This is a genomic window from Nostoc sp. ChiQUE02 (genome assembly GCF_034531305.2).
GTDB lineage: Bacteria > Cyanobacteriota > Cyanobacteriia > Cyanobacteriales > Nostocaceae > Nostoc.
Window position 1 is genome coordinate 1 of sequence record NZ_JAVRBN020000017.1, and the last position, 115343, is coordinate 115343.

General features: G+C 42.5%; 119 protein-coding genes, 2 tRNA genes and 2 pseudogenes (1 of these 123 running past the window's edge). 75 read left to right on the forward strand and 48 right to left on the reverse strand.

Translation table 11 applies throughout. The features are described 5' to 3' along the window. Positions 1-59: 59 nt before the first annotated feature. The 5 genes and pseudogenes from RM347_RS18340 to psbH form a co-directional block, all read right to left on the reverse strand. A complete protein-coding gene (locus RM347_RS18340) occupies positions 60-887 on the reverse strand; it encodes a TIGR03032 family protein (RefSeq protein WP_322717742.1) in 828 nt (275 codons plus the stop codon). Between the two features lie 352 nt (positions 888-1239). Further along, on the reverse strand, positions 1240-1518 hold the full coding sequence (locus RM347_RS18345) for a hypothetical protein (RefSeq protein WP_322717743.1): 279 nt from the start codon (positions 1516-1518) through the stop codon (positions 1240-1242). A gap of 160 nt (positions 1519-1678) precedes the next feature. Next, positions 1679-2353: pseudogene (locus RM347_RS18350) on the reverse strand (formylglycine-generating enzyme family protein); the annotation flags it as partial. A 289-nt stretch (positions 2354-2642) separates the two neighbouring features. After that, positions 2643-3044: a hypothetical protein gene (locus RM347_RS18355; protein WP_322717744.1), complete on the reverse strand. Its 402-nt coding sequence runs from the start codon at positions 3042-3044 to the stop codon at positions 2643-2645. Between the two features lie 113 nt (positions 3045-3157). Further along, complete coding sequence (psbH, locus tag RM347_RS18360) at positions 3158-3361, reverse strand: photosystem II reaction center phosphoprotein PsbH (RefSeq protein WP_322717745.1); 204 nt, start codon at positions 3359-3361, stop codon at positions 3158-3160. A gap of 85 nt (positions 3362-3446) precedes the next feature. Between psbH and psbN the strand changes: the two genes are divergently transcribed. Then, positions 3447-3578: a photosystem II reaction center protein PsbN gene (gene psbN, locus RM347_RS18365; RefSeq protein WP_322717746.1), complete on the forward strand. Its 132-nt coding sequence runs from the start codon at positions 3447-3449 to the stop codon at positions 3576-3578. 107 nt (positions 3579-3685) lie between these two features. Here psbN and RM347_RS18370 read toward each other — a convergent pair whose 3' ends face one another. Continuing rightward, the gene (locus tag RM347_RS18370; protein WP_322717747.1) at positions 3686-7009 is read right to left on the reverse strand and encodes an alpha-mannosidase; all 3324 of its coding nucleotides are present in this window, start codon (positions 7007-7009) and stop codon (positions 3686-3688) included. 88 nt (positions 7010-7097) lie between these two features. Here RM347_RS18370 and RM347_RS18375 point away from each other — a divergent pair, with 88 nt between their 5' ends. Together RM347_RS18375 and RM347_RS18380 are read left to right on the forward strand one after the other, a co-directional pair. Next, positions 7098-8738: a hypothetical protein gene (locus RM347_RS18375; protein WP_322717748.1), complete on the forward strand. Its 1641-nt coding sequence runs from the start codon at positions 7098-7100 to the stop codon at positions 8736-8738. Positions 8739-8925: 187 nt separating this feature from the next. Further along, entirely contained in the window at positions 8926-9222 is a 297-nt protein-coding gene (locus tag RM347_RS18380; RefSeq protein ID WP_322717749.1) for a hypothetical protein, read from the forward strand. Positions 9223-9226: 4 nt separating this feature from the next. On the opposite strand, the gene RM347_RS18385 is transcribed toward RM347_RS18380, so the two are convergent. Then, positions 9227-10102 (reverse strand): lysophospholipid acyltransferase family protein, encoded by an 876-nt coding sequence (locus RM347_RS18385; RefSeq protein WP_322717859.1) that lies wholly within the window; start codon positions 10100-10102, stop codon positions 9227-9229. Positions 10103-10581: 479 nt separating this feature from the next. Between RM347_RS18385 and RM347_RS18390 the strand changes: the two genes are divergently transcribed. Further along, the gene (locus tag RM347_RS18390) at positions 10582-11550 is read left to right on the forward strand and encodes a class I SAM-dependent methyltransferase (RefSeq protein WP_322717750.1); all 969 of its coding nucleotides are present in this window, start codon (positions 10582-10584) and stop codon (positions 11548-11550) included. 207 nt (positions 11551-11757) lie between these two features. Continuing rightward, positions 11758-12699: an alpha/beta hydrolase gene (locus RM347_RS18395; RefSeq protein WP_322717751.1), complete on the forward strand. Its 942-nt coding sequence runs from the start codon at positions 11758-11760 to the stop codon at positions 12697-12699. A gap of 235 nt (positions 12700-12934) precedes the next feature. On the opposite strand, the gene RM347_RS18400 is transcribed toward RM347_RS18395, so the two are convergent. From RM347_RS18400 to RM347_RS18450, 11 genes are all read right to left on the reverse strand, one after another. Beyond that, a complete protein-coding gene (locus RM347_RS18400) occupies positions 12935-13147 on the reverse strand; it encodes a hypothetical protein (protein WP_322717752.1) in 213 nt (70 codons plus the stop codon). Between the two features lie 176 nt (positions 13148-13323). Continuing rightward, positions 13324-13614: an AlbA family DNA-binding domain-containing protein gene (locus RM347_RS18405; RefSeq protein ID WP_322717753.1), complete on the reverse strand. Its 291-nt coding sequence runs from the start codon at positions 13612-13614 to the stop codon at positions 13324-13326. 36 nt (positions 13615-13650) lie between these two features. Then, on the reverse strand, positions 13651-14094 hold the full coding sequence (locus RM347_RS18410; RefSeq protein ID WP_322717754.1) for a type II toxin-antitoxin system VapC family toxin: 444 nt from the start codon (positions 14092-14094) through the stop codon (positions 13651-13653). Positions 14095-14096: 2 nt separating this feature from the next. Beyond that, positions 14097-14483 (reverse strand): ribbon-helix-helix domain-containing protein, encoded by a 387-nt coding sequence (locus RM347_RS18415; protein WP_322717755.1) that lies wholly within the window; start codon positions 14481-14483, stop codon positions 14097-14099. Positions 14484-14508: 25 nt separating this feature from the next. Next, positions 14509-14838 carry a hypothetical protein gene (locus RM347_RS18420; protein ID WP_322717756.1) on the reverse strand — a complete coding sequence of 110 codons (330 nt, stop codon included), beginning with the start codon at positions 14836-14838 and terminating at the stop codon, positions 14509-14511. A 50-nt stretch (positions 14839-14888) separates the two neighbouring features. Continuing rightward, entirely contained in the window at positions 14889-15659 is a 771-nt protein-coding gene (locus tag RM347_RS18425; RefSeq protein ID WP_322717757.1) for an SDR family NAD(P)-dependent oxidoreductase, read from the reverse strand. A gap of 276 nt (positions 15660-15935) precedes the next feature. Continuing rightward, positions 15936-16943 (reverse strand): arsenosugar biosynthesis radical SAM (seleno)protein ArsS, encoded by a 1008-nt coding sequence (gene arsS, locus RM347_RS18430; RefSeq protein ID WP_322717758.1) that lies wholly within the window; start codon positions 16941-16943, stop codon positions 15936-15938. 34 nt (positions 16944-16977) lie between these two features. After that, a complete protein-coding gene (locus tag RM347_RS18435) occupies positions 16978-17946 on the reverse strand; it encodes an inorganic phosphate transporter (protein ID WP_322717759.1) in 969 nt (322 codons plus the stop codon). A gap of 132 nt (positions 17947-18078) precedes the next feature. Then, on the reverse strand, positions 18079-19047 hold the full coding sequence (arsM, locus tag RM347_RS18440; protein WP_322717760.1) for an arsenosugar biosynthesis arsenite methyltransferase ArsM: 969 nt from the start codon (positions 19045-19047) through the stop codon (positions 18079-18081). 249 nt (positions 19048-19296) lie between these two features. Further along, positions 19297-19971, reverse strand: a complete 675-nt coding sequence (locus tag RM347_RS18445) for a response regulator transcription factor (RefSeq protein ID WP_322717761.1) — start codon at positions 19969-19971, stop codon at positions 19297-19299. A gap of 192 nt (positions 19972-20163) precedes the next feature. Beyond that, positions 20164-20451, reverse strand: coding sequence for a Mo-dependent nitrogenase C-terminal domain-containing protein (locus RM347_RS18450; RefSeq protein ID WP_322717762.1), 288 nt, complete (start codon positions 20449-20451; stop codon positions 20164-20166). A gap of 734 nt (positions 20452-21185) precedes the next feature. On the opposite strand from RM347_RS18450, the gene RM347_RS18455 reads away from it, so the two are divergent. Continuing rightward, positions 21186-21803, forward strand: coding sequence for a class I SAM-dependent methyltransferase (locus RM347_RS18455; protein ID WP_322717763.1), 618 nt, complete (start codon positions 21186-21188; stop codon positions 21801-21803). 91 nt (positions 21804-21894) lie between these two features. Here the strand turns inward: RM347_RS18455 and RM347_RS18460 are convergent, their stop codons facing one another. Then, a complete protein-coding gene (locus tag RM347_RS18460) occupies positions 21895-22392 on the reverse strand; it encodes a GNAT family N-acetyltransferase (RefSeq protein ID WP_322717764.1) in 498 nt (165 codons plus the stop codon). Positions 22393-22726: 334 nt separating this feature from the next. On the opposite strand from RM347_RS18460, the gene RM347_RS18465 reads away from it, so the two are divergent. The 4 genes from RM347_RS18465 (at position 22727) to RM347_RS18480 (ending at position 27276) form a co-directional block, all read left to right on the forward strand. Next, the gene (locus RM347_RS18465; RefSeq protein ID WP_322667575.1) at positions 22727-22921 is read left to right on the forward strand and encodes a hypothetical protein; all 195 of its coding nucleotides are present in this window, start codon (positions 22727-22729) and stop codon (positions 22919-22921) included. 333 nt (positions 22922-23254) lie between these two features. After that, on the forward strand, positions 23255-25495 hold the full coding sequence (locus RM347_RS18470; RefSeq protein ID WP_322717765.1) for a PAS domain S-box protein: 2241 nt from the start codon (positions 23255-23257) through the stop codon (positions 25493-25495). A gap of 53 nt (positions 25496-25548) precedes the next feature. Then, positions 25549-25995 carry a response regulator gene (locus RM347_RS18475; protein ID WP_322717766.1) on the forward strand — a complete coding sequence of 149 codons (447 nt, stop codon included), beginning with the start codon at positions 25549-25551 and terminating at the stop codon, positions 25993-25995. 105 nt (positions 25996-26100) lie between these two features. Further along, positions 26101-27276 carry a hybrid sensor histidine kinase/response regulator gene (locus tag RM347_RS18480; protein ID WP_322717767.1) on the forward strand — a complete coding sequence of 392 codons (1176 nt, stop codon included), beginning with the start codon at positions 26101-26103 and terminating at the stop codon, positions 27274-27276. A gap of 199 nt (positions 27277-27475) precedes the next feature. On the opposite strand, the gene RM347_RS18485 is transcribed toward RM347_RS18480, so the two are convergent. The 13 genes from RM347_RS18485 to RM347_RS18545 form a co-directional block, all read right to left on the reverse strand. Then, positions 27476-28195, reverse strand: a complete 720-nt coding sequence (locus RM347_RS18485; protein ID WP_322717768.1) for a DUF4079 domain-containing protein — start codon at positions 28193-28195, stop codon at positions 27476-27478. 541 nt (positions 28196-28736) lie between these two features. After that, on the reverse strand, positions 28737-30392 hold the full coding sequence (locus RM347_RS18490; RefSeq protein WP_322717769.1) for a glycosyltransferase family 39 protein: 1656 nt from the start codon (positions 30390-30392) through the stop codon (positions 28737-28739). Positions 30393-30849: 457 nt separating this feature from the next. Beyond that, complete coding sequence (locus RM347_RS18495) at positions 30850-31644, reverse strand: GNAT family N-acetyltransferase (RefSeq protein WP_322717770.1); 795 nt, start codon at positions 31642-31644, stop codon at positions 30850-30852. Positions 31645-32106: 462 nt separating this feature from the next. Continuing rightward, on the reverse strand, positions 32107-33027 hold the full coding sequence (locus tag RM347_RS18500) for an NAD(+) kinase (protein WP_322717771.1): 921 nt from the start codon (positions 33025-33027) through the stop codon (positions 32107-32109). Positions 33028-33033: 6 nt separating this feature from the next. Next, a complete protein-coding gene (nuoK, locus tag RM347_RS18505) occupies positions 33034-33339 on the reverse strand; it encodes an NADH-quinone oxidoreductase subunit NuoK (protein ID WP_322717772.1) in 306 nt (101 codons plus the stop codon). A 59-nt stretch (positions 33340-33398) separates the two neighbouring features. Further along, positions 33399-34013 (reverse strand): NADH-quinone oxidoreductase subunit J, encoded by a 615-nt coding sequence (locus tag RM347_RS18510; protein WP_322717773.1) that lies wholly within the window; start codon positions 34011-34013, stop codon positions 33399-33401. 111 nt (positions 34014-34124) lie between these two features. After that, on the reverse strand, positions 34125-34709 hold the full coding sequence (ndhI, locus tag RM347_RS18515; RefSeq protein ID WP_229462911.1) for an NAD(P)H-quinone oxidoreductase subunit I: 585 nt from the start codon (positions 34707-34709) through the stop codon (positions 34125-34127). 109 nt (positions 34710-34818) lie between these two features. Beyond that, positions 34819-35937, reverse strand: a complete 1119-nt coding sequence (gene nuoH, locus RM347_RS18520) for an NADH-quinone oxidoreductase subunit NuoH (protein ID WP_322717774.1) — start codon at positions 35935-35937, stop codon at positions 34819-34821. Positions 35938-36247: 310 nt separating this feature from the next. Further along, a complete protein-coding gene (locus tag RM347_RS18525) occupies positions 36248-37384 on the reverse strand; it encodes a citrate synthase (protein ID WP_322717775.1) in 1137 nt (378 codons plus the stop codon). A gap of 108 nt (positions 37385-37492) precedes the next feature. Next, the gene (gene sixA, locus RM347_RS18530) at positions 37493-37987 is read right to left on the reverse strand and encodes a phosphohistidine phosphatase SixA (protein WP_322717776.1); all 495 of its coding nucleotides are present in this window, start codon (positions 37985-37987) and stop codon (positions 37493-37495) included. Between the two features lie 142 nt (positions 37988-38129). Then, entirely contained in the window at positions 38130-38321 is a 192-nt protein-coding gene (locus RM347_RS18535) for a PIN domain-containing protein (protein WP_322717777.1), read from the reverse strand. Positions 38322-38587: 266 nt separating this feature from the next. Beyond that, the gene (locus RM347_RS18540; RefSeq protein ID WP_322717778.1) at positions 38588-39871 is read right to left on the reverse strand and encodes a DHH family phosphoesterase; all 1284 of its coding nucleotides are present in this window, start codon (positions 39869-39871) and stop codon (positions 38588-38590) included. A 720-nt stretch (positions 39872-40591) separates the two neighbouring features. Beyond that, positions 40592-41089, reverse strand: a complete 498-nt coding sequence (locus RM347_RS18545; protein WP_181928621.1) for an HNH endonuclease — start codon at positions 41087-41089, stop codon at positions 40592-40594. A gap of 766 nt (positions 41090-41855) precedes the next feature. Here RM347_RS18545 and alr point away from each other — a divergent pair. Next, positions 41856-43043, forward strand: a complete 1188-nt coding sequence (alr, locus tag RM347_RS18550; protein ID WP_322717779.1) for an alanine racemase — start codon at positions 41856-41858, stop codon at positions 43041-43043. Between the two features lie 118 nt (positions 43044-43161). Next, a tRNA-Leu gene (locus tag RM347_RS18555) sits at positions 43162-43243 on the forward strand. 116 nt (positions 43244-43359) lie between these two features. Here the strand turns inward: RM347_RS18555 and RM347_RS18560 are convergent. After that, positions 43360-44055 carry an HAD family hydrolase gene (locus RM347_RS18560; RefSeq protein ID WP_322717780.1) on the reverse strand — a complete coding sequence of 232 codons (696 nt, stop codon included), beginning with the start codon at positions 44053-44055 and terminating at the stop codon, positions 43360-43362. A gap of 1037 nt (positions 44056-45092) precedes the next feature. On the opposite strand from RM347_RS18560, the gene RM347_RS18565 reads away from it, so the two are divergent. From RM347_RS18565 to RM347_RS18595, 7 genes are all read left to right on the forward strand, one after another. After that, positions 45093-46160, forward strand: coding sequence for a response regulator (locus RM347_RS18565; protein ID WP_322717781.1), 1068 nt, complete (start codon positions 45093-45095; stop codon positions 46158-46160). 61 nt (positions 46161-46221) lie between these two features. After that, positions 46222-46599, forward strand: a complete 378-nt coding sequence (locus RM347_RS18570; protein ID WP_069071198.1) for a response regulator transcription factor — start codon at positions 46222-46224, stop codon at positions 46597-46599. Between the two features lie 4 nt (positions 46600-46603). Further along, positions 46604-47101 (forward strand): chemotaxis protein CheW, encoded by a 498-nt coding sequence (locus tag RM347_RS18575; RefSeq protein WP_322717782.1) that lies wholly within the window; start codon positions 46604-46606, stop codon positions 47099-47101. 62 nt (positions 47102-47163) lie between these two features. Then, the gene (locus tag RM347_RS18580; protein WP_322717783.1) at positions 47164-49980 is read left to right on the forward strand and encodes a methyl-accepting chemotaxis protein; all 2817 of its coding nucleotides are present in this window, start codon (positions 47164-47166) and stop codon (positions 49978-49980) included. 251 nt (positions 49981-50231) lie between these two features. Further along, the gene (locus RM347_RS18585) at positions 50232-53276 is read left to right on the forward strand and encodes a hybrid sensor histidine kinase/response regulator (RefSeq protein ID WP_322717784.1); all 3045 of its coding nucleotides are present in this window, start codon (positions 50232-50234) and stop codon (positions 53274-53276) included. A gap of 114 nt (positions 53277-53390) precedes the next feature. Next, positions 53391-53645: a hypothetical protein gene (locus RM347_RS18590; RefSeq protein WP_322717785.1), complete on the forward strand. Its 255-nt coding sequence runs from the start codon at positions 53391-53393 to the stop codon at positions 53643-53645. A 447-nt stretch (positions 53646-54092) separates the two neighbouring features. Beyond that, complete coding sequence (locus RM347_RS18595) at positions 54093-54785, forward strand: PEP-CTERM sorting domain-containing protein (protein ID WP_322717786.1); 693 nt, start codon at positions 54093-54095, stop codon at positions 54783-54785. 128 nt (positions 54786-54913) lie between these two features. Here the strand turns inward: RM347_RS18595 and RM347_RS18600 are convergent, their stop codons facing one another. Beyond that, positions 54914-55198, reverse strand: a complete 285-nt coding sequence (locus tag RM347_RS18600) for a DUF427 domain-containing protein (protein WP_322717787.1) — start codon at positions 55196-55198, stop codon at positions 54914-54916. A gap of 893 nt (positions 55199-56091) precedes the next feature. Here RM347_RS18600 and RM347_RS18605 point away from each other — a divergent pair. Further along, positions 56092-56496, forward strand: a complete 405-nt coding sequence (locus RM347_RS18605) for a hypothetical protein (protein ID WP_322717789.1) — start codon at positions 56092-56094, stop codon at positions 56494-56496. Positions 56497-56583: 87 nt separating this feature from the next. On the opposite strand, the gene RM347_RS18610 is transcribed toward RM347_RS18605, so the two are convergent. After that, entirely contained in the window at positions 56584-57933 is a 1350-nt protein-coding gene (locus tag RM347_RS18610; protein ID WP_322717790.1) for a glutamine synthetase family protein, read from the reverse strand. Positions 57934-58035: 102 nt separating this feature from the next. Between RM347_RS18610 and RM347_RS18615 the strand changes: the two genes are divergently transcribed. The 4 genes from RM347_RS18615 (at position 58036) to RM347_RS18630 (ending at position 61748) form a co-directional block, all read left to right on the forward strand. Then, positions 58036-59265, forward strand: a complete 1230-nt coding sequence (locus tag RM347_RS18615) for a damage-control phosphatase ARMT1 family protein (RefSeq protein ID WP_416211887.1) — start codon at positions 58036-58038, stop codon at positions 59263-59265. A 126-nt stretch (positions 59266-59391) separates the two neighbouring features. Next, positions 59392-59607, forward strand: coding sequence for a hypothetical protein (locus RM347_RS18620; RefSeq protein ID WP_322717792.1), 216 nt, complete (start codon positions 59392-59394; stop codon positions 59605-59607). A gap of 7 nt (positions 59608-59614) precedes the next feature. After that, positions 59615-60040 (forward strand): type II toxin-antitoxin system VapC family toxin, encoded by a 426-nt coding sequence (locus RM347_RS18625; RefSeq protein WP_104906391.1) that lies wholly within the window; start codon positions 59615-59617, stop codon positions 60038-60040. Positions 60041-60176: 136 nt separating this feature from the next. Next, positions 60177-61748 (forward strand): metallophosphoesterase family protein, encoded by a 1572-nt coding sequence (locus RM347_RS18630; RefSeq protein WP_322717793.1) that lies wholly within the window; start codon positions 60177-60179, stop codon positions 61746-61748. A 40-nt stretch (positions 61749-61788) separates the two neighbouring features. Here RM347_RS18630 and RM347_RS18635 read toward each other — a convergent pair. Further along, positions 61789-61988, reverse strand: a pseudogene (locus RM347_RS18635) (ABC transporter substrate-binding protein); the annotation flags it as partial. A 195-nt stretch (positions 61989-62183) separates the two neighbouring features. On the opposite strand from RM347_RS18635, the gene RM347_RS18640 reads away from it, so the two are divergent. Together RM347_RS18640 and RM347_RS18645 are read left to right on the forward strand one after the other, a co-directional pair. Then, positions 62184-62942 carry a YebC/PmpR family DNA-binding transcriptional regulator gene (locus RM347_RS18640; RefSeq protein WP_322717794.1) on the forward strand — a complete coding sequence of 253 codons (759 nt, stop codon included), beginning with the start codon at positions 62184-62186 and terminating at the stop codon, positions 62940-62942. A 268-nt stretch (positions 62943-63210) separates the two neighbouring features. Next, the gene (locus RM347_RS18645) at positions 63211-63372 is read left to right on the forward strand and encodes a hypothetical protein (RefSeq protein WP_428850576.1); all 162 of its coding nucleotides are present in this window, start codon (positions 63211-63213) and stop codon (positions 63370-63372) included. A gap of 313 nt (positions 63373-63685) precedes the next feature. On the opposite strand, the gene RM347_RS18650 is transcribed toward RM347_RS18645, so the two are convergent. From RM347_RS18650 to RM347_RS18660, 3 genes are all read right to left on the reverse strand, one after another. Then, entirely contained in the window at positions 63686-64354 is a 669-nt protein-coding gene (locus RM347_RS18650; protein WP_322717795.1) for a PEP-CTERM sorting domain-containing protein, read from the reverse strand. A gap of 566 nt (positions 64355-64920) precedes the next feature. After that, positions 64921-65238, reverse strand: coding sequence for an RNA recognition motif domain-containing protein (locus RM347_RS18655; protein ID WP_322717796.1), 318 nt, complete (start codon positions 65236-65238; stop codon positions 64921-64923). Positions 65239-65546: 308 nt separating this feature from the next. Further along, a complete protein-coding gene (locus RM347_RS18660) occupies positions 65547-66089 on the reverse strand; it encodes a phycobiliprotein lyase (RefSeq protein WP_322717797.1) in 543 nt (180 codons plus the stop codon). A gap of 527 nt (positions 66090-66616) precedes the next feature. Between RM347_RS18660 and RM347_RS18665 the strand changes: the two genes are divergently transcribed. Both RM347_RS18665 and RM347_RS18670 read left to right on the forward strand, forming a co-directional pair. Beyond that, positions 66617-68131 carry an efflux RND transporter periplasmic adaptor subunit gene (locus RM347_RS18665; RefSeq protein WP_322717798.1) on the forward strand — a complete coding sequence of 505 codons (1515 nt, stop codon included), beginning with the start codon at positions 66617-66619 and terminating at the stop codon, positions 68129-68131. A gap of 73 nt (positions 68132-68204) precedes the next feature. Continuing rightward, positions 68205-71480, forward strand: a complete 3276-nt coding sequence (locus RM347_RS18670) for an efflux RND transporter permease subunit (RefSeq protein ID WP_322717799.1) — start codon at positions 68205-68207, stop codon at positions 71478-71480. A gap of 129 nt (positions 71481-71609) precedes the next feature. On the opposite strand, the gene RM347_RS18675 is transcribed toward RM347_RS18670, so the two are convergent. Then, the gene (locus tag RM347_RS18675; protein ID WP_322717800.1) at positions 71610-72086 is read right to left on the reverse strand and encodes an NAD(P)H-quinone oxidoreductase subunit N; all 477 of its coding nucleotides are present in this window, start codon (positions 72084-72086) and stop codon (positions 71610-71612) included. Positions 72087-73088: 1002 nt separating this feature from the next. Between RM347_RS18675 and rplC the strand changes: the two genes are divergently transcribed. The 31 genes from rplC (at position 73089) to prfA (ending at position 91221) form a co-directional block, all read left to right on the forward strand. After that, a complete protein-coding gene (gene rplC / locus RM347_RS18680; RefSeq protein WP_322717802.1) occupies positions 73089-73721 on the forward strand; it encodes a 50S ribosomal protein L3 in 633 nt (210 codons plus the stop codon). Between the two features lie 104 nt (positions 73722-73825). Beyond that, entirely contained in the window at positions 73826-74464 is a 639-nt protein-coding gene (gene rplD / locus RM347_RS18685; protein WP_322717860.1) for a 50S ribosomal protein L4, read from the forward strand. After that, positions 74457-74771 carry a 50S ribosomal protein L23 gene (locus tag RM347_RS18690; RefSeq protein ID WP_069070779.1) on the forward strand — a complete coding sequence of 105 codons (315 nt, stop codon included), beginning with the start codon at positions 74457-74459 and terminating at the stop codon, positions 74769-74771. The genes rplD and RM347_RS18690 overlap by 8 nt, the downstream gene beginning before the upstream one ends. Positions 74772-74918: 147 nt before the next feature. Further along, positions 74919-75782 carry a 50S ribosomal protein L2 gene (gene rplB, locus RM347_RS18695; protein WP_322717803.1) on the forward strand — a complete coding sequence of 288 codons (864 nt, stop codon included), beginning with the start codon at positions 74919-74921 and terminating at the stop codon, positions 75780-75782. Between the two features lie 129 nt (positions 75783-75911). Then, complete coding sequence (rpsS, locus tag RM347_RS18700; RefSeq protein WP_012410721.1) at positions 75912-76190, forward strand: 30S ribosomal protein S19; 279 nt, start codon at positions 75912-75914, stop codon at positions 76188-76190. A gap of 81 nt (positions 76191-76271) precedes the next feature. Beyond that, positions 76272-76628, forward strand: a complete 357-nt coding sequence (rplV, locus tag RM347_RS18705) for a 50S ribosomal protein L22 (protein WP_322717804.1) — start codon at positions 76272-76274, stop codon at positions 76626-76628. A gap of 53 nt (positions 76629-76681) precedes the next feature. Then, positions 76682-77464, forward strand: a complete 783-nt coding sequence (gene rpsC / locus RM347_RS18710; RefSeq protein WP_322717805.1) for a 30S ribosomal protein S3 — start codon at positions 76682-76684, stop codon at positions 77462-77464. A 107-nt stretch (positions 77465-77571) separates the two neighbouring features. After that, positions 77572-77997, forward strand: a complete 426-nt coding sequence (rplP, locus tag RM347_RS18715; protein ID WP_273765839.1) for a 50S ribosomal protein L16 — start codon at positions 77572-77574, stop codon at positions 77995-77997. Between the two features lie 3 nt (positions 77998-78000). Further along, entirely contained in the window at positions 78001-78228 is a 228-nt protein-coding gene (rpmC, locus tag RM347_RS18720) for a 50S ribosomal protein L29 (RefSeq protein ID WP_322717806.1), read from the forward strand. Positions 78229-78234: 6 nt separating this feature from the next. After that, complete coding sequence (gene rpsQ / locus RM347_RS18725) at positions 78235-78483, forward strand: 30S ribosomal protein S17 (RefSeq protein ID WP_100901244.1); 249 nt, start codon at positions 78235-78237, stop codon at positions 78481-78483. A 46-nt stretch (positions 78484-78529) separates the two neighbouring features. After that, a complete protein-coding gene (gene rplN, locus RM347_RS18730) occupies positions 78530-78898 on the forward strand; it encodes a 50S ribosomal protein L14 (protein WP_069070772.1) in 369 nt (122 codons plus the stop codon). Beyond that, positions 78898-79251, forward strand: coding sequence for a 50S ribosomal protein L24 (rplX, locus tag RM347_RS18735; protein WP_118167584.1), 354 nt, complete (start codon positions 78898-78900; stop codon positions 79249-79251). Before rplN ends, rplX begins: the two co-directional genes overlap by 1 nt. 111 nt (positions 79252-79362) lie before the next feature. After that, positions 79363-79911, forward strand: coding sequence for a 50S ribosomal protein L5 (gene rplE, locus RM347_RS18740; RefSeq protein ID WP_100901246.1), 549 nt, complete (start codon positions 79363-79365; stop codon positions 79909-79911). 20 nt (positions 79912-79931) lie between these two features. Continuing rightward, on the forward strand, positions 79932-80333 hold the full coding sequence (rpsH, locus tag RM347_RS18745; RefSeq protein WP_012410712.1) for a 30S ribosomal protein S8: 402 nt from the start codon (positions 79932-79934) through the stop codon (positions 80331-80333). A gap of 72 nt (positions 80334-80405) precedes the next feature. Further along, complete coding sequence (gene rplF / locus RM347_RS18750; protein ID WP_322717807.1) at positions 80406-80954, forward strand: 50S ribosomal protein L6; 549 nt, start codon at positions 80406-80408, stop codon at positions 80952-80954. 2 nt (positions 80955-80956) lie between these two features. Continuing rightward, on the forward strand, positions 80957-81319 hold the full coding sequence (gene rplR / locus RM347_RS18755; protein ID WP_322717808.1) for a 50S ribosomal protein L18: 363 nt from the start codon (positions 80957-80959) through the stop codon (positions 81317-81319). Between the two features lie 101 nt (positions 81320-81420). Then, positions 81421-81948: a 30S ribosomal protein S5 gene (gene rpsE, locus RM347_RS18760; protein ID WP_012410709.1), complete on the forward strand. Its 528-nt coding sequence runs from the start codon at positions 81421-81423 to the stop codon at positions 81946-81948. A 103-nt stretch (positions 81949-82051) separates the two neighbouring features. Beyond that, on the forward strand, positions 82052-82495 hold the full coding sequence (gene rplO, locus RM347_RS18765) for a 50S ribosomal protein L15 (RefSeq protein ID WP_104906408.1): 444 nt from the start codon (positions 82052-82054) through the stop codon (positions 82493-82495). A gap of 74 nt (positions 82496-82569) precedes the next feature. Continuing rightward, positions 82570-83880, forward strand: coding sequence for a preprotein translocase subunit SecY (gene secY / locus RM347_RS18770; protein ID WP_322717809.1), 1311 nt, complete (start codon positions 82570-82572; stop codon positions 83878-83880). A 2-nt stretch (positions 83881-83882) separates the two neighbouring features. Beyond that, positions 83883-84437, forward strand: a complete 555-nt coding sequence (locus RM347_RS18775) for an adenylate kinase (RefSeq protein WP_322717810.1) — start codon at positions 83883-83885, stop codon at positions 84435-84437. Positions 84438-84614: 177 nt separating this feature from the next. Beyond that, a complete protein-coding gene (gene infA, locus RM347_RS18780) occupies positions 84615-84839 on the forward strand; it encodes a translation initiation factor IF-1 (protein WP_006276978.1) in 225 nt (74 codons plus the stop codon). Positions 84840-84955: 116 nt separating this feature from the next. Further along, positions 84956-85069: a 50S ribosomal protein L36 gene (gene rpmJ, locus RM347_RS18785; RefSeq protein WP_015129703.1), complete on the forward strand. Its 114-nt coding sequence runs from the start codon at positions 84956-84958 to the stop codon at positions 85067-85069. Between the two features lie 115 nt (positions 85070-85184). After that, entirely contained in the window at positions 85185-85565 is a 381-nt protein-coding gene (rpsM, locus tag RM347_RS18790) for a 30S ribosomal protein S13 (protein ID WP_069070762.1), read from the forward strand. A 54-nt stretch (positions 85566-85619) separates the two neighbouring features. Further along, positions 85620-86015, forward strand: coding sequence for a 30S ribosomal protein S11 (gene rpsK, locus RM347_RS18795; protein ID WP_012410703.1), 396 nt, complete (start codon positions 85620-85622; stop codon positions 86013-86015). Positions 86016-86325: 310 nt separating this feature from the next. Beyond that, on the forward strand, positions 86326-87273 hold the full coding sequence (locus RM347_RS18800) for a DNA-directed RNA polymerase subunit alpha (protein ID WP_322717811.1): 948 nt from the start codon (positions 86326-86328) through the stop codon (positions 87271-87273). A gap of 32 nt (positions 87274-87305) precedes the next feature. Next, positions 87306-87656, forward strand: a complete 351-nt coding sequence (gene rplQ, locus RM347_RS18805) for a 50S ribosomal protein L17 (RefSeq protein WP_229460557.1) — start codon at positions 87306-87308, stop codon at positions 87654-87656. A 117-nt stretch (positions 87657-87773) separates the two neighbouring features. Then, positions 87774-88622 (forward strand): tRNA pseudouridine(38-40) synthase TruA, encoded by an 849-nt coding sequence (truA, locus tag RM347_RS18810; protein WP_322717812.1) that lies wholly within the window; start codon positions 87774-87776, stop codon positions 88620-88622. A gap of 129 nt (positions 88623-88751) precedes the next feature. Next, positions 88752-89213, forward strand: coding sequence for a 50S ribosomal protein L13 (rplM, locus tag RM347_RS18815; RefSeq protein ID WP_322717813.1), 462 nt, complete (start codon positions 88752-88754; stop codon positions 89211-89213). Continuing rightward, positions 89213-89629, forward strand: a complete 417-nt coding sequence (rpsI, locus tag RM347_RS18820; protein WP_229460561.1) for a 30S ribosomal protein S9 — start codon at positions 89213-89215, stop codon at positions 89627-89629. Before rplM ends, rpsI begins: the two co-directional genes overlap by 1 nt. Before the next feature lie 147 nt (positions 89630-89776). After that, entirely contained in the window at positions 89777-90019 is a 243-nt protein-coding gene (rpmE, locus tag RM347_RS18825; protein WP_229483376.1) for a 50S ribosomal protein L31, read from the forward strand. A 104-nt stretch (positions 90020-90123) separates the two neighbouring features. Next, complete coding sequence (gene prfA, locus RM347_RS18830; RefSeq protein ID WP_163927947.1) at positions 90124-91221, forward strand: peptide chain release factor 1; 1098 nt, start codon at positions 90124-90126, stop codon at positions 91219-91221. Between the two features lie 8 nt (positions 91222-91229). On the opposite strand, the gene RM347_RS18835 is transcribed toward prfA, so the two are convergent. Further along, positions 91230-91676: a hypothetical protein gene (locus tag RM347_RS18835; protein WP_322717814.1), complete on the reverse strand. Its 447-nt coding sequence runs from the start codon at positions 91674-91676 to the stop codon at positions 91230-91232. A gap of 239 nt (positions 91677-91915) precedes the next feature. On the opposite strand from RM347_RS18835, the gene RM347_RS18840 reads away from it, so the two are divergent. From RM347_RS18840 to RM347_RS18880, 9 genes are all read left to right on the forward strand, one after another. Beyond that, entirely contained in the window at positions 91916-92278 is a 363-nt protein-coding gene (locus tag RM347_RS18840) for a helix-turn-helix domain-containing protein (RefSeq protein WP_012410694.1), read from the forward strand. A gap of 69 nt (positions 92279-92347) precedes the next feature. Next, entirely contained in the window at positions 92348-92806 is a 459-nt protein-coding gene (locus tag RM347_RS18845) for a DUF29 domain-containing protein (protein ID WP_322717815.1), read from the forward strand. Between the two features lie 115 nt (positions 92807-92921). After that, positions 92922-93386, forward strand: a complete 465-nt coding sequence (locus RM347_RS18850) for a hypothetical protein (protein WP_322717816.1) — start codon at positions 92922-92924, stop codon at positions 93384-93386. A gap of 255 nt (positions 93387-93641) precedes the next feature. Continuing rightward, positions 93642-94139, forward strand: a complete 498-nt coding sequence (locus RM347_RS18855; protein ID WP_322717817.1) for a hypothetical protein — start codon at positions 93642-93644, stop codon at positions 94137-94139. A gap of 34 nt (positions 94140-94173) precedes the next feature. Next, a complete protein-coding gene (locus RM347_RS18860; protein WP_322717818.1) occupies positions 94174-94992 on the forward strand; it encodes an Rpn family recombination-promoting nuclease/putative transposase in 819 nt (272 codons plus the stop codon). Positions 94993-95147: 155 nt separating this feature from the next. After that, a complete protein-coding gene (locus RM347_RS18865) occupies positions 95148-96842 on the forward strand; it encodes an ABC-F family ATP-binding cassette domain-containing protein (protein WP_322717819.1) in 1695 nt (564 codons plus the stop codon). Between the two features lie 222 nt (positions 96843-97064). Continuing rightward, positions 97065-98663 (forward strand): 2,3-bisphosphoglycerate-independent phosphoglycerate mutase, encoded by a 1599-nt coding sequence (gene gpmI / locus RM347_RS18870; protein ID WP_322717820.1) that lies wholly within the window; start codon positions 97065-97067, stop codon positions 98661-98663. Positions 98664-98797: 134 nt separating this feature from the next. Continuing rightward, positions 98798-99031 (forward strand): preprotein translocase subunit SecG, encoded by a 234-nt coding sequence (gene secG, locus RM347_RS18875; RefSeq protein WP_322717821.1) that lies wholly within the window; start codon positions 98798-98800, stop codon positions 99029-99031. Positions 99032-99041: 10 nt separating this feature from the next. Then, entirely contained in the window at positions 99042-99842 is an 801-nt protein-coding gene (locus RM347_RS18880) for a peptidase (RefSeq protein WP_322717822.1), read from the forward strand. Between the two features lie 178 nt (positions 99843-100020). On the opposite strand, the gene RM347_RS18885 is transcribed toward RM347_RS18880, so the two are convergent. The 5 genes from RM347_RS18885 to RM347_RS18905 form a co-directional block, all read right to left on the reverse strand. Then, a complete protein-coding gene (locus RM347_RS18885; protein WP_322717823.1) occupies positions 100021-101169 on the reverse strand; it encodes a glycosyltransferase family 4 protein in 1149 nt (382 codons plus the stop codon). A gap of 353 nt (positions 101170-101522) precedes the next feature. Then, positions 101523-103175 (reverse strand): MFS transporter, encoded by a 1653-nt coding sequence (locus tag RM347_RS18890; RefSeq protein ID WP_322717861.1) that lies wholly within the window; start codon positions 103173-103175, stop codon positions 101523-101525. Further along, positions 103162-104067 (reverse strand): DNA repair protein RecO, encoded by a 906-nt coding sequence (gene recO, locus RM347_RS18895; RefSeq protein ID WP_322717824.1) that lies wholly within the window; start codon positions 104065-104067, stop codon positions 103162-103164. Before recO ends, RM347_RS18890 begins: the two co-directional genes overlap by 14 nt. Before the next feature lie 120 nt (positions 104068-104187). Next, positions 104188-104868, reverse strand: a complete 681-nt coding sequence (deoC, locus tag RM347_RS18900) for a deoxyribose-phosphate aldolase (protein ID WP_322717825.1) — start codon at positions 104866-104868, stop codon at positions 104188-104190. 146 nt (positions 104869-105014) lie between these two features. Further along, positions 105015-106214 (reverse strand): DNA cytosine methyltransferase, encoded by a 1200-nt coding sequence (locus tag RM347_RS18905; RefSeq protein WP_322717862.1) that lies wholly within the window; start codon positions 106212-106214, stop codon positions 105015-105017. A 373-nt stretch (positions 106215-106587) separates the two neighbouring features. Between RM347_RS18905 and RM347_RS18910 the strand changes: the two genes are divergently transcribed. From RM347_RS18910 to RM347_RS18935, 6 genes are all read left to right on the forward strand, one after another. After that, a complete protein-coding gene (locus tag RM347_RS18910) occupies positions 106588-107859 on the forward strand; it encodes a glycosyltransferase family 4 protein (RefSeq protein ID WP_322717826.1) in 1272 nt (423 codons plus the stop codon). A gap of 783 nt (positions 107860-108642) precedes the next feature. After that, entirely contained in the window at positions 108643-109101 is a 459-nt protein-coding gene (gene rsfS, locus RM347_RS18915; protein WP_322717827.1) for a ribosome silencing factor, read from the forward strand. Further along, positions 109098-109598: a CGLD27 family protein gene (locus RM347_RS18920; RefSeq protein ID WP_322717828.1), complete on the forward strand. Its 501-nt coding sequence runs from the start codon at positions 109098-109100 to the stop codon at positions 109596-109598. Before rsfS ends, RM347_RS18920 begins: the two co-directional genes overlap by 4 nt. Positions 109599-109693: 95 nt before the next feature. Continuing rightward, positions 109694-110647, forward strand: a complete 954-nt coding sequence (locus RM347_RS18925) for an asparaginase (protein ID WP_322717863.1) — start codon at positions 109694-109696, stop codon at positions 110645-110647. Between the two features lie 46 nt (positions 110648-110693). Continuing rightward, a tRNA-Met gene (locus RM347_RS18930) sits at positions 110694-110770 on the forward strand. Between the two features lie 104 nt (positions 110771-110874). Further along, a complete protein-coding gene (locus RM347_RS18935; protein ID WP_322717829.1) occupies positions 110875-112332 on the forward strand; it encodes a slr1306 family protein in 1458 nt (485 codons plus the stop codon). A 291-nt stretch (positions 112333-112623) separates the two neighbouring features. Here RM347_RS18935 and RM347_RS18940 read toward each other — a convergent pair whose 3' ends face one another. Beyond that, complete coding sequence (locus RM347_RS18940; protein WP_322717830.1) at positions 112624-113673, reverse strand: anti-sigma factor antagonist; 1050 nt, start codon at positions 113671-113673, stop codon at positions 112624-112626. A gap of 198 nt (positions 113674-113871) precedes the next feature. On the opposite strand from RM347_RS18940, the gene RM347_RS18945 reads away from it, so the two are divergent. After that, positions 113872-114669, forward strand: coding sequence for a 7-carboxy-7-deazaguanine synthase QueE (locus RM347_RS18945; RefSeq protein ID WP_322717831.1), 798 nt, complete (start codon positions 113872-113874; stop codon positions 114667-114669). A gap of 208 nt (positions 114670-114877) precedes the next feature. On the opposite strand, the gene RM347_RS18950 is transcribed toward RM347_RS18945, so the two are convergent. Continuing rightward, positions 114878-115343, reverse strand: partial view of a DUF3318 domain-containing protein gene (locus RM347_RS18950; RefSeq protein WP_012410672.1) — the 3' portion only. Its footprint extends 179 nt past the window's final position; only the last 466 of its 645 coding nucleotides appear in the window; its start codon lies off the right edge, out of view — the gene reads right to left on this strand; it ends in the stop codon at positions 114878-114880.

Consider the following 115343-nt stretch of genomic DNA (forward strand, 5'->3'; position numbering starts at 1 on the left):
ATTCAGTTGGTAGTCACTCGATAAGTTCACCCTATCATTGCTCTGTCTATTTTTGGATCTTATTTAATCCTCAATCCTAAGGCGACGTTGTTCCAGAAGGCTAGCCCGCGCACAAAGCCAGGACAGAAGGCGATGGGCACAAATTTCCCATCATCCAGGTATCCCAAGTCTCCCGTTCCTGCATTCAATAGCCACAGCTTTCCTTGATACCAGCGCGGCGAGTGGGGCATAGATAACCCCGTGGCGATGATGTCGTTAGTTTGCACATCAATCACCACACCTCCACCAACCCGGTGGTCACGCCAGCCGGCAGCAGTGTCGGTGGTGCTACAGGCAGTCACATACGCAGGTTTGCCGTCGCGCATCCCCAACCCATTGAGGTGACAACGGTCTTCCGCCGCCAACTTGGAGATAAACGGCGGTTGCCACAGGGGAACAAAGCTGTAGTCGTTGCTGATTGTGGCGAGGCAGCTAAAATCTGTATTGACAAATACGATATTTTCTGCATCATCCAGCACCACATCGTGGACATTCAAATCGCCAGTGGTGTAGGCAGTGCGAGGGATATAAAGGCGATCGCTTTGCTGAAATGTTTCTCCTGGTGCAAGTAAATTCTCAAATCGCCAAATTTGATAACGCGTGCTAACATATATGCTGTTGTTTGATGCATACATGCCCATTGGTTTATCAAACAATCGCTCGTGAGCAGCTATCCTACCTTGGTCATTGCAGCCAATAAAAAACAGGCGATTAGTTTGGTAAGTAGTGAAGGCAAGGCTAAGAAGTTGGGTTTGTAGCCAAGTTACTAAGTGCGGCGAACAGGTAATTTCTAGTTTTGGCGCACTTGTTGATAACATGGCGTTACCGTGGGGCGGAAAACTTTCCATACAAAAGTTTTGAATTCATTAATAATTTTTGACAGTGCAAAACTGTTTCCATTACTTCTGTAATGGAAATCTGCACAGGTAGCACCCGACTAATCTGTAATTTTTATTTATTTAGTAGTGATAGTAATATTACGGCTAAATATGCGGTATTTGAGTAGACTTTATCAAAAGTTCAATAAATATATAGGACTAGCCCTTTCAAGGTGTTGAGGTAAATATAGCGTAGCTGACACCAGGATTAAGATAGGCTGAAAATATTACTGTATAAGCTTTTGAACTCTTGCTTTTTGATAAATCATTCAAGCCTTGTTTGCTTCTTGTTAGACAAGGTTGTAACGGAAAAATAAGGGTTTCACTCCTGTAATTGGCATACTACAAACCTCAGTTTTAGGTAAATTTGTACTGTTTTGCCCCTATTGTCAGCTACGCTATATCTACGCCGATTAGTGAGCGTAGATATAGCAATTTGCTTGTCCCACCGTGCAAATACGGCTTGTGGTTCATGCAGAGAGAAGGTTACTCCAGACAGGACATCGGCGTACACAGCGACGTGTTGGCGAAAATAATTTGATGCTCCCTTTCTCCCCGTTTTCTGTTGGTTGCGCCACTGCTCAATGATCTCTTCGTTCACCCAGAACGTTATACTGCCTCGCTGCTTTAGTGCTGCATCATAAGCGTTCTAATTCCGAACTTTTTACTGGGCTTTCGTTTTCATCGTTGGGCGGAGGTGGGCAGAGTCTATAGGCTATAGGTAAAATTTACCATTTTCCCTATTCATGCAACAATGCCTAGTTATTGTGCCAATCGTCAAAACACCATTGCCATACGTTTCCGTGCATATCGTATAGTCCAAAAGCGTTAGCTACATCAAAACTGCCCACTTCTGTTGTTTGTTCTCGATATATTCCTTTCACACCAACACCGTAAGTATAGTTAGCATTGAAGTTGGCTAACTCTGATGTAATTGTTTCGCCAAAATGGAATGGTGTTGTTGTTCCGGCTCTACAGGCATATTCCCATTCTACTTCACTGGGAAGACGGTAGCTTTTGCCTGTGTATTGGGAAAGGCGATCGCAAAATTCCACCGCTTCAAACCAAGATACTCTCTCAACTAGTCGATTTTCTCCTTTAAAATAGGACGGGTCAGGCTTTAGTTTGCGATTTACTTGGGGGAGAGATGTGACTGCTTGCCATTGTATTTGGGTGACTGGGTACTTGCCCGTAAAAAAGGGTTGAACCTTTACTTCATGTTGAGGTTTTTCAGAGCCATATCCTTCCCCTTCGAGTGAACCCATCATGAACATACCACCAGGGATGGCAACCATATCGAGGGTGATGCCCAGTATGCCAATGGGAGAGGGGGTTTGTAGAGTTTCGGTGAAGTATTGGGCAAGTTTTGTTTCTCGTTCGATGATTTCGCCGCGATGGTTGACGGTGACGGCTTTAAACTCAAGGGGCTTTAGCTCATCGCTTTCTCGTCCCAAAGATTGAACATCTTTAAATACTTCTCTAGAAGAAAAAGTAGCGATCGCATTTCTCACTAAATCTTCTCCCACTCGATCCTGATTTCTTTGGGCTGCTGCTAAAGCCAAATGCAATCTAACTAAAGGGTCTTGATTCGCTTCAATCCAACGCCAATAGGGACTTAATGAAGCTGTTATCCTCGCACTGCGGCAGATTTTATCTGAACTCATTCCATACTCATAACCCCATTTCAGAAACAAGTAGGACTTACGCAAGAACTCTCTGAAACTCTCATTCCTCCGTGTCCTCTGCGTCCTCTGTGGTTTGATTTTCCGTTACTTGTGCGTAAGTCCTAACAAGATTAAGTTTGAGTTTTCTTGCAGAAGCAAACTGGGGATAGATAACCTGATGAGAATCGGCTGGTTCTATAATCAGTGATTGATTATGGGAAGTTTGGGGTAGCAATTGAAATTTGAAGGCTTCATTGAAATTAACTCCTTGCTGAAGAGTCTGAGAGTTAAACAGTTTTATTAATTTATCAATTTTTTCTTTTGGCAGATGCTTCGCTCCTAACCAGCTTGTGTCACTCTGGGAGAAAACATAAATGTAGGTTGGGTTGAACGAACGCGAACAGCATCCTGTAGGGAAGTGAAACCCAGCAAACCACGACAAATGTTGGGTTTTGTTCCTCAACCCAACCTACACCTGCTGAGTTATTGTTCAGTAGCAAATCACAATTCACAAAAAAACCCGGAGGAACCGGGTGTAACTTAACTTGTTATCCAAACTTGATAGCTGTGTATCAGTTAGCGTCCTAAACTGCGCCAATCGACAAGTACATCCTGAACCAACAGTGATTTATTGTAAAGTTGCAGAATAATCAGCAGAAACACGAAAAATAGTGACATAAAAACAGCCATCACAGGGGTAGTACCCCAACCTGGAGCCACTTTCCCATACTCAGAGTTAAGTGGTTTCAGGATATCTCCCAACCTAGTCCTTTGTGCCATAGTTCACCTAAGATTACTTGCCAAAGCTTTTTTTAATCTTCTGTAATATTCTATAAGAATAGCACTCATAATCTATCTCTCAATTATGGAACCCGCAATAGTTCTTAGCATTTGTGTGGCTGCCGTGGTGGTTGCCATCACCGGACTGTCGATTTATACCTCTTTTGGTCCTCCTAGCAAGCAATTGAACGATCCGTTTGATGACCACGAGGATTAAGCCATTGGTCATTGGTCATTGGTCATTGGTCATTGGTCATTGGTCATTGGTCATTAGTCAGTGGTCTGTGGAAAACCACAACTAACCACTGACACAGCAATAGTGGCTCACTCCAGCCTGAGATTAATCGCTGGTATCACCTTGAAACTGGCGATTTTCCAAGGCTGTATTGTCAAGATTTGTTGCTGAGATGAGAATTCAGTGCTAGAAGAACGCTCTAACAAATCTACTGTATCTCCTAGACTCAAACCTAAATCACTGTGCAAAGATAACTCGGCTGTTTCTCCGTGACATTCATAGCACCGCAGAATTAACTGCTGGGGGTCATCCTCAGATGGCTTCAAAGCCATCAAGATTAAATTTTCAGCTGATAAATCTAGTAACCTCACCCCCAACCCCTCTTTACCAGCAGAGAGGGGAGGATTTTCAGTTGGGTTTTCATTAACGGGATTTAATATAACTTGCAATGGGATATTCAATTCATAGCCACGCCGTACTGTATGGGCTGATTCCCAGCTACCAGCATGAGGATACAAGGTATATGTGAACTCGTGAAAACCTCGGTCAGCCTCTGAGTCTGGCCAATTAGAACTGCGTAGCAGTGTCAAGCGGAGTTGATTTGGTTTGCTGTCGTAACCATATTTACAATCATTCAGCAAACTGACACCGTAACGATTTTGGATTGCGGTATTTCTCTGTGTGTCTTCTGCTGTTAAATCAGCCCAACGCAAAGCGGGAACTTCCCATTTTGCTTGTTCTGCGGGGGTTTGCAATTTAGTTGGGCGGCGAATCGCGCCACAGGGAATTTCGTATGTAGCAAAGTCTGCTTCAACATTCAGAGGAAAAGCAGCTTTTACCAATACATGATTTTCTTGCCAATTAACGGTAGTAGCTATGTTCAGCAGAGGTGAACCAGCTTGCAGAATATAGTCTTGGCAAAATTCCGATTCACCCAACTGACGCACTACGCGCACACGACTTTGCACTGGGCCTTGTTCTAACCACTGAATAGATAAAAGATTTGTTGCAGGTAAGGGATGTTGGGCGTAATTGGGGTCTATATTCCAAGCATCCCAATATTGACCACTGTCTTTAAAAGCTTGTAGTTGATTCCCCGCCCCACTCAAAACTTCTCGTTGATAAGTTTTATCAAAAACACTTGATAAATCTCCAGTATCAGGATCTATAACAACTCGCAAGAATTCATTTTCTAAAATCCAGTCTGGGAAGAGTGGGCGGGATGTGGGAGATGGGGAGGATGAGGGGGAAAGCCAAAATATGCGGTAGCCAACGGGTGGAATTTCGGTGGCGAGAAATAGTAGCGTTGATGGTTCAGATAATTGGGAGACAAGCTGCTTTCCAGAAGCATCGTAAATCTGCCATTCTTCTGGTGTGGGTAAAGCTACAGAGACTACCTCAGAACGCTGCCAATTGAGAGAATTGAAAACGAAAATAGGCAAACTATCGGGTTTTGGTGGTTCTGATAAGGTAATGTGAGATGCGATCGCTAAAAGTGATTCCTGTAATATCTTCGTTCCTACTTCTTCCACTTGCTGCCACTGGGGCAACGCATCTGTGTAAACTTGGGTAATTGAAGAACCAGGTAAAATATCGTGAAATTGTTGAAATAACACCTGCTTCCAAGCTGCTTCGATTTCTGCTTTGGGATATGTCACGCCACAACTGACAGTTGCCAAGGTAGCAAATAGTTCAGCTTCATATAATAAATTTTCACAACGGCGATTCCAACGTTTTTGATCTGCATGGGTAGTGTAGCAACCGCGATGGAATTCTAGGTAGAGTTCGTCATTCCAGATGGGGAAGGGAGGGGGAGTAGGCGAGGCAGGGAAGGCAGGGGAAGCAGGGGAAGCAGGGGAAGCAGGGGAGGATAGGGGAGAATTATAACTAGTACTTTCTGCTTCCTGCCTCCTGCCTTCTGCCTCCTGCCTTCTGCCTTCTTTACTGATTTGCTGTAAATATTTTTCAGCTGTCGTGAATTCTAAGTCTGGGAAGAAAGGCGACTTTTGCCAGCGTTGGGCGGTTTCTAACATATCACGGGTGGGGCCGCCGCCGTGGTCGCCGACACCCGGAAGCCAGAGGGATTCTGGTAAACCAGTTTGGGTTTGCCATTCCAGAGCGTAGGATGCCATTTTAACTGGGTCTATAGCTTCACCGATGGGTGCAGACATCAAACTAAAGACTTCGCTGCCGTCAGGCGATCGCCACCAAAAAGCCCCATAATCAAATTTAGTAGTATCATTCCACCGCAACTTCTGGGTGACAAAATACTCAATTCCGGCATTAGCGAAAAACTGCGGTAAAGTTGCACAGAAACCAAAAGAATCTGGAACCCATACTACAGTTGAAAGCTTGCTAAATTTTTCCTGGATGTATCGCTGACCATACAATAGCTGACGGACTATTGATTCACCAGCAATCAAGTTGAGTTCTGGTTCCACCCACATTCCGCCGACAACTTCCCAACGTCCAGCCGCTACCTGTGCTTGAATTGCTCGAAACAAGTCTGGGCGATGTTCTTCAATCCAAGCATAAAGTGCGGGAGTCGAATGACAGAAAATTAACTCAGGGAAATCTTCTTGCAACTTCAGAACCGACTCAAAGGTGTTTTGCGCCGCATTCCAAGTTTCACTCACAGGCCATAGCCATGCTAAATCTAAGTGAGCATGACCCAACAAGAAAATTTTAGATTTTTGATCCCCCCAACCCCCCTTCAAAAGGGGGGCTAAGATGTCGGATTGAATTAGGTTTTGGCGTAACTTTACCAACTCTTCCTTCGTGTCCTCTGCGCCTCTGCGGTTCGTAACCTCCGCTACCATCGCCGCCAAAACATCCAACTTCTCCGGCGCAAACTTTTCTAAATAAAGTTGCACCACAGCTAACTCATCAGCCACAAAACCCGGATCGGGATTATTATCAACAGTAGACTCATAAACTAGGAGCGATCGCACTAAAGCACCATCACAATGTCCCGGACTCACTAACCGCACAGCCACAGTAAATTCTTCCCCTGGCGTCACCTCTTGACTGAGAAGCACTCTCGGCGAACAATCAAATAAATCACCCTCCAGCACTAACTCCCCATTTACATAAATCTCAGCAGAATCTGCCCACCAAACCAGCGCCAACCGCAAAGATAACCCAGCTAAGGGATAGCCCTGTAAATCTTGGGGAACCACCAATCTTTGCACTAGCCATAGCACTTTTTTCCCGCCTGTCCAAGCGATATGTTCTTTAGCATTCAACTGGACAGGTTGCCAATGAGACAAATCAGCAGCTACAACATCAGTAATAATCAGGTCAGATTCCTGATAAAGCCACGTAGACTGAAGATTAACTTGACAAAAAGAGCGCAGTTGCTCAATTGCTTGGGAGATAAATTTGGTCTGGGATTGAGAGACAGTCGGGGTCATATTTTCGCTAAGATGAGGTGTTGGTCGTTTTTATTGTTTGGCGCGAGTCTCACAACTTATACAAGACTTGAACTAAAAAATTACTACTATGTCTTCTGGTTCCTCTGGTCGTTATCAAAGCAGACTATTTAACTTTGTCCACCAGCAATCTCGGCGGGTGACACAACAGTGGGAACACACCTTCCGGCATTTGCAAGTTGCCACTAAGTGGGGTGTCGAGGTACTACTTTACCCAGTGTATCTACTGTTTCAGTCATCGGAATCGTCTGGGAAAACGCTACACACCAATGAACCACAAACTAGACTAAAGTTACAACCAAATGATACCGATTTCCAGCCCGAAACTCTGCCAAATGTTGATAGCCCCATTCAAAATGTATTAGAGGCAGTCAATTATCTGTCATTTGATGAACCTGCCTCCACTCCTCCGAAAACATCTGAATCTTTCAACCCCTTGGTTTTTTTGGGGGTTTTCCGGCTGAAATTCGTTGATAATCACTCTCATGTTACTCAAGCATCAAATATTACAAAGAATCAAGCCGGAAGTATCAATCCTTCACAGTTAGATAATGCTCTCAAGCAGCATTTTTCAATAGTGCGGGGTATTGCCACAAATTTGATGAATCGGAATTTAGTACTTGTTACTGCCGACAATGAAATTCTAGATATTTTAACACCCCAGCAGCAGGCAAAATTAGAAGACCGAATTATTAACGAAGTTGCTAATTACTGGCAGTATTGGCGGTTGATTATAGCTAAAAAAGAAATAGAGTTATTACCACAAATTGACCGTTTATTAGCAAAACTCACTGATGCAAATCCAGCTAAAATTCCAGTTTTAGCCGAGGGCATACCAAAAGATTTACTTAATACAGATAAATTATTAACATTTCTAGATTTAGCCGTTGCTAAGTTAGAATCAAATGCTTTAGTACCTGTACAAGAACGTAGCCAGGAAATTGTCCAAGTAGCCCAAACTCAGTTAAACATATTTCTTTATGGCAAAGAGCAATTAGCTGGGAGGGGAGAAATTACAGCCAATGCTGATGGTTTAGAAACTCAGACATTGAATCTTCAGGCTTTGATTGAGGCAGCGCTTAATTACTTTTTTGGTGTTGGTAGTAGAAAAACACTTGAGCCAACAACCAGTGATGAGCGATTGCCAGGGAAACTATTCTCATCACACCTTAGAAAAGCCTTGTCCAAAAGCCCTCAGTTAGAGAACCAGGATTTAACAGATGATCCTTGGCTAAGATGGAGTGATTTATTTGGTGACACAGAAACTGTTGCTGAAAAGTCAGTTACACTTTCTGGGAGGAAAAATCCTGCTTTAGCACCAAGTTTATCAGTAGGGCATTTTTCCCAAAAGAATTTGAGTGTCAAGCAACCTAAACTCGGATCTGGATTGGTACATAGGAAACAACCAAATAGGAATCTCACCTCCAGTCAAAAAACATCTGGAAAAGTCGCTTCTGTAAAACAAAATCGAGCCAGCATTTCTCAACTAAAAAGCGAGAGTCGTAAAGGGGAAATGTTGAAACAGCAATTTCATCAAAGCAGTCAAGTTGAGGCACAGCCAGACTGGATAGAAACTAAAGCAACTTCAACTGGCTATGAAAAGCACCCCTTAGAGCAACTTCTCGAATGGCTTGATTATGTTATGCTCTGGCTAGAAGAGAAATTTGTAAATATTTTTCAGTCGTTGCGTCAGCTATGGCAGGGAAAATAATACTAATTCGTGATTTGTAATTAAGGCTCGTCTGATTTAATCTGGGTTTCCAGGTTTACATCTATAGCCTGATTTGGGAGAATTGCTATAAGCTGGTAGATATTTTTTAATAAACTATTATAATATTGACAATTTCCCCATTAAAGGAGAATTTTGATTATCTATAATGTTATTGGTGGTTGTCTAAGTGAAAATTATTGTTTACTGTAAATACTTCAATTTCAAAAATCCACTAGATAAACCAAAAATTGAGACTTTTGTGGTAAATGTGCCTCAAATCCCTAAGATAGGTGAAACAATTGTAGTTGAAAGAATTTCACCTCAAAAGCAGTTTGTAATTATCTTTGAGTACATTGTGACAGCAGTCCAGTTTAATGCATCTAGGGAATCGACTGACTCAGCAGATGCTCAGGTAAATGCATTTTTGAACCATTGTTGGGAGGGAACATCAAATTTTAAAGTTACAAACTTTTTAGAGCAATAATTTGTCACCACAACATGTGATTGAGAAAAGAGCGTAACAGTTTGGCTCCTGTTGGTTCCTGATAGTCAGGTGGTAACAGAGCCAGCATCGCATTCTGTAACGTCTCCAAAGCTACTTCTACTTCTTGGCGCTTTGGTCTGGTTGTTTGGCCAAAGTGTAAAGGTTCACCTACCCGAATTGTTAACTCTTTTCCCAAATAGAGGTCACGAGTTCCAATTAGCGCAACTGGAATAATTGGTACACCAGCCCGCAAGGCATAAATCACAGTCCCGCGTTTTAAAGGGAGATGCAACTTACCCTCAGCAGTTCCCAGTCGTCCTTCGGGAAAGAGAATCATCCCATCCCCACGAGTCAAAATTGCCAGAATAATGCGATCTATTTGTCGCAGTGTGTGTATATCTTCCCCGGTGGGTACTGTTTGTTTAATTGCTGCGGCTAGCTCAACTAAATCTTGCCTTCCTGCTTTAGCCGCTTCTATGACAGCAATTTCTTCTTTCCACACCCGTTCTAAAGGAATCACGCCCCCCGCAAAACTCAGGATAAAGCGCTTCCACCACTTGTTATAGAGGGTACGGGCATCACCCAGGATGTAATAGTAGGGTTGGGTGGGAAGTTCGGCTAGGAGGAGTAAGGGATCGATGTGGTGGAGATGGTTAACAGCCAGGATTGCAGCTTGCTGAGGTATTCTTTCCAGATGTTCTACCCGTACCTTGAAAAAGGAATGGATGAGCGATCGCATCACAAAACGCCGCAGCCCAGAGTTGGCTCTGGGTTCGGAATGCTCCTGATTAATAGCTTCCAAGCGATTGAGAGTTTTTTCGATAATCTGGCGAACAGCGCGATCGCCAGCCGCAGCTACACCCTCTTTTACCCGCTTGATTGCTGCGGCACTTAAGGGTAGTAAAGTTTCTGATTGTGTTTTGTTTTCCTGCTGATGGCTAGATTTCGAGTCGGTATGAACTTCGGAAGTTACCCCATCAGCTAGGTCTTCTTGAACAGATTTGCTAGAAGAACTTTTGATAACAGCCTCTTTGAATTCATGAACTAATCATAATTCTTGAGGTCATATTATTAAACAACCCACAGTTAGAAGTTGTGTTGTCGTTCGGCGTTAGCGTAGCATCTTGCAGAGAAGATATCGCATGAATCGCTATTCCCTCTGCTGACTGTTGCCGCAATACTCCCAGTCCGAGCGTGAAAGTTTGTAAATGCTGGCTTATTCTTGTTTTTTTATACTTGTACACCCGACCGTATTTCATCGTAGTCTTATCAACAACAGCAGAAGATTGCTCTAAAGTATAAAAAACATAGTAAACTTTAACTGCAACACATAAAAAAATACATAATCCAATCTTTATTATGTCTAAAAATATTTCAAATAAATGTCCTGTTTGTAGTTATGAAGGCATCCATATTCGTTCATTATCTCAAAAAAATATTATGAGCGAATTAGAAGATTATTTTGCTGAAAAGCCTCCAGACAAAATTGAAATAATAGACTATGAGATCCAGCAATGTAAAAATTGCTCACTTGAATATGCTTTCCCTTTAGAAGCAGGCAGCCAGTCATTTTACCAATGGGTTACTACTAGAGCAGGTTATTATCCAGAATCTAGATGGGAATGGTTTGCCGTAATTGAGCAAATAAATAAGCGAGAAAGACAAAACTCAATTTCTATTTTAGATGTAGGCTGCGGAGGAGGTAATTTTCTGGAAATCGCTAAAAAACTTTCAAATACTCGTATAGTTGGCTTGGATACAACTCCAGAATCTGTTGAGCAATGTCAAGCAAAAGGATTTGAAGTTTACTGTGAAACAATTGAGAGTTTTTACAATAAATTTTCTAGTGAAAGCTTTAACTATATATTGTCTTTCCATTGCTTAGAACATATTAGTCAACCGAAGCAATTTATTACATCAATGCTTTCTGTTCTTAAACCGATGGGTAGTATATTCATCAGCACTCCTTATTCACCTATGTCGGTTGAATCAGACTGGTTTGATATATTAAATCACCCACCACATCATCTGCTACGTTGGAGTAAAAAATCTTATGAAGAACTAGCACATCAACTAGGCTGTGAGATAAAGTTTTATATGCCATCTGCAAATTCTGTTATGGCAAGAACAACAAATAATTTTAGTTTATCTAAATTTGGAAAAAATCAAACAGTATCTAAGTTGAGATTACTCCAAGGAATAATAAAAAATCTAACTCTATTTTTGAAAATATTTTTTGAGCAATTAATGCGTTATCGAGTTAATGGAAATATTGCAGCAGATATTGTATTGGTGGAATTAAAGCTATCTTCAAAAATTAGTATATAAATTATTTCATATATAGGATTCCTATATAGGACCCATATTTGATTTTTGAAATATACGTAGGGTGCGTTAGCCAGAGGCATAACGCACCGTCCGAAGGCTCTGGTGCCGTACTCTCGCCGATATCACACCCTACAGATACTTAGATTTTTTCAGAAATCAAATCGGATTCCTATAGTTTGTTGTGAAAATACGTAAAAAATTAACCCTATGATTGACCATAGCGATCGCATACTGTCTTATAAACAAGGCACATTCCAAGGTGTTGGAGGACTTGACCTTTATTACCAAAGCTGGCATCCAGAGGGAAAAGTACGGGCAATATTAGCCATTGTGCATGGACTCGGAGCGCACAGCGATCGCTACGGTAATGTAATTCAGCATTTGATACCCAAACAATATGCTGTCTACGCCTTAGACTTGCGTGGTCATGGACGCTCACCAGGTCAGCAAGGTTATATCAACGCTTGGAGTGAGTTTCGCGAAGACCTGGGAGCCTTTTTAGAGTTAATTCAGACTCAAAATCCTGGATGCCCAGTTTTTCTCTTGGGTCATAGTTTAGGTGCGGTGATTGTCTTAGATTACATTCTGCGCTATCCCCAACAAGCATCATTATTGCAGGGTGCGATCGCTCTAGCGCCAACCTTGGGGAAAGTTGGGGTTTCACCTGTTCGGGTATTTTTAGGAAAAACGCTCTCACGGGTGTGGCCGCGTTTCACCCTAAATACAGGGATTGACATCAGTGCTGGTTCACGAGATCCGCAGGTTTTAGCCGCCATTGCTCAGGATACACTGCGACATACCCTTGCTACTGCCCGTCTGGCAACAGAATTCTTTGCAACAGTTGATTGGATTAATGCTCACGCAGGTGATTGGCAATTACCATTGTTGATTCTCCACGGTGGTGCAGACCGAGTTGCTTTACCTGTGGGAAGCGACATCTTTTATCAACGGGTAAACTATACAGATAAGCTGAGAATTGAGTATCCAGAAGCCTATCACGAGATTCAGAGTGACCTCAATTATCGCGAGGTAATGGCTGATTTGGAGAACTGGTTGGAGCGACACCTACCACCTCAAACAGCACAGTTAGGACAGGGAAGCGCTGAGTTAGAGTTTCCTAGTTCTAAGCCTTTTAGTACTGAGGCTTGATTACTCTATCGTCAAGCAATGCATAGGCGTAGCGCGTCGTAGACCCAAAGCTTGAGGATATGAATAATGCAATATGCCAAGGTGTAGAGAATTTATTGCATAGTCGCAGTTGATACGAATGTTGTTGTAAGACTGTTGACCCAAGATGATGAATTAGAATTCAACAAAAGTCTAAAAATTTTCAAGGCTTAAGATGTTTTTATAGCAAATACGGTGAAGTTGGAGTTGGTATTATTTACAAATCAAGCTTAAGCTGTATTGGCTCTTTCTGCTCAGGCTGCGGTTTTGCATCAGAGGGTTTTAAAAAAGTTACTTTGGAGTCATCGCTTGCAGGTATATCTATATCTTGGGTCAACGTTGTATGTGGTTTAGCATCTTCAATTAAGTCTACAGGTGCCTTGGCATCTTTGGTTAAGATATAGTAAGCACTACGTCCTCCAATCACCATTTGGTGTAGCAGTCCTCAATGGGTAAGTTTACTGAGTAAGTAGGTCGCTTGATTACCATTGATGCGGCATAAATCAGCTGTTCGTGTAATACGTTCATGTTTACTTATGTATAGCTTCTCGAAATGCACGTGGATCATAAGCTGGAACACCTATACGAAAGAGGTCAACTGTTAATTCATTTAGGCAAATCAATTATTGCCGTTTCTACCGACACAGATGGTGTTGTTTTACTTGCTATCAAAGCAGACAACAAACCTGGAGAAGATTCTGCAAGCTTTTGATTTAAGCCTGTTACACAACCATCATCCTCCACACCAATAACTAGTTTGCCACCATGCTTGTTAGCAAGGCATACTACAGCTTCTACCAATTCATTCTCAGGTAGTGGTTTGCGATCGCTCTTAAACTCTACAGTCAGAGTTTCGCCATCACCTATGAGTTTTATGAGTATTTCTGGAGTTATCATGGCTATAATATCCTAGCGATCGCACTTTGAAAATAATTACAGTGTTATTGGATCAACCGCTACAATTCCTTCAGACGCATAGCGAATGAAATCTCTAGTATTGAATGTCAAAATATGCGTTATACTATTTACCTTCATATTAGCAACGAGACGAGCATCATGCACTTGGATACCTGATACACTGAATGCAACAACAAGCTTACGCCACTCAGGGTAAATAGCAGGCATATCAGACAACAATGGAAAGAGGCGTTCAATCAATTGCAGCAGCCGATCTGCATCTGTTGGTGTTAAACCAAATCCGTTTTTTGTGGCTGGTCTTGTAGCAACATTCCAAAACTCAACGCAGTTTTGCACGGTGATTTGCAGTGTATGTCCATCGCGTCGCAGTTTTCGGATCGCAGCTCGTATTATTGGATGTAGTGGGTGAGTGCGATCTACAAAACGTAGTAGGATGTTAGTGTCTATGAGGTATACCACTGCTAAGGATGATCCTCATAAATACTCTCACGAGTCACTGTATAATCTGACAGCACTGCTAAATTTGACCCAACACATAGCGCAAATTCGTCAGCTAACTTATCTGCAACGACTTCAAACTCCTCATCGTTCAGTTGACCCTGTGTCTGAAGCTTTGCCATCAACTGAGCGCGTTTTTCTTCTTGGCTTTTGCACTGTTGGTCTTGAAAGATTAGCTCTTGAAGATATTCACTGGCTGAACTATAACCGCCTTTAGCTATTTGTTCTTCGACAAAGACTTTCATCGACTCAGGTAAGGAAATCTGAATGTTAATCATACCTTGAGACATCTGGTGGGCGATTTTATCTACTACGTTAGCACTGCGATCGCATCCATTTCCATCAAACAAGCGATCGCATATCTAAGATGCAGAGTCAGTTATTTAGATTATCTGAAAAATACGTTGCTGAGGATTGATAGTTTTTTCCAGCCAAGATCGGCTCTCCCTTCACTCCTCCACGGGTAAGAGTACAAATCTTATAAAGGTTTTCGCACTCAAAAATTGCTAGAACTAGCTCTTTCCCAGTTTGATAAGAGGATGGTAAAGGTTTACCTACCTCGCATTCCATATCAATTTCGTTATCACGCCACTGTAACTTCCAAATACGCTTTTCAGTTATTGGTGCTTTGAGAGACTGAGCAAGAGCACTATACACCTGCTCTGCTTTGATATCATCCTTGGCTGCTGGCACAAAAAACTTCATAGGCTGAGGTTACAAATAACGTAGGTTTCATTAGCACCAGCGTAACGCAGTTACCAAGGCAATCTGCTCCCATCCCACGAGAAAAAGTGTCCACTATCGCCTTCTTGAAGCTGTTCTATGACAGCCAATAATTGAGTAACAGTACGTTCCACTGAAAATAATTTTTCCGCAGGGACATTTCCCTGGAAAGGACGGGAAAGGCGGGTATCAGTTGTACCAGGATGTAATGTCACTATTAATGCTTTCGGACAACTTCTTTTATACTCAATTGCCGCAGTTCGCATCAACATATTCAGTGCTGCTTTAGAAGCCCGATAGCCGTACCATCCACCAAGTTCGTTATCGCCAATACTGCCCAATTTAGCAGAAATAGTGGCGAACACGCTGCGTTCTCTATGCCGCAATAGAGGCAATAGATGTTTAGCCAGCAAGACAGCACCAATACTATTTATCTGAAAGTAGCGCAGCAAATTTTCTGAATTGATTTGTCTTAAGCTTTTTTCAGGTTGCAAAGTATCTTCATGCAATAGCCCTACACAGTTGACTACTAAATGCAGTTTGTCAGCTTGAATAGATATTTTTTGAACGACTTCAATAATCTGCAACTCGTCAGTAATATCCATCTCCAAACAAATTAATCGCTCAGGATATTCATCTGCAAGAGCTATTAACTCTGAGGCCGATTCCGGTTGACGAGAAGTTGCATAAACTTTAGCTATCTTGTCATCTTGTAGCAATTTTTTCACACAAGCCAAACCAATACCTTGGCTGGCTCCCACAATCAAAGCATTGATAGGATTAATTTCATCGATAAAAGACATATCAATTTAGGTAACTTGTGGAGGTATTTGATATTCATAGCGAGAGACGAAATAAGCACCAACTTGTCTCTGGCTGTGATAACGGAAACCAAAGCCTCCATATACTGCTCTCAGGCGCAGACGCGAATTATCGCAATTTAGACGTAAATAACGTTTACTAAGTGTTTGTACTTGTTCAACAGCCCAAGCCAGCAGTGTCGAACTGCAAAGCGATGTACAAATGCTGACTCTTTCTGAGAGATGTCGGGTCAGACAAGTAAATGCTCTAGTTCGTTCTTAGAGCAAAGCACCACCACAACTAGAACCACACCCAGCAGTACAACCATAGCAATAAGCAGCAGTTTGTACCTCACTAATCAAGTCTAAAGTGCCAGCTTCTAACAATTTGCCAACTGTCAAGGTTTCACCATTGCGGGTTTTTGCAGGCAAATTCATCATTTGGTTAAAGTCACAATCATATACATTGCCCAGATAGTCAATTGAAAGTTCATCACGACACATTAAATGTTCAACTGTGCTGGGATTAAAATGCAACTCTAAAAACTGCAAATAGCTGGTGTACAGTTTTCTCCGTTCTAAATGCATTTTAGTTCTACCAACTGGAAGGTTGGTAATGGTAAAGAGGTTATTAAACACAATATCAAAATGTTCTTGTAAGAACATTTTGTAATCTTGTTCTAGGTTGCTCTGTTCGGGAGCTAAGGAAAATTTTTCACCGCTGGGTAACTGGGGATTAAATACTAAGTCTAAAATTAGATTTTGGTCTTGACCATAGCCGAGTTGGTTAAGCCACTGCAAAGCTTTGACAGAACTATCAAAAACACCAGCACCACGCATTTTATCAACGTTATCTGCTAAATAACAGGGTAGGGAAGCCACAACTCTTACCTGATGTTTAGCAAAGTATTCTGGTAAATCAGCAAATCCATCTTCAAAAAAAATGGTCAAATTAGACCGGACAATCACTTGTTTACCAGTTGCTCTTGCTGCTTCTACTAGTGGCTTAAATCCATAATTTATTTCTGGTGCACCACCAGTCAAATCCACAATTTTAATTTCGGGAAATTTATGGATTAGCGAAATCAATTGTTCGCAGATTTCAGGAGTGAGTTCTTCTGTACGTTTTGGCCCAGCTTCGACATGACAGTGTCTACAGGCAAGGTTACAACGTTTACCTAGATTAATTTGTAAAACAGTGATTCCTTTTTTTGTCAAAGGTGAACTAAGTTTGTGTTTAAACGGTTTAACTGCTGTATCTAGTGCAATTGTTGATTGAGTTTGCATTATTGACTACTCCTTAAAAATGGCATAACTAGATTCAAATTTTCCAACCTTGCAATAATCTGTAGGTTATTCCACTAATAATTGCAGCAGTCGGTAAAGTTAAAATCCACGATAGTAGGATATGATAAAAAACACGCATATTGGCTTTTTTGCTAATTAATCCTACTCCAAAAATAGAACCAACTGAAACATGAGTGGTGGAAACTGGAAGCCCAAATCGACTAGCTGCGATGACCAAAATTCCGGTTACTATATTTGCTGATAACCCTTGAGTATGATTTATTGAGGTAATCTTTTCACTCATAGTTACTGCAACTTTTTGAGAGTTGAGTAAACCGCCAAGTGCCATTGCGATCGCTATGGTGATCATTCCCCCCTGAATCGAGAAATACTCAATAATCAGGATGAGTGAAACAATCTTAGGAGTGTCATTTAAACCTCTCGCAAAACTGACAATTCCAGCGCTGATAAAATGACAAGTATCAATCATTTTATGATTGACTGATAGGTTCCATTTGGAATTGATATAGTGAGATAAGCTGTAAACTCCTGCTCCCAAGGGAATAGCAATGATTGGACTGAGAAATAGGGGCAAAATAAAGTAAGTTCCCAAAGCTGCAAAATTAACTTGGAGTCCGAATGCTACTAATCCAGCACCAACAATAGCACCTGTCAAGCTGTGAGTTGTGGAAATAGGAAACCCCGTGAGGGTGGCGATGAGTACGGTTAAACCAGCAGCGATCGCTACTGCTATATGAAACTGTGGGGCGTTAGTGATCGCATCAGGTACTAGTCCTTTACCAGAGAAGTTTTTAATTAGTGCCCCGGCTACAAAAGTCGCAGTTATTGCACCAGCAAAGGTTGTAAAAGTTGCCCACAAAATGGCTGTTTGATAGCTGCTTGTTCTGCTACCAAACAGCGTTGCTACACCTTTGAAATTATCATTTGCGCCATTTGAATATGCTAGGAAAAGCGTAGCTAAAAACAGAAGAATTAATAGCATTTTGGGGTTTATAAAGGAGAAGTCAGAATTCAGAATTCAGATTGCAATTAGTGAAAAATTCAAGTTGTCCATTCATTCCCCAATAGCACAGAATTATTCTGAATTCTGACACCTGAGTTCTTAATTAAGAAATTAACAGCAACCACCACCGCTATAGTGCCAAGTCGAGTTGGTAACAATAATTTCGAGTGGCTTGATAGCAGCAAGTTTAGCAGCAGTTTTATCACACACTGCTGCGGGAATACCTAGCTGAAGTAGATGACCTGCTGAATCGTCAAAGAAGGGTTCAGAACCAGCATAAATTGCTGTTTTTCCAGTGAAAATGCAAGCACCATCTTCTGGAATTTCAACTTTAAAAGACACAGAATCCAGACTTTCTAAAAGTAGGTTTTCTTCTAAATTATAAGTCTGGGAATCTAGGAGACGGTAAGGACGACGGGCGCGAATTTCAATTTGACCAAAACCAGCATTTATAATCTGTTCAGTATACTCTTGATATGTGAGTGCACCTGATAAACACATGGCTCTCAGTCGCTCATCTTCTTGAAGATGTGCTGGAATTGGACGAGTAGCAATTGGATCGCTCATCTGCAAACGTCCACCTGGTTTTAATACCCGATATGCTTCTTTTAAAGCGCGAGTTAAATCTTCTGGCTCAAAGATGTTGAAAAGGCAATTCTGTGCCACGATATCGACACTAGCATCAACAACAGGTAAGTTAAAAGCATCGCCTTCGCGGATTTCTACAAAGCTGGTGTCAAACCAGGGGTTTTCTTGAGCAGCAATTTCCAGATTACGTGCAGCGGCTTCCCGCATCGCCCCAACCGGTTCAACGGCAATTACAGCACTTGCATGGCGGGAAAAATAAGCGAATTGCAACGCTTCTAAGCCACCACCAACACCGACATACAGGACAGTAGGTTGGTTTCCTAGTTCGGTGGGGTGAACAGTGGTGCCACAACCATAGTTCATTTCCTGCATTGGCAAAGGAATTTTCAATCCTGGTAGTTGCAGGGGCGTACTTTGCACACAACAAAGTCCAACTTGTGGGGTTTGGGCAACTTCGCGGTAAAATTGCGCTGCTGTTTCTAGATAGGTCATGCCATTTTGGGTTTTAGATGATGACAGCTTTGTGCATCCTAGTATAATTAACTCTGAGTTGGATGAGTTTTTGTTGAGATTGCCAAAAACCCTAAATCTTCCTAAAATATAAAAATTTGGGGTTTTAACGTTATTTAACACTGGAAGGTAGACAAGAAGGTAGGAAGAGATGAGGGAGAAATCAATTCAAAATTCAAAATTAAAGAACTTCTGCCTCCTACCTCGTCTTTCCCAATGCCCAGACCAAATTCAATCATGTAATGTGTAGCCAACACCACTCACAGTTTGAATAAGACATTTTTCGTTATTGGCTTCAAGTTTCAGGCGTAGGTAGTGAATGTAAGGTTCAATGATGTTGGTATCGCCCATGAAGCCGTAACCCCAGACTTCCTCTAAAATGCGATCGCAGGTAATTACCTGTCGCGGATGGGCCAGTAAATATTCTAGTAAATCAAATTCCTTGGCAGTTAACTCAATTAACCGCTGATCTCGGTACACTTGGCGCGTGCGACGATTTAAACTCAGGTCTTCAAATTCTAAAACATCTGCTTTGTCTGCTTGGTGGCTTCTTCGCAAGTGAACGCTGACTCTAGCTAATAATTCATCAACGCTGAAGGGTTTAACGAGATAATCATCAGCACCAGCGTCTAAGCCTGCAATGCGATCGCTCACTTCATCTTTGACGGTTAATAAGATTATCGGTACTTTTTCACCAATACTTCGCAGGCGGCGGCAAATTTCCAACCCCGACAAACCTGGCAACATCCAGTCTAAAATTACTAAATCCAGATGCAACTCCCGCGCTGCGGTGAGTGCGGTTAATCCATCGTAGGCAATACTGACTTGATAGCCTTCATAATTCAATTCCAATTCGACAAATCGTGCCAGTTTGACTTCATCTTCAACCAGTAAGATGTGCGTCATGATGATGTTAATGATTTCAGCAGGGTACGGTAAGCAACAATACGGTCTGGAAACACTTTAGCGAGTTGTCAGCTACTTAATAGCCAAACATCTAATTAGGTGTACGTTAGCTTAGTATAAAGCTGAGTAAGTATCAACCGTAAATCTGCAATTACCGATGGCTGCTGGATTCAATAACGATCCAACTGGCTATTAGCAATAGGCTGTGACATCTTCACTGCATTTATCAGCAAGATAACAGAGCGCTTTAAAACGTAAACCAACCACTTCCTCATATAGGGGATTTAATTTACACATCGGCGGAATATGAAATAGCTTCCGACCACAGAGCGTGATATCTCGCTCAAAGGGACACTGAGCAGGAATAGCTTTGCACAGGAAATGAGCCAATTTGGAGTTATGAATTTCTATAGTTTCCAACCACTCGCGGACTGGGTGCAGTAGATCATTGTGTAACCGGACTTGAATAAAGCTTGTCATAATTTTTCACCTTGAGAATTTCAAACTAGATTGAGTTTTTTGTATTTGAACCTCTATAAATACATACGGTTAGGTTCTATAGTTTTATGCAGTGATTACTCTTTTTTTAGTTCTCTACAGAGATACAATGAGTTTCTAAGCACACTGTTAACTACACATTCAAGTGCTATAGTTCCCGATAATTTGTCAAGGTGAAAATATCTTTTGTGCCAAACTGCATTTTCGTAGGAGAGCCAGCGCGATTCATTGGTGTCAACTTAACGTAAAAACCAGTCTAGACAAAGCTTTGATAGATTGCCTTGTTCCCAGACTCTGGCTGGGAATGCCTACTGGAAGGCAAAGCCTTCCTTACTCGCGGCAGCAGCCCAACGAGGAGCATTTCCAGCCAGAGGCTGAAAACGAGGTTTTAAAGGAGTTTCTGCTTAAGTTGACACCAATGCAGCGCGTCTTCTCCCTACAGCCCTTCTCCTAAAGGAGATGCTACCCGTAGCTTGCTTCCCCGTAAGGGTACGGGCATCCGACGGCAGGCGATCGCCCTCACTTTAGGAGAAGCAACTGGCGTTATGTTACACCGTAGGCTAGTGTACGGACTATCTTAATTAACCTTACAAAAGCCCGGTATTACAACCAATTCAGAACCGCTATAGTTAATTTGTGTTGTTAAATAACTTTTTGGAGGCGCAGCTAAACTTACCCTAAAAAAGCATCAAGCTTTAAGGAAGTTGCGAAAACTGATGAATGATGACTTTTTCAGTAACAAAAAGCTACTTTTTGACCTATGGGCATCAAGTTACGACTGGCTCTTTCCCTCAGTGTTTTATCGAGCCATTCACAAACGGTTGCTGAAGTACGTCGATTTACCAGAGCCAGCAAATGTACTTGATATCGGCTGTGGTACTGGACGCTTACTTGAGCGCCTTGCTACTCAGTTTCCCGATCTGCGAGCCACTGGATTGGATTTATCTGCCAATATGTTGCGGGTAGCAAGACAGAGCAACCGCCACCGTCCACGTTTAATTTATGTTGAGGGCAAAGCTGAATCTCTTCCCTTTGCTGATGGTCAATTTGACGCTGTTTTCAGCACTATCAGCTTCTTGCACTATTTGGAACCCAAACAGGTGGTTAGTGAGATAGCAAGGGTACTTTCTCCCGGTGGACGCTTCTACTTGGTTGACATTACTTCTAAAAAAGAGGCAGAACCTCAATTCTTGCCAATCTCTCCCCGTGGAATTAGACTCTACAGCCCTAATCAACGTCAACTTCTTGGTTCCTCTGCTGGGCTATTGTGTTTGAATCACCACTATTTACTAGGGCCTGTCTTACTAACGATTTTTGCTAAACCTGCAATTTGAAAATAGGGAACAGTGAATGGAGAATGGAGAAAGTAAAGGGTTGGAAACAGCTTGTATCAATTTTTATTCCGCATAATATCTTAATTACGAATTAAGAATTAGTCTGACCTCGATATTCCATAAATACCACAGGAACTCTGAGCAGCCTTTTAGCTAATTGCGAGAATCTAAATTTCCCTTTGAGCGTAGACAAGCTTTTTGTCTTGGGAAATTGTGGCAAGTCTTCAAAAGATATTGGCACAAAGTCAAAACGACTGTAAAACTGCGCTAGTCGCTGACCTAAACATTCCAGATAGAGTGGTTGCGTTGCTGTATTAATCAAATGCTGCGTTAGCAAAGTACCCAAACCGCGACCTCTCCAAGCTGATGCAACGACTAAACTACCAAGTTCTTGTGCCCCTGAGAAATTACGTAGCTGTCCGCAAGCTACAAGATTCTCATCACATTGAATTACCCAAAATTGCTGCCAATTTAATTGGGTTGGGTCGAGTTTCGCTGAAAATACCAGCAATCGTATCGACCACTGATCCGCAGAGGTTGCCTTGCGAAGGACACATCCAGATGTTAACCATAGATTGTTCTGGTTCATTAATTAGACTTTGATAGTTTGTATCACAATCATCACACCACAATCATCACACCATATTATTCAGTCAGATTATTTGTCATTTCCTGGCAAATATCAATAAAGCAATTTTAAAAGCATGTAGGACATCAAACCCGTTCTAAGTCCTCACTTAATAACAGCAAGGGTTCTCAGGTTAACAAATTCTATATTTATGGATTTTTGTCAGCAGACATGAGTAGTACAAAACAATACTTACGATAGAGGCAGGAATCAGCCATAACTATATCTAGATAGATGCACCCATACTCCTAATTTTTTAAGATAATCCCAAGGATAAATAATTAGGGATGTAATCATGGCTGAACAACAAAAATCTAATAATGAACAACCTGCGTCTACTGCTTCTCCTGACGCCGAAACGCCTATCGACGAAAGTATCCGCAAAACTGGTGATGCGGAAAAGAGTGATGCTAAATCCACTGCTACTCCAGAAGCACCAGAAAACGATGGTGTAGCAGGTAGCCCTAATCAAGGAACTGAGTCACGTTAATTGGTTTGAACTTTCCCAAATTTCAATAATCTCGTAGGAATTTTGTGTTGTAACCCTAATAGAGTAAATTTTGAGTGGATATGTGGTGTAACAGCCACAATTATCTACTCTTTTTTTATGTCAAAAACTGCATCATCTCTATGTGAGTGTGTTAGCGTAGCTTACCGCAGGTATCGCAATCCGAAACCCCAATGCATCCAGTAGCATAAATATAGCTTTCAATATATATAATATTATCTAAGTAATAACACGGGATTTTTTCACAGGTCGCCAGCAGCTTGCTACTAAAGCTAAAACTGATGTGATTATTAGCTACACTTTTGCGAGTATTCCATGAACAAACTGTTAGAAAAATTGGTTGCAAGCGGTTTTAGCTTGGCATTACTGCTATTGTGCGGCGTCGGAACAGCTTCTTACTTAAGTATCCAAAAGTTGGCGGAAGAAAAGCGATGGGTAGTTCATACTCATCAAGTCATAGAAGCCTTAGATCATGTGCGTATCGGTCTCAGCAATGCCGAAGCTGCACGAAGTAGTTACATTCTCAGGAAAAACACAGTTTACCGAGAAGTTTATCAAAGCGAGAAACAGAAAGTCTATCAAGTGCTTAAAGTCATCCAACAACTAATTAGTGATAACCCTAGCCAACAAGAGCGGCTTGTTACACTTGAACCCCTGATTGCACAGAAATTTTCCCTGCTTGAGCAATCCATCAATTTGGTTGGGCAAGAAAGTTTAGATCAGTCAACTCAAATGGCGATCGCTAATCGGAGCATAGAGATCCGCGAACAACTCCAGGAAATGGACAGTGAAGAAAAAACTTTACTGCAACAGCGGATAGCAATTACAGATGGTCTTTTTCGCCAGATATTGATTGTAGTGGGTCTGGGGTATGCTTTGAGTTTCCTTTTGCTAATTGTGGTTTACTTACTGCTGCAAAAGCAAATTCGCCTTAACAAGGCTTTATCACAAGAAGCTATTCGCCTGGAACAGCAAGCTGCAAAAGCAAAACTGGCAGATATTTTAGAGACTATTACAGATGCCTTTGTTGCCCTCGATCGCAACTCATGCTGCACCTACATCAATCAGAGGGCGGGACAAATGTTCAACCACCACCCCGCAGATTTAATTGGCAAAAACATTTGGGAAGTATTCCCCGAAGCTATTGAATATCAGTTTTATCAGGCCTATTTCCAGGCTCTGGCAGAACAGCGAGTCATTCAGATGCAGGAATATTATCCACCGTTCGACCGCTGGTTTGAATATTGGATGTACCCCTCATCGGAAGGAGTATCAATTTTCTTTCAAGATATCACCCGCCAAAAATTGGCAGAAATTGCCTTAGAAGAGAATGAAAGACGCTATCGCTCACTGGTAGTTGCCACTTCTCAAGCTGTCTGGATAGCTGATACTAAAAGGATGCTAAAAGACTTTTCGTCTTGGATAGCCCTGACTGGGCAAAGTGATGCCCAAGTCGAGGGGTGGGGATGGCTCAATGCAATTCATCCTGAAGATCGGGAGTTGTCAGAGTTGTTGTGGACTCAGGCACTGAAAACCAAAAATCTTTACTTTAGTGAGCATCGCCTACAGGTTGCAGATGGTAGCTATCGATTTTTTGCCGCGCGTGCAGTTCCCGTCTTGGATGCCAACGACGAGATTCAAGAGTGGGTGGGCACTCATACAGATATTACAGAACAACAAACTGCGCTGCGCGATCGCAACCTTGCACAACTTGCACTACAACAGGCTAATGAGGAACTAGAAATCAAAGTACAGGTGCGGACCGCGGAATTACAAAAGCTGAATGAGGAACTAAAACGCTCTAACCAAGAGTTACAACAATTTGCCTATGTGGCTTCCCACGATTTACAAGAACCATTACGAGCCGTGACGGGCTATACCCAATTATTAGAAAACGAATATCAAGACCGTCTAGATGAGTCTGCCCAGGAATACTTTGGTTATATTATCGACGGGGCAAAGCGGATGCAGCAGTTGATTCAAGACTTACTAGTTTATTCTCGTGTCGGGACTCGCGGTCAGGAATTTACCCTCGTTGACTGTAATGTTGCACTCAATATAGCTCTTAGTAATTTACATATAGCGATCGCTCAAAGCAAAGCCATTATCACTCATGAACCTTTGCCAAAGTTACTCGCAGATAAAACCCAAATGGTGCAATTATTTCAAAATCTGATCGGCAATGCTATCAAGTTTTGCCGACAGGAGCCACCCCAGATTCACATTGGCGCACTCCTTAGAAGAGCAGGGGGAGCAGAGGAGGCAGAAGAAGAACCCCTCACTTCTAACTCTTGTAGAGACGCGATTAATCGCGTCTCTACTTCCCACTCCGAATGGCTCATCTGGGTACAAGATAATGGTATTGGTATTAAGTCTCAGTATCTTGAGCGGATTTTTGAGGTTTTCCGCCGTCTTCATACTCGTCGAGAATTTCCTGGTACAGGTATTGGTCTAGCTATTAGCAAAAAAATCGTCGAGCGGCATGGTGGTCGCATCTGGGCTGAGTCAAAACCGGGCATAGGAACAGTATTTTATCTTACCCTTAACGCAAATTAAGGTATCTTTAGTATATATACTGTATATCTGGTTAATAACATCTCTATAACTGCATGATTCATCATCAGGCACTGCGACCCATTGAAGTTTTGCTAGTTGAAGACTCTCCGAGTGATGCTAACCTAACCATCAAAGGCTTTTTAAATGCTCAAATCGCCAACAACTTGCACTGGGTTGAAGATGGTGAAAGTGCCATGAACTACTTACGGGAGCAAGAAGAATTTACCAATGTTCCCCGTCCAGACTTAATTTTACTCGATCTGAATCTTCCAGGAATGGATGGGCGCGAAGTGTTAACAGAAATCAAATCAGACCCAAATCTTAAGTGCATTCCTGTTGTCATAATTACTACTTCAACTGATGAGCAGGATATCCTACGCTCCTATAATCTCAGTGCTAATTGCTATGTAACAAAACCTATTGATATCTACCAGTTCATTCAGATTGTGCAGTTGATCAAAGATTTCTGGCTGACAGCAGTAACATTACCACGAGAATAATTGCGTTAGAAATTTCGATTGTTGTTTACAACACCAGAGAATTAAGCGCTGTCTGACAAATAGGAAATCAGGTGATTATCTAACAAATTGATATAACCCTGTACTATGGAAAAGCTCACAATTCACATTCTATTGGTAGAAGATAGCGCCAGTGATGCTCATCTGCTACGCCGGATATTTTTACATGCAGATCAAGAACAATGGCAGATGTTACATGTTGAACGACTATCTGAGGCAATAAATGCTAGCAGGGAAAACTCCGCGTCCACCCTTGATAATTCTCAGATAATCAGTCGAAGGCAACGCAGATTCGACCTAGTTTTGTTAGACCTCAGCCTCCCAGACTCTATTGGACTGAATACATTAAAAGAATTTCGGGCAGCAGTACCTGATATTCCAGTTGTGGTGTTAACAGGCCTTGATGATGAAGATTTAGCACTGCAAGCATTAGCAGAAGGGGCACAAGACTATCTAGTTAAAGATCAAATGACTATACAAAGGTTAGTGCGTGCCATTCGCTATGCCATTGAAAGGAGCGAAATCCTCAACCAACTACGGGAGAGTGAAGAACGCACCCGTCAAGCGCTAGCAAAGGAACAGGAACTCAACGAGTTAAAGTCGAACTTTGTAGCAATGGTTTCCCACGAGTTCCGCACCCCTATGACTACGATTCGGACAGCTGTAGATATCCTTGAATACAACAGCAATAAACTAACTGATGATCGGAAAACTAAATATTTTGATCGAATACAAAATGCTATCAACCAGATGCTTCATCTCTTGGATGAAATATTATTCTTAAGTAAAACGGAAGCAGCTAAACTCGAATACAAACCTACATTTTTAAATTTAGAAAATTTCTGTAGCGAACTCACAGATATTCTTCAACTCAATGCAGGTAGTCAGCATAGCATTATCTTTAGTTTTCAAGGAGAATCATCTCAAGCCCAAATGGATGAAGACCTACTAAATTGTATCTTAACCAATTTGATTTCTAATGCCATCAAATACTCCCCTCAAAATAGCACTATTTGGTTTGATTTGATTTGCAAAGATCGCCTCGCAACTTTCCAGGTAAGAGATCGGGGAATGGGCATTCCTCTCAAAGACCAAACCCGTCTATTTGAAACCTTCTATCGCGCCAGTAATGTGGGTGTAATTCAAGGAACAGGACTGGGACTCACTATAGTTAAAAAATGTGTGGAGCTACATGGTGGTCATATTCAATTAGAAAGTGAGCAAGATGTTGGCACAACAGTAATTGTGACTTTACCACTGTAATGATTAGACAAGCAAATTCAAGCGCTCTCAGTAAATTAGCTAAGAGTTGGGCATTGGCATTGGGTACTTGTACTGTGCATCTCGACTTACTTCGACTACGCTCAGTACAAGTCGCTCGATGAAACCGTTGTCGTTGGCGCAGCCTCTCCAAGAGTTGGATTGGGGATTATTTATTAATTCTTCTCCTCTGCCTCTTTGATTATTTTGCTATTTGAGGATTTGGCGTTGGACAAGTTTTGTTAGCAAAATCGCACTGATAAATATAGGATTCTTGCCAACTTAGGGGAATTTCTAATAAGTCTCGTGTTCCTGTCATGCCTTGTCCAATAAATAGCAATAAAGCAATACAGTTTAAAATCGTATGGATAGTACGCCAGCGATTGGACTTATCTTGATAAATATCTTGAACAATTGCTAATGAAAAAATCATCAGCAGTGCTGCGGTAATACCAATATAATAATGTGACCAGTACCACTCATTAGTACGGCGATATACTCCATCCTGACAGCCTAAAATTACTAAACCTGCACCAGTTAAAGTTGCAAAAACTGCCCGCCATGCCCGCTGCTTTGCCCGATAAAGAAATACTAAAGAGGCGATGGTTGCAGTAAATATTAACAGGATAAAAACAACTTGAAAAGGTGTTTGATTCCACAATTGATTTTTGATAATATTTTTGCCAATAGGATAGCTTAATCCAATTAAAGTTAATCCGACAACTGCACTTGTTAGCCTTTCACCTAACTGCTTATGTTCTGCACCCACCACTGGAGGTATTTTGCTCTTACTCCCGGCTAAAGTTTGCAATCTGCGTTGGCGTGTTTGCCAAGCAAAATTAATGACTGTACCGATGAGTGGAAAGACAAATATAACTGCGATCGCTGGATGTATAAGACCAAGAAAATCTGTTAATTGCATAAAACACCTTTCAATGAATCATTGAATTCATCTCAAAGGACAATTTAAAGCATCGTACCATCACTTAAATTAATTTCAGATGAGAATGCGTTTAATATTTATTTTTGTTATTTTTAACTGATTTTAATAAAGTAAATATTTAAATATTTTATAAAAGATGATAGCTATAGCAAAAATTGATATATGTATGAAAATATACAAGGTAAGCTTTTTACATCAAGTATTATTGTAAATAATTTGTTACAGTTTCTAAAAAAATGTCATTGCCATTTAAAATTTTGCCGAAACCACGAATTTTATTTGATAGTAAAGTAGATGTTAGAGCGATGAAATGTTTCCCAAATCTAAATTTTTTACTAGCCTGTAAGTATATGCGAATACTTCCAACTATATTAATAAATTTTAATTTTAGGGTGTGTTAGCTTGAGCATAACGCACCTTAAATTATAGATGGTGCTGTACTAATCTAATTCGCCAAGGTTTCTATCAACTGCTGGATAATTTTTCTGGGTGCGTGAGGTAATATGTTGCACCTCCCGCACTATAAACTTGCAGTTAATTTATTAATAGCTGGGATATTGCGTCGGCGCGACTTACGAGGTTTAACCAATTTCCATACCGAATAATAGTTATCACTATAAATAATATCTGTTTTTAATTTATACTTTTTTTCTATTTTTTCACGCCAATTGTCTGAAGGATTGAGTAAAAACACATCAGTAAACCCATCAGGAATTTTAGGAATTCTTTGGTTGTTTACCAACAGAAATCGCACTTTGGGTTCCAAAAGATAGCTTAGAGAAAAGACATTACCATAATTATTTCCCAAAGCATCACTAATCAAAAGTGGACGATTCGTCTGGTTGATAATTTGGGCAACTGGTGGATTGCCATAGTTCATACCCTTATTCCACCAAGTTTCAGCCTGGGAACTCACCTTAGAAGAAATCAGACCACAAATAATCACTAATGCCATGATTATGTGCCAAATACTCCGGCGTGACACGCTCCCATTATATAGTTGTGTAGCTAGTAGATAAGCAACAGTTACTTGGATTCCTAAATAAGATGGTATTAAATATGGTTCTGTAGATGATCGTATACCCCCAGCAATTAAATTTGGCAGTATTATAGGCAATGGTGGCACGACAATTAATATGATGATAAATAACCAAACTTTATAGTTAGTTGTTTGAAAAATAAAATAAATTGAATATCCTACCAACGTTAAAAAACTTAGTGTAATTAAATAGCCTATAGGATTTTCTAAGCTAAGGTCTATATCAAAAAAAATCCGGGTTAACTGCATTAATAAAAATGGAAATACAGGCATCATAGATGACTGGATTGTTGTTTTATCTGCTGAAATCAAAAATTGAAAAAATTCACCCATCACAATTGTTATCCAAGGCATGAAGGCTAAAAAACCTACCAGTGATGCTAGCAGATAGCTTCTGACAGTTTGAGTCAACTTAAATTTGGCAGTGCTCATCACATAAATTCCGTGAGCAACTGCTACAAATCCACTCCAAAGAAATGTATAAAGACTGATGGCTAAACTTACTGCATAAATGCTCCAGATAGCGAATAAATCTGGTTGGTGTCGTTCTTTTACTAGCTCATCTTCTAGCCGCATTGCTCGCAGCAGAGATGCACTGGATAGTAATATGGTGACTAGCCAGAGAATATATTCTTGTGCTTCTTGGGCGTATACTAGGTGAATTGGAGAGATTGTTATGAGTGCGATCGCTACACCAGGAACCGATAACGGCACATTAAATAATTCTCGGCATAGCCAATAAACACAAGGGAAAACCAGCAAACTGATGCAGGCAGATAAACTTCTAATCGCTGTCACCGAATTCCCAAAGATTTCCATCCACAATCTGGCTATTACGTAATACAACGGTGGATGCAGAGAATCTTCTTTTGCCAAAGACATAATTGTGTCATTTAAGCTTTTTTGTTGATTGACACCTAGAAACTGAGCAAAACTTTCTCCGCCAATGACACGATTATTAAAAAGTTGCTGTTTTACTTCAGTTTTTGTGTAACCAGAAATCCGCAATGAGGTATAAGTTTCATCATGCCAGTAAACTTTGCCATCAAGGTTAAAAAAACGAAACAATATACCCATGGCCAATAAAAAAATAATTAAAAATCGCAACCAACTCGGAGCAAATTTGAGATGGCGCATAAGTAATTTTCCCAAGAATTTATCTAAAATAATCCAGTCGGGAGACTGGATGAGGTACTGGAGCTATGCCGGATGTGGACATCGCTAGGAATTATATAGCGGCTACCATAACTCGTTAGGACAAGTCTGCTATGGATAGCTGTGACAGCTGCTATATTCTGATTTGCTAATGTACTAGGCTATCTAACCACTGCTATATCTGAGTCTATTCATCAGATATTGCCAACCGTACTTTGAGAATTACCTAATTTAGAAGATTAACAATAAATACCTCTCTTTTATTAATTCTGAAAACAATTGCTAAAGTTGTATCAAATCTCGCAAAAAAGACCTTGGTTTTACCGCTGAGATACAGATGTGGAGAAAAATATCATAAATATTCCTATTCTTACAGTCCACATAGGCGGGCTTTGTTCCTGTAGCCATGACTGACTGTCGCTAGCGCAAAAGAGGATTTTTACAAAATTTGATAACGCCATCTAGCAAAATCTTTGCAATTAGATATAGTTAAAAAATCAATAGTTTTAAACTGCGTATCAATAGCGGGAACACTGCATATTTTAGCTCCAATATTCAAGTATGCCTGCAAAATTTTAGGAATTTCAAATTTAAATGAATCTGGATAATTTTGAGGTAGTTCTAGGCAAGATTGTGAATTTGGATAAACCAAAATACTCGGATGCATCAAGCCATTATGCCGAAAATAATCATAAGCACAAGTAGCTTGCCAAGGACATTGTGTTAGTAATGATGCACAGCCAAAGAAATATTGGTTTTTACTCCAGATGAGATAATTTGCTAGCCCTTCCCAGAGTACTAAAAGTGCCTGACTATTACGATATTCTTTAGCTATACATGCACGCCCAACTTCTACTGATGCCTGAAGCACAGAATTAGGAATTCCATTAAGATTAAATATATCGGCAGCATCAAAGCCTAGTCTTTGAGAAGCCATTGTATAGGTTTGCATCCGATAAGTTCCAATCGTTTTACCCGTTTGTTTGGAGATCAGAATTAAATGATGGCAAACTGCATCAAACTTATCTATATCCATCTGGGTAAAGTTAGAAGTATAGAATCCTAAGCCTAACTCAAGATTAAAAACTTCAAAGCGCAACCTAAAAATTGATTCTAATTCGTCTTCACTTGACGCCAGGCGTAGGATATATTTTTCAGTTTGAAGGACGGGAAAATCCTCAAGAGGGGAAGGAGGATTCAGTGAGTAATTGATGTTGCGTCCAGAAACTTCCATCTATCTTCCTACTTAGATTTGCGAAAATATCCTATTAGAATTTAGGCACTATACAAATAGCTCACATTATGCATTAATGTGTCGAAAGGTGATTGGGACGATTTTCCGTGAAAGATCCTCTAGAGAGCTTTTTTACTCTCTTGGATTAGGGGTATAGTGCTTTTATTATGGACATTAATTCCCAAAAAATCTGGCAATAGGATACAAAATTTTCCTTTGATATACGCTATAAATGCAAGTCATATCAATTTAAAATTCAAAATTAACAATGCCTGATTGAATTTGAGTTTCCAGGTTTGTATCTGTCACATTGTTTTTTCTAATTGGTATCAGCAAAAAAAGTCAAAGTCAGGGCAGAAAGCCCCCAGATGAATCCAGGGGCTTGGATAATTTTGGTTGCGATGCCTACGGCGGGCGGGTACGCCATCGCAATTTGCGGTAAATGCACTCTAAAATACTGAATTAATTACGGTGATTATTGCTGTAGTGAACCCTTGTACCTGCCCAAAGCAACTTCTCCCGCAGCGTCTGATAATAGGAATTGTTCTCGCGCAAAATAATAAATTTAGCCCGACAATCTGCCATCCGCACATCAACGCGGTGTCCCGGCCAAATTGAAGTCCCCAAAACCCCATCTGTCCACAGCTTGGTACTCAAATCGTAATCCCCCAAAGGCCAAATACTCACCACAGAACCAGGGGGTAAAACGAGGGGGCGACTAGAAAGGCTCATTGCACAAATCGGAGTGATAGTAATCGCCTCCATACCATCATGCATAATTGGCCCATTGGCAGAAACGGTGTAACCAGTAGAACCTGTAGGAGTAGCAATGATTAACCCGTCTCCGACGTACTGATCGACTACCTCACCATCGATTTCCATTTCCAGAATTGAGGTAATCATTCGGTCAGCGGAGGCGGGTTTGACACAAAATTCATTCAAAGCCAGGTAACGCTCACTCACTGGTTCTAAATTAGATCCATGACCCTCATATACCGCAGCTTGTAACATCATCCGCCGTTGGATAGCATAGCGATCCTCAAACAGTCGATCCCAAACTTTTTCTGTATCCTGAAATTCTTCCACTGACTCAGTTAAAAACCCCAGATGACCTCCCACATTCACTCCCAGAATGGGGATGCCCGCTGGGGCTAAATGTCTGGCACCAGTTAAAACAGTACCATCACCACCGAGTACCAAAGCGAGATCGATTGGTTGAGCCGCTGAAGCCAAAAAGACAGGATAAGGGTTGTCTTTCGGCCCGCTAGGCCCCATCAACACCTGGCACTGGCGACTTTCTAGTTGTTTAGCACAGATTTCTGCCCATTGTTTACTCCGGGCATCCCGCGCTTTATAAGCAATGATTACCTGCTTGAGTTGCACGCACAATTACCACTTCAGGAGATTAAACTGCTCCATATCGACGGTATCGCGGTTGCGATAAATGGCAAGCACGATCGCTAAACCTACCGCCGCCTCGGCTGCGGCCACGGTGATCACAAATACTGTAAAAACCTGGCCTTTAATTAATTTTGAGTCGAGGAAGTTGGAAAATGCCATTAAATTCAGATTAACAGCATTGAGCAGTAACTCAATTGACATCAGCACCCGCACAGCGTTGCGACTGGTAATTAAACCGTAGATGCCGATGCAGAATAAAGCTGCTGCTAGTAATAAAAAGTACTGAAGTTGCATGAATCTGGGTATCCCTCCTGAAAAATTTGGCTGTTTATCTGCGACTCAGGTCGCAAATATTACTCTTTTGTTTCACTGGTTGTTGATACGAGTTCTCTAGGGCGTTCTTGCAAAGTCAAAACAGTTTGCCCCAGTTTGGATGGTGTCAACAGGTCTGGCAAATACTCGCGGCGTGCCAAAATAATTGCTCCTACCATTGCTATCAGTAGCAAAATGGAAGCCAGTTCAAAAGGTAGTAAAAAGTCAGTGAAGAAATGTTCTCCAATTAAAACTATAGAACTTTCACCACCCGCCACAGGAGCAGTTGAGTAAGCCCAAGGAGTAGCCAGCACCATCGTACTTAAAAGACCGAACAATCCTACGCTGACTATACCTGTAAGTAGTTTCCGCACCCAATAGTTGGGAAATGCTACAAAACTCTGCCGCTTGTTCACCAACATAATGGCAAACAAAATCAGCACGTTAACCGCCCCAACGTAAATTAGTATTTGTGCAGTTGCAACAAAATCAGCATTTAGCAACAGGTAAATTCCCGCTATGCTGATGAACACGCCCCCCAGCATAAAGGCAGAATAGACAATGTTGGAGAACAGCACCACGCCAATGGCAGCCCCAATCATCATCACACCCAGTATGCCAAGCGATACAAACTGTACTCCTTCCGCTAGATTCACTGTTTTTTGTCCTTAGTCATTAGTCATTGGTCATTAGTCATTGGTCATTAGTCATTGGTCATTAGTCATTGGTCAAATAACAAATGACAATGGGCAAATTACAAATGACATTTATTTTTCTGTTTGTTCTACCAGGTCTTCTGGACGCGCACCCGCACGTGGCGCATCTGCGGGCAATCCATGTGGTTCGAGGACGCCCTTGGGTAAGTAAACTAGTTCGCGCAGTGGTGTAACCATTGGGTCATCTGTTACTTTGTAGGGCAGACGACCCAGTGCTACGTTGTCATAGTTCAATTCATGGCGATCGTAAGTGGAAAGCTCATACTCTTCTGTCATAGATAGACAGTTAGTTGGGCAAAATTCCACACAATTACCGCAAAAGATACAAACTCCAAAGTCAATGCTGTAGTGGTTGAGTTTTTTCTTTTTGCTGGCTTTGTCGAATTCCCAATCTACTACAGGCAGGTTAATCGGACAAACGCGAACACAAACTTCGCAGGCGATGCACTTATCAAATTCAAAATGAATCCTGCCACGAAACCGTTCGCCAGGAATCAGTTTCTCGTAAGGGTACTGTACGGTAATCGGACGCCGCCGCATGTGATCGAAGGTGACAGAAAGCCCCTGACCAATGTAACGCGCAGCTTGTACTGTTTCTTTGGCGTAATCACCAACTTGTTTCAGGAACTTTAGCATTTTGTCTCTCTTTTAAGGGGATAAAAGTTAGGAGTGAGGAGTTAGGAGTGAGGAGTTAGGAGTTAATTAAAAACTCATAACTTATAACTCCTAACTCTTAACTCTCTCATTACCCGCCGAAGGCGAAGGGAAAGGCTAGTTTCAGGGCGGCAGTTAATAGGAGATTAACCAAACCAACTGGCAACAAAAACTTCCATCCTAAATCTAACAGTTGGTCAATCCGTACCCGTGGCACTGTCCAGCGCAACAGGATGGCGACGAACACTAGTAAATAGGCTTTGAACACGGTCATCGTGATGCCCAAAGCAGCAGTTACTATCTGGAACACGGGATTTAGTTCACTGACTCCCAACCAACTAGCGATGAGGTTGAGGGGAATGGGAAAATCCCAACCGCCCAGGTAGAGAATTGCTACTAGTAAGGAAGAAAGGATCAAGTTAACGTAAGAACCCAGGTAGAAAAGACCGAATTTCATCCCTGAGTATTCAGTCTGATAGCCTGCGACGATTTCTTCTTCCGCTTCGGGTAAGTCAAAGGGTAATCGTTCGCATTCAGCTAGGGCGGCTATCCAAAAGATCAGGAAACCGATTGGTTGTCGCCAAATGTTCCACCCCAGAATGCCGTAGCCAGACTGTTGATTGACAATATCAACAGTGTCGAGGCTATTAGACATCATAGCGATCGCTAACACTGCCAGCGCCAAAGGAATTTCATAACTAATAGATTGCGCTGCTGCCCGCAACCCTCCTAAGAGGGAGTATTTATTATTAGATGCATAGCCAGCCATCAGCAAGCCAATGGGTTGAATGCTTGACAAGGCAATCCACAAGAATACGCCCATGCCGACATTGCTAATTACGATGTTCTGCCCAAAGGGGACGATCAGGAATGACAGAAACACCGGAATCACAACAATAATTGGGCCAAGGGTAAACAGCCAAGGGTCAGATTTGGCTGGTACTATATCTTCTTTAAATACCAACTTCAAACCATCCGCTACAGGTACCAGCAACCCAAAAGGCCCCTGGTATTCTGGCCCAATTCGCTGCTGTGCGGCGGCGGAAATTTTTCGTTCTAGCCAAGTAGCAACTAATACCCCCACTGTTGCCCCAATCAGCATCAGTATCATTGGCAGTGGCATCCAAATTGCTTTGGCTGTTCCTGGTGGTATACCTAAATCCCGGAGGGATTCAATAAAAGTTCCTTGGAGGTCAATTCCTGAGTTCATGTTTCCGCTCTTTAAGACATCGAGTCATGGTGAATTACAACTATTAGTTCAATTAATACCTGTAAATTCACCCATTTTTAATTTTTGCCCAGATGACGCTTGATTGAAGATTTGTTGCTAATTCCCATGCCTAGTATATCCTTGGATGGTTTTAGCCCTCTGAAGCGAGATGAGAACTTCTACTTATGGTTGGCATTGAGATTGGCTATTGAGGAGATGAGGGAGCAGAGGGAGCAGGGGAAGCAGGGGAAGATAAGGGAGAAGAGTCTTCCCGTCTGCCCCCTGCCTCTTTTCAATCCCCCATGCCCATTTACCGTTGGTCAATGGGGGTATAAGTAACTTCGTGCCGACCGTTGTAAACCTGGGTAGGACGGAAAATCCGGTTTTCTGCTAGTTGTTCTTTCCAGTGGGCTAACCAACCAGCAACGCGGGCGATCGCAAATATTGGCGTAAACAAGTCTGTGGGAATCCCCATCTTCCTGTAGACTAAACCTGAGTAAAAGTCAATATTTGGATAAATCCCTTTGCTACCGAGTTTTTCCTCTACTACTCGTTCCATCTCTTGAGCAATGTCATAGAACTTGTCATAGCCAAACTTCTCAAAGAGTTGCTCTGCTAGGCTTTGTAAAATTATGGCTCGTGGGTCTTTCACTTTATAGACACGATGTCCAAAGCCCATAATCTTAGATTTAGTTTCCAGACAATGCTCTATGTAGGGACGGACATTCTCCACAGAGCCAATTTTTTCCAACATCTGAATTACTTCTTCATTGGCTCCCCCATGCAACGGTCCTCCCAAGGTTCCCACGGCACTAGCAACCACAGCGTAAGGATCAGTCAGGGTGGAAGCTGTCACCCTAGCACTGAAGGTGGAAGCATTCATTGTATGCTCAACCTGAAGTATCAAGCAGATATCAAAAACTCGCGCCATGAGAGGATCGGGTTCTTGCTCATTGAGCATGTATAGAAAGTTGGCGGAATAGTCTAAGTCATCACGCGGACGTACCGGATCATTGCCTTTTCGCATTAGTTGGAACGCCGCCACCATCGTGGGAATGGTTGCTATCAGGCGCACTACCGAATCTCGAATGTAGGCAGGATTATGTAAATCCCGGAGCGAATAAAACAAGCCTAAAGCAGCAGCAGAGGCTTGTAAGGCATCCATTGGGTGACCGCTTTCTGGAAAGCATTTCATCATGTCCCGAATGCGGTATTTTATTCGCCTGTGGTAACGAACTTCATGCTCAAATGTTTCCAGTTCTTCCTTGCTTGGCAGTTCGCCCCAGATTAAGAGATAAGCAGTTTCCAAGAATGTACTTTTTTCTGCTAGTTCCTCAATCCGGATGCCACGATATTCTAGTATTCCTTTTTGCCCATCAACATAGCTGATACTTGATTGGGCGGCGGGAATGCCTTCTAACCCAGGCTTGTATTCGCACACCATCATGGCAACACCATTCGCTTTGTGAAATATCTGATCAAGCTAACTTACCAGAAATTTATTGTCGCCATAACAGTAGCCGTTCTAACAACAATTAGAAATGTTGAAAAACTGTTATAGCAGGTACTTGGGTGGTGTCAACCAAAACATCTGACTACGACCCAGAGCAGAACCTGTTTCTGGTAGTTTTATCCCAATCATACCTGCTTTTTTCAAGACTAAGCTTGCTTTGACTTCCCCCCATAGAAGAATTTCTGCCCAATTGGTCAAATCAGGTTCGTGTCCAACCAGCGCCAGTTGGGTATTTTGGGAATAATTCCTCGGCTCTAACCAGTCTTTTAGCCAGCTAGAAATTTGACCATCGTGGGCGAGGTGGCTAGATTCCTCTAATTGGGAGCTTAGTTTTTCTGCTATAAGGATTTCAGCCGTTTGGCGGGCCCGCACGAAGGGACTGCTGAGAATCAAATCAAAGCTTAAACCCAATTTAACAAGTTTCTGGGCAACTTTCTCGGTTTTTTCCCGTCCTTCTTTGGTAAGGCTGCGCTCTTCATCCTTGATGCCTAATCCCTTGTCTTCGGCGATGCCATGACGAATTAAGTATAGTTCCATACTTTGAATTTTGTTAGCGTAGCGGGGTCTAGCCTCTACTTAGTTAGAATTTACGTCTGATGTTGATTAATCTATCCTAACTTTAATCATGATTACGTATGCGTTGCTCTGCTATCTGTTCAGTGCAACGTAGTCTAAAATTTTACGGGTATGGTAGTAGATTTAAACCTGGAATAAATCTGTAATCCCGTTGGTTTTTTGTGATAAACGGGCAATTCTCCACTATTGCTGTAGCTGCAATAAGACTATCAGCAATGAGCAAGCCATGACTTAGCCGATAAGACAGCAATCCAGCGTGTCCCAGTGGTGCGTAAGCGTAGCCCGTCGTAGACATCGCAAAAGCTCTGCTGTCTGCTCTACCCACGCACAAAAATCTTGCTCATACAGAGTTTGTAAGATTTGGAGTTTTATAGACTTCATGGCGCTCCTTCTTCGCAAATAAATAGCTAGACGCAAGTTAACTTTGATTTAGTTCAGCCTTTGTCATAAAATCCAAATTCCCGACTTTTATCAAAAATCGGGAAGGGATGCTATCTGACCAAACACTTTGACTGCTGCTTGCTATTAGTTAGGAGTTCTCCGCGTCTCCTTGAGTTTTCTCTACTCAGACTGAATCGGGTTGTCTCTAGGATTAACCAACCTCAGCAGTTTTTGCTTAATTTGACTGTCGAATACTTCCCATTTCATTTTCGCATAGGCGGAATTTTCGTTGCTGCCAGATAAGAAGCCCATCGGAATTTCAAAGCCGCCTGCGCTTGTCCTTCCACCGCCAAAAAACCGCCCTGCGCTATCTTGTCCAAAGGCTTCTTTGATGAATTCATCAGGGTCAAGGGTAAGTTTAGTGGTTCTCAGGGAGCCAATAACTATTTCTAGTTCTTCGTCTTCATCGTGAACAATGCCGTAAACTACAGCGGTGTGGACGTTTTCTTCGGTGACGAGAAAATCAGCCGCTTGGGGGATGGCGTCACGGTCGTCGTAGCGTAAGTAACCAACACCAGCGATGGAAAAGTTATTTTGGACGATGCGATTTTTTAGCGATCGCTCGATCACATCCATCACCCGCTTGGAACGGTTCGCCTGTAAAATGGCATTCAGCAGTTGGGCGTCATAAAATCGGCTTAAATACGCCGCTGCCATAAAGTCTTCTTCTTGCGCTTGCATGAGCCGATTTGTATCCGATCGCAAGCCATGCATCAAGGCAGTAGCACATTTTACGTGTTGATTTATGCTGCTATCTAATGCCAGTAATCCCGTTTGGAGGTATTGAGTAAAAATTGTTGCCGTCGCTCTTACATAGGGACGGATATCCTCAAACTCTGAGTGGAGATCGCCTTGTATACTGTGATGGTCGATGAGGGCTACTAGGGGAATTCCAGCCTGCTGCACCGCTGACAGTAGCTGTGAAGTGGTTCCCTGGTTATCAATTAACACAAAACCTTGATAAGATGACAAATCTTTGGTTTTCAAGGTTTGCGGCGTCCAGCGTTGGATAGGTAAATTAGTCAGCCTCACCAAGGCAATATTCTCTTGATGGCTCAATGCACCAGCATAAATGATTTCACATTTGATATCATATTGCTGGGCAATTAACTGGTAAGCCCAGGCACAGGAAAGGGCATCAGGGTCAGGAAAATCTTGCAGAATTACCAGCTGGCGATCGTGTCGGTGTGCTAGAAGGGTTTTTTGTAGTTCTTCTGACTTTTGTTGTGCCAGAGAATTACCACGGTGACTGAGATATATAGCCCCATCACCTACCGATGGCGGTAATGACGGACTCTTAAATGCAACTTCCACTGGCGCTTTCTCGATTTCAGGTTCCTCTGGGTTTGGCTCTGTGGTCAATGACAAACTCTCAAACTGAGTAACGGGCGAATTCAAGTACATAGGGAACTTTTTTAAAGTGTGAGGCTCCTTTAATTCAGAAATACTACGATCAGCAATTCACTGAATTTAGCCACATTATTTTGATCTTCGCAAAAATTTCAAGACATTGCACTATACATCTAAGTATATTTTTTGTCAGTAACAACGCTCAACAATCAACTAAATTCCATTAGAGTGTATAGGTGCTGGAGGCAAGGAAGTTTACTATATCGGGCTGTATCTGGCAGCAGAAATCTCTTTCAGGAGCTTTTTTTCTCTTGCGTCAATTGAATTAGCAGGATTTTTATCTGACTTAGGGTATATTTTTTATTTTATACTTTAGAATTAGTCCTTGAATTTGAAATATTCTTATGCTTAATATTCTCATTATTGTGACTATTGAGCAATTAAGAATTATTTTTGATGAACAATGCGTGTTTCGTATCCCCTTTGAAAATTCTGATAATTCTGATAATTTAGAGCGAGCCTAGTGAAAGAAGGCAGATTGCTTTTAGCGTCTCCCCTTGGGAGAAGCCAGGGAGCATGAGAAGCAAAAGGTAAAAACCATACATAAATGAGAAGCTTGAGCATTGATGCATTGCGCCTGTCTACGAGACGCACTCACCTCCGTTGCAAGCCATATAGCCGCCAATTTTTCAACAGTCCATAACTAAAGTTATTGGCTATGTCCCAAAGAAAAAGGGTATTTCTTCTTTCTACTTTGCTCCTTTGCTTTTTTGCTCAAAGACCTATAACATACTTTTGCCACTCTGTATGCAGTCCACTCTTGAGATGTTTGCTAACTTCAAAATAGAGACTGCTATAAGGTTGGCGAGGGGGATGACGCAAAGGCATATGAGCTTCGTGGGGAGTCCGGCTGCCTTTTTTGACATTGCAACGGACACAAGCAGTAACAATGTTCTCCCAGGTATCGCCTCCGCCGCGCGATCGCGGTATTACATGGTCTAGGGTCAACTCATCCCCTGTGTAACCACAGTATTGACAGGCATGACCGTCACGGTGCAATATATTTCGGCGAGTCAGAGGAATTTCTTTATAAGGAACACGTACGTAATGACGCAACCGGATCACGGTCGGCAACGGAAAATCCGAATAAAGGAATTTACCATTGTGTTCCACGCGTTCTGCTTTGCCCTTGATTAACAGAACCGCAGCGCGACGCCAGCTCGTTATATTGAGAGGTTCGTAAGAGGCGTTTAAGACTAAAACCTTCCCCATTTATCTGCGCTCAGGGTATTAGTTTTACATATATTAACACAAATATACCCTGCTAGGGAGATGAGAATAAATTATACTTTCGGGATAATTCAGAAATTAAGTTATGAGTTAAGAGTTAGAAATTAGGAGTTTGGAATTCAGGAGGCAAGAGGGCGTTCGCGTAGCGTCTCCTAGAGAAGGCAGTTTGGCTTGAGGTAGTCACGCTAAAAAGCGTGGGACTTAGGCTGTAGCTGCTTTGCTACTTACTTGCGTTTGTTATACATTTTTTATACTAGTAAGCTTTAAAACCACAACTAAAGTTTCTATTGAGACTTATTTCCTCCTGCCCTTCGGGTACTCTTCGAGAACGCCTTCGGCGAACGCAGTCGCTCATGGGGGAAACCCCCTTGGCGCTAGCCTCTCCCTTTGGGAGAAGACCGCGCTGTCTCACCTCTTGCCCTTCGGGTGATGCACTCTACGAGAGGCTGGCCGTAGCTTGCTTCCCTGTAGGGGTACGCCGGCTCGCTAATGCAGTCGCTCATGGGGAGCCACTCCGTTGCAGGTGCTTCCTTCCATTGTTCGCGCAGCGTCTCCGAACAGGAGAAGCAGAGCCATAAGATTTACTTTTAACTCCTCATTCATAACTCTTAATTTTTACTTTAGTGCTGCAACATCTTGTATCCATTTCAATATGAAGGGTACACTTCCTATTTAATCTGATCTTGCTTTTAGGAGCGTGGATAGATAACTTGAAAGTTTAGTTGTGGTGGGATAGGAGTCAGTACAAATGTTAAGTCGCAAACAAATCCCTGGTGTAGTTCCTAATCAGCAGTGCGACACCTACGCGTGGTTTTCGCAACGAGCCTGGGTAGAAATTGATTTAGGGGCATTGTCGTACAATGTACAGCAATTGGTGCAGTTTTTATCACCGCGTACCCAGTTGATGGCAGTAGTAAAAGCTGATGCCTATGGGCATGGAGCGGTAACAGTCGCCCAAACTGCAATCCAATCGGGAGCTAGTTGGCTAGGAGTCGCTACAGTTCCAGAAGCCATTCAATTGCGAGAAGGTGGGATTCAAGCGCCCATTTTGATTTTAGGGGCAACTCATACACCAGAGCAGATTCATGCGATCGCACATTGGAAACTTCAGCCCACACTCTGTAGCCCTAAACAAGCCTTAGTATTTTCTAATACCCTGGAATCGATGAATTATGGTTCTCCAGTGCCCGTACACATCAAATTAGACACGGGAATGTCTAGGTTAGGAACTAATTGGCAGCAAGCTGGCGAATTTGTGCAATTGGTGCAGCGCTTACCACATCTTTCTATCGCCAGTATTTATTCTCATTTGGCAACAGCAGATGATCCTGATCCGACGGCAATGGAAGAACAGCATAAACGATTTGAGGAAGCGATCGCTCAAATCAAAGCAATGGGAATTCAACCGCCCTGCTTGCACTTGGCAAACTCAGCGGCTGCACTCACAGATCCGGCATTGCACTACGACATTGTGCGGGTAGGTTTAGCGGTTTACGGACTCTACCCAGCAACCCATTTACAAAATGCGATCGACCTTAAGCCAGTTTTGCAACTTAAAGCACGAGTTACCCAGGTCAAAACAATTGCCGCTGGAACTGCTGTCAGCTATGGTCATAAATTTATTGCCCCGCGTGAACTTTGCCTCGCTGTCGTGGGAATTGGCTATGCTGACGGTGTCCCTCGCAGTCTTTCCAACAAAATGCAGGCGTTAATTCGCGGTCAGCGGGTATCGCAAATCGGGACAATTACAATGGATCAGTTGATGCTAGATGTGAGCGCTATACCCAATATCCAAGAAGGAGAAGTAGTCACCTTACTAGGGGAACAGGGAAAAGAACAAATTTCAGCGGATGATTGGGCAGAACAATTAAATACTATTTCTTGGGAAATTCTCTGCGGATTCAAGCATCGTCTGCCTCGTGTTGCAGTCATGTAACTGGGCATGGGAAAAGAATTACTGCAACTTCTCCTCTACTCCCCCTGCCTCCCCTGCTTCCTCATCCCCCATTTCCCCTTCCCATAAATAATTTCTTATGGTACGATAGTTAACTGATGCGGATGTGGCGGAATTGGCAGACGCGCTAGATTTAGGTTCTAGTTCCGAAAGGAGTGAAGGTTCAAGTCCTTTCATCCGCATTTTAAATTTACGAAAACTGCATGAGCCTGTTGGCTCATGCGTAAAATGTATGAGTTGATTCATCCTCAACTACAAGCATGAAAGTCAGTTTTTTCTTTGCATAAACCTGCTCAAATTAATGCTTCAATTCAGCTAAATCTGATCTGATGAGTTTTTCAATTAGTTCGATAACACCATCCCCACGGCTGCCATTAGTCACAAAATCTACGCGCTCTTTGAGCATCGGCAAAGCATTGGCAACTGCTACCGAACAACCACAAAAACTGAGAAAATCATAGTCATTTTCTGCATCGCCAATCCCGACTACATTTTCAGGTGATAACTGCATATCAGCCAAGGCGGCTGCTAATCCTGTGGCTTTGTTAATTCCTGAGGGTAGCACCATCACTGCACCTTTATTCAATATGACTTGTAATTCTAATCCCATGTGGCGGATAGTTTCTAAAACTGTGGTTTCATGGGGACGCCATGTGGCGACAATTACACGACCAACTGACAGGGGCTTGACTTGGCGATCGCGCAATGCGTTAATAAATTCTGCTGATGGTTGCGAACCTAACAGTTTCTCCTGATGCTTGGCTGGTGAGTATAGCAAAGCACCGTTTTCTGCTACTACATAATCAAATAAATCTACTTGTACAAAAACTTGCAGCAATTCATCTAGCTGTCTACCTGTCACCAAGATGAGTTTGTAACCAAAACTTCGCAGACGTGAAAGTGCTGCCAAAGTGTTTTCATTTACATGATTATCAGTTGCTAGTGTGCCGTCGTAGTCAGTTGCCAATACAGAATAAAGCATAATGTTACTCATTTTTTTTGACAGTTAAACGAAACTTTTGTCATTAGTTTTTCATTGTGAGGAATGCCTACATTAGCTGCCAATGATTTTACAATCGGAGCAATTAATCCACATTCCAAAGCTTCTGTGACTTACTGTTGACAGATGAATTGGCGGCATTTTTCTAACCAATCATTTAACGATCTATCTGCTTCCTGTTTAGTTTCCCGCATGGCATGTCTAAATAGCCTTCACACTCTTGTATGACATTCAAAGCTACTGAAGCTTGTGGATTATCCGCCAACTCGCTGCGAAACTGACTAATTTTCTCTGGTGTAAGGAAAAGCATTTAATAGTTTTAGCCAGTAAATAAATACACGAAGCATTTAGTAATTATACATCTAACCCCTAATCTAGAGATGTCGCGTAGATTACAGCCGTAGGCATCGCACTCACACAACATCAACAGTACGAAATAAAAGTATGAAATAAACAGGCGATCGCGTAATTTTTTCGGACAAACAGTTCTGCCAAAGCAGTAAATCTTTGATATAGTATAAAAATTTACCTAACTAATTTTGGCTTCTGAATTCTAAATTATGTTTTATATTTGTCAAAAAAATCAGTATTATCTCTGAAGCCACAACGAGGGTACTCAATGAAATGTGGCTTTATTTAGTACTTTTATCCTTAAAGACTAGATTTTGCTTAAGTGTAAATACAGAAGTTTAAAGATATTATTTTAAGAAAATCAGTATTATTCCTGTGGTCAGAATGGGGTTACTCAATGGAAAGTGGCTTCATCTAGTCTTGACATTTTTATGTCTTATTTTTCAAGAATGTCTATAAATCTCAGTAACAGGAAGTAAATTAATAACAATTTACGAATTTACTGAGATTTGAGCATTTGAAAATAACGCAGCTTTCGTTGAGTTTCACCACAAATCCTAGGGGTCAAAATTGTGTACTTTAAAATACAAAACTTTGAAGCCTTTTACTTGATTTTCATTGTGGAAGAACTCTGCACGAATTTAGCTTACACGTATCGAATTTAGCTGAGTAAAAGCAAAATGAGCACAACTCCTATAGGTAGCTACAGGTTGTTCCAGAAACTACATCCGCTATCTCTGTTGGCACAATTAACCAGTCGGCGTGCTACAGGTTGCTTAAGCGTATTTACCGGGATAGTTTCTTGGTTAATCTATCTAGAGGACGGTAAACTTACTTATGCCTCCTATTCAGATAAACTGTTTGAGCGCCTTGACAGTCACTTGCGGCGCTTGAGTCAGCAAATTCCTGCTCTCAACAGTGCCACTCGCGTGCAGATGCGGCTGATGTTTGAGACGAAAAATGAACATCAATCAATACCAAATGCGGATTACCAAGCTATTTGTTGGTTAGTAAATCAGGACTATCTTACCGCTGTGCAAGCAGGAAGCCTGATAGACGAATTGGCAAAAGAAGTGCTGGAATCATTTCTGTGCTTAAAAGAAGGTAGCTATGAATTCAGTCCAGAAAGTTCTTTGGATGAACTACCAAAATTCTGTCGCCTAGACTTGCGGTTACTTGTTGAACACTGCCAAAAGCAGTTACGAAATCGGCAAAATATCCAGTCATCAATTCCGGCTGGTGGAGGTTCCCAAGTTTTATCTACAACAAAACCGTCTCAAGTTCAGCCACAACTGCAAATAAAACTTGGGCAAAAATTGCCGATACCAATTAATTTTGATCTTCCTGAGAATAATAAAAATACTCAGCCACCTGTTGGCAAAAAACTATATACAATTGCCTGCATTGATGATAGCCAAACAGTTTTGAATTCCATCAAACACTTTTTGGATGAAAACACATTTTCAGTTGTGATGATCAACGATCCGGTAAAAGCTTTAATGCAAATTCTGCGAAGTAAGCCCGATCTGATTTTACTAGATGTTGAAATGCCAAGTTTAGATGGCTATGAGCTATGTTCCTTATTACGGAAACATTCAGCTTTTAAAAGTACGCCGATCATTATGGTGACTGGTAGAACAGGATTTATCGACAGGGCAAAGGCTAAAATGGTCAGGTCATCAGGATATTTGACCAAGCCTTTTACACAATCAGAATTGCTAAAAATAGTTTTTAAGCATATTGGTTGATATAAAGAAGGCAAATAAAAAAACAATATATGTTTAATTTATTTTTTTAGGAGATTTAATAGTGAGCCTGACTTTGCTTGGCACGATTCTGATTGTAGAAGATTCTCCCAGCGAATTGGAATTAATGAGTCATTATCTCAAAGAGAGTGGTTACAACGTAATTAAAGCAAGTGGTGCAAAAGAGGGTTTAGAAAAAGCTGTGTTAGAAAAACCAGATGCGATCGTTACTGATGTAGTAATGCCAGAAATGAGTGGATTTGAATTGTGTCGTTCTCTGAGAAGAAATCCAATTACTGCAAAAGTGCCGATTGTGGTTTGTAGTTCCAAAAATCAAGAAATTGACCGTTTGTGGGCGATGAGACAAGGTGCAGATGCCTATATAACTAAACCTTATACTCGCGAACATCTCTTACGTACTATTAAATCAGTGGTAATTTGAATCAATGACTAGTACAAACATTACTCTTTCTTCAAAACCAACCCCAAATAATTTAGCAGATGGTTATCTGAAGTTTCAGCTAAATCAACAAACTACTGCTGTTTTATCAATGAGGCATACGCAAGAAGCAATTATTGTGCCTGTTGAATCTATTACGTCAATGCCCAATATGCCGTCCTGCATATTAGGATTAATGAATTGGCGAAGTCGGATAATTTGGGTAGTTGATTTGCCAAGAATGCTCAATTTAGAATCCCTAGATTATCGACTGCGACAGTACAATGTAATCGTTATCCAAGTGGAATCATTAGTGTTGGGTTTGGTTGTACAAGACATAAAAGGTACGACCAAGTTCATAGTTGATGATATTCATTCTCCTATAGGACAAGTGGCATCCAGTTTAGTTCCTTATTTATGTGGGTGCGTTGTGCAACAGGAAGAAATATTACTGGTATTAGATGCACAGGCGATTGTGCAGTCTTCTATTCTCCGCAGTGATTAGGGTGTACTACTAAAAAAAAGATTTTTAGTATTCTTATTCACATATTTAGGATAACTACTTTTATGTTTAATAAAACCAACACAAATCAAGGTAATGGCACTCACAATCGGGCATCACTAATTTCATCCCAGAAAGCCATTGGAACTGTAGTAAAGCTACCAACTAAGCTAACTACTGAAACTGCTAATAATTCTTCTCAGGGTATTGCCTATTTTACAAGGCTGGGATTGGTTAAGAAAGCGACTATTTTAGCGATCGCAATCGGTACAATACCAGTATTGGGCATCGGCGCGATCGCTTTTGGTTTTGCCAACAAATCCATTACTAAGCAAATTACCCAGTCTCAACAAGCCGAAGCCACTGGCTTAAGTGATAAAGTTAACCGCTTTATGCTGGGACGCTACGGTGATATTCAGGTAATATCAAACTTACTATTTTTGACAAATTCTCAAGCTAGTATTAGTACTCAAGAAAAGCAAGCAGTCTTAGATCGAGTTGTTGAAGCCTACAAAGCTTATGACAGTATTGCTGTTTTTGATCGCCAAGGTAACTTGATTGTGCAGTCCACAGGCGAACCCTTGGAAAATCAAAAAGATCGTACCTATTTTCAAGACGCTTTACAAAAAGATACTCCTGTCATCAGCAAACCTGAAGCAGTAAAGAATACTGGTGTAGTGAGTATTTATCTAGCTGCACCTGTGAAAGAGACAAGGACGGGTCAAACTATTGGCGTGGTACAAGCACGTATGCCCGTAAAATCTTTAGAGGAAGTAATCAAAAACTACGTAGCTAATGGGCAACAATACCATTTACTTGATGCTTCAGGAACAGTTTTCTTGAGTCCCCAAAAGGAATTATTGGGGAAAGAGGCCAAGGGAGAGTATTCTAATTTACCTAAACTGCTGGCAGCCAAAAAGGTAGATAGTTTTATAGAAGTTCCGAAAACTCACAAAAAACAAGAACTAGTTAGCTACGTACCAGCTAGTACCCTAGATGGCTTACCTGATTTAAACTGGCAAGTACTTTTATCTACAGACACAGCAATTGTATTTGAACCGCAAAGACAATTATTGTGGATTATAGCCATCGGCACAGCAGTGACAGCATTGATTGTAGCTGCGATCGCATCTCGGTTAGCTAAACTTACTACACAGCCAATTCTCAATGCGACTGCGGCATTAGCAAAGCTGGGTCAAGGTAAATTCAATACCCGTCTGGAAATTGAAAGAGAAGACGAATTAGGGGTATTGAGTGCAAATATAAACCAGATGGCCGAACAATTGCAGGTCTTAGTTAAGGAACAGGAACTGGACGTTGAAGGGGCAAAATTACTAGCAGATATCACCCTACGAATTCGGAGAATTCTCAAAACTGAAGATATTTATCAAGCAGCAGTCAAAGAAGTTCAGCAAATCCTAAAAACAGATCGGGTAATCATTTATAGTCTGAATCCAGGTACTTTGGATGGCGTTGTCGTTGCAGAATCGGTAACTGGTAATTGGCCGGAAATGCTGGGAGTGCAAATTAACGACCCCTATTTTCGAGAACGTTATCTAGAAACTGATCGCGATGGACAGGTGCAAGCAGTTGCCAACATTCATCAAGACCAAAGCCTGAAAAATGCCAACAGTTACATCCAACTATTGGAAAAATTTGCTGTCAAAGGTAATTTGATCGTACCGATTCTTGCCCAAGAGCAACTTTTAGGCTTATTAATTGCTCATCATTGCGAAACTCCTCGTGTTTGGCAACAGCCAGAAATTGACTTGTTTCAACAGATAGCAACTCAAGTCGGCTATGCCTTAGAACAAGCCAAGTTATTAGAACAGATAGAACAAGTCAGAAATGTTGCTGTAACCGGGTCAGACGAAGAACGTCAAGAAAAAGAAACACTCCAACAACAACTTTTACAACTACTCAACAACGTAGAAGGTGCAGCCAGAGGCGATCTGACAGTGCGTGCAGACGTAACCGCTGGAGAAATAGGTACTGTTGCCGACTTTTTCAACTCCATTGTGGAAAGCCTCCGGGATATTGTTACCCAAGTTAAACAAGCTGCTATCCATGTGAATAGCGCCATTGGCTCTAATGAAGGAGCCATTCGCCATTTAGCAGAGGAAGCACTTACCCAAGCTGCCGAAATCAACCGCACCCTTGATGCTGTTGACCAAATGACCCAATCTATGCAAGTCGTAGCCGGAAGTGCCGAAAAAGCTGCCTTCATCGCCAACAATGCTGCTCAGACCGCCACCAAGAGCGGACACGCGATGGATTTGACAGTACAAAACATCCTATCTTTGCGGGAAACTGTGGGTGAAACTGCCAAGAAAGTGAAACGTTTGGGAGAATCTTCGCAACAAATTTCTCGCGTGGTTTCCTTGATTAACCAAATCGCTATTCAAACTAACTTGCTTGCCATTAACGCAGGTATTGAAGCAGCGCGTGCGGGTGAAGAAGGTCAAGGTTTTGCCGTAGTGGCTGAAGAAGTTGGCGAACTAGCAGTTCGGAGTGCCGCAGCAACTCAAGAAATTGAACAAATTGTTGAAAATATCCAACGAGAAACCAGTGAAGTAGTGCAAGCAATGGAAATAGGAACCACCCAAGTGGTAGAAGGGACTCGAATTGTGGAGGAGGCTAAACAAAGTCTAAGTCAAATTTTGGATGTATCGTGTCAAATTGACTCCTTAGTACAGTCGATTTCCACTGCAACTGCATCTCAGGTTGAAACATCGCAAAGTGTTAGCCAATTGATGAAAGATATCGCTGCTATATCACAACGCACCAGCGATTCGTCTCGCCAAGTTTCTGAATCTCTGCAACAAACGGTGGAGATTTCCCAGCAGTTGCAAGAGACTGTCGAGGCTTTCAAAGTTAGTTAAGTTTGTCATTTGTCATTTGTCCTTTGCTATTTGCTAGTGACCAATGACGAATGACTTTTGTTATTTGTCTGTTGTCATTTGTCCTTTGTCCTTTTACTAATGACCAATGACCAATGACCAATGACTAATGACTAATGACCCTTCGGGTGACGCTCGTGCCTCGCTAACGCTGCGCTAACGCCAGTTGCTCATGGGGGAAACCCTCAAGACCGCACTGGCTCACCAATGAGCAATGACTAAGGACAAAAATCATGCTACAAGACAAAGAACTAGAAATCCAGATGCAGTTTCTGGAAGAAGCAACTGATTACTTAAATACCTTAGAAGCGGTATTGCTAGAAATCGATACTAGTAACCGCATCGATTTGGATAAAATCAATGCTGCACTCCGAGCCGCTCATTCAATTAAAGGTGGTGCGGGGATGATGGGATTTAGATCGCTAAGTGATTTATCTCACCGTCTGGAAGATTCCTTTAAAGTTTTAAAAACTAAAAAAAATTCTTTAGAAATTGATACTCAGCTGCAAAGTTTATTGCTATCTGGAGTTGACTGGCTACGTCAGATTGTAGAATTGCTTGCAGAAGGAAATGTTGTCGAAGATGCGTGGTTAGCAACCTTTTGTTACCCAATTTTTGATGAGTTGCACGATCGCTTGGGTGACCCCACCCCTGAGGATGCCTCAACCATGCTATCCCCAGAAGATGGCCAAGACGTTATCCCCTTGCTATTTGCAACAGAAGTAGAAGAGTGTTTGCAGCGTCTAGAATCGGTATTGGCAGATAGCGAACAGCCTGGTTTGCATGAAGAAGTTGTGATCATGGCAGCTGAATTAGGCGGTTTGGGGGAAATGCTCCAGTTGGCAGCTTTTACCAAGCTTTGTGAATCAGTAACGCAGCACTTGGAAACTATTAGCAGCTCGCGCATTCCCGAAATTGCCCAGTTAGCATTGCAAGCATGGCGGCGATCGCAAGCTTTGGTGCTGACAAATCAACTAGATAACTTGCCTACAGAAATTGAATTGGGTAGTTATACGCAATCCCAGCTACTATTACCAGCAGAAGTAATACCACAGCTTCTCCCCACAGATATCCTCGACACAGAAGTAGTGTCAACAGCTGTTTGGCAAGCAGAGATAACTCCAGAAACTTGGACTAAAGATGAGGCGTTAGCGCAGCCCACCGCAGGTATCGCTGCTAATTTTACATTTGTGGATGCAGAATTTGCCGATGATGTAAATGCCGTCAATGTCACCGAGCACAATACAATATTTACTAGAGAAGATAATCCTCCAGATGCCAGATTTAACGAAGGCAAAGGAGAGCCAGTTACCGCTGGTAAAGAACGAGAAATTCATGAAAATAGCGTCCGAGTTCCTAGTAAACAATTAGAGCAAATTAATGATTTGTTTGGCGAACTGATTGTTCAGAGAAATGGGTTAAACTCGCAACTAGAAAGATTACGCAAACTCGTTCGTAACCTCAACCAGCGAGTTCAAGTTCTCGACCGAGAAAACCAGGAATTACGTATAGTTTACGACAAAATTTCCACTCAAGCTGCCATGTCTAACGGGGTGCAGGTGCAAGATGAAAATAGCCACCAAACACAAGATGTAGACAGGGAATTTGATGCCTTAGAGATGGATCGCTATAACGATTTAAACCTGCGATCGCAGGAAGTTATGGAAACCATTGTTCAGGTACAGGAAGTCACAACAGATGTGCAACTCAGTGTAGATGATACAGACCATATTGCTCGTAAACTAAACAAAACATCAAAACAGTTACAAACCAAACTAAATCACATCAGAATGCGGCCGCTGTCCGATTTAGTCGAACGTTTTCCTAGAGCTTTACGCGATTTAAATGTAGAGTATGGAAAAAATGTGCAGTTAAAAATTGAAGGTGGCAACACTCTAATTGAACGCAGCATTTTAGAAGCTTTAAATGAACCTTTAATGCACCTATTAAGGAACGCTTTCGATCATGGTATCGAAGACTCAGCCACGCGTCGCCTTTTGGGTAAACCAGAACAAGGATTGATTGAAATTACAGCCACTCACCGCGGTAATCGCACCATCATTACTATCCGTGATGATGGTTGGGGCATTTCTCTGGAGAAAATTCGCACCCGCGCCCTAGCTATGGGATTGGATGCTTCTTTACTTGCTAATGCTAGTGATGAAGAACTGTTATCACTAATTTTTGAACCAGGTTTTACTACCTCCGAGCAAGTGACAGCATTATCCGGTCGCGGTGTCGGTATGGACGTGGTTCGCAACAATCTCAAACTAATTCGAGGAGATGTGAAAGTTGATACGGAACCAGGAGTTGGTACTACCTTCACCCTATCAGTACCGTTTACACTTTCCGTTGCGCGAGTTCTGCTGGTAGAAATCAACAAGATTCTATTAGCATTTCCCACAGATGTCATTTCAGAAATATCTTTACTCCAAGACGAGCGAGTTTTTCAAATGGCTGGTAGCGAAGTTTTAAATTGGCAAGGAACCATGCTGCCACTGATTCGCCTAATTCGTTATTTAGAGTTTAATTGCCTACGCTACGATAGCCCAGAGTTAGAAATTCCAGCAGCCATTAGTACTAACAGCGTGTTAGTAGTTAAAGGTAATAATCAGCCAGTAGCAATTCAAATAGATCGTTGCTGGGGTGAACAAGAAGTTGCTATTCGCCAAGTCGAGGGAAATATACCTTTACCCGAAGGTTTTAGCAACTGCACAATTCTCGGTGATGGTCGAGTAGTGCCACTAGTTAATGTCAATGAGTTGCTGTATTGGATTGCTACAAATCGGAAGACTCCTAGAGGTACTCAATTACCATCAGCAAGGTTAAAAACACCGTTCCTGATATTTGATGAAGAGAAAATCTCAGCAGCCTCTATTAAGCAGAAAGGCACAATTTTGATTGTAGATGATTCGATTAATGTTCGCCGATTTTTAGCACTGACCCTTGAAAAAGGAGGATATCAAGTAGAGCAAGCTAAAGATGGTCAAGATGCTTTAGAAAAACTCCATAGTGGATTGAGAGTTGAGGCAGTAATTTGCGATATTGAAATGCCTCGCCTAGATGGTTATGGCTTTTTAGGTAAGGTAAATTCAGACGTTGATACAAAAAATATTCCAGTTGCCATGCTGACTTCTCGTAGCAGCAATAAACATCGGCAATTGGCTATGCAATTGGGGGCGCGGGCTTACTTTTCTAAACCTTACAACGAGCAAGAATTACTCCAAACACTGGAGGAAATAATTCATCCTGTAGCAGAAAAGGCAGCTTCTAATTAAAAATTGATAATTGTTAATTCATAATTAGGTTTCAGGTATTTTTTTAAGGTGCGTTACGCTTTTGGTGTAACGCACTATTTGTTTTAACTTCTAGTGCCCTGGTGACTAGAAGTCGTGGATTCGAGGACTTTTGCGGCAGCGACGTTACAAATTAAAGTTCCCGTAATAACAACAGCTTGTCCATTTGTTACCAACACAGAAGCTGTCGTTAGGAATAAAGTTGTTGTCGTCACCACAGCTTGTCCGTTCGTTACCAACACAACTTGTTTCGTTACCAAAGCTTATCCGTTGGTAACGAAAACTTATGCGTTCGTTACCAAAGCTTATGTATTTGTGGCAAACGCTTATGCGTTCGTTACCACAGCTTAAGCAACACTTATCAATAAAGTTGTTTTGTTACCAAAGCTTATCTATTTGTGGCAAACGCTTATGCGATCATTACCACAGCTTAAGCAAAACTTATATATACAAGTCCTATAGTATTACCAGCACAACTCAGATTTACGAAAGGTTGGTACGATGCGATGATTGGAAATACTATACCTGTATCTCAACTGTGGAAAGGTATTGATGCAGAGTGAACCACCTTTGATTCAAGTCGAAGCCACGAATAGGCGATCGCTATTCGCTGCATATTGAAGCATTTCTAGCGATACGGGCAATATTTCACAGCCTTTTGAAAATTATTCAATTACATTTTGAATCTGTTAATTATTAAAACCCGCTTTGCAAATTAAATTTAAACATTATGATGTATCTATGTAATTGTACAAATAACTTTTTTATTCTTTGACAAATTAATACCGGGAGTTTTAGGTGATAAAAAACAATAGAAAAAAGGCTGTCGCTCAAGCTATTTCCACAGCCGTTGCTTTGGGCTGGGTAATAATGCAAGTGGAATCAGCACGAGCTGCTACCTTGACGGTTAACAATCTCAATGACAGTAGTGTTGGCTCATTGCGAGATACGATCAACATTGCAACTAGCAATGACGTGGTAGAGTTCTTATTGGGAAGTAATCCTAGTACAATTACCCTGACGAGTGGGGCACTTGCGATTGCTAAAAATCTTACTATTAATGGCCCAGGTGCTCACTTACTTACCATCAGTGGCAATAATCAATTCGCCGTGTTTGATATTAACGCCGCCGATGTTACACTTTCTGGGCTAGCGATCGCTGGTAATATCAATGCTTACAATTCTAGTAGCGTAACGTTTACCAATAGCAGCATCAGCGACGGTAATGCTGGACAAATCAGCGTTGGTGGTAATAATCTCAGCATTCGCGATAATAATAGTATAGAAGGCGGCACTATCGTCGGTAATTCTGGGCAAATTAGCAGTGGTGGCAATATTTCAGTGTCAGGAGGCGAGATAACTATTACATCTGGTACTCTTTTCCCGACAAGAGTACCCGAACCCAGTGCGATCGCTGGTACTATACTTGCTAGTAGTCTGGCTTGGCTGGCGAAGAGAAAGCAAGCAGCATTTTACAAAGCGAAGGTATAATTACGTATTAAAATAAATTTGCAAATAGTTTAGATAATCAGCCCGCCTGTGCAGGCTGATTATTTTATGGACAATTAGTCAGACATAATATCAATTACCTGAAACTAAAATACTTCCAGGAACCTTCATTAAGCCTCGACTTTTACACCCTTCCAGAAGGCCACATAACCTTCAATATTTTTAGCCTTCTCCTTAGCACTGGGATAGTACCAAGCGGCATCTTTATTGATTTGCCCATCAACGTTGATACTGTAGTAACTGGCAACACCTTTCCAAGGACAAGTAGTGTGGGTGTTACTTTCTGCGAAGTACTGCTTGTTAATGGTGTCAACAGGGAAATAATGGTTGCCTTCCACAACTACAGTATTATCACTCTCGGCTAAAACAGCTCCATTCCAAATTGCTTTCGGCATAAATGACTTTGTAAATAAACTATACATATAACATTTTGACACTATCAGCTTATTTGTAGTCAATTTCTAGAACCTGTGACACCGCCGAAGTAGTTCAGAAGTCACGAAGAGGCGATGCGTTGCGGGAATTTCTCCCTAGATATTAATTGCAATCACTTTTATTTATTAATTTGAAAATTAAATACATTTGCTTCTATCGGAAACATTTTATAGCATATTGGTATGGAAAGTTAATGAGCCAGAACAAAGTTGGATTTCGGTTTATAGCGTCAAGCAAAAAATATTTAGAAGATAACTATGTGAGTAAGCAATACCTGCGGTGAGCTACGCTAACGCACCTTCTAGAGATGCTTGCCAATCAAGGATTTATCTAGCATGTTTTGCCTTTTTTAAGTTCTTACTAAACCTTTTAATAATTTCCAACTTTTCCAATTTGGGTGAATTTGACTCACCTTTTTAGCTAATTTACAAATTACCTTATCAATTAGGTGAACTGACCATAAAAATTTGAGACTAATAAAACAGTGGACTCTATTACTAGAGAATACTTGCTGCACTTTTTTCTAATTGAAGATAACTCGATGAAATTCACAAACTTGATAAATTCTGCATATATTGTTGCTTGGATTAATTCTATGTCTAAAATCACTAGCCTTCATCCAGCTAAGAATCACAATAGCCCATTAATAAACACAGATGTCAACTCTGACACTTTCCCTAGTTATTCCACGAATGTCAATTGCCTCAAACCTTTTGATACTGCTTTTCTCGCCTATTACATGATGGGTCTTGGCAATTTTGAATGATCTAAGTTACCTCTGTGTGTTTGAGTTGTAACTTAGATCATTTACAGTTTTACCGCTAATTAACCTAGTTCTAATGAGGAGAAATTTATGAAACTTACAGCCTTGCTCAATTCTGCACTTATCATTGCTTCTATTGCTTTTATACCTAGAATTGCTGGTGCTCAAACAGCTAATATTAACAATGGTGGTGAACAAATAAATACAGATGTCAACTCTAATGCTTTACGCAAAAATCCCACAGATGCCAATTATCTGCAACCCTTCAATACTGCCTTTCTAGCTTATCAAGGTTATTTGAAAAACCAAGGCATTCCCAGTGGGAGCGCTTTGATATCTGAATACCAAATCGGAAACCTAACTGCGAAAGATGTGGTTCAGGCTGCTGTTAGGGCTAATAAATTATCAGCGCAAGTTTTAAATGATCAAAGTTACCTCAACGCGGTAGAGTCACAGTTGACATCATTCAGCAATACTAATGATTTATCTGAATAAATATAGGTTTGCCAAGTTCGTAACGGATTTACAGCAAAATTAAGTCGTCAGGAGTGCTGAGATTAATCTCTGTGTCTCCCAATAACTCTAGTATTTCTCTAATAAAAGCTTTACTTCTGCCTCCAATTCCCAATCTTTCATCGCTAACCACTCAGCTTGACGCACTGCTAAAAATGCTTGTGATAAGTCTGGATTTAAAGCATTTAAAAGAATATTATTCTGTTTTAGATGGTCTAGAGCTTCGCCAAGGCTTTGTGGTAAAAGATCAATACCATTGGCATGACGTTCCTCAATTGGCAGGTGTCCGGGGTCTTGTGTAACAGGATTTCCCGATTTTAGACTTCGTTGCACACCGTCGAGTCCGGCTGCAATCACCGCACCTAAAGCGAGGTAAGGATTGGCTGATGCATCAACAGTTTTTAACTCGAAATGGCTGGAACCGTTGAATCCAGGATTGCTGGGCACTCTCACGGCGGCTTCACGGTTATCTAGTCCCCAACAACGGAAAGCACCACTCCAGCTATGAGGACGAATGCGGCGGTAAGAATTAGTACTAGGAGTAGTCAACGCCATCAGTGCTGGCAAATGCTCAAGTATACCAGCGATAAATGCTTGGCCTATCTGGGAAAGACCGCAGATATCTTGAGGATCTGGTAGGAGATTTTGCCCGTTACGCCAGAGGCTAAGATGGATGTGGCAACCGCTACTAGCCGCATCTGGGAAAATTTTGGGTAAGAAAGAGGCTGTAAGGTTGTGGTGATGAGCGATCGCTCTCACGGTTTCTCTAAAGCTAATCTGCCAATCAGCTGCCCGTAAAGCATCAGTATATCGTATGGAGATTTCCTGTTGACCTGGCCCTGATTCGGGATAATACTGCTCTACAGGAATTCTTTGGGCAATGAGTGCCTCGACTATCTCATCAATTACTTCTCGATGCCTATCCATTGCTTGAGTCGAAGCAAAAACTGTGGAATCTGCGGGTACAATTCCCTCAGATGTTTGCCGTAACAGGTAAAATTCATTTTCAAATGCAGCCCGAATTTCTAACCCCTCGCGTCTCGCCGCCTCAATCATTCGTACCAGAAAATTACGGGGACACAGCGCCCAAGGACTCCCATTAAGTACCATATTTCCCATTACACGAGCATGATTGGGAGCATAGGGTAAAGGAGTGAAGCTAAACCAATCTGGTACTAAGCGGATTTCGCCTACTGGCCCTAGACCAGTTTCGGGGATGACGGCATCATACATTACAGGTACTCCCTGTTGTCCCGCAGAAATGCCCACACCATAATCAAAGTAGTGGGATAACATTTCCACATGAACAGCTTTGCCACGAATGATGTTGGCGTTGTCACACCAAAGGATACGGACAAACCTGATTCCAGCTTCCTGAAGAGATTTTCTGACTTTTTTAAATGCTTTGTTTGCAGCCATCGGTCAATTTATTCCGCTTTTGAGTTGATTTAACAATTTTCCCACCTCATTTTCGTGCTCAAGTTAGAATAACTAGAAATATGAGGACAAGAAAACTTTGTGGTGAATATATCCCACATCCCCAAGTTACCTATACCACCGTCTCTTTTGGGGTCAGAGGTTGGTTCTTTTACTGAGTTTACAGTCACTCAACGAATGCCTGCGATCGCTCGTCGAGTTATCGCTGAAAATAATTTCCCATCTGAGATTAATACCAGTTTAGAAAATTTGGCTACAGAACTGCCGACAGGATTTTTGCCACCTCTTTTAAATGATACTGCTGTAGATTTTTCCGCCTGGAATACATATTTAGAATCCTACAAAGGTCAACGTTGGATAGATGTTCCCTGGTTTTTTGCTGAAACTTATTTTTTTCGGTTAATTCTGGAAATTACTAATTATTTTCGCCCTGGTGTATGGCAAGGTGTCGATCCATTTGAGTTGCAAAAAACTCAAGGTTTGGAAACATCTCTAGACTCGATTATTCTGCTGTGTGGTCAGGCTAACAATTGGTTAGATAATTCACAACTAGGCGAAGAATCAAACCAAACAGCTTTAATAGCACTGTTATATTTTGCTCTCTGGGGAAATCGAGTTGACTTGAGTTTATGGTCAGCATTCGATAGTGACCGAAGTCGTTTTGATATTCAAACTCAACTAGCTCACATCCTAGTAAATGATGCTTCCCAAGTCACGGACTTGTTAAATAGTTCTCAAAATAGACGGATTGATTTTGTTGTAGACAATGCTGGTTTTGAACTGGTTTGTGATTTATGTTTAGTAGATTTTCTATTAAGTAGCGGACTGGCTAATCAGGTTTATCTACACTTAAAGCCACATCCGACTTTTGTATCTGATGCGATGATTAAAGATATACATTACACAACAAAGTTTTTAGCCACTAGTGAACATAAACAAGTTATATCCTTTGCCCAAAGATTGCAAGAAAATATTGCATCAGGGCATTTAGTGTTATTTGAAGATTACTTTTGGACATCGCCTTTAGCCTTTTGGGAAATACCCAACTCTCTCAAAAATGAGTTAGCCAATGCGAGTTTGGTTATAGTCAAAGGAGATGCCAATTATCGCCGATTATTAGGCGATCGCCACTGGGATTTTACCACCAACATTGCAGATATAGTTTGCTACCTACCTATGCCAATGGTAGCTCTACGCACCCTGAAGTCAGAAGTAATAGTAGGTTTAAAACCAGAAGTTATTCAGGAAGTAGCCAAATCTGACTCTTCTTGGTTGACAAATGGACAGTGGGGTGTAATTCAGTTAGTAGCTTAGGTCATTCTGAAAAATCGAGATAATTTGTAAGACAAGTATAAGTATCTTCACTACTTATGGCGTCATCTACCCTACCCGTATCACCACAACCAGCTTAGGATAGACGAGAAGCATTTTTTGAGAAAAATGGTAGAAAAAATCACAGCTGTGTTTAATGGCAAAGTCTTCTATCCGGCTGAACCGATCGCACTGCCAATCAATACCCGTGTGCGAATGAGTATTGAAATTTTACCGCCAAGTGAACATGAAACAGTATCATTTCTGCAAACAGCGCGATCGCTCAACTTAGATGGGCCAGCTGACTGGTCTGCCAATATAGATAAATATTTATACACTAAGTAAACTTTTCATGCATTCTGAAGTCTTTCTGGATACATCATTTGCCATTGCCTTATCTGCACCGAGCGATCGCTTGCATGACCGAGCCTTACATCTGGCTAAAATGTTACAAGCAGCAGAAACACGTTTGGTGACAACACAGGCGGTGATGTTGGAAATTGGCAATGCCTTATCCCAACAACCTTATCGTCAGGCGGCAATCATATTATTAAATTCTCTAGTAGCAGACTCCAAAGTAGAAATTGTCCCCCTCTCTCAGGAACTCTACGAACGTGCTTTCCAGCTATATCGCGAACGAACAGAGAAAGAATGGGGATTTGTCGATTGCGTATCTTTTATTGTGATGCAATATAGCGGAATAACTGAAGCACTGACTGCTGATGAGCATTTTCAACAAGCAGGCTTTCGAGCATTACTGCGAGAAAATTTACCGTAAGGATTGGGGATTGGGCAATTAGATCGTGGTACATGGGGCATTGGTTATTCACCAATGACAAATGACTAATGACAAATGACAATTAAATATTTCGTTACAATCGGCATGTGCGTTAGGCATTCAAGAGTTATCAGCCATGAAATTGATTTCCGATCCACCGATTCCTGTGAAAATCCAAAAGATGAAGGAACGGGTGCGGTGGATGCATCCAAGTTTTGTGCAACGGGGAATTGACCAAACCAGCATAGTTATTGACGATCGCAGGCAGGATAGTCCAGAATTTTCCTTTATGGTTATCGGTGATTCCGGCACCAAATCCCATTCTCGACATCACCCCCAACGAAGAGTTGCCGAACTGATGCTTCCTCACCGCGATGATTGCAGTTTTGTGTTGCACACAGGCGATGTAATCTATGTGGTAGGTTCTCAAGAATATTATTCAACAAACTTTATTGAGCCTTACCGGGAATTTCTTGTAGGTGGCGACAACCCGAAAAGCATTCCTTATGACGATATGGTGTTTAATCTGCCGTTTTTGCCAGTACTTGGTAATCATGATTACTACGATGTGCCGTTAATGTACCGTTTATTTACTGGCACAACATCGTCACTACGTCGCCTATTCCGGTACAAAGATATCGAGATTGGCTGGCATGGATCGTATCAAGGTAATGCCTATGCACGAGCATTTATGGACTACACCCAGGCGATCGCTTCGCCACAAGAGTTAGAACATCATTTAGATCGGCACTACACTGCTAAGACCGACACAGGGCGTTGTTTGCGTTATGAGCCTGGAAAGTTTACCCGCTTACCCAATCGCTATTACACCTTTCGTTACGGTGGTATTGACTTTTTCGCACTGGATTCTAATACCTTTAATACACCATCACCTTTGCCTGCAACTCAAGAAGGGGAGATTTACCGCCGAGAATTGCAAAAGCGTCGCCATGAGATAGATCGAGAAGAATTGCAGATTTTGAAAATATGCGATCGCCTCAACCCAGATAAACCCACCGAAGCGGAACAACTCGATGACCTGAGTGCCAAATTAGACCAAATTAATGAGATCAAAATCGACATTGAAAAACAATTGGCATCTCAGAAAATGCCTGCGATCGATTTTGAACAACTTGAATGGTTGCGAAGCAGACTAATTGAATCTTGGAATACTTCTGAGGTACGCGGACGTGTCATCTTTTTCCACCATCCCCCTTATGTCACAGAGGCTACAAAGTGGAATCAGGCACAAACCTTGGCGGTTCGCCACCGTTTGCGCTGGGTCTTTGAACAAGTTGCACAAACTCTTGGTTCTCTAATTAAAGAACGTCCCATAGTCGATTTGATTTTAAACGGTCACGCTCACTGTCTGGAGCATCTTTGCACAACTGATACCGGATTTGCTGACTCCCACATTAACTACATTATCTCTGGTGGTAGTGGTCATCGTCCCCGTTATCAACGGCGAGGGGGAACTGAATTGGTGGAGACTTTTGCTGAGATTGCAGGTAAACCCACTCGCAAAGTTGCAGATTCAATGCTTTTTGTGGGTCGTCATGACTACAACTTTCAGAACCGACTGCCTTACTCATGCGTGCGGATTGATGTTCTGGATGGTCGCCCGCCCAAGTTTATCATTAGACCGCTGATTACTGAACGGGTTAAAGAAGAGTGGTATAACAGTAAACTTGAACCTTTTGTGATTTAAAGGGGATGCGATGCCTACGGCGGTAAACTACGCGCTTTAATCACTTGAAAATCAAATCCAAACGTTGTTGAGTTGCTTTGAGTGATTCTGCTGGCAAACTTTTACCCGACAAATAGATTTAATCGCCCGACCTACATTGTCATAAATCCGATTGTAATCAGTAAATATCGGACGCGATCGCCCATATTTAGCTTGGCCTAAAAATACCTTTATCTGTGCTATCTTATTCACAAAATCCTGATTTTCTTTTTCGCTTGGCATAACGAGGAGGCGAAAAAAATCGTGCATGATGTTGATTAAAATGATTGGTCAATTCTCGTAATTTCCTCACTACAATTTTGCGATTCTAATCTAGCCTTGCATAATTATCTAAAGTTATGGTTATTGCCAGCGAATATATTCTAATCTTGAATAGAGTTTTGATAATTTCAGATTATGGCAGGACACAGTAAATGGGCAAATATTAAACGCCAAAAAGCGGTAGTAGATGCAAAAAAGGGAAAAACCTTCACTCAGTTATCCAGAGCGATTATCGTTGCGGCTAGAAGTGGTGTACCAGATCCGGCGCTGAATTTTCAACTTCGCACGGCAATTGACAAGGCAAAGGCAGCGAGTATCCCCAATGATAATATTGAACGAGCGATCGCTAAAGGTGCAGGCTCTTTTGGCGGGGATAGTGCTACCTTTGAAGCAATTCGCTATGAAGGTTACGGTCCTGGTGGTGTAGCGATTTTAATCGAAGCCCTCACAGATAATCGCAATCGCACTGCTGCTGACTTGCGTGTAGCTTTTAGCAAAAATGGTGGCAATCTTGGTGAAACAGGTTGCGTTAGCTGGATGTTTGACCAAAAAGGCGTTTGTGTAGTGCAGGGTGTGGTTGACGAAGAACAGCTTTTAGAAGCATCCCTCGAAGGCGGTGCTGAGTCTTATGAGATGACTGAAGATGAAATGGCTGAGGTATTTACTGACATTGCAAATTTAGAAAACCTTAGCCAAACACTCAAAGATCGAGGCGTTAAGGTAACTGATGCTGAATTGCGCTGGATTCCCAGTAATAGTGTAGAAGTTACTGATCCGGATCAGGCGCGATCGCTTTTCAAGTTAATTGATACTCTAGAAGGTTTGGATGATGTGCAAAATGTCACTGCTAACTTTGAAGTAGCAGAAGAATTGATGGAACTCAGCATTTCTTAATCAAAATTCACACAGCCATCATAGCCAAATAGCAGTTATTTAGATGATGTCCAAAATGTGACATTTAACTTTGAAATGCCACCAATTCTGATGACAGCAAGGATTTTTTAGCTAAGTATTCCTTGTAAGCCCTATGTTTTACGGTTGTAAAAATAGACATAAAAGATTCATATTAATTACAAACTTATGACATATCCCTATTGGATAGTTAGATTGTCGATTACCGGATGAGGATTTTCAAGTGAATAAGTTTGCTCAAGCTTGACTTTTGGCTTTAATTTTTGCTGCGCCTGTAACTGTTTTTGCATCTGAAGCTCAAGCTAATATTATCCATGTAGCTAGTATAAAAGGTGCTAAAGTTCATCACAAGACACATCACAAAAATCATAAGCATCATGCTAAAAACCTAGCTCATAAAATTCATAGATAGTTACTATTACTCGTAAAAGTTTCTGGTAATTCTGTAATCAAGTTTAGTGTTGGTTTCTCTGAAAAAAATAATTGTATTATTTAACCCCGCTGAAATCCCTACCAATCAGCGGTTTTTTTTATTAGCTTCCTCATGAGGGTGCGATCGTGTAAAAAGATTTTGATCTCAAATCAAAACAAAAAAATAGTTCTACATACCTTTTATGCCAAATAGTGTTCAAGTGCTATGAAAGGAACTTTTTGTAGACCTTTCACTTGAATTAATGAGCATAAAGAAAGTCAGTAGAACCAAAAAACCCTGTTACAAACCGTCGTTAATTCTCAATATTTAACTGTTTACGCTTCCGGGTGGAAACAATACCAAATGCACCCATTGCTAAAAGACCAAGAACAGAAGCAGGTTCAGGAACTGTTTGGAAACCTTCTGGTGGTTTCTCTGCAAAGTAAACTTCATCTAAAAAGTTTCCTATTGAGGGATTACCACCAGCAGCAGCTACTGAGTCAAACTGCCAGCGTGTTGTACCACCAGTCGCAACAGTTGTACCCTGATACTCTACCCAAGCTGTGTTACCAGTGTTGTATATTTGGCTGAAGAGAGTTGAATTAGTCGTAAGGTCAATAATAGACAAACGCATCGTATCTACACCTTGACGACCTCGATGGAAAAATCGCCAAAACATAGTTGTACCAGATGTAGTCTCTACATCTTGATATAAGCTAGATACCTGATTAGCATTAAGTTCAGCATATTGGTCTGTGCCTAATGCTCCAGCATGGAACAATCTAGGAGTTTGAATTTCAATTTTATTATCTGTAGCTGTAGTCTCCCACCCAGGAACAAGAGATTCGTCGATTGATGCCCATGACAGGTTACTAGGAACAATCGGCTGCTCAAAACCGCCATTAATTAAGCCTGTAGCGTCAGCTTCTTGGGCATTTCCAACAATACCCAAGGACAGAGCCACGGATCCAATAGTTACCACAGCTAATTTGCTAATGTTTTTCATGTTCACCGATGTATAAGCGTTTCCAGACCTCTCAAATATAAGTTCAGTACTCAATGTTTTGGTTAAGACACCGTAAAATAGCGGTCAAAATCTATAAAGTTAGCATTTAATTTAACAACAAAATCCAATTAAATCTACGTAAAAATACTTATATTGCTTTTGGATGCTTGCTGGCAAGGCGACTCAGATCGTTATATATCCATATATCTGGCATAAAAAATCTATTTAACTTTCGTAACCTTTCCTCAAAGTCAGCAGCGAGGTTTTTCGATGTTTACCCTTAGTTTTAGCAACAGGAGTTGTTTTAGTAACTTATCGTAAGTCATACATATATCTGGCGAACAGCCTGTTCATTCGCTGCGAAGTTCCATCTGAAAATTGAACAATGCTCGATGGAAAATGATCTTTCATCAGGGCACTCTAGTTAGAGAATCATAGGCGTGCTCAAAATTATTTTGAGTCAAAATTTTGCATAGAAAAGGCTCAAGCATTGCTGCCTGAGCCTTTTCTAGATTCAATTAAGTTTCTTTCGTCTATTGAGCTTAGTAGCGGTTACGATTGTAGCCGCCGCCGCCACCGCCACGGTTACCACCACCAAAGGAACCACCACCTCTGTCTTCTCTAGGCTTGGCTTTATTTACTTTGAGGTCACGACCAAGCCACTCAGCACCATCAAGAGCTTCAATGGCTTTTGCTTCTTCATCTTCTGAACTCATTTCCACGAAAGCAAAGCCGCGTAAACGACCTGTTTCACGGTCAGTGGGTAGTTGAACACGCTTTACAGCACCATATTCTGCAAACACAGCACTCAGCGCATCTTGTGTAACATCATAGGAGAGGTTACCTACGTAAATTGACATTAAATGTCTCCAAAATCATAAGTTTGTAGAGATTTAGATTTCGGAGAGAAGTCTGTAATACCAAAAGGGAAAAGCCTGTCAATACTAAAAACAAACACTGTCGCCGAATTAATTCTCATTTCACTTCCCATGATTACATGGCAACTAACTTTCTGGGGGAAAGTTTGAAAAACTGTTATAAAAAGTTATATTAGTAGTTGCTCGACTAATGAGCATTTAAATTGCATAAAACCAGGGCTGGAGTTTAGCTAAATGCTGGCTAGTACCAAAATGGGTGAGGTTGTAGCTAGCTGGACTCACCCGATAAACTAACTTTCGATTCTCGTTTCTAAATATTGACCAATCATCAACTGCTTACCAGCACGAGAAATAATGGTTTGTCTGGTGCGGTATTTGCTGCCAATTAGCTTTAACTCTTCCTCAAACACTGAACCGTTGTACTCAGTTCGCAAACACAGTGTTTTAGGGTTGGAGAAATAATACTGGGCGGTGACTGGTTTGGATATGGCAAAACCGCGATCGCGATACAATGTGTTTCCCACAGCCCCAAATAATGTTGAACCTTGTGACTGTTTCCTTGCCTTCAGCACATCCGAACTTTCCCATGTAACTGCTGCACCACAGATCAAACTACCTGTATTAGGCAAATCATGCATCTGAGCTAGCTTTTGTAATTCATCACAGCCCTGTTTGAGAAAATTTATCGTAACTATACTCTCCATTTCCTTAGTTTCTCCTTCAGGTAGGGTGTAGTAGCGCCTTTGCGATCGCCACTTACCTACTGATTCCTGGAAAAATTCTGAAATCTGGGATTCGTCAGCGGTTTGTGCAATTTTTAGCAATGATGTCACTCGTAACTTTCCTCACCTAATATTTAGTGGCTGTAATATATATCGCCCTTTTCTTTGCTGTCTATGCAATTGCTTGATAGAAATATTACAGCGTCAAAAAAAGCAATTTATCTTTACCATTCTTAATATATTGGATCAAACGTAAAAATTACCAGGCATTTTGCTATGGTTAGTTCTGGCTATGTAAACCTAAGTATAGTTATTTGATACTGCCCATTTTAGAAGTAAGAGCGTAAAAGTTCCATATCTTCAGCAAAAGCAACTTTTCTACTAAGGGCAGATTGCAAGAAATTTAAAAATATTTATACTAAGTTAAGAATTGCATCGAAAGCAAAAAAGCTGCCGATTTAATGTAATGAGTTAAAGTGGTGAGAATTTTTCATAATAAAAAGTAATTTTTGATACAAAATTCTGCAAGAAGATAGCTAATTGACTCTCGCCGCTTTCCATTAATCATAATGTTTCAAAATTACTTGGTAATGCACGGCTGTTTAACCCCAAAAGCTCCCCAAATAAGAGAAAAATAAATGATTTTGGACAGAAATAAGCCGCACAAGCAGGCGAAAATCTCACCTTTGGCAGCCGCTAACCAGGTAATTAATACCCAGTTAGATTCAGTTGTGAAGACTGATGTGGCTGTTGCAAATGCAAAGAGTAGTTCTGACACAAAGGCGTCTTCCCCTTTTGCATCAATATTATTGATTCCCTGTTTGCTGGGGATAGGACTGCTGACAGCGAATTGTGGAGCGCTGCCCAAGGAATCGGCTGATGCACAATCTCAGAGTCCTGGTAGTGGACAACGTGGTGGCGGTACAACGGCTGTAGATGTGGCAATCGCTCGAACTGACTTGCTGCAAAAACCACCCGAATATACAGGTAATACAACGCCCTTTCGGATTGTATCACTGCGATCGCAGGTGGAAGCACGGTTATTGGCTTTGAACTTAGATGTGGGTGATACAGTAAAGCTTGGGCAAAACGTCGGGCAGTTAGATGATGCCATACTTTTGACCGAATTAAAGCAAGCAGAAGCAGAACTAGCAGCCCTCAAATCAGAAGTAGCTAGGGCAAGCAATCAGGTAAGCAATGCTCGTGCAGATGTTGAACGGGCGCGGCTAGAAGTGGTACAAGCTCAGGCAGACTCAGGGCGTCAACAGAATCTATTCAAAGCTGGAGCGATCGCTGAACAAACTGCCCAACGAGCACGTACTGAAGCGAAAACAGCTGCCCAGGCACTGCGGGCAGCTCAAGAGCAAGTCCGTACAGAACAGCAAGCCGTCGCCGCTGCCCAAGGTAGAGTACTTGCCCAACAGGCATTGGTTGCCCAAACCAAAGAGCGCAGGTCTTACGCTCGGCTCACATCCCCCATCACTGGCGTAGTCACGGAAAAGGTGACAGAACCTGGCAATCTTCTGCAAGCAGGTAGCGAAGTCTTAAAAATTGGCGACTTTAACCGTGTCAAAGTCGTTGTGCAGGTTTCCGAATTAGAACTGGCACAAATTCAGGTTGGACAGTCTGTACAAGTGCGCTTAGATGCCTTCCCCAACGAAACATTAATTGGCAGAGTTACGCGCATTTCTCCAGCTGCCGATGCCACAGCTCGCTTAATACCTATAGAGGTAGTGATTCCCAACACTCAAGGCAAGATTGGCAGCGGACTACTGGCACGAGTTAATTTTGAAAACCAGACGCAACAACGAGTTGTAGTGCCGCAAACAGCTATTCAGAAACAAGCAGGCAGCAAGAACTCCAAGAGTACAGGGGAGACGCAAACAAATGTACAGCAGGACTCTTCCCTACCTAACACATCTGGTGTAGCACAGGCAAAGTCACAAGTCCGAAGTGGAACAATATTTGTCGTCAAAGACACAGAAGGCAAAACCAAGGTAACAGCACGAGCCGTAATGTTGGGAAAAAGGGCTGATGGGAGAGTGGAAATTTTATCCGGTTTGCAAGCGGGAGAACGCTATGTTGTTCGTAGTGGTAAGCCGTTAAAAGAAGGTGACACTGTAAGTCTTTCAATTCTTTCAGAAAAGCAATAGTAGGGTGAGCAATACCACCACACAAATGAAAAAGTACTCAGTAGTCAGCACTTAGCACTTATCACTTAGGATCATGCAACAGACAAATAATAATAGTGGCAATAGCGGATTTAGCCTTAGTGCGATCGCTATCCGCCAACACATTGGCACACTCATGCTTACCGTGGCAGTAATTGTCATTGGGGTATTTTTTCTCACAACTATCCAAGTCGATCTCCTACCGTCAATAACTTATCCACGAATTGGGGTTCGGCTAGAAGCCCCTGGTATTTCACCAGAAGTAGCAGTAGATGAAATCACCAGACCCTTAGAAGAAGCTTTATCGGCAACCGAGAATGTAGTGCAAGTTTTTTCCCGCACCCGTGAAGGACAGGTAAGCCTCGATTTATACTTCCAACCAGGGGGCGATATTGACCAAGCCCTAAACGATGCTACTGCTGCTTTTAACCGAGGTCGAGGACAACTGCCAGATACGATAGAGGAGCCGCGCTTATTTAAAGTCGATCCTTCCCAATTGCCAGTTTATGAATTGGCACTGACATCCCCTTCTTTAGAAGGTAAAGATTTACGCGTATTTGCTGATGAGGAGTTAACGCGTGAACTCAGTGTAGTGCCAGGAGTCGCCTCAGTTGATGTATCTGGCGGTGCAGAAGAAGAAGTACGGGTGCTTGTTGACTTAAACCGATTGCAAGCTTTGGGTGTAGGGTTAAATGATGTTTTAGATGAATTAACAGCCCGTAACCAAGATACTTCTGGTGGCCGGATTCTGGGGCAAAATTCTGAGCCATTGACTCGGACTGTAGGACGCTTCCAAAATGCTAGAGAAATTGAAAACCTTTCCTTGGAAGTTTCCTCCTCTTCTCCTGCTTCCTCTGTCTCCCCTGCCTCCCCTACTTCCCCTGCACCTTCCCGCCGCGTCTACTTGCGAGACTTTGCTGAGGTGATTGACGATACAGAAGACCAGCGAGTATTTGTTTACCTCAACCGTCAGCCTGCGGTGAAATTTTCAATTCAAAAGCAGCCTGAGGCCAACACAATCACAGTTGTAGATGCTGTTAAGCGGCGAATTGAACAATTACGGCAATCGGGTTTAATTCCAGCAGACATGACTTTGAGTCCCACCACAGATGAATCTGTCTTCATCCGCAATTCTTTAAATGATGTCATCTTTTCGGGGATTTCTGGAGCATTGCTAGCAGCGGCAGCAGTGTTGTTATTTTTGGGATCGTTCAGGCAAACATTGATTATCAGTTTGACGATTCCGCTGTGTACTCTGGCAGCGATCGCTTTGATGAAAATCTTTGGCTTGACTTTGAATGTTTTTAGTTTGGCAGGTCTAACATTAGGAGTCGGTCAAGCAATTGACACATCGGTTGTGATCTTAGAGAACATTTCCGAAAAAACAGGCATGACTCCTAATCAAAAAGAGATGGAAGCAGAGGGGCAGAGGAGAAATTCAAAATTCTTTATTGACAGTGCCATTAATGCTTCCCAAGAAGTAGAATCTGCTTTAGTTGCTGCTACAGGTGCCAACTTAGTTTCTGTAGTGCCATTCCTTTTAATTGGCGGCTTTATTGCACTGCTATTTAATGAACTGATTCTGACAATTAGCTTCGCAGTAGCAGCATCCCTTGTCGTCGCCATCACAGTAGTGCCGATGCTGTCTTCTCGACTCTTGGGAATCCGCTGGTCTAGTCGAATCAGCGAATTTTGGCTGCTTAGACAATTTAATCACCGATTTGAAGATGCTACGCGGGGATACGGTAACTTCTTAACCAAGGTTTTACGGTATCGATTGTTTGTAGTAACTGCTGCTTTGGTAATTTTAGGCGGCAGTAGCTTCTTTATGTTTGGTCAAATTCCCCAAGAAATTTTACCCCGCATCAGTACTGGTCAAGCTAACTTAAGAGCGCAGTTTCCTCCCGGTACACCTTTAGCAACTTCTGAAAAAGTTATGCAAATTGTCGATGACATTTTGCTCAAACAACCAGAAACCGAGTCTGCTTTTACAACTGTGGGTGGTTCTTTGTTTGGTAGCAATACTACAGAAAATCCTTTACGTGCCAGTAGCACCATCAATCTAAAACCAGGCACAGATGTCGAAGCCTTCGTCAAAAAAGTAACTCAGGAATTTAACAAACTCAACTTAGCAGGAATTCTGCTGCGCCTCAATCCTGGCCAGGTGCGGGGTTTAATTTTGAGTAATTCTCCAGTGCAAGGGTCAGAAGTTGACGTGATTCTGCAAGGTGAGAATGAAGAAAACTTAACCCAAGCAGGCGCACAAGTGCTGCAAGCATTGCAAGAAAGGGCAAAATTAGCGACATTCCGCCCAGATGCCGACCCCCGGCAACCGGAAATACAAATTCGCCCCGACTGGGAAAGGGTTTCGGCTTTAGGGTTGAGCGCTCAACAAATTGGTGCAACAGTTCAAACAGCAATTGAAGGTTCAGTTCCCACGCAAATTCAACGCGGTAATCGTTTAGTTGATGTGCGGGTACAACTAAATAAAGAAGCGATTCAGCGTCCTTCCCAGCTAGAGCAATTACCGCTATTTACAGAAAACAATCAACTAATCCGGCTTTCAGATGTTGCGAATATTCAAGAAGGTCAAGCGCCTGGTGAAGTGCAACGGATTAATCAGCGCCAAGCTTTTATTGTGGCAGGAAACCTCAGCGAAGGAGCTAGTCTTGGTGAAGCGATCGCAGAAGTCAACGAGGTACTCCAAGACATAGACTTACCTGAGAGCGTTTCAATTGTGCCTAGTTCTGCCCAAGAAACGAATCAGCAACTTCAGGATGCTTTAAAAACTTTGGGGGCGTTGGCAACGTTCTTAATCTTTGTAGTTATGGCGGTACAATACAATTCGCTAATTGACCCATTGGTAATTATGTTCACCGTACCACTGGCGTTAGCTGGGGGACTTTTTGGGCTTTACATTACCCAAACTGCAATTGGCGCAACTGTAATTGTTGGTGTCGTGCTGCTGGTGGGAATTGTAGTGAACGCAGGGATTCTCATGGTGGAACTAGCGAACCAAATTCGGGATGAAGTTGGTTGTACTCGCCAAATTGCCATCATGAAAGCTGCTCCTCAACGTTTGCGCCCAATTATGATGACTACAGTCACCACTATCTTAGGACTGTTTCCTTTAGCATTGGGCATTGGCGAAGGTTCTGAATTTTTACAGCCTTTAGGGATTGTAGTTTTCTTTGGGATGGCGATCGCTACAATGCTGACATTATTTATCATCCCCTGTTTTTATATTCTGCTGCACGATTTGCTAGGTGGAAATTGGGCGAAGCCAGTGTTAATCTGGTTGCGTGGATTTACCAAAAAACTTATCAACTAATGAGCATTTAAGTTGCACATAGCGCTTCTGATTTGATTGCAATTCTGACATAGTCGCAATTTTACCGATAATTGCCAAGACTTAGAGAGTGAGGAGTTATGAATTTTAACTCCTCACTTTTATTAAGTGTTAGCTAGCTAACAGAGTTTTTTCTAGAGAAGTCCAACGGAAAGCGCGATCGCCACCTCTCTCAATAACTACTCTTACTCGTGGTTCTAGCTGAGGCAAATCCGTTAAATACTCAAGTTCCTCATTGGAAAGAATATGCCCTTCAATAATCCACAAAACCAGCCCCTTAGACTTTGGTGGTAGCTGTTCTAGATGATAATTGAGAATTGGTGGCAAATAGTACACATGACCTACTGCGGCACCGCTACCAGTGCTTTTTTTACCAAGATGAGGAGGTCGGACTCCATGAATTCTTGTGAGATACGCAGCTACGTCACCCAGTCCTCTAGCGGTAATGTGGAGGGTAGTATAGCCAGCTGCGCGTAGTCGGCGCTGATATCGACCTTCATAACCCCCTTCCAGAGGTACATATACTCCAAGAGCGCCAAATTTTTCCAGATCGCGGATTAAACCGTTGCCAGTGGTAATTAGTGCCATAGATTTTCGTCTTATCCCACTTAGATATCTCTATTATTTACCCTGAACCAATAGATTAAAAGCATTTTCTTTGGGCATGGAGCATTGGGAACAGGCAGCAGACGGGAAAGAGGTAATTTTTTTTATTCTCACCCTTACGCCCTCTCCCCCAATCGCCACTCCGTGGGGTCCCCCGGCTCCCCTGCTTCTTCCCCACTCCCCAAAAATAGCTCTATAAATTACTGGACAAACATAAATAAATAATTTATATTATTAGATTGTGACCAAAAACGCAAATTAGACTCCTTTGTTACTGTCATTCTGAGGTAGTGTTAGCATCAAAAGCTGATAACTCAATCTAATTTGGATAATCTAACTCAGATTGATCGTAGACTGGTAAACTAAGAAAGCTTTCAGGTCAACATTGGAGCTTATGGATGAAGAATCAAAGCCAATCCAAAGCTCCAGAGTCCATTTACTCCTGTGCCTCTGAAAAAGCAGGCAAAATCTTAAACAATAGTTTAAGGTGTTTAGGGAAGTAAAAACTGAGCAGCAATGTTGGTTTGATGGCATTACGTCAGTCTCAGTTAACGGATACTGGGCGGTAATAACCGCTTAAGTCCAACTGCAACACGGCAGTAGCCAATCTCCGGGAAGTCGCCCTTCGGGTGTGTATAAATCGGAAAACCCGCCGACAGCGCTGCCTCCAGAAAGTGCCAGAGCAATTGCTTGGACGAAAGCATTGCTGCACACAGCTTCAAGCTGTAGCGCCTTGCATTGATTCCAGAAGTTACTCCTTCCCAATGGGAAGGGACTTGTGGCTGTTCTGGTGATCTAGTGAGTGAAGCTAAACAGATTCACCAAGCAGTACGGACACGGTTTGTTGTGTCCCAAAGCATTTGGAGCGGTTTATTTAAGCCATTCCAAATTTCGCAGGCTAACCCAGCCTAAACTGATGCGTACAAAGCGTGTCCTCTAGAGTCCAATTCCAAGGTCAGCAAGTAGAAAGGAGAACCAGTTACTGTGTCTGTAGGTATTCTCGGCACCAAGCTGGGCATGACCCAAATATTTGACGAAGCAGGAGTAGCTATTCCTGTAACTGTCATTCAAGCAGGGCCATGCACCGTTACACAAGTTAAAACGAAACAAACCGACGGTTACTTTGCCATTCAAGTTGGTTTTGGCGAGGTTAAACCAAAGGCACTGAACAGACCACTATTGGGTCATTTGGCTAAATCATCTGCCCCTGCATTGCGTCACCTAAATGAATATCACACCGATAGTTCTGGTGATTATGCTTTAGGTCAACAGATTAAAGCAGATATTTTTAGTGCAGGTCAAATTGTCGATGTAGTCGGCACAAGCATCGGTCGCGGCTTCGCGGGGAACCAGAAGCGCAACAACTTTGGTCGTGGGCCCATGTCACACGGTTCTAAAAACCACAGAGCGCCGGGTTCTATTGGTGCTGGTACAACACCAGGTCGTGTCTATCCAGGTAAGCGGATGGCAGGGCGTCTAGGTGGCAAACGTATCACAATCCGCAAACTGACCATAGTGCGAGTTGATGCAGAACGCAACTTATTGCTAATTAAGGGAGCAATTCCTGGTAAACCGGGCGCTCTAGTAAGTATTGTGCCTGCAAAAGTAGTGGGATAGTCAAAAGTCATTAGTCAAACGTCATTAGTCATTAGTCATTGGCTAAAGACAAATGGCATAAAGACAAATGACAAATGACCAATGACAAAGGACAAATAATAAAGATGGTTGAAAGCGTAGTTAAAAATTGGCAAGGAGAACAGGTCGGCGAGACGACCTTCGAGTTGCGCGTTGCCAAGGAAGAAACAGCGTCTCATATTGTGCATCGCGCCTTAGTACGGCAATTGACCAATGCTCGTCAAGGAAATGCCAGTACAAAAACTCGTTCAGAAGTTAGAGGTGGTGGCCGTAAACCTTGGAGACAAAAAGGTACTGGTCGCGCTCGTGCAGGGTCTATTCGTTCACCACTGTGGCGTGGTGGTGGTGTGATCTTTGGGCCAAAGCCTAGAGACTTCAACCTCAAGTTGAACCGCAAAGAGCGACGTTTAGCACTGCGGACAGCATTTGTCAGCCGCATTGACGACTTGATAGTAGTAGAAGAATTTAGCACCGAGCTATCTCGTCCGAAAACTAAAGAATTAGTGGCAGCGCTTGCCCGTTGGGGAGTAGTACCAGAAAGCAAGTCACTGTTAATTTTGTCTGAGATTGCGGATACAGATAACATTTATTTGTCAGCCCGCAACATTGAAAATTTAAAACTAATTGCAGCCGACCAGCTAAATGTTTTTGATTTACTGCACGCTGACAAAATTGTAGTTACGGCATCAGCCCTAGAGAAAATTCAGGAGGTCTACAGTGCCTAGCTTTGACCCCCGTGACCTTGCCGACTTAGTCCGTCGCCCAATCGTCACCGAGAAAGCGACCATCCTAATGGAGCAGAATAAGTACACCTTTGAAGTAATTCCAAAGGCATCTAAGCCAGAAATCAAGGCTGCGATCGAAGACTTGTTTCAGGTCAAGGTTGTAAAAGTCAATACCACCCTACCACCGCGTAAAAAGCGGCGCGTTGGTAAATTTATTGGTTATAAGCCCCAATATAAGCGAGCTATTGTTACCGTCGCACCTGGGGATGAAGACAAGATTAGACAAGTCCTATTCCCAGAAGTCTAGGAGTTTTAGATTTTAGATTTTAGATTGAGGAGTTTACTCAATAATTACCAAAAATGGTCGCAATTAGTTAAACACTCATTAAATCCAAAATCCAAAATCCAAAATTAAGTAAATCCAAAATCCAAAATCCAAAATCCAAAATAGATTATGGGTACTCGTTCTTATCGCCCTTATACCCCCAGCACTCGCCAAGTTACAATCTCTGACTTTGCGGAAATTACAAAAACTGAGCCAGAGAAATCTCTAACGACCTCAAAGCATCGCGCCAAAGGTCGGAATAATCACGGACGAATTACTAGTCGTCGCCGGGGTGGCGGACACAAACAACTTTACCGGATCATCGATTTTAAAAGGGATAAACACAATATTCCTGCCAAAGTCGCAGCAATTGAATACGATCCTAACCGCAATGCCCGAATTGCCCTTTTGTATTATCAAGATGGCGAAAAACGGTATATCCTCCATCCAAACGGGTTGAAAGTCGGAACAATAATTATTTCTGGGCCCGAGTCTCCCTTTGAAGATGGTAATGCTTTACCTCTCTCGAAGATTCCCTTGGGTACTGGTGTTCACAACGTAGAACTGACCCCTGGTAAAGGTGGTCAAATCGTGCGTGCTGCTGGTGCTAGTGCTCAAGTTGTGGCAAAAGAAGGTAATTATGTCACTCTCAAGCTGCCTTCAGGAGAAGTCCGCTTGATTCGACGCGAGTGCTACGCCACCATTGGGCAAGTAGGCAACACCGATGCTAGAAACCTGAGTGCAGGTAAAGCAGGACGAAATCGCTGGAAAGGTCGCCGTCCTAAGGTTAGAGGTAGCGTCATGAACCCAGTGGATCACCCACATGGTGGTGGTGAGGGTAGGGCACCTATCGGTAGATCAGGACCTGTTACACCTTGGGGTAAACCCACATTGGGCGCGAAGACACGCAATCGTAAGAAACTTAGCAGCAAATTGATTATCCGTCGTCGCCGTAAGTCTTCCAAACGCGGTCGCGGTGGTCGTGAATCATAGAATTTTAGATTTTGGATTTTAGATTGGGGTCTACTTGTGAACATTGAAAATTTGTGAAACTTGAAAAGACATCTAAATTATCCAAAATCCGAAATTCTAAATCCTAAATCCTAAATCCAAAATTGAACTATGGGTCGTTCTCTAAAAAAAGGTCCTTTCGTTGCGGATCATCTCTTAAAGAAAATTGAAAAGCTCAACGACAACAACAGAAAAGAAGTTATTAAAACTTGGTCAAGAGCTTCGACAATTTTGCCCCTAATGGTAGGTCATACCATAGCTGTTCACAACGGACGCCAACACGTTCCAGTTTTTGTAAATGAACAAATGGTGGGACACAAGTTGGGTGAATTTGCCCCGACACGTACCTACAGGGGTCATGGAAAAAGTGACAAAAAAGCAGGTAGGTAGTCATTAGTCATGAAGTCATTAGTCATTAGCTAAAGACAAGTGACAAATGACAAATGACAAATGACAAAATTGGAGAAAACTATGGCTAATGATACTACTGAAGTAAAAGCGATCGCTCGTTTTATCCGCATCTCGGCCTACAAAGTGCGACGGGTACTCGATCAAATCCGGGGGCGATCGTACCGAGAAGCGTTAATCATCCTGGAATTCATGCCCTATCGCGCCACTGAACCCATATTGAAGGTTCTTAGAAGCGCTGCCGCCAATGCTGAACACAACGCTGGGTTAGATCGGACTCAACTAGTGATTACTCAGGCATACGCCGATCAAGGGCCATCGCTGAAACGGTTCCAACCAAGAGCGCAAGGTCGAGCTTACCAAATTCGCAAGCCGACGTGTCATATTACTGTGGCTGTTGCAGCCGCCCCAGAAAAATAAGCACGTTTACACGAATAAATTGCGTAAAGTAAGAAATTTTAGAGGAAGCATTCGTGGGACAAAAGATTCATCCAGTTGGTTTTCGCCTGGGTATTACACATGAACATCAATCCCGTTGGTTTGCTGTTCCTGATCGCTATCCAGAACTTCTACAAGAAGATCACAAACTCCGTCAATACATAGAACAAAAGCTGGGTAGACTTGCTCAAAACAACGCCGGGATTTCTGAGGTACGGATTGAGCGCAAAGCCGACCAAATCGACTTAGAAGTACGCACAGCTAGACCAGGCGTAGTAGTGGGACGTGGTGGGCAAGGCATCGAATCTTTGCGTACCGGACTCCAAGGACTGTTGGGTAGTAATCGCCAAATTCGCATTAACGTAGTTGAAGTCCAACGAGTTGATGCTGATGCCTACCTAATTGCCGAATACATTGCTCAACAATTGGAACGTCGGGTTTCCTTTCGGCGGGTAGTGCGGCAATCGATTCAACGTGCCCAACGCGCTGGTGTCCAAGGTATTAAAATCCAAGTTAGCGGTCGCCTCAACGGTGCAGAAATTGCCCGGACAGAGTGGACTCGTGAAGGTAGAGTACCTTTACATACCTTACGGGCTGACATTGACTACTCTTATTGCACCGCAAAAACTGTTTACGGCATTTTGGGTATCAAAGTATGGGTGTTTAAGGGAGAAATTATTCCTGGACAGGAAGAAACACCCCTACCACCAGCAAGCCGCGATCGCGATCGTGATCCCCGCGATCGCGATCGTGAACCCCGTCGCCGTCAACAACAACGTCGTCGCCAGCAATTTGAAGACCGCTCAAATGAAGGGTAAATGGGGACTGGGGACTGGAGACTGGGGACTGGGTAAGAATTACAGTCAATCCCCAATCCCTCATCCCCAATCCCTAATCCCCAGTACCTAGTACCCAGTAGCCAATCATGTTAAGCCCTAGAAGAACTAAATTCCGCAAACAACAGCGCGGACGGATGGAGGGACTAGCCACCCGCGGTAGCACCCTCAACTTCGGTGATTTTGCACTCCAAGCACAAGAACCTGCTTGGATTACCTCCCGGCAAATCGAGGCTTCTCGGCGGGCAATGACCCGTTATATTCGTCGGGGTGGACAAATCTGGATTCGGATTTTCCCTGATAAACCTGTAACCATGCGTCCTGCTGAAACCCGGATGGGTTCAGGTAAAGGTTCGCCAGAATTTTGGGTAGCTGTAGTCAAGCCAGGGCGAATTTTGTTTGAAATCGGTGGGGTTTCTGAAGAAATCGCCCGTGAAGCTATGCGTTTGGCTTCATTTAAACTGCCCATAAAAACTAAGTTTATTGTGCGCTCTCAACCACAGGAGCAGGAGTAGCTTATGCCTCTTCCCAAGATTTCAGAAGCAAGAGAATTAAGTGACGAGAAACTTTCTGAAGAAATTGTCGCTATCAAAAGACAGCTATTTCAGTTGCGCTTGCAAAAAGCTACAAGACAATTAGAAAAGCCCCACCAGTTCAGACAGACCCGACACCGCCTAGCCCAATTGCTGACACTAGAGACAGAACGCAAACGGGCAGCAAGTCAATCGGCTAAAGAAGAAAAGTAGGAGATTATGGCAGTTAAAGAACGAGTTGGCTTGGTAGTGAGCGATAAAATGCAAAAAACTGTGGTAGTCGCCATAGAAAACCGCGCTCCTCACCCCAAGTACGGCAAGATTGTGGTTAACACCCAACGATATAAAGTTCACGACGAAGAAAATAAGTGTAAAGTAGGCGATCGCGTTCGCATTCAGGAAACTAGACCCCTGAGTAAAACCAAACGCTGGAAAATCACAGAAGTCCTGAACGTCAAGCCTACTTAAACCTCATCGTTGTTAGAAACTAACAACATTACAAGGGAGAATAATTGTGATTCAACCCCAGACTTACCTGAATGTTGCAGATAATAGCGGTGCCCGTAAATTAATGTGCATCCGCATCTTGGGCGGAGGCAACCGCCGTTATGGTTTTATCGGCGATAAGATTATCGCTGTTGTCAAAGATGCTACACCCAACATGGCTGTAAAAAAGTCTGATGTTGTGGAAGCAGTAATAGTCCGTACTCGTAAAGCTGTATCTCGTGACAGCGGCATGAGCATTCGATTTGATGATAACGCCGCTGTGATCATCAACAAAGACGGTAATCCCAGAGGCACACGGGTTTTTGGCCCAGTGGCACGGGAACTGCGCGATAAAAACTTTACCAAAATCGTTTCTCTGGCTCCGGAGGTGCTTTAATGGCAACCAAACAGGGTACGCCCAAAGTATTCCACAAAATGCACGTCAAAACTGGCGACACCGTACAAGTGATTGCTGGCAAAGACAAAGGAAAAGTTGGTGAGATTATTCAGGCGCTTCCCCAACTGAGTAAAGTCATCGTCAAAGGTGTCAACATTAAAACTAAGCACGTCAAACCCCAGCAAGAAGGGGAATCAGGGCGGATTATTACCCAAGAATTCCCGATTCATAGCTCCAACGTGATGCTTTATTCCACCAAGCAAAACGTTGCTAGTCGTGTTTGTTATACCTTTACCTCAGAAGGCAAAAAAGTCAGGAAACTCAAGAAAACTGGCGAGATTCTGGATAAATAAGAATTAGCCAACTTGAAATTTTAGATTTTAAATTTAATCCAAAATCCAAAATCTAAAATCCAAAATTAAAGGTTCCCTGACCAAGCCCAGGGATATCAGGACAAAAAAACTATGGCGACAACAAGACTCAAAACCTTATATCAAGAGACAATCGTTCCCAAGCTGATCAATCAGTTTCAATATACCAACGTTCATCAAGTACCGAAGTTGGTAAAGGTTACTATTAACCGAGGTTTGGGTGAAGCAGCTCAAAATGCGAAGTCGCTAGAGGCATCCATCAACGAGATTGCCTTAGTAACAGGTCAAAAACCAGTGGTGACACGGGCGAAAAAGGCGATCGCTGGCTTTAAGATTCGTCAAGGGATGCCTGTGGGGATCATGGTTACTCTCAGAGCCGAACGGATGTATGCCTTTTTCGATCGACTAGTTAGCCTGTCACTACCCAGAATCCGAGATTTTCGCGGCGTTAGCCCTAAAAGCTTTGACGGACGCGGTAACTACACTTTGGGTGTCAGAGAACAGCTAATTTTCCCAGAAGTCGAATACGACAGCATCGATCAAGTGCGTGGGATGGATATTTCTATCATCACCACAGCAAAAAACGACGAAGAGGGACGCGCCTTACTTAAAGAATTAGGAATGCCCTTTCGCGATCAATAAGTTCATCTATAGAGGGAACGATGGCGGCTAACGACACAATTGCAGATATGCTGACGCGCATCCGCAATGCCAACCTGGCGCGGCATCAAACTACACAAGTGCCAGCTACAAAAATGACCCGGAGTATTGCCAAAGTACTACGGGAGGAAGGCTTTATTGCTGAAATCGAAGAAGCAGAAGAAGGGGTAAAACACAACCTAGTGATTTCCCTGAAATATAAGGGTAAAAACCGTCAGCCTCTGATCACCGCTTTAAAGCGAGTGAGTAAGCCTGGCTTGCGTGTTTACTCCAATAGAAAAGAATTACCAAGAGTACTAGGCGGCATTGGCATTGCCATTATTTCTACATCCAGTGGAATTATGACTGACCGTGAAGCGCGTCGTCAGAACTTGGGTGGCGAAGTGCTTTGTTACGTTTGGTAGTCATTGGTCATTAGTCATTTGTCATTAGTGAAAGACAAAGGACAAAGGACAAATAACAAAGGACAAAAAGTCATGTCTCGTATTGGTAAACGTCCAATTACTATTCCCGCCAAAGTCCAAGTGGCGATCGATGGTACGAATATTGTGGTGAAAGGCCCCAAAGGAGAACTTTCTCGCACTCTCACACCCAATGTCTCTGTCTCCCAAGAGGGAGAAATATTACAGGTAAATCGTCGGGATGAAACTCGTACCTCAAAGCAACTGCACGGCTTAAGCCGCACTTTAGTTGCCAACATGGTTGAGGGAGTTTCCCAAGGTTTTCAACGCCGTTTGGAAATCCAAGGTGTTGGTTACAGGGCACAACTTCAAGGGCGTAACCTAGTTTTAAATATGGGTTACAGCCATCAGGTGCAAATTGTTCCCCCAGATGGAATTCAGTTTGCCGTAGAAGGTACCACTAACGTCATTGTCAGCGGCTATGACAAAGAAATCGTAGGTAACACAGCCGCCAAGATTCGTGCCGTTCGTCCACCAGAACCTTACAAAGGTAAAGGCATTCGCTATGCCGGGGAAGTGGTCAGACGGAAAGCTGGTAAGACTGGTAAGGGTGGTAAGAAGTAGAAATGAAACTTACTCGTAGAGAATCAAAAAACCGTCGTCATCGACGCGTTCGTGGCAAAGTTATTGGCTCCCCTGAACGTCCGCGTTTAGCGGTGTTTCGTTCTAATGAGCATATCTATGCCCAGTTAATTGATGATACTCAGCATCAAACCATAGTGGCAGCATCGACTTTAGAACCAGAGTTGAAATCTAGTTTAGCGTCAGGTGCAAACCGCGACGCATCGGTGCAAGTTGGGAAGTTGATCGCAGTGCGATCGCTAGAAAAAGGCATCACCAAAGTAGTCTTCGATCGCGGTGGTAACTTATATCATGGTCGTGTCAAAGCACTAGCTGATGCAGCACGCGAAGCTGGTTTAGATTTCTAAAGTCATTGGTCATTAGTCATTGGTCATTAGTTATTGGACAAATGACAAATGACAAAAGACAAATGACAACTGACAAATGACGTTCATCAGAGCACTAAATTATGGCAACAGAGCGTAAAAGTAGAACAAAGCGTGCCAAAAAAGAAGAAACCACTTGGCAAGAGCGGGTTATCCAAATCCGACGCGTGAGTAAAGTGGTCAAAGGTGGTAAAAAACTCAGCTTCCGAGCGATCGTTGTCGTTGGTAACGAACGCGGTCAGGTTGGTGTCGGAGTAGGCAAAGCTTCAGATGTAATTGGCGCCGTCAAAAAAGGCGTAGCCGACGGCAAAAAACACCTCATTGATATCCCAATCACCAAATCCAACTCCATCCCCCATCCCATTGATGGTGTCGGTGGCGGTGCAAAAGTGATTATGCGTCCGGCCGCACCTGGTACTGGGGTAATTGCTGGTGGTGCTGTGCGAACTGTGTTGGAATTAGCAGGAGTTCGTAACGTTTTAGCCAAGCAACTAGGCTCCAACAATCCGCTCAATAATGCTAGAGCCGCAGTTAATGCCTTATCTACACTGCGTACCCTTTCTGAAGTCGCCGAAGATCGCGGTATTCCTATTCAAAATCTCTACATCTAATTTAGTCATTAGTCATTAGTCATTAGTCATTAGTGAATAACAAAGGACAAATGACAAATGACAAACGACAAATGACAAACGACAAATGAGAACTTGATAACTTATGAGACTCCATGATGTTAAGCCGCAAAAAGGCTCAAAGAAACGCAAGAAGCGTGTAGCTAGAGGTATTTCTGCCGGTCAAGGGGCCAGTGCTGGTTTAGGTATGCGGGGCCAAAAATCTCGTTCTGGTAGTGGTACCAGACCAGGTTTTGAAGGTGGTCAACAGCCGTTGTACCGCCGCTTACCTAAGCTGAAGGGCTTTCCGATTGTTAATCAGAAGATTTACACTACGATTAATGTAGAGAAGCTAGCCTCCCTTCCCGCGAATACGGAAGTAACTTTGACCTCATTGAAAGCCGCAGGTATTCTGACTGCTGTCAAAGGGCCATTGAAAATTTTAGGTAACGGGGAATTGAGCATTCCGCTCAAGGTGCAAGCAGCAGCTTTTACAGGTTCAGCTCGTAGCAAAATTGAGGCAGCTGGTGGTAGTTGTGAAGTCTTATGAGTGAGCCGGAACAGCGCACTTAAATGCAAGCCAACTCGCTGCCAGTGCTTGGTTCACTATAAAGGTAGCACTCTATGATCAGTCGAGATAAAGCCCCAACGGCTCAAGAAACTTTTATGCAGATGGCACAGGCAGCTGGCCTCAGAGGTAGGCTGCTTGTCACCGTCGGTATTTTAATTTTGGTTCGCCTGGGCATCTTCTTGCCCGTCCCAGGTATTGATAGACCGAGATTTGCCGAAGCCATATCCGGCAGTAATTCCATATTCGGCTTATTGGATATATTTTCCGGGCGAGGACTGTCGACTTTGGGAGTCTTTGCTTTAGGAATTTTGCCCTTCATTAATGCGTCTATTATCATCCAATTACTCACCGCGGCGATTCCATCTTTAGAAAATTTACAGAAAAATGAAGGGGAAGCTGGTCGGCGAAAAATATCGCAAATTACCCGCTATGTCACTGTAGGTTGGGCAATTCTTCAAAGTACGGCTTTTTCGGCATTATTCCTCCAGCAATTTGCCTTAAACCCAGGCCCAATCTTCGTAGCTGAAACTGCGATCGCTCTGACTGCTGGTTCCATGTTCGTTATGTGGGCATCAGAACTAATTACAGAACGGGGCATTGGGAACGGAGCATCATTGTTGATTTTTGTCAACATTGTCGCCTCACTACCAAAAGCTTTGGGTGATACCATCGACTTGGTGCAAGTTGGCGGTCGGGAAACAGTAGGCCGCGTGATCGTGCTGATCTTAGTTTTCCTAGCAACAATTGTTGGTATTGTGATTGTGCAGGAAGGAACGCGCCGCATCCCAATTATTTCGGCTCGTCGCCAAGTAGGTCGGCGGGTTTTGGCAGAGCAACGCAGCTATCTGCCCCTGCGGCTAAATCAAGGTGGCGTGATGCCAATTATTTTTGCTGCTGCCATTCTCAGTTTGCCACTGCTGATCGCCAATTTTACTAAGAATGCCGAATTGGCGAATATAGTTAACACTTATCTGAGTCCGAGCGGTTCTAGCTCCTGGGTCTATGCCTTGGTCTACATGATTTCCATCATTTTCTTCAGCTACTTCTATTCTTCGTTGATTCTCAACCCAGTAGATGTGGCGCAGAACTTGAAGAAAATGGGTTCTAGTATTCCTGGAATTCGTCCCGGCAAGGCAACTAGCGAGTATATAGAACGCGTGTCTAACCGACTCACTTTTTTAGGTGCGATCTTTTTGGGCTTGGTTGCTATTATTCCCACCGCCGTAGAAAGCGCTTTGAATGTGAAAACTTTCCAGGGAATAGGTGCTACCTCTTTGTTAATTTTAGTTGGTGTGGCAATTGAGACAGCCAAACAAGTCCAAACATACGTCATCTCTCAGCGCTATGAAGGAATGGTGAAATAATAGTGACGCGATTAATCTTCTTGGGACCGCCTGGAGCTGGTAAAGGAACACAAGCTCAAACTTTGGCTGAACACTTGAATATTCCCCATATTTCTACTGGTGAAATATTAAGACAAGCCATGAAAGAGCAAACTCATTTGGGAATTAAGGCTCAAAGTTATGTTGATAGCGGCGAGTTAGTACCCGACCAGCTAGTGCAGGACTTGGTACAGGAGCGCCTCAGTCAACCAGATGCCAAAAATGGTTGGATTCTTGATGGTTTCCCCCGCAAAGTGACCCAAGCCGCTTTTCTGGAAAAGTTACTGGAAGAAATACATCAGAGTGGCGAAAGGGTAGTCAATCTAGATGCACCAGATGAAATTGTCATAGCACGTTTGCTAGCTAGAGGACGAAAAGATGATACCGAAGAGGTAATTCGTCGTCGTTTAGAAGTGTACCGCGCTGAAACTGCACCTTTAATTGATTATTACGGCGATCGCGAAAAACTCCTAACAGTCAATGGCAATCAGTCCCAAGAAGATGTCACTGGTGAACTACAAAAGGTAATCGCTTCCTGAAAAAGAGGGAGATGAGGGAGTAAATAATTTTCTACTCCCGACTCCCCCCTGCCAAGAAGAAGATCAATTTTAGCTAAGATATATTAATAAACTGTTGATATATTTCTTAAAATGTGTTTCTTTGCAGATGAAGCACTGCAACTGAACACGAAATTGTTGAGTTGAGGAAAAAACAAATTGTCTAAGCAAGATTTGATTGAAATGGAAGGCACGGTTACAGAGTCATTGCCCAATGCGATGTTTCGCGTTGACTTGGACAATGGCTTTAACGTGCTAGCACACATTTCCGGCAAGATTCGCCGAAATTATATCAAGATTTTGCCCGGCGATCGCGTCAAGGTAGAGTTAACTCCCTACGACTTGACCAAAGGCAGAATCACATATCGACTACGAAAGAAGTAAGTATATGTAGAGAATTTTACCATAAAACCATTTTTTTGACGTTTGCTAGTCATTTAAGTGGATTAATTTCCCTATAAATGCTATAATTTTATATTTGGAGTCAAAAAATAAAAGGCATGAAAGTTAGAGCCTCAGTCAAGAAAATCTGTGAAAAGTGTAACGTGATCAAACGTCGTGGTCGCGTTATGGTGATCTGCGTGAACCCCAAGCACAAGCAACGTCAAGGATAACACTCTTACCAACAGAGTGGGTTGTAACACACGTATTATCATTAAAACGAAAAGACGCGATTAATCACGTTTTTCCAACCAACAGTAATTGCGAGAACAATAGGGAGAGTTCATTGTGGCACGTATTGCCGGAGTAGACCTTCCACGCGATAAGCGCGTCGAGATCGGTCTGACTTACATCTACGGAATTGGCTTATCACGCTCTCAAGAAATTATAGCGGCTACTGGTGTGAACCCAGACACCCGCGTTAAGGACTTAAGTGATGCCGATGTGACAGCCCTGCGAGGGGAAATAGAAAGCAACTATCAAGTTGAAGGCGACTTGCGGCGCTTGGAGTCTTTGAACATCAAGCGCTTGGTTGACATTGGTACCTACAGAGGTCGCCGTCATCGCATGGGTTTACCAGTCAGAGGCCAAAGAACTCGCACCAATGCCAGAACCCGTCGAGGCAGAAGGCAGACAGTGGCTGGGAAGAAGAAGGCTCCAGGGAAATAATTTTGCAACGCTTGCTAATCCGAGCAAGTTTTACCTTAAATCAACTAAACAAGTATGGCGAGACAACCAACTAAAAAATCCGGGAGCAAGAAGCAGAAACGGAATGTACCCAGTGGGATGGCCTACATCCAGTCTACTTTCAACAATAGCATTGTCACCATTACCGATCAAAATGGAGATGTCATCTCCTGGGCTAGTGCTGGTTCTAGCGGTTTTAAGGGAGCAAAAAAGGGAACTCCCTTTGCAGCGCAAACTGCTGCTGAAAGTGCAGCCCGTCGAGCTATTGATCAAGGAATGCGTCAAATTGAGGTAATGGTCAGTGGCCCAGGAGCAGGTAGAGAAACCGCTATCCGGGCACTTCAAGGTGCAGGGCTAGAAATTACGCTCATTCGGGATATTACCCCAATTCCTCACAATGGTTGTCGTCCACCCAAGCGTCGTCGAGTTTAAGCACCAAGACTTGGGCAGTGAGGGCGAGAAGTTACAGCCAGCAATGACCGCTTGGACGTATAACGTGCAAATTGTCATTGGGTGAAAGCTTGGGCGACCAGAAGCGTGTCAGATTTTCCAGTTGGGAAAGCTGTTAAACTTCGGACTACCCAAAATATTATCAGCGCCTGCAAGCTCAATAGGGACGTAAAACTATACTGTAATTTCATACTAGTAGTTTGATAGACCTATAATCTACAGGACATAAAGTCAATTCGGGAGGCAATTGATTTGTCTGCTAGCAGCACCTTAGAAAAAGGGAGGCTCATCCGTGGCGCAGTTTCAAATTGAATGTGTAGAGTCGAATACCGAAGAAAGTCGGAACCATTACAGTAAATTTGTTCTGGAACCTCTAGATCGCGGTCAAGGAACAACTGTTGGCAACGCACTGCGGCGGGTTTTACTGTCTAATTTAGAAGGTACAGCAGTTACAGCAGTGCGGATTGCAGGCGTTTCACATGAGTTCGCCACAGTTCCGGGCGTGCGGGAAGATGTGCTGGAAATCCTCATGAAAATGAAGGAAGTTATCCTGAAAAACTATTCTTCGCAGCCCCAAATTGGTAGATTACTTGTTAACGGCCCAGCAACAATCACTGCGGCACATTTTGATTTGCCCAGTGAAGTAGAAGTTATCGATCCTACCCAGTATGTAGCCACCCTCGCTGAGGGAGGAAAACTGGAAATGGAATTTAGGATCGAGAAAGGCAAAGGCTATCGCACTGTAGAGCGAGGACGTGAGGAAGCCACATCGTTGGATTTTCTCCAAATCGACTCAATATTTATGCCAGTGCGAAAAGTCAACTATAGTGTTGAAGAATCTCGTGGGGAAGGCTTGATTCCAAAAGACCGACTGCTGTTGGAAGTTTGGACAAATGGCAGTATTTCCCCCCAAGAAGCACTATCTTCGGCCGCTGGGATCTTGGTAGATTTATTCAACCCGTTGAAAGACATCTCTCTAGAACCAACAGACACAGGTTCGGAGATTCCAGACGACCCAACTGCCCAGATACCCATCGAAGAGTTGCAACTTTCTGTGCGGGCATATAACTGTCTCAAACGGGCACAAGTTAACTCTGTGGCAGATTTGTTGGATTATACCCAAGAAGACCTCTTAGAAATTAAGAACTTTGGCCAGAAGTCAGCAGAAGAGGTTGTGGAAGCTTTGCAGCGACGCTTGGGCATCACCCTGCCAATGGAAAGAGGCTCTAAACACCCTTAAGAAAAACCGTTCATAATTCATAGTGCATAATTATGCGTCACCGTTGTCGCGTCAAAAAACTCAGTAAACCAGCCGATCAACGCCGTGCTTTACTGCGATCGCTCGCCACCGAGCTGATCCGTCATGGTAAGATCACCACCACTTTAATTAGAGCGAAAGTTCTGCGAAGTGAAGTGGAAAAAATGATTACCCTAGCTAAAAATGGCTCCTTGGCAGCGCGCCGGGAAGCCCTTGGCTATATCTTCGACAAACAACTGGTTCACGCTCTATTTGAGCAGGCTCCTACTCGATATGGTAATCGTCAGGGCGGTTATACCCGCATCCTGCATACCGTACCGCGTCGGGGTGATAATGCAAAAATGGCAATAATTGAATTGGTTTAAGTCATTAGTCATTGGTCATTAGTCATTGGTCATTAGTGAATAACAAAGGACAACTGACAAAGGATAAATGACATAGACGCCCTTTGGCGGCTTCCCGTAGGGTAGGACAAAATCTGTATGTTAGAAAGCCACCAGCCTACACAAACTCATCGAGTAGCCTTGGTAATCCAATACCTGGGCACTCACTTTCATGGCTGGCAACGGCAAAAAAAACAGCGGACAGTCCAAGAAGAGATCGAAACAGCGATCGCAACTATTCTTGGGCATCATGTAACATTACACGGTGCCGGGCGAACCGATTCTGGAGTTCACGCTGCTGCTCAAGTAGCCCATTTTGAAGCTACAGGTTTAATTCCGCCTCACAAGTGGGCAACAATCTTAAATAGCTATCTGCCACCAGATATATTAATCAGGGCTTCAGCTAGTGTAGATAACCGTTGGCACGCTCGCTTTAGTGCAGCTTATCGACGATATCGCTACACAATATACACTGAAGATCGACTTAACTTGTTCGTGAGACCCTTCAGTTGGCATTATTATTATGCACCCCTGGATGAATCATTAATTCAAGCTGCCTTGAAACCTCTCTTGGGAAAGCATCACTTAGCTGCTTTTCACCGTGCAGGCTCGAAGCGATCGCATTCCTGGGTAGAGGTGCAAGCAGCAGAGTGTCGTCGCAGTGGGCCATTTATCCATATTGAAATACAGGCAGATGGATTTTTGTATGGCATGGTACGGCTGTTGGTAGGGATGCTGGTACAAGTAGGTTCTGAACAACGAACACTTTCTAGCTTTACCGAACTCTGGAAAGAACAACGTCGAGAAGAAGTGAAACACGCCGCACCGCCCCAAGGCTTGTGCTTGTTGCGAGTCGGCTATCCAGATTTTCCCTTTCCAAAAGAGATTTGGTACGACACCTTGCCAAAGTTCGTCACTAGTCAAGAGTCATTAGTCATTGGTTCTTAGTCATTGGTCATTAGTGAATAACAAAGGGCAACTGACAAAGGACGAAGGACAAAAGGCAAATAACAAATGACAAATGACAAATGACAATTGACTACTGACAATTTAAAAATGACAAAGGACAAATGACAAATGACAACGAGTAAAACATATCTTCCTTCTCAAGCGTCCCTTGAGCGTGAGTGGTACATAGTAGATGCCACCGATAAACGCCTCGGTCGCCTCGCCAGCGAAATTGCCCAGGTTTTAAGAGGCAAAAAGAAACCCGAATATACACCTCACCTAGATACAGGTGACTTCGTAATCGTCATCAATGCTGAGAAAGTAGCAGTCACAGGCAAAAAGCGCACTCAAAAGCTTTACCGTCGCCATTCTGGTCGTCCTGGTGGGATGAAAACCGAAACTTTCGCTAAACTGCAACAGCGCATACCAGAGCGGATTTTAGAACAAGCTGTTAAAGGTATGCTACCTAAAAACAGTCTGGGTAAGCAGTTGTTCACGAAGCTGAAAGTCTACGCTGGACCCACGCATCCCCATGATGCTCAACAACCCAAAGAACTACAAATTAGTACAATTCCTGGAGAAGAAAATTAATGGTAGTAGCAGACGCTAATAGCGGTCGCGCCGTATACTGGGGTACTGGCCGTCGTAAGAACGCAGTAGCAAGGGTACGCTTGGTTCCAGGTACTGGTCAACTGACTGTGAACGGTAAAGATGGAAACTTGTATTTCCAATTTAACGCCAACTACCTGGGAGTCATCAAAGCACCTCTGGAAACTCTGGGACTAGAAAACGAATATGACATTTTGGTGAAAGCAGAAGGCGGCGGCTTGACCGGACAGGCTGATTCTGTTCGTTTGGGAGTTGCTCGTGCTTTGTGTCAACTAGACCCAGATAACCGCCCACCTTTGAAAACCGAAGGTTACTTGACTCGCGATCCGAGAGCAAAAGAGCGGAAGAAATATGGTTTACATAAAGCCCGGAAAGCACCTCAGTACTCCAAGCGATAAACGATTGGGCATTAGTGAAGAAGGTGGTAGGTTACAGGGAACAGGTGATAGTTTTCTGTTACCTGTAACCTTTTCCCTGTCTCCTTCTTCTAGCCGTAATTGAAACCTGAAAGTTATAATTGATATAGATTCATCACAAAAAGAACAATGGCTAAAGCTGATATTCACCCCAAGTGGTATCCAGATGCTAAAGTTTACTGCAACGGTCAAGTTGTTATGACCATTGGCTCTACCAAGCCAGAATTGCACGTAGATGTTTGGTCTGGAAATCACCCATTTTACACTGGCACTCAGAAGATTATTGACACTGAGGGTCGAGTAGAGCGCTTCCTCCGCAAGTACGGTATGAGCAGCACTCAAGCATCTGGCGACGATCAAAACAAAAAGTAGCGGGTTGGCTCTGCTGTTAACGACGGCCCTGCATCAGCTGGGTCGATTTTCATTTATATGCTCGAGCCAATTTGTTATTTTTTTAAGGAGCGATCGCACTCGTCATGGCTGAATCATACTTACTGGACAAACTAAAATCCGTTGAACAAACTTTTAATGAATTGACACGCCGTCTTGGCGACCCCGATACCGCTAGCAATCCTGATGAGTATCAAGAAATTGCTAAGTCTCGTTCTTCTTTGGAAGAGGTCGTTAATACTTATGAAATTTGGAAAACGGCCCAAGAAGACTTGATCGGAGCGCGTCAGGTTTACAAAGAATCTGCAAGTGACCCAGAGTTGCAAGAAATGGCATCACTGGAAGTAAAAGAACTTGAAGAAAAAATAGAACATTTAGAGTCTCGCTTGAAAGTCTTACTGCTACCACGCGACCCCAATGATGAAAAGAATATCATGTTGGAAATTCGCGCTGGTACTGGTGGCGATGAAGCGAGTATTTGGGCTGGCGATTTGATGCAGATGTACACTCGCTATGCTCAGACTCAAGGTTGGAAAGTTTCTCTAGTGAGCGAATCTCGTGGAGAAATGGGTGGCTGGAAAGAAGTCATTCTCGAAATTAAAGGTAATGATGTTTACAGCCAGCTAAAGTTTGAAGCTGGAGTGCATCGTGTGCAGCGCGTGCCGGCAACAGAATCTGGGGGACGGGTTCATACTTCCACAGCTACCGTAGCGATTATGCCAGAAGTCGATGATGTGGAAATTCACATTGACCCAAAAGATATTGAAATGACTACAGCTCGTTCTGGTGGTGCTGGTGGGCAAAACGTCAACAAGGTGGAAACAGCCGTTGACTTGATGCACAAACCGACGGGAATACGCATTTTCTGTACAGAAGAACGCAGCCAGTTGCAAAACAAAGAACGGGCGATGCAAATTCTGCGGGCGAAGTTGTATGACATCAAGTTAAGCGAACAACAAGCAGCTGTAACTTCCATGCGGCGATCGCAGGTTGGTACTGGATCGCGATCGGAAAAAATTCGCACCTATAATTATAAAGATAACCGGGCTACCGATCATCGGTTAGGTCAGAATTATTCCCTTACCCCTGTTTTAGATGGTGATTTAGAAACGCTTATCCAATCTTGTATATCTCTAGACCAGCAGGAACGTCTCGCGGAGTTAGCGACTTCTGCCGCTAACTAATTTTCCTGTTATAAATCTTGTAAAACCACTTGTTGTACTGTTACTTTTAACACACACAGGTGGTTTTCTAATATCGTGTGGAGTATATCTTCTATTTCACTGGGATAATGGTAATAAGCAAATTCGTACTTCATAATGTAATTTAACTTCGCCCATTCCTTCAGGGTTTGACAGGTATAAATTAGCTTTTGGGCTTCTTCTTGCCAACGCGCAAAAATCCGGTAGCTAAAAAAGCTGCTGCATATATTGCCTTTTACATCCCAGTAGGAAATACACACTTGATGCTTCAGAAGGTGGATTTTTTTGATTTGCTTTACATCGTAGCCTTTAACTTTTAAAGCTTCTTTGGTTTCTGCGTCAGAAATGTTCCACTGTTCTGGTTTAATTTTATTAGTGGCTATAAGGTTTTTACCTTTGCGGCGATATTGGTTAATTTTGCGTGGCTTGCGAAACATGATGCACCTTCGATATTATTTCTCGCAGCAAAGTCTAGCTACTAGCACAAGCGCCGTAGCAAACTAAGTTTTTTGGGTTGGTTAAAGATAGATGGGTTATTCTACTAGCTTGATGCCTATAGTTGCCGATTTAAAACCAGAGATATAGTTTAGTACTAAAACACAAGGCTGTCAATATAAAAGTAAACTTGTAATATTGAAAGTAGACTTGTAAATAAAGTTGGCTAGCTATATAAGCAGTGAAGATCGAAAGCAAACAAAAACTGATTGAAATCATTAAACTAGCTCGCGGTTCAATGAGTCAGCGAGCATTTGGTAAGCTTTTGGGGGTATCTGCTACTGCTGTTCAGATGTGGGAAAAAGGCGTGAAGGTGCCAGATACAGAAAATTTGGCTCGAATCGCATCGAAAGCAGGCTACACAATGGAAGAGTTAATCAGCTGCATAGATGGCAAGCCAATTCCAGAAACTTCAGATTTGAGTCTGATTCTTAGACAAATCCAGCACATGCCTTTGGCCCAAGTGGCTCAAATTGTCCAAGCTGCGGCAGATAGATTGGCTGCTGTGGCTGAAGCATCTGGGGATGAAGCAAAAGCAAGTTGAATATTTGTTCAGGATTGAATTTAAATCATCAAACTAGCTCGCGATCTTTTGCTGTCAAGATTCAACTCTATGGACAAACCTTTTTTGTATGACCAAGACTTCTATGGCTGGACACAGCAGCAGGCTAAAGCGTTAGAGCAGAGGCTAGTTATGGAACTAGACTGGCAGCACCTGCAAGAGGAAATTCAAGCTTTGGGGAGACAGGAATATCGGGAACTCGTGAGTCGTCTGAGTGTATTACTCGGTCATCTCTTGAAGTGGGAGTATCAACCCGAACAACGCTCTCGCAGTTGGTTTTTAACAATTCGAGAACAGCGTCGCGCCATCAATAGGCATCTGCGTCAGAACCCTAGCTTAAAGTCTCGAATAGAAGAAGCTTTGTTAGATGGCTTTGAAGCGGGAGTCGATTTAGCGCTACGAGAAACTAACTTACCATTACGAACTTTTCCAGAGCATTGCCCGTATTTATTTGATGATGCGATCGCATACAATTTTCTGTGCGATATTCGTCAAGACTGGGAAGGATAATTCCTGCCATTTTTCTTACAATCATTTGTTATTTGGAGATACCTTAAGTAGAACGAGGTGAAAAAATTATATAGTTATAAGTTTTACTCAAAGGTAGTTAGATATAGTTACATCTATGAAACAATTAATAGAAAATGTAAAACAAACTATAGCGCAAAAAGAAATACTTTGGGCTTATCCAATTGCACTGAAATTACAAAAATATCACTATAGTTTGGCAATCCAATGGGCAATAGAATGCATACAAATATATTCATCCGAGATTGAATCGGACAAACTCTCCCAGCTTAATAAATATATTCAGCAAGCTTTGTCAGAGCCAAATTTTTTAACTCCTTTACAGTGTGATGAAATTAGTCGAGAAATATGGTATTTGCCTGAAAGGGAAGAAATTCAAACTGCAATAGCTCGACTATGGGGTTCTATGGCAGCTTTTAAAGATGGAGAGGATCGTGGTGGAGTAATCGAAACCACTAGGGCAGTCGAATTAGTATTACCTGATATATCCGATCGTCGTCTATTAGATCGATACCTGGAAGCTGCTGTAATAATTTTTGAAGAATACGAATCACAAAACTAGGCGTGTGAGTAGCAAAATCGCATTGATTCACCTGGTGATCGCTAATTTTGGCTGAGTTAGAGGTTCTGGTAGAAATACATAACGGCTGCACAAACTAAGTCCGTCTGCGTGGACTCCAGCAAGTTGAAACCCACGAAGGTGGGTTTTGTTTGTATCGCTGCGGTTTCTAATCGCCAGTGCTAGGGTATTTTACTGGCAGTTAAGGAATAAATGGTTTTAAAATGGTGCAATCTTAAAATATTTAGGGGTGCAGCTATGTCGCTACGCAATGAGCCTTTAGATTGGCAACTTGAAACGAACAATCCTTATATACCAGTTTATCATCAAGGGAATTTGGTGGGATTTTTTAAACCAGAATATGCCAGTGAAATTATTAAAAATTTAAATGAAGAAGAAGTTTTAAAGAAAGCACTCAAAATGGCTTGTACTGATTTAATTAAAAAACTTGGCGGCGATACCAGAAAAGTCAATTATTTAATGGAAAAATATGTAAAAACTAGTGAGCGTCCCAAGCATGGAACTAGAGCGATCGCAGTTTTACTTCAGGATAGGCAAAAAGAGCTTGACTTGAGTAACCAGGAGTTTGCTAAATTCTGCGATACCTTTAAATTATCTCCCACTGAACTGAATAATATCTATGCTGGAGAAGTATTTGATGATAGTTTGTTAGCGCCTCTTTCACGTATATTAGGGATTGCAAAAGAGCAATTGCTGAAAGTGCGAGATGGTTCTGAAGAATCAAATAACACATGAACAGCAAATCAAAATATTCAAATAATATAAAATCGTGAAAACAGACATCATCTTTTATCGGCTGTTTCAAGAATTTCCTGATATCTTCTTTGAAATTATTGGTAATTCTCCAGAAGAGGCTAGCCTTTATCAATTTTCATCAGTTGAAATCAAACAAACAGCCTTCAGAATCGATGGTGTGTTTCTACCTACACAAGGAAGCGAGAACCCGATTTACTTTGTTGAAGTGCAATTTCAAACTGATGGGGAAATTTATTCACGGCTAATTGCAGAAATATGTTTATACCTCCGTCAGAATCAACCATTAAATGACTGGGGTGCTGTGGTTTTATACCCAAACAGGAATGTAGATACAGGAGATATCAAACATTACCGTGAGTTTTTCACAAGTGGGCGCGTCAGGCGCATTTATTTGGATGAATTAGGTGAAGGTGCATCGCTTCCAATTGGCATTGCAACTGCTAAATTAGTAATTGCAACTAACGATATAGCGATCGCACAAGCAAGGGAGTTGATAGTCAGAACCAAGTCAGAGATAATCTCACCATCAAAACAGCAACAATTATTACAATTTATAGAGACTATTTTGGCTTACAAATTTCCTGCAATGAGTAGGGAGGAGATGGAAGAAATGTTTGGCTTAAGTGAGTTAAAGCAAACCAGATTTTATCAGGAAGCTTTTCAGGAAGGTGTTGAACAAGGTATTGAACAAGGTGAGGTTAGAGGTGAGATTAAAGGGAAACTCAAAGCAGTACCAGCAATGTTGGCAGCAGGGTTGACTGTAGAACAAGTAGCAGAGGCGTTAGATTTGAGTGCCGAAGAAGTTAGACAAGTAACACAAAGCCAGCCTTGAGATAGATGTGGTAAATTTTATCCGTGGCTCAAGCCAAATTTGGTTTGGGGCTTCCAGACTTTCTCACGACGAATTTATAGTTAATTTTTGTTAATATTAGAGGCGGTGTTAGTACTTCGTCCTCAACCACCCACTCCCTACCTGAGAGAAACTTAATGCTGCGACTAGAACATATAAGTAAAATTTATCCCACAGGCGAAGTTCTCAAAGATATCAACTGGGAAGTTAAACCAGGCGATCGCATTGGCTTAGTCGGTGTCAACGGTGCTGGAAAATCTACCCAACTCAAAATCATCTCTGGGGAAATTGAACCCACCGCAGGCGAAATTATCCGTCCTAATAGCTTACATATAGCCTACCTCAACCAAGAGTTTGAAGTAGACCCCACCCGCACCGTTAGAGAAGAATTTTGGACTGTCTTCAAAGAAGCCAACGAAGTACAGTTATCTCTGGCGCACATACCACAAGAGATGGAAACGGCTACTCCAGAGGAACTGGATCGACTGATCGACAAGTTGGATCGCTTGCAGCGCAAATTTGAAGCCTTGGATGGTTACAACTTAGATGCACGCATCGGGAAAATTTTACCAGAGATGGGGTTTGGGCTAGAAGATGGCGATCGCCTCGTCAGTGCCTTCAGTGGTGGTTGGCAAATGCGGATGAGCTTAGGTAAAATTCTCCTGCAAAAACCTGACTTGTTGCTGCTGGATGAACCGACTAACCACCTAGATTTAGAAACCATTGAGTGGTTGGAAAATTACCTCAGAGGGCTGATTACGCCTATGGTAATAGTCTCCCATGACCGGGAGTTCCTTGACCGCCTCTGCACCCAAATTGTGGAAACTGAACGTGGTGTTTCCAGTACCTACCTTGGTAACTACTCGGCATATTTGGAACAAAAAGCCGAAAGTCAATCAGCACAACTGAGTGCTTACGAACGCCAGCAGAAAGAATTAGAGAAACAACAAACCTTTGTTGATAGATTCCGCGCCAGTGCTACCCGCAGTACCCAGGCAAAAAGCCGGGAAAAGCAACTCGACAAAATCGAGCGCATTGAAGCACCCATTGCTGGGGTAAGAACTCTACATTTCCGTTTTCCGCCTGCACCCCGCAGTGGACGCGAGGTAGTGGACATTAAAGATTTAACTCATCTTTATGGTGATAAAATCTTGTTTTTGGCAGCAAATCTTCTAATTGAAAGAGGCGATCGCATTGCTTTTCTTGGTCCCAATGGTGCTGGGAAATCCACCCTTCTACGTGTAATTATGGGTATGGAACCACCCACAGAAGGTAGCGTTCAATTAGGGGATCATAATGTTATTCCTGGCTACTTTGAGCAAAATCAAGCTGAAGCCTTGGATTTGAAGAAAACTGTCATGGAAACTATCCATGATGAAGTTCCCGACTGGGATAATCAAGAAGTTCGCACACTTTTGGGACGCTTCTTATTCACTGGTGATACTGTATTTAAGGCAGTTGGAGCATTAAGTGGAGGAGAAAAAGCTCGTTTGGCATTGGCAAAAATGCTCTTACGTCCTGCGAACTTACTAATTTTAGACGAGCCGACAAACCACCTAGATATTCCAGCTAAAGAAATGCTGGAAGAAGCGCTCCAAAACTATGATGGTACGGCAATTGTAGTCTCTCATGACCGCTACTTTATCTCTCAAGTAGCAAACAAGATCGTAGAAATTCGTGATGGCGAATTCCGTGTCTATTTAGGAGATTATCATTACTATCTCCAGAAAATTGCCGAAGAAAAAGAACAAGCAAAATTAGCTGCAATAGAAGCCGAAAAAGCAGCGAAAAAAGCTGCTAAAGCTGCTAAAGCTTCTACAAAAAGGAAATGAAAAACTAGAAAACGACTTAGTAGTAGTGTTTTCGGGCTACTACTAAGTAATAACTCCTTAATTAGCGTTTAAAAACATCACAGGAAAATTACTAAAATTTAAAAAATATTTCAAAAAACTGCAAGTCCTTCATAAAAGAAGTTAATAAGCAAAAATTCACTTGCGGCGTGGATTAGCAGTGGTATCATTCGGGTATTACAAAAAGTAAAGGGCAATTTTACTATGACCAAAGCACCTGTTGCTCCTGTGGTGCTAGTCATTTTAGACGGATGGGGCTACTGCGAGGAAACGCGAGGAAACGCCATTACTGCTGCTAAAACTCCCATCGTGGACAGTTTATGGGCAGCTTACCCGCATACCCTCATCCACACATCAGGAAAAGCCGTAGGGTTGCCAGAGGGTCAAATGGGCAACTCGGAAGTTGGTCATTTGAACATTGGTGCTGGACGAGTGGTACCGCAAGAACTGGTACGCATCTCTGATGCGGTCGAAGACGGTTCTATTGCCTTAAACCCAGCACTCGTCAAAATTTGCCAGGAAGTTCGCTCTCGGAATAGCAAGCTGCATCTAGTAGGCCTTTGTTCTGAGGGAGGGGTACATTCTCATATCACCCATCTATTCGGACTACTTGACTTAGCCAAAGACCAGCGAATTCCAGAAGTTTGTATCCACGCTATCACCGATGGTCGTGACACCGCCCCAACTGACGGTGTAAAAGCAATCACACTGCTGCAAGATTATATTGACCGCACAGGAATTGGGCGCATAGTCACCCTCAGCGGTCGCTACTACGCGATGGATCGCGATCACCGCTGGGATCGGGTCAAACGCGCCTACGACGTGATGACTCAAGATGGTGTGGGTGATAATCGCAACGCTGTGGAAATCTTGCAAGCATCTTACGCCGAAGGGGTAAAAGATGAATTTGTCAACCCCATCCGAATTGCACCAGGTGCAATAGAACCAGGGGATGGGGTGATATTTTTCAACTTCCGCCCCGATCGCTCCAGACAACTGACTCAAGCTTTGGTCAGTCCCACTTTTAATGGTTTTGAAAGACAGCAAATCACACCCCTGTCTTTTGTCACCTTTACACAGTATGATTCAGACTTACCTGTGGCTGTAGCCTTTGAGCCTCAGAATCTCAGTAACATTCTGGGAGAAGTGATAGCCAATCATAGTCTGAATCAGTTCCGCACCGCCGAAACAGAAAAGTACGCCCACGTCACCTATTTCTTTAATGGGGGTCTAGAGGAACCTTTTGCTGGTGAAGATCGGGAACTGGTAAGCAGCCCAATGGTAGCGACTTACGATCATGCCCCAGCGATGTCAGCAGCAGCAGTTACAGATGTTGCGATCGCTGCGATCCAAAAGGGCACCTATTCTCTAGTTGTGATTAACTATGCCAACCCAGACATGGTAGGGCATACTGGTCAAATCGACGCTACCATTACAGCAATTGAAACAGTTGATCGCTGTTTGGGACGCTTGTTAGAAAGCGTTATCAAAGCCGGTGGTACAACAATTATTACTGCCGATCATGGCAACGCTGAGTATATGCTAGATGATGGGGGTAATCCCTGGACGGCTCATACCACTAACCCAGTCCCCTTCATCTTGGTGGAAGGAGAGAAAGTCAAAATCCCTGGATATGGTACAAATGTCGAACTGCGAAGCGATGGCAAGCTATCCGACATCGCCCCTACAATTCTAGAGATTTTACAGCTGCCTCAGCCACCAGAAATGACCGGGCGATCGCTGCTGAAAACAGCAGAATATGAGCTGCAACGCACTCGCACCCCTGTGCAAGTAGGGCTGTAAAAAAGTTAGGAGTTAATAGTGAAGAGTGATGAATTAAAACTTTCCTAACTCCTGTACAGACGCGATTAATCGCGTCTCTAACTCCTAACGCTGACTCCTCTTTTTTGAAACTTTTTATAAATGAGATTGCTACCATGACAGTTACTAATATCGTGCAAGGCATTTGGGCGTTTTCCGCCACTGGTTTGATTATCTTAGTTTTACTGCATAGCCCTAAAGGTGATGGCGTTGGGGCCATTGGCGGACAAGCCCAGCTATTTAGCAGCACCAAAAGTGCAGAAAACACTTTAAACCGAATTACTTGGGCATTGACAGTAATTTTTCTCGGTTTAACAGTAGTCTTAAGTGCTGGTTGGCTGCCTAAATAAGGATAGCTCAATGGGGAGAAGAACCCAACACCTGATATTTAACACCCTAATAAATTTAATTTCACGGCGATTAATTACAGCTCTTGCCTTATTTATTGGCACAGGGCTGTTAATCATTTTTACTAATCTCCAGTCGACTGATGGGTTTACAATAATACCAAAATATGTATATTCAGACTTAATAACTTCTCTTTGCACCTCATCTTCCCCAAAACCGCATCCCTTACCGCCCACACTTGCAGAGTGGCAAGATAGTACTAACAGTGGTGACTACTTTTCCCAAGTCACAACAACCCAAGTTGGTTATTTAGTCTGGTCACAATTTCCTATTCGAGTTTACGTAGAAGCACCAAGAGCCATCAGTGAAAAACAAGCTCAAATATGGGTTAAGGATGTCTTGCAGGGTGTACAGGAGTGGAGTACTTATTTACCTTTAACAATAGTCGAACAGCCACAAATCGCTGATATTACGATTGTGCGAAAAGCACCACCTCTACAAATTTCCCCTGGTAGTAATATATCCCGTGCGCGATCGGCACAAACTACTTACGAGTTATATACCAGCAACAAAATTTTATCCCACCGCTTCACCATCTTATTAAGCCCCAGTCAAACAGGTGAGTATCTGATTGCAGCTAGCCGCCATGAATTTGGCCATGCACTGGGAATTTGGGGTCATAGTCCGCTACAAACTGATGCCCTATACTTTTCCCAAGTTCGTAACCCGTCGCCTATTTCTGCCAGAGATGTAAATACTCTAAAGCGGGTTTATGAACAGCCAACCAGTTTAGGATGGTCTTTAGGTGGATAATTCAAAAAAGATTAATTGATCAATATGATTACTTCGACACTTTTGATGTGTGTGAAAAATCCTATCACTTTTTTTGGATTATCTGCAAAAAGTCGAACTTCATGCGTCTAAGCAACAGTGATGGGCATAAAAATATATAGGCGCAGCCCGCCGTAGGCATCGCACTTCTTCCGTTTCCCTACGCTCTACGACTTAGCGGTAGAGGTCGCTGTGCTAAAACTTCTTTATAAAGTTCTTCGAGCAGAGTAATATTTTTACTAAGGGTATAGCGGTCTAATACACGCTGTCTGGCTTTTTGCCCCAATAGAGTTGTTAACTCTGGATGGTCTTGGAAAACTGGCAAAAGAGTTCTTAATTGCGATCGCGCTGTTTTGGTACTAATAACTACACCTGCGCCCTTTTCCAATACTTCTCCATCTGCACCCACGTCTGTTGCTAAACAAGCCAATCCACATGCCATTCCTTCTAACAGAGATAGGGACAAACCTTCTACCAATGAAGGCAAAACAAATACATCTGCACCCCGCAAAATTTCGATGCGTCGGTCTTCATCAGCGACAAATCCCAACCAGATAATGCCATATTCTGAACCATAAAATGGCTCTAAGGAAGACTTCAAAGGGCCGTCGCCAACAATTAGCAACTTACTACCAGGCCCCATTGCCGATTGCTTCCAAGCCCGTAGCAGGGCTTCGACATTTTTCTCTGGTGCTATTCGGCCCTGATAGACAAACAAGCGTTCGGCTTTAAATTCTGCTTTGACTTGAGAAAATCCTGGAGAATACTTGGCGGTATCAACACCGTTGGGAATTACGGCAATATTTTCTTCCCGCACACCCATCCGTGCCAATAATTCTCGCTGAATTTGGGAAAATACAATCACGCGATCGTAGTTAACTAAAAAAGGTGCGTAGAGCTGATAAGCCAAAAGTTGTGTTCCCGATATCAGCTTTGCCCCTTTGCCAGCAAACGGTGTGTGAAAAGTCGCAATTAGGGGCAACCTCAGTTCCTCACAAATTTCCGGTAGAACAAAGTCTAGAGGAGATAGGGTCAAGGAAGCATGGACTATATCTGGCTTGATTTCCCGCAGCGAATCTGTTAAAAGTTTGGTCGCTTTAAAAGTGGGAATTGTATAAACCTGAGACTTGTAAATGAAAGGGAGGGAAACCTCTCGAAGATTTGGCCAATTGTCAGGTTCAGACTCTTCCTGGGCGAAGTGAAGAAAGCTAACTTGATGTCCCCTATCTAGCAAGGCATTTGTAATTTCTCGACTGTAGGTGACATTGCCACAAAAGGGTGATTTTTTTCCAATCCAGGCTATACGCATTCTTTATTTAACTGTAAGAAAAGCGGGTTTGATCTATTACTTGTGTGTCCTTTGTGATTTTTATTTTATCTACCTATACTTGCTGGTTTTTTATTTATTACAGATTCCCACCACGTTATAGTTTAAAAAGCCGATTTTAAGCTGATTAAACCAGTGGATTTATGGCTTTATTTATTCTATTAATAAGTTGTTAATTTCTGATACTTAAACAACTTATTCTGACTAATGTCAGATTGATATCCCGCAAGTATGTGATAAATTTTCACTGACCACAGTTTACCATGAACATAAAAGCTTTAAGGAAATTAGTAATTACTTCAAGGTAATGAATAATAACTCCTGTTAGCTGATAACTACTTATGTGAGTTATACCAGGTTAATATACCTCCTGAAAAGACGATCGCAGCTAATCCCAAAAAAACTGCCTGTAATCCCACAAAGGTTTCTGCTACACCTGCTAATGCCAAAGGTAAGGAGAGGGCAATGTTAATTACATTGTTTTGTAAACCAAAGACTTTACCACGCATTTCTGGAGGTGTTTCTGTTTGGATCGCTGTTTGCATAGGAATACCCACTAGCGCCCCAAAGATACCTAATAGCGCCACCAGTAATAGAACTAGCCACAGTTGGGTTGTAAATATTGATAGACCAATCAGGGATGCTGCCATACCCATACAACCGCACAGACTTAGTTGGGTATAGGAGAAGCGTTGACCAAATTGACCGAGAATTGTTGCTCCAGCAGCAATGCCAACACCGCCAGCTGCTAGTAAAAAGCCGAACTGGGAGGCTTTCATGTTGGGAATGATTTCTGCCATGCGAACGGCTAGAACAGTTAATGCTGCAAAGACAGAAAACAAGATAATCAGCTGAAGCAAAGCATTGCGGACGCGATGATTTGCTTTGAGGTAGGCAAAACCATCCCGCAAGTCAGAGAATACGTGAGGGAATTCTGTATCGGGGTGGTGGTGTTTTTCATTAGTTGCCAGAAGAAACAAAATTATTCCAGCGATCGCATAACTACCACCTACTAAAAATTCTTTGCCCAAACCACCACTACCACCAATTTGCAACCAAAGTCCATCGGCGATCGCTAACAATGGTTCCCCGACAGCAAACCCAACAATTACCGATGCCATCATCGTTGTCGTATAAAGCGAATTTGCCGAGAGTAAATCCTGTTCTTCTACCATTAAGGGAATTGCCGCCTGTTCTGCCGGTGCAAAAAACTGCGTCAGCGTGGAAACTAAAAAAGTCACACCCAGAATTATCAAAAAACCCACTGGTAGCACTCCTATAGGTTTCCAGTCATGAGTTAACCACAGCAGGAAGGGAATTGACAAAACCAGGATGCCGCGCCAAATATTCGTTGCCACCAGCACAGCCTTTTTCGACCAGCGATCAACAAATACCCCAGCAACAGAACCAAACAATACGGCTGGAATAGTAAAAGCCATCATCAAGGCTGACACCCAACCACTAATACTCTGATTACCAGCCTGAAACTGAGTATTAATCAAAGCAATCATCAACACCAAATAAACTTTATCTGCTAGTTGAGAAAAAACTTGACCGCCCCAAAGAGCCAGGAAATTAGGGTTTTTTAATACAGGTAAAAATCCCTGTTGTTTGATATTTCCTGAAACAGCTTCTCCACCAGAACCAGATCCATCTAATGTTGGTGGTTCTTTTTCTGGGATAGTAGCTACTGGCAAACTCTGCCCATTGCAATTGCCGTTGCTATCTCCTTGGGCAGTGGTTAATTTGTCCTCAGATTTTGTTTCTGATTGACTTGGAACATCAGTTTTTGGGATCTGGGCTGTCCAACTTTGATCGTTTTTGGAAACGTCTTTTGGCGACATTTCTTGGCCATTTATTTGACTAGGTGTACACTTGGGAACGGCACTCAAGTAATTCCTGACTGTAGGATCTGATACCCTATTGTGTTTTTTGGCGAGGCTTGGTGACAAAGGCAGGATTTTTTTATCCAAATCAGACGGTTGCATCATGGTTGGCAGCAAAATAAGAGTCGATCAGGGTAGCAGAGCGAATAGGGCGACCTAATTGATACTGAGCATACTGGCGCAAAATCTGCTCAACAGATAACCAGTCATGATCTCTAGCACCATCAATTTGCATTATCTCTGGTTGTGACAGATGTTGAAGCAAAGTCAGTCCCATGGCACATAAGCGACTAGAAATCACAGGTATTTCTTGCCGATGCACAACAACTGTTTGGGCATTAAGCATGGGGGATGGGGAATGGGGGATGGGGGATTGGTCTCTCTTCATCTCCCTCTGCCCTTCTCTGCGTAAACGTTCCCTAGCTTCTAAGGAAACCGTTCCACCCGCAGGGATACTAAATCCTACCTGCCAGTTGGGGTCTGTAAAGTCTGGCTTGATGGGGCGCTGAGATAGGCAACAAATTTGCACTTGTGGCGTCAGTCCTGCTAAGGCTAAAAGGTGAAACACACCATGAGCTAGATGAGCCAAAACACCTGATGGATTTGCACTAGACACCGCCTCTAACCGATAGAGATGTTCATTGAACAAATCATAAAGTTCTTCTTGGGGTTGTTCGCTCAAAGCTTCACACAGAACGATTTCTGCTAAATATTGACTGGCAGCCAGTTTTCCCAAATCTTTGGCTAAACCAGGATAAGTTTTTAACGTCTGTGCTTGAGTGATTTTATCAAGCGATCGCCCTTTGGCAATCAATAATTCATTCACAACGAACATACCACTCCTACCGCCCAAGCTGGAGTTGTGCTTGCGTGCCCCTGGAGCTACTGCTCGAATCAGACCGAATTCCCGTGTTAAAATCGTTACTATTTTATCTGATTCTCCCAGCGCCTGGGTTTTAAGATTAATACCGATTGCTTTGTAGGTTCTACTCATTAGTTCTTAAGTCATTAGTCATTGGTCATTAGTCATTGGTCATTGGTCATTAGGTTAGGACAAAAGACAAATGACAGACGCGCCCGCGGCTTTCCGCAGGGTAGGACGATAAACAAATGACTATTCACCCTTTCCCAGGTTATCGCGCTGGCGGATCAAATCCATACCGCGAGATGTGCCTAATCTAGTAGCACCCGCTACGATTAAGTCTAGAGCTTGATTGATAGTACGGATACCACCTGAAGCTTTAATTCCCACCCTTTCTTTTCCAAATTCCTTCAAAAGTCTCACATCTGCCACTGTTGCACCACCATTCCAACCTGTACTAGTTTTTAAGAATGCTGCTCCCGCCTCCATAGCTATTTCAGCAGCTATTTTTTTCTCCGCATCTGTCAACAGGTTAGTTTCCAAAATTACCTTGACTGTTTGCCCAGTCTCTTCACAAATTTCGGCAATCTCCCGGTGGACTTCTTCAGTTTTGCCAGCTTTTAACCAGCCCAAGTTCATGACCACATCCAACTCAGTAGCTCCACTATCCGCAGCTTCTTGAGCTTCATACAGTTTCACTGCTGAAGTCGTTGCACCAGAAGGAAAGCCTATAACTGTACAGACTTTGGGGTTTTTACCGTGGAGGAGTTCTACTGCTTGCTTAACATGAGTGGGGAATAGACAAACCGCCGCAAAGTTGAATCTATATGCTTCTTCACACCACTGCTCAACCTGCTCTGGAGTAGCCGTTGGGGTTAACAGAGAGTGATCGATAAATGGCGCAATATCAATGTCTGGATAGTCTGCTGCCATCGTGTCTTCTGCCAGTTATTGATTATTAAACTTTATAAAAAATTAAAACATTTCTTATATATATATTAAACCACATTTATTACGAGTTTATCCTGAAAACAAGCTGCTGATTTGTCTTAAATTTTGGCTTTACAGATATCCCAGAATTACTGTAAGTATTTAAGTTGACGTAAAGTGGTAGTAGTTTTAGCAATATCAACAGTGTTTTTCACACCAGTTCCTAAGAGGTTAATAATAGTTTCAGCTAACGCCTTCGATGCCAAATATGGAACGCCATTACCAATAGTTTTAAACATATTTGTGAGTGACATATTCTCTGGAAGTACAAAATTTGCAGGCAAAGATTGGATAGCTAAAGCCTCGGCTACAGAAATCCGCCGAACTTTGTAAGGATGTAAATGTACTTCATTATTTCCATAGCAAGCTGTTGGAGAGTAACGCCATCTATGCAGACGTTTGAAAGACTTCCTGGAATTATCTCCTTCATGAACAGCAGCAAATTTTGTGATACCTGCCCTTGGTTGAAAATAGTGTTCAGTATTTGGATGCTTCAGAACGCTATTTTTTCTAAACCAGTATTCAACTGTCAGTTCTTCAGGTATGCTATTAGGACAAGGTTTTAGAGAATTTTCTCTGAATGGTTCACACTTACACCAGGGGTAAGCAAAAACTTTTTCTTGAGGATATAAAATGTAATTATTCCAAGGAAAAGTCTCTTCAGGTAGTAGTTTGTTATCAAATTCTATTTTCCTTTCCTGAAGTAAATTCTTTTTAAAACCAATTAGAATAATTCTTTCTCTATCCTGGGGTACACCATATTCGATAGCATTAATTAACCGCTCTGTTAATATATAGCCTGCTTCCTGTAATTGGTACTTGAGCGATTCAAAAAATAAACGGTGTTTTTTCGTCTTCCATAATCCCTTAACGTTCTCAAATAAAAAGAAATCGGGAATATTTCGACAAATTAATTCAATGTATGAAGCGGAAAGCTTGCCATTATCTCCTAAATGTCCTCTATTTTTCCCACCAATAGAAAAATCAGGGCAGGGAGGCCCGCCGATAAAACCAATTATATTATGAGATTTGCGGCAGTCTTTGACTAATTCTTGAAGACGTTGTGCTTCTTTTCCGGCAATAAGTTTTGTTACGTCTGCTGCTTCACCGTGATGATATCCATATTCAGGCGATCGCATTTTCATAACTTCCCGTGAATGGCGATAAGCGGCGATGAACGGGGGGAAGATTTCATTAACATAAACAATATTAAAACCGCTGGTTTCAAAACCTAAATCTAGGAAACCTGAGCCAGCAAAAAAAGAGAAAATACAAGGGCTATCGCTCATTTTATGACTCATATTATAAAACAATCTTATTAATATTAGATATTAGTAAAATTGGTTACTTACTTCATTCTAGAGAAAAATAATACTAACTATCCCAATTTGGTCTCAGGGGTTAGCAAAACCTAATATACCTAGGGTTACTACGTACGTACCAATCAAAAATGAACAATTTGAAGACTGCTTAAATAGTACAAAAAATTCACAGTTACTCTAAGTAATTAATATCAAAGTTTACTCAATCTTTAAGGAAAATCCCTGACAGAAAAAGAGTCTGAAGTCACAATTAAATATAGGAGTTTACAAACTCCAAATGATGTTTCAGACAAATATTTGTCATTAAATAAAAAACCGGGGTACTTCGGACTAATTTTTTATGCGGATTTTAATTTACTCCTACAACTACTATCCAGAGCCAATTGGTATTGCCCCACTGATGACTGAATTAGCAGAGGGACTAGTTAAACGTGGGCATGAAGTGCGCGTAGTCACTGCTATGCCCAACTACCCTGAGCGTCAAATTTACCAGGAATATCGGGGCAAGTGGTATCTCAACGAATACAAAAACGGCGTTCAAATTCAACGTAGTTACGTTTGGATTCGTCCCCAACCCAACCTATTGGATCGGGTGTTACTAGATGCTAGTTTCGTTGTCACTAGTTTTGTACCCGCCCTCATCGGTTGGCGTCCAGATGTGATTCTTTCAACATCACCATCTTTACCAAGCTGTGTACCAGTTGCTCTTTTAGGATGGTTACGTGCTTGTCCTGTGATCTTAAATTTACAAGATATATTACCAGAAGCAGCCGTCCATGTCGGTCTACTGAAAAATAAATTACTCATCCAGTTGTTTACATTATTAGAAAAATTTGCCTACCGCACTGCCAGTAAAATTAGCGTTATCGCCGATGGGTTTGTGGACAATTTGCGATCTAAAGGCGTAGAAGCTGACAAAATTGTGCAAATTCCCAACTGGGTTGATGTAAATTTTATCCGCCCTTTGCCTAAAGAAAATAACCCTTTCCGCGCAGCACATAATCTAAATGGCAAATTTGTAGTACTTTATTCCGGTAACATTGCCCTAACCCAAGGTTTAGAAAGCGTCGTCAAAGCTGCTTCTGTGTTACGCCATATCCCAGATATTGTTTTTGTCATCGTTGGAGAGGCAAAAGGTTTACAGCGATTGCAACAGGAATGTCTAGACTGCGGTGCAGATAATGTTTTGCTACTGCCATTTCAACCCCGCAAAGATTTACCACAAATGTTGGCAGCTGCCGATGTAGGCTTGGTAGTGCAAAAGAAAAATGTTGTATCCTTCAATATGCCGTCAAAAATTCAAGTGCTACTTGCCAGTGGAGGGGCCTTAGTTGCCTCTGTCCCCAATAATGGTACGGCAGCAAGAGCTATCAGACAAAGTGGCGGCGGAGTTATCGTTCCTCCAGAAGATCCCCAAGCTTTAGCGATGGCAATTTTAGATTTGTACCAAAATCCCGAAAAAGTCAAAACTTTGGGTTATAAAAGTCGCCAATATGCGGTTGAACACTATGCTTTTGAGCAAGCTTTAAATCAGTATGAGTCCTTATGTTACTCATTGACGGCAGATCGTGGAGCAATTCAGTCCACAAGAGTTACAAAACAAGAAGTTTAATCTCTGGTAGCCAAGTGATATTAAATACCTGCATTTGCAGTAAAATTGCAGATATATAAATTGCAATTATGCCCTCAAATCTAGGTAGCAGGAGATTTTGAGGGTGGCTAATTTATTAGGAAACATACAGCAATAGACAGCAGGTTTTCAGTTGCATTGTTGAATCAAAAATCCCACAGCTTCACTTCATTCAATCTGTGGGTACACCAATTTTTTACCCATACAGCACTGCTTACTTAGTAGTTTAAATACATACTATACGCGTGTTTAAATCAAACTTTTATTAGACCAGTCATGAGTCTGCTATGTTGTATCTTAGTTTTTAGCAAACAGTCTAAAGCCTAGATGTGGACTCAATACGGTTCGGATAAGCATTTTTCACAATCGAGTGTGGTCTGGCGAAAGGGGTAAAGGGGAAAGGATATATTCAAAACCTTTCCCCTTTACCCCTTCTCCTTTAACCGAACCGTATTGGATGTGGCCTTACCTGCGAATTACTAGCTTTACATTAAATATTATGCTGTTTGATGAATCTGCGATTATTTTCGTTGGAAATTGTTGCTGGAAAGCTATTGGTTGATTTATCGCTGCACAATAACCATCAGCAATCAGCAGTTGCAGATGTCCAAATCTAAATAGCCAATTATCAAACTAGCCCCATAGACACCTGTTTTTTTGTTAGTATTCAAAAAAACCTATTGACACATTTGTCAGATCAATTGTTTGTTGTTTGTAAGTAAATGTAAACAATTGTTTCAAAAGGAAGAAAGCACCTGAGGTTTAATGACTGATTATTTCCAAGGAAATTTCCCATTACAATCTGTCCCACTGACGAAGAGTGTGGTAAAAAGCCACGCTCATAGCGAAGAGGCGAGCGGAAAATTAGCTGCAACGATCGCAGAAGCTGGATCAGACCGCAAAGCGGGTGAGATTTTATTGCTCAAAGTAGCAGAGGTCTCTTACCTGGCTGATTACTTTGTGATGATGACTGGCTATTCTCGGGTACAAGTAAGGGCGATCGCTCAAGCAATTGAAGGAAAAGTCGAAACTGAGTTGCAACGACGTCCCATAAGGACAGAAGGAAAAGTCGAGGGGAGTTGGGTACTACAAGACTACGGTGATGTGATCGTTCACATCATGATGCCCAAAGAACGGGAGTTTTATAATTTAGAAGCGTTCTGGATTCATGCAGAGCGTATTTCCGTTCCAGAATCTGATGAGGGTGAGGGTAAACCAACATGATTAGGTCTTCGGTTTCAAATTGCCCAGTTCCTACAGACCAACAACCGCTCAATGAATATGAAGAGTTAAAAACTTCCTGGCTATTTCGTGATAGCACTTTAGATTGGCGCGAGTATATCACGAAAATTGTTTGGATTTGGGGTTTCTCTTGGCTGGTAGCAGGGCCTGTAGCTGCGGCAAGTTTTCCCCCTCATAAGTATATTACACATTTTATCCTCTGTGGTGCAGCAGGAGCGAGTATCGGAGTAGTACTGGTACTAACAAGGTTGTACTTAGGCTGGTTCTACGTGTGCGATCGCCTTTGCAGTCCCACAGTATTTTATGAAGAGTCTGGCTGGTATGACGGTCAAACTTGGATAAAGCCACAGGAAGTCCTCAACCGCGATCGCTTAATTGTTTCATACGAAATCAAACCTATTTTGCGGCGGTTACAATTTACCTTTGCTGGCTTGGCGGGAATGTACGTTATTGGTACTATAGTTTGGCATTTGTTTTAAAGAGTCATTGGTCATTGGTCATTAGTCATTAGCTAAGGACTAATGACTAATGACCAATGACTAAATTAATTAAAAAAGGTGATAAATATAAACCCATGACAATGGGAAAACGAACTCAAGCCACAGCACTGGAAGTCCGGTTGCTGCGGGAAGGTATTATTGAATCCAGGCATATAGTTCAAGCTGTTGTCTGCGACGAACGAGGACGGGTTCTAACCGTTGCCGGCAATTCTGAAACTGCTGCATTTATCCGTTCAGCCCTCAAACCATTTCAGGCACTCGCAGTCACCACCACAGGTACACTGGAACGGTATGACCTCAGCGATCGCGACTTAGCAATTATCACGAGTTCCCACAAAGGAAGAATAGATCAAGTTCGACAGGTATTTAACATCCTTTGGCGGGCGGATCTTGACCCGACTATACTCCAGTGTCCAATTCCTGAAGGTAAGCGGAGTCCTCTGGAATACAATTGCTCTGGAAAACATGCAGGGATGTTAGCTGTTTGTCAGCAACGCCATTGGCCCTTGAATAACTACTTGGATCGCAAGCACCCAATACAGCAGTTGATTTTGGGCAAAGTAGCAGAATTGCTACGAATGCCAGCGGCGGAATTTATCAGCGCTCATGATGACTGTGGCGCACCAACTTATCTGATGCAACTCGGTCACATGGCGTCTTTGTATGCGCTCCTAGCCTCTAGTACCAACTTGGATATGGAGCGCATTGTCCGTGCTATGACTCATCACCCCGCTATGGTAGCAGGAGATGGAGAATTTGATACAGAACTGATGCGCTTAACTCCAGGAGAACTGGTCAGCAAAGCTGGTGCCGAAGGAGTGCAGTGCATTGGTAGACTCGGTGAGGGCATGGGATTGGCAATCAAAGTCATGGATGGAGCAAAACGGGCAAAACATGCCGTTGCTATTCACTTACTCCAACAAATGGGTTGGATTAGTCCCAGCGCCGCCGAAAGCCTCTCAGAAAAGTTTGTCACCTTGGGAAAATACAAGCGTTTAGAAGTAATTGGAGAATTATCATTTTTGTAGTTGCCAAACTCTTGACTATAGGTTATGCTATAAAAGTTAAGAGCGACGCGGGATAGAGCAGCCTGGTAGCTCGTCGGGCTCATAACCCGAAGGTCAGTGGTTCAAATCCACTTCCCGCCACCAAATGAAAGATAAAACAAAAACCCTACAATCAGTAAAGATTGCAGGGTTTTGTTTTATTTTGATCTATTCTGGAAGAAATAGCCATCTAAAAGGCGCGGATAATCATGGTTGTGAAGTTGCAGCGACCAATTTTAGTGGGAGGATTGGGACTGTCCTTTTCTCTGTGGATGTTACAAAGTTGGCACGATTCTATAGTGCAGGTGGGTGAGTTTGGTTTGTTTAGTGCTTTAGCGCTTGGTGGGGGTTTGTGGTTATTCCGACAAAATCGCCCAAAAGACAGTTTAGAGCAGCTAGAGGATATGTTGGTTGATCGGGCAACTGTGGAAAGTGCGATCGCTAAAGCTGAAACTGTAATTAACCAACTGGCACAAGAATCAGAAAACCATCCGGCGTTACAGACACTACGAGAACAAGCTGCCCAATTGTTGTTGGAATTAGACAGGCAAAAAATTAAAGTGGCTGTGACTGGCGGGAAATCCGTTGGTAAAAGCACTTTAATTCAAGTGCTAAAGCAAAATGTCGAGACACAAAATTTTGTGTCTTTAGAAGAGACAGCACCTTTGTTTAGAGAAGTGGGTGACAATTCAGATGCAGCTGTTTTGGCAGAAGTAGCAAAATCTGATTTTGTTCTGTTTCTGACAAACGCTGATTTGACAGACTCAGAATTTCAAACCTTACAGCAGCTAAAAGCAGCAAATCATCCCACAATCCTGGTTTTCAACAAACAAGACCAGTATTTGGCTGATGAAAGCGCCAGCATCTTGCTGTCATTAAAACAGCGAATGCAGGGAAATGTAGTTGCAACTGCGCCCTCTCCTATTCCCATCAAAGTCCGAAAGCATGAAGCTGATGGTTTTGTACAAGAGTGGATGGAACAACCAGCACCAAATATCCAGCAGTTGACACAGCAGTTGGGTGAAATTTTGGTACAGCAGGGACAACGGCTAGTTTGGCTAACTACCATGAGAAAAGCCGGATTGTTGAAAGCTGAGGCGAAAAACTGGCTGAATGGAACCAGACGCGATCGCGCCACCCCAATTATTGAACAATATCAATGGATAGCTGCCGCTGCTGCCTTTGCTAACCCAGTACCAGCCCTTGACATCCTGGCGACTGCGGCAATTAATGCTCAAATGGTAATGGATTTGGGTAATATCTATCAGCAAAAATTTTCCTTAGAACAAGCACAAACTGTAGCTGGAACAATGGGAAGTTTGATGCTGAAACTAGGTTTAGTTGAACTTTCTACAAAGGCTATTAGTACTGTTCTCAAAAGTAATGCCGTTACCTTTGTTGCTGGTGGCGTAGTGCAGGGAGTAAGTGCAGCTTATCTAACCAGGGTAGCAGGGTTAAGTCTAATTGAGTATTTCCAACACCAGGAAATAGCCATAGATTCTGGGACTGGTTTGAACTTGGAGAATTTGCGGCAAACATTGCAAAAAGTATTTCAGCAAAATCAGCAGATTGGTTTTTTGCAGGGATTTGTTAAGCAAGGTGTGAAGCGTTTGTTGCCAGAAGTACAGCAGGTTGAATTAATAAGTACCCAGAAGGCTGTGGGATAATTTCACTCAGAGGATTGCCAAATTTTAAATTTTGGATCATTCAATCCACTATTAAAATTGGTTTCATCCGCCAATTTTAATAGTGGATAAAAAATACATAAACATCTTTGTTTCAAGAAAGATGATTCATCCGTGTGGTCAATCTAAAATATAAAATTCAAAATTGGCTGACACTTGCGTGATGCTGTAGGTAAACCTAAAATTTACCCAAGCCTATTTTAGACTTGGGTGCATTTAAGAATTATCGTGAGAGTTGAGAGTTAGCAAAAAATTGTGAATAAGGGTAATTAGCTAAACAGCACCACTGTTTCTATTAAACAGAATAGCTATAGTTTTGAAAATTAGCTTTAAATCGTACACCAAACTCCAATTTTTTTGATACTGCAAATCCAGGCGAATTACATCTTCAAAACTACGGACTGTAGAGCGTCCATTTACTTGCCATTCGCCAGTCATACCGGGTTTAACATCTAAACGTTGCCACTCTGGTACTTCGTAGCGTTCTACTTCATCGGGTGTAGGTGGTCGAGTGCCTACTAAACTCATCTCTCCTTTGAAGACGTTCCAAAATTGAGGTAATTCATCAAGGCTAGTTCGCCGTAAAAAGCGCCCTACTTTGGTAATTCTGGGGTCATTCTCATTCTTGAAAAAGGCACCTTGCACTTGGTTTTTAACTTGGGATTTCTTCGCTTCCGCATCCACACACATAGAGCGGAATTTCCAAATCTTAAACCGTTTACCCATCCAACCACAGCGGGTTTGACTAAAGAATATGGGGCCAGGATCATTAATTTGAATAGCGATCGCAATCGGAATAAATAAAACTCCTGTAATTAATAAACCGATCACTGACCCAACAATGTCTAATAACCGTTTCATCCAAGATGCCACTGAAGGATGAGTAGTGGGTAACTGTTCTACTTTACGGGAAGTTGTCTTCCGATAATCTAGTAAGTCTTGTTGTTCTATTAGTGACCCATCGTCTACAAGTTCTAGAGGAAAAATCTGATCCAATCCCGTGAGTTTTAGGACTGCCATTACCTGAGGTGTTACATTCCGCAGTGTTAATGTAATCCCTTTTGCTTGAGCGTATTTAAAGTTACTTACCAGGGCACCTAAACCACTACTATCCATAAAAGTAGTTTGGTGAAAGTCAATGATGATTTGCTTGGGATGTGAATTGGGCTGGATTAAGCCTTGGCAGGTTTGCTTAAAGCCTAAAGCCTCCAACACGCTCAACCGCGTGGGCACCTGCACTATAGCCGTGTCGTTTAAGGAATTAACTGGAAAATCGACCTCTGTCGGTTGGCTAGTCATGAAGCTCTGCACTTTCGTTGCCATGTATAATGTAATCTGCCAAACATTATTTTGTCCTACAAAATTACCTAACCTAATATCGGAATCAGTAGTAATCAGGACTAATTGCTATTTACCGGGGCTGAGATTGGAGATCGCTAGCGACGATTCACAATAGAACAAGAAGCCAAAAAACATCCTTGCTGTTGTGCCGACGCAGCGCGATCGCGTTGCTCTCATCAAATGATTGCTAAAACTACGGTTACACCTACCGCACGCCTAATTGAGGTCTTTTCTGCCATTCAAGGGGAAGGACTGAATGTAGGGACACGTCAGATATTTATTCGTTTTGCTCTGTGTGATTTGCGCTGTCATTTTTGTGATAGCGCCCATACTTGGAATGCACCTGCTACTTGTCGGATAGAGCGATCGCCTGGATTGCGCGACTTTGAAATCTACTCTAACCCTGTTCCATTACCCATATTAATCGAATGGGTGGAACAGCAAAATTTACCTTGTCTACACGATAGCATTAGCTTAACTGGGGGTGAACCACTTCTTCATGCCCCATTTCTAACGCAGTTTCTCCCCCAAGTGCGAGCCATAACTGGTCTACCTATATACTTAGAAACTGGCGGACATCGCCCAGAACAACTAGCGATGATTCTCCCCTACTTAGATTCTGTGGGTATGGATTTCAAATTGCCCAGTGTTAGCGGCGAAAGTCGTTGGCAAGAACATGCTAAATTTCTCCAGTTATGTCATGACTCATATTTAAATGTTTTTGTCAAGATAATTGTGTCTCAAAACACAGATCCAGACGAGTTAGAACGTTCCGCTTCGTTGGTGGCAGAGGTTAGTCCAGATATCCCAGTATTTTTACAACCTGTTACGCCTTTAGCAGTATCTGAACAATTCTCTCCAATACTGATGCTTGCGCCTACGCCCGATCAAGTTTTGACATGGCAGGCTTTGATGAAGGGGTTTGTTAAGCACGTGCGTGTGATCCCTCAGACGCATAAAATGCTGAACCAGCTGTAAAAGCTTCTGTAAAATTTGAGTTTGATAAAGATGTAGTCAAGAAAAAAGTAAGATTTTATGAAATGGGCATTGCTGCCGCTAATCACCAAGGTAGTAGCTCCTCAGTAGGCATTCCAATCGAAGGTAGAGTCAGGAGTTTGAAGTTTGAATTTCACTCATAACTCCTAACTCCTGTAGAGACGCGATTAATCGCGTCTCTCCTAACTAATTACAACCCACCTTCATCTGGAGTTTTGGATTTAGCTTTTGCTTTATTGGCACTGCGCTTGAGGGCAGAGAGTCTTGCTTCGTATCTCGACCGTTGGCGCTTACTAGGAGTATTGTCAATCAGGGTTTTTAAGGCACTACCGAGACTCTTATAGGCATTGGGGAGGCTATAACCAAAACGAGTTGCCAAAGCGATCGCTTTCTCATCAGCATTCAGCAATTCTTTTAGTTGCTTTTCCCCATTATTCTTTTGGTACAGTCGCCAGCCTGAAACGCCACACAGCGACAAAGCTAACACCAGCAGCAATCCATCTTGTACCCACAATTCGCCTACAGCACCACCTAAACCGATGGCTAGTGCTGCCATTTCCCAACCATCTTTAGGAATTGTGTCATTTTGAACGCGAGCAACTTCATGCCAGAACAGCAGATTACGCTGATCCATTGCGAGGGCATCCCATTTCACC

Excerpts from the sequence above, each read along its gene's own strand:
- RM347_RS18340 (WP_322717742.1), bottom strand. The coding sequence starts at position 887 with ATGGAAAGTTTTCCGCCCCACGGTAACGCCATGTTATCAACAAGTGCG.
- psbH (WP_322717745.1), bottom strand. The coding sequence starts at position 3,361 with ATGGCACAAAGGACTAGGTTGGGAGATATCCTGAAACCACTTAACTCT.
- psbN (WP_322717746.1), top strand. The coding sequence starts at position 3,447 with ATGGAACCCGCAATAGTTCTTAGCATTTGTGTGGCTGCCGTGGTGGTT.
- RM347_RS18370 (WP_322717747.1), bottom strand. The coding sequence starts at position 7,009 with ATGACCCCGACTGTCTCTCAATCCCAGACCAAATTTATCTCCCAAGCA.
- RM347_RS18375 (WP_322717748.1), top strand. The coding sequence starts at position 7,098 with ATGTCTTCTGGTTCCTCTGGTCGTTATCAAAGCAGACTATTTAACTTT.
- RM347_RS18390 (WP_322717750.1), top strand. The coding sequence starts at position 10,582 with ATGTCTAAAAATATTTCAAATAAATGTCCTGTTTGTAGTTATGAAGGC.
- RM347_RS18395 (WP_322717751.1), top strand. The coding sequence starts at position 11,758 with ATGATTGACCATAGCGATCGCATACTGTCTTATAAACAAGGCACATTC.
- RM347_RS18400 (WP_322717752.1), bottom strand. The coding sequence starts at position 13,147 with ATGGTGATTGGAGGACGTAGTGCTTACTATATCTTAACCAAAGATGCC.
- RM347_RS18405 (WP_322717753.1), bottom strand. The coding sequence starts at position 13,614 with ATGATAACTCCAGAAATACTCATAAAACTCATAGGTGATGGCGAAACT.
- RM347_RS18420 (WP_322717756.1), bottom strand. The coding sequence starts at position 14,838 with ATGAAGTTTTTTGTGCCAGCAGCCAAGGATGATATCAAAGCAGAGCAG.
- RM347_RS18425 (WP_322717757.1), bottom strand. The coding sequence starts at position 15,659 with ATGTCTTTTATCGATGAAATTAATCCTATCAATGCTTTGATTGTGGGA.
- arsS (WP_322717758.1), bottom strand. The coding sequence starts at position 16,943 with ATGCAAACTCAATCAACAATTGCACTAGATACAGCAGTTAAACCGTTT.
- RM347_RS18435 (WP_322717759.1), bottom strand. The coding sequence starts at position 17,946 with ATGCTATTAATTCTTCTGTTTTTAGCTACGCTTTTCCTAGCATATTCA.
- arsM (WP_322717760.1), bottom strand. The coding sequence starts at position 19,047 with ATGACCTATCTAGAAACAGCAGCGCAATTTTACCGCGAAGTTGCCCAA.
- RM347_RS18445 (WP_322717761.1), bottom strand. The coding sequence starts at position 19,971 with ATGACGCACATCTTACTGGTTGAAGATGAAGTCAAACTGGCACGATTT.
- RM347_RS18450 (WP_322717762.1), bottom strand. The coding sequence starts at position 20,451 with ATGACAAGCTTTATTCAAGTCCGGTTACACAATGATCTACTGCACCCA.
- RM347_RS18455 (WP_322717763.1), top strand. The coding sequence starts at position 21,186 with ATGAATGATGACTTTTTCAGTAACAAAAAGCTACTTTTTGACCTATGG.
- RM347_RS18460 (WP_322717764.1), bottom strand. The coding sequence starts at position 22,392 with ATGAACCAGAACAATCTATGGTTAACATCTGGATGTGTCCTTCGCAAG.
- RM347_RS18465 (WP_322667575.1), top strand. The coding sequence starts at position 22,727 with ATGGCTGAACAACAAAAATCTAATAATGAACAACCTGCGTCTACTGCT.
- RM347_RS18470 (WP_322717765.1), top strand. The coding sequence starts at position 23,255 with ATGAACAAACTGTTAGAAAAATTGGTTGCAAGCGGTTTTAGCTTGGCA.
- RM347_RS18475 (WP_322717766.1), top strand. The coding sequence starts at position 25,549 with ATGATTCATCATCAGGCACTGCGACCCATTGAAGTTTTGCTAGTTGAA.
- RM347_RS18480 (WP_322717767.1), top strand. The coding sequence starts at position 26,101 with ATGGAAAAGCTCACAATTCACATTCTATTGGTAGAAGATAGCGCCAGT.
- RM347_RS18485 (WP_322717768.1), bottom strand. The coding sequence starts at position 28,195 with ATGCAATTAACAGATTTTCTTGGTCTTATACATCCAGCGATCGCAGTT.
- RM347_RS18490 (WP_322717769.1), bottom strand. The coding sequence starts at position 30,392 with ATGCGCCATCTCAAATTTGCTCCGAGTTGGTTGCGATTTTTAATTATT.
- RM347_RS18495 (WP_322717770.1), bottom strand. The coding sequence starts at position 31,644 with ATGGAAGTTTCTGGACGCAACATCAATTACTCACTGAATCCTCCTTCC.
- nuoK (WP_322717772.1), bottom strand. The coding sequence starts at position 33,339 with ATGCAACTTCAGTACTTTTTATTACTAGCAGCAGCTTTATTCTGCATC.
- ndhI (WP_229462911.1), bottom strand. The coding sequence starts at position 34,709 with ATGCTAAAGTTCCTGAAACAAGTTGGTGATTACGCCAAAGAAACAGTA.
- nuoH (WP_322717774.1), bottom strand. The coding sequence starts at position 35,937 with ATGAACTCAGGAATTGACCTCCAAGGAACTTTTATTGAATCCCTCCGG.
- RM347_RS18525 (WP_322717775.1), bottom strand. The coding sequence starts at position 37,384 with ATGATGGTGTGCGAATACAAGCCTGGGTTAGAAGGCATTCCCGCCGCC.
- sixA (WP_322717776.1), bottom strand. The coding sequence starts at position 37,987 with ATGGAACTATACTTAATTCGTCATGGCATCGCCGAAGACAAGGGATTA.
- RM347_RS18535 (WP_322717777.1), bottom strand. The coding sequence starts at position 38,321 with ATGTCTACGACGGGCTACGCTTACGCACCACTGGGACACGCTGGATTG.
- RM347_RS18540 (WP_322717778.1), bottom strand. The coding sequence starts at position 39,871 with ATGTACTTGAATTCGCCCGTTACTCAGTTTGAGAGTTTGTCATTGACC.
- RM347_RS18545 (WP_181928621.1), bottom strand. The coding sequence starts at position 41,089 with ATGGGGAAGGTTTTAGTCTTAAACGCCTCTTACGAACCTCTCAATATA.
- alr (WP_322717779.1), top strand. The coding sequence starts at position 41,856 with ATGTTAAGTCGCAAACAAATCCCTGGTGTAGTTCCTAATCAGCAGTGC.
- RM347_RS18560 (WP_322717780.1), bottom strand. The coding sequence starts at position 44,055 with ATGAGTAACATTATGCTTTATTCTGTATTGGCAACTGACTACGACGGC.
- RM347_RS18565 (WP_322717781.1), top strand. The coding sequence starts at position 45,093 with ATGAGCACAACTCCTATAGGTAGCTACAGGTTGTTCCAGAAACTACAT.
- RM347_RS18575 (WP_322717782.1), top strand. The coding sequence starts at position 46,604 with ATGACTAGTACAAACATTACTCTTTCTTCAAAACCAACCCCAAATAAT.
- RM347_RS18580 (WP_322717783.1), top strand. The coding sequence starts at position 47,164 with ATGTTTAATAAAACCAACACAAATCAAGGTAATGGCACTCACAATCGG.
- RM347_RS18585 (WP_322717784.1), top strand. The coding sequence starts at position 50,232 with ATGCTACAAGACAAAGAACTAGAAATCCAGATGCAGTTTCTGGAAGAA.
- RM347_RS18600 (WP_322717787.1), bottom strand. The coding sequence starts at position 55,198 with ATGCCGAAAGCAATTTGGAATGGAGCTGTTTTAGCCGAGAGTGATAAT.
- RM347_RS18605 (WP_322717789.1), top strand. The coding sequence starts at position 56,092 with ATGAAACTTACAGCCTTGCTCAATTCTGCACTTATCATTGCTTCTATT.
- RM347_RS18610 (WP_322717790.1), bottom strand. The coding sequence starts at position 57,933 with ATGGCTGCAAACAAAGCATTTAAAAAAGTCAGAAAATCTCTTCAGGAA.
- RM347_RS18620 (WP_322717792.1), top strand. The coding sequence starts at position 59,392 with ATGGTAGAAAAAATCACAGCTGTGTTTAATGGCAAAGTCTTCTATCCG.
- RM347_RS18625 (WP_104906391.1), top strand. The coding sequence starts at position 59,615 with ATGCATTCTGAAGTCTTTCTGGATACATCATTTGCCATTGCCTTATCT.
- RM347_RS18630 (WP_322717793.1), top strand. The coding sequence starts at position 60,177 with ATGAAATTGATTTCCGATCCACCGATTCCTGTGAAAATCCAAAAGATG.
- RM347_RS18640 (WP_322717794.1), top strand. The coding sequence starts at position 62,184 with ATGGCAGGACACAGTAAATGGGCAAATATTAAACGCCAAAAAGCGGTA.
- RM347_RS18655 (WP_322717796.1), bottom strand. The coding sequence starts at position 65,238 with ATGTCAATTTACGTAGGTAACCTCTCCTATGATGTTACACAAGATGCG.
- RM347_RS18665 (WP_322717798.1), top strand. The coding sequence starts at position 66,617 with ATGATTTTGGACAGAAATAAGCCGCACAAGCAGGCGAAAATCTCACCT.
- RM347_RS18670 (WP_322717799.1), top strand. The coding sequence starts at position 68,205 with ATGCAACAGACAAATAATAATAGTGGCAATAGCGGATTTAGCCTTAGT.
- RM347_RS18675 (WP_322717800.1), bottom strand. The coding sequence starts at position 72,086 with ATGGCACTAATTACCACTGGCAACGGTTTAATCCGCGATCTGGAAAAA.
- rplD (WP_322717860.1), top strand. The coding sequence starts at position 73,826 with ATGGTTGAAAGCGTAGTTAAAAATTGGCAAGGAGAACAGGTCGGCGAG.
- rplB (WP_322717803.1), top strand. The coding sequence starts at position 74,919 with ATGGGTACTCGTTCTTATCGCCCTTATACCCCCAGCACTCGCCAAGTT.
- rpsS (WP_012410721.1), top strand. The coding sequence starts at position 75,912 with ATGGGTCGTTCTCTAAAAAAAGGTCCTTTCGTTGCGGATCATCTCTTA.
- rplV (WP_322717804.1), top strand. The coding sequence starts at position 76,272 with ATGGCTAATGATACTACTGAAGTAAAAGCGATCGCTCGTTTTATCCGC.
- rplP (WP_273765839.1), top strand. The coding sequence starts at position 77,572 with ATGTTAAGCCCTAGAAGAACTAAATTCCGCAAACAACAGCGCGGACGG.
- rpmC (WP_322717806.1), top strand. The coding sequence starts at position 78,001 with ATGCCTCTTCCCAAGATTTCAGAAGCAAGAGAATTAAGTGACGAGAAA.
- rpsQ (WP_100901244.1), top strand. The coding sequence starts at position 78,235 with ATGGCAGTTAAAGAACGAGTTGGCTTGGTAGTGAGCGATAAAATGCAA.
- rplX (WP_118167584.1), top strand. The coding sequence starts at position 78,898 with ATGGCAACCAAACAGGGTACGCCCAAAGTATTCCACAAAATGCACGTC.
- rplE (WP_100901246.1), top strand. The coding sequence starts at position 79,363 with ATGGCGACAACAAGACTCAAAACCTTATATCAAGAGACAATCGTTCCC.
- rpsH (WP_012410712.1), top strand. The coding sequence starts at position 79,932 with ATGGCGGCTAACGACACAATTGCAGATATGCTGACGCGCATCCGCAAT.
- rplF (WP_322717807.1), top strand. The coding sequence starts at position 80,406 with ATGTCTCGTATTGGTAAACGTCCAATTACTATTCCCGCCAAAGTCCAA.
- rplR (WP_322717808.1), top strand. The coding sequence starts at position 80,957 with ATGAAACTTACTCGTAGAGAATCAAAAAACCGTCGTCATCGACGCGTT.
- rpsE (WP_012410709.1), top strand. The coding sequence starts at position 81,421 with ATGGCAACAGAGCGTAAAAGTAGAACAAAGCGTGCCAAAAAAGAAGAA.
- rplO (WP_104906408.1), top strand. The coding sequence starts at position 82,052 with ATGAGACTCCATGATGTTAAGCCGCAAAAAGGCTCAAAGAAACGCAAG.
- secY (WP_322717809.1), top strand. The coding sequence starts at position 82,570 with ATGATCAGTCGAGATAAAGCCCCAACGGCTCAAGAAACTTTTATGCAG.
- rpmJ (WP_015129703.1), top strand. The coding sequence starts at position 84,956 with ATGAAAGTTAGAGCCTCAGTCAAGAAAATCTGTGAAAAGTGTAACGTG.
- rpsK (WP_012410703.1), top strand. The coding sequence starts at position 85,620 with ATGGCGAGACAACCAACTAAAAAATCCGGGAGCAAGAAGCAGAAACGG.
- rplQ (WP_229460557.1), top strand. The coding sequence starts at position 87,306 with ATGCGTCACCGTTGTCGCGTCAAAAAACTCAGTAAACCAGCCGATCAA.
- truA (WP_322717812.1), top strand. The coding sequence starts at position 87,774 with ATGTTAGAAAGCCACCAGCCTACACAAACTCATCGAGTAGCCTTGGTA.
- rplM (WP_322717813.1), top strand. The coding sequence starts at position 88,752 with ATGACAACGAGTAAAACATATCTTCCTTCTCAAGCGTCCCTTGAGCGT.
- rpsI (WP_229460561.1), top strand. The coding sequence starts at position 89,213 with ATGGTAGTAGCAGACGCTAATAGCGGTCGCGCCGTATACTGGGGTACT.
- rpmE (WP_229483376.1), top strand. The coding sequence starts at position 89,777 with ATGGCTAAAGCTGATATTCACCCCAAGTGGTATCCAGATGCTAAAGTT.
- prfA (WP_163927947.1), top strand. The coding sequence starts at position 90,124 with ATGGCTGAATCATACTTACTGGACAAACTAAAATCCGTTGAACAAACT.
- RM347_RS18835 (WP_322717814.1), bottom strand. The coding sequence starts at position 91,676 with ATGTTTCGCAAGCCACGCAAAATTAACCAATATCGCCGCAAAGGTAAA.
- RM347_RS18845 (WP_322717815.1), top strand. The coding sequence starts at position 92,348 with ATGGACAAACCTTTTTTGTATGACCAAGACTTCTATGGCTGGACACAG.
- RM347_RS18850 (WP_322717816.1), top strand. The coding sequence starts at position 92,922 with ATGAAACAATTAATAGAAAATGTAAAACAAACTATAGCGCAAAAAGAA.
- RM347_RS18855 (WP_322717817.1), top strand. The coding sequence starts at position 93,642 with ATGTCGCTACGCAATGAGCCTTTAGATTGGCAACTTGAAACGAACAAT.
- RM347_RS18865 (WP_322717819.1), top strand. The coding sequence starts at position 95,148 with ATGCTGCGACTAGAACATATAAGTAAAATTTATCCCACAGGCGAAGTT.
- gpmI (WP_322717820.1), top strand. The coding sequence starts at position 97,065 with ATGACCAAAGCACCTGTTGCTCCTGTGGTGCTAGTCATTTTAGACGGA.
- secG (WP_322717821.1), top strand. The coding sequence starts at position 98,798 with ATGACAGTTACTAATATCGTGCAAGGCATTTGGGCGTTTTCCGCCACT.
- RM347_RS18880 (WP_322717822.1), top strand. The coding sequence starts at position 99,042 with ATGGGGAGAAGAACCCAACACCTGATATTTAACACCCTAATAAATTTA.
- RM347_RS18885 (WP_322717823.1), bottom strand. The coding sequence starts at position 101,169 with ATGCGTATAGCCTGGATTGGAAAAAAATCACCCTTTTGTGGCAATGTC.
- RM347_RS18890 (WP_322717861.1), bottom strand. The coding sequence starts at position 103,175 with ATGCAACCGTCTGATTTGGATAAAAAAATCCTGCCTTTGTCACCAAGC.
- recO (WP_322717824.1), bottom strand. The coding sequence starts at position 104,067 with ATGAGTAGAACCTACAAAGCAATCGGTATTAATCTTAAAACCCAGGCG.
- deoC (WP_322717825.1), bottom strand. The coding sequence starts at position 104,868 with ATGGCAGCAGACTATCCAGACATTGATATTGCGCCATTTATCGATCAC.
- RM347_RS18905 (WP_322717862.1), bottom strand. The coding sequence starts at position 106,214 with ATGAGCGATAGCCCTTGTATTTTCTCTTTTTTTGCTGGCTCAGGTTTC.
- RM347_RS18910 (WP_322717826.1), top strand. The coding sequence starts at position 106,588 with ATGCGGATTTTAATTTACTCCTACAACTACTATCCAGAGCCAATTGGT.
- rsfS (WP_322717827.1), top strand. The coding sequence starts at position 108,643 with ATGACTGATTATTTCCAAGGAAATTTCCCATTACAATCTGTCCCACTG.
- RM347_RS18920 (WP_322717828.1), top strand. The coding sequence starts at position 109,098 with ATGATTAGGTCTTCGGTTTCAAATTGCCCAGTTCCTACAGACCAACAA.
- RM347_RS18925 (WP_322717863.1), top strand. The coding sequence starts at position 109,694 with ATGACAATGGGAAAACGAACTCAAGCCACAGCACTGGAAGTCCGGTTG.
- RM347_RS18935 (WP_322717829.1), top strand. The coding sequence starts at position 110,875 with ATGGTTGTGAAGTTGCAGCGACCAATTTTAGTGGGAGGATTGGGACTG.
- RM347_RS18940 (WP_322717830.1), bottom strand. The coding sequence starts at position 113,673 with ATGGCAACGAAAGTGCAGAGCTTCATGACTAGCCAACCGACAGAGGTC.
- RM347_RS18945 (WP_322717831.1), top strand. The coding sequence starts at position 113,872 with ATGATTGCTAAAACTACGGTTACACCTACCGCACGCCTAATTGAGGTC.